This is a genomic window from Pseudomonas sp. B2021 (assembly GCF_018135665.1).
GTDB classification, from domain to species: Bacteria; Pseudomonadota; Gammaproteobacteria; order Pseudomonadales; family Pseudomonadaceae; genus Aquipseudomonas; species Aquipseudomonas lactis.
Genome location: NZ_SMOF01000001.1, coordinates 4,959,550 through 5,043,446, shown reverse-complemented (window position 1 = coordinate 5,043,446; position 83,897 = coordinate 4,959,550). Strand labels below are relative to the sequence as shown.

General features: G+C 58.4%; 68 protein-coding genes, 1 tRNA gene and 1 pseudogene. 42 read left to right on the top strand and 28 right to left on the bottom strand.

Annotated elements, in window-relative coordinates; all coding sequences use genetic code 11:
* Positions 1-74: 74 nt before the first annotated feature.
* From E1K68_RS22680 to E1K68_RS22665, 4 genes are all read left to right on the top strand, one after another.
* The gene (locus E1K68_RS22680; RefSeq protein WP_003193999.1) at positions 75-623 is read left to right on the top strand and encodes a hypothetical protein; all 549 of its coding nucleotides are present in this window, start codon (positions 75-77) and stop codon (positions 621-623) included.
* 104 nt (positions 624-727) lie between these two features.
* On the top strand, positions 728-2,197 hold the full coding sequence (guaB, locus tag E1K68_RS22675) for an IMP dehydrogenase (RefSeq protein ID WP_003193998.1): 1,470 nt from the start codon (positions 728-730) through the stop codon (positions 2,195-2,197).
* Positions 2,198-2,277: 80 nt separating this feature from the next.
* Entirely contained in the window at positions 2,278-3,855 is a 1,578-nt protein-coding gene (guaA, locus tag E1K68_RS22670; protein WP_003193997.1) for a glutamine-hydrolyzing GMP synthase, read from the top strand.
* Positions 3,856-4,163: 308 nt separating this feature from the next.
* Positions 4,164-5,372: a site-specific integrase gene (locus tag E1K68_RS22665; protein WP_212614924.1), complete on the top strand. Its 1,209-nt coding sequence runs from the start codon at positions 4,164-4,166 to the stop codon at positions 5,370-5,372.
* Positions 5,373-5,441: 69 nt separating this feature from the next.
* On the opposite strand, the gene E1K68_RS22660 is transcribed toward E1K68_RS22665, so the two are convergent.
* Positions 5,442-6,413: a LuxR family transcriptional regulator gene (locus tag E1K68_RS22660; protein ID WP_244858834.1), complete on the bottom strand. Its 972-nt coding sequence runs from the start codon at positions 6,411-6,413 to the stop codon at positions 5,442-5,444.
* 83 nt (positions 6,414-6,496) lie between these two features.
* Between E1K68_RS22660 and E1K68_RS22655 the strand changes: the two genes are divergently transcribed.
* From E1K68_RS22655 to E1K68_RS22645, 3 genes are all read left to right on the top strand, one after another.
* Positions 6,497-6,718 (top strand): AlpA family phage regulatory protein, encoded by a 222-nt coding sequence (locus tag E1K68_RS22655; protein ID WP_212614688.1) that lies wholly within the window; start codon positions 6,497-6,499, stop codon positions 6,716-6,718.
* A gap of 72 nt (positions 6,719-6,790) precedes the next feature.
* Positions 6,791-8,089: a replication protein gene (locus E1K68_RS22650; protein WP_244858833.1), complete on the top strand. Its 1,299-nt coding sequence runs from the start codon at positions 6,791-6,793 to the stop codon at positions 8,087-8,089.
* 434 nt (positions 8,090-8,523) lie between these two features.
* Positions 8,524-10,368 carry a hypothetical protein gene (locus E1K68_RS22645; protein WP_212614686.1) on the top strand — a complete coding sequence of 615 codons (1,845 nt, stop codon included), beginning with the start codon at positions 8,524-8,526 and terminating at the stop codon, positions 10,366-10,368.
* A 152-nt stretch (positions 10,369-10,520) separates the two neighbouring features.
* On the opposite strand, the pseudogene E1K68_RS27945 reads toward E1K68_RS22645, so the two are convergent.
* The 5 genes and pseudogenes from E1K68_RS27945 to E1K68_RS22625 all read right to left on the bottom strand — a co-directional run bounded on the left by E1K68_RS27945 (position 10,521) and on the right by E1K68_RS22625 (position 14,106).
* Positions 10,521-10,828: pseudogene (locus E1K68_RS27945) on the bottom strand (hypothetical protein).
* Positions 10,829-10,830: 2 nt separating this feature from the next.
* Positions 10,831-12,441: a P-type conjugative transfer protein TrbL gene (trbL, locus tag E1K68_RS22640; RefSeq protein WP_212614685.1), complete on the bottom strand. Its 1,611-nt coding sequence runs from the start codon at positions 12,439-12,441 to the stop codon at positions 10,831-10,833.
* Between the two features lie 2 nt (positions 12,442-12,443).
* Positions 12,444-12,629 carry a hypothetical protein gene (locus E1K68_RS22635; RefSeq protein WP_212614684.1) on the bottom strand — a complete coding sequence of 62 codons (186 nt, stop codon included), beginning with the start codon at positions 12,627-12,629 and terminating at the stop codon, positions 12,444-12,446.
* A gap of 2 nt (positions 12,630-12,631) precedes the next feature.
* Positions 12,632-13,474 (bottom strand): P-type conjugative transfer protein TrbJ, encoded by an 843-nt coding sequence (trbJ, locus tag E1K68_RS22630; protein ID WP_212614683.1) that lies wholly within the window; start codon positions 13,472-13,474, stop codon positions 12,632-12,634.
* A gap of 269 nt (positions 13,475-13,743) precedes the next feature.
* Positions 13,744-14,106 (bottom strand): hypothetical protein, encoded by a 363-nt coding sequence (locus E1K68_RS22625; RefSeq protein ID WP_212614682.1) that lies wholly within the window; start codon positions 14,104-14,106, stop codon positions 13,744-13,746.
* Between the two features lie 354 nt (positions 14,107-14,460).
* Here E1K68_RS22625 and E1K68_RS22620 point away from each other — a divergent pair, with 354 nt between their 5' ends.
* The 4 genes from E1K68_RS22620 (at position 14,461) to E1K68_RS22605 (ending at position 18,343) form a co-directional block, all read left to right on the top strand.
* Positions 14,461-14,781 carry a CopG family transcriptional regulator gene (locus tag E1K68_RS22620; protein ID WP_212614922.1) on the top strand — a complete coding sequence of 107 codons (321 nt, stop codon included), beginning with the start codon at positions 14,461-14,463 and terminating at the stop codon, positions 14,779-14,781.
* Between the two features lie 204 nt (positions 14,782-14,985).
* Complete coding sequence (locus E1K68_RS22615; RefSeq protein WP_212614681.1) at positions 14,986-16,497, top strand: DNA methyltransferase; 1,512 nt, start codon at positions 14,986-14,988, stop codon at positions 16,495-16,497.
* Between the two features lie 44 nt (positions 16,498-16,541).
* A complete protein-coding gene (locus E1K68_RS22610; protein WP_212614680.1) occupies positions 16,542-17,657 on the top strand; it encodes a DUF262 domain-containing protein in 1,116 nt (371 codons plus the stop codon).
* A 2-nt stretch (positions 17,658-17,659) separates the two neighbouring features.
* On the top strand, positions 17,660-18,343 hold the full coding sequence (locus E1K68_RS22605) for an MAE_28990/MAE_18760 family HEPN-like nuclease (RefSeq protein ID WP_212614679.1): 684 nt from the start codon (positions 17,660-17,662) through the stop codon (positions 18,341-18,343).
* A 166-nt stretch (positions 18,344-18,509) separates the two neighbouring features.
* Here E1K68_RS22605 and E1K68_RS22600 read toward each other — a convergent pair whose 3' ends face one another.
* A complete protein-coding gene (locus tag E1K68_RS22600; RefSeq protein WP_212614678.1) occupies positions 18,510-20,141 on the bottom strand; it encodes a Shedu immune nuclease family protein in 1,632 nt (543 codons plus the stop codon).
* 598 nt (positions 20,142-20,739) lie between these two features.
* Between E1K68_RS22600 and E1K68_RS22595 the strand changes: the two genes are divergently transcribed.
* The gene (locus E1K68_RS22595) at positions 20,740-20,937 is read left to right on the top strand and encodes a transcriptional regulator (protein WP_212614677.1); all 198 of its coding nucleotides are present in this window, start codon (positions 20,740-20,742) and stop codon (positions 20,935-20,937) included.
* A gap of 167 nt (positions 20,938-21,104) precedes the next feature.
* On the opposite strand, the gene E1K68_RS22590 is transcribed toward E1K68_RS22595, so the two are convergent.
* The 3 genes from E1K68_RS22590 to E1K68_RS22580 all read right to left on the bottom strand — a co-directional run bounded on the left by E1K68_RS22590 (position 21,105) and on the right by E1K68_RS22580 (position 24,897).
* Positions 21,105-22,109, bottom strand: a complete 1,005-nt coding sequence (locus E1K68_RS22590; protein ID WP_212614676.1) for a DUF3883 domain-containing protein — start codon at positions 22,107-22,109, stop codon at positions 21,105-21,107.
* Positions 22,110-22,206: 97 nt separating this feature from the next.
* Positions 22,207-23,301, bottom strand: coding sequence for a hypothetical protein (locus E1K68_RS22585; RefSeq protein ID WP_212614675.1), 1,095 nt, complete (start codon positions 23,299-23,301; stop codon positions 22,207-22,209).
* 3 nt (positions 23,302-23,304) lie between these two features.
* Positions 23,305-24,897, bottom strand: coding sequence for a hypothetical protein (locus tag E1K68_RS22580; protein WP_212614674.1), 1,593 nt, complete (start codon positions 24,895-24,897; stop codon positions 23,305-23,307).
* 734 nt (positions 24,898-25,631) lie between these two features.
* On the opposite strand from E1K68_RS22580, the gene E1K68_RS22575 reads away from it, so the two are divergent.
* Together E1K68_RS22575 and E1K68_RS22570 are read left to right on the top strand one after the other, a co-directional pair.
* Positions 25,632-25,877 carry a helix-turn-helix transcriptional regulator gene (locus E1K68_RS22575; RefSeq protein WP_003193996.1) on the top strand — a complete coding sequence of 82 codons (246 nt, stop codon included), beginning with the start codon at positions 25,632-25,634 and terminating at the stop codon, positions 25,875-25,877.
* Entirely contained in the window at positions 25,870-27,105 is a 1,236-nt protein-coding gene (locus E1K68_RS22570) for a type II toxin-antitoxin system HipA family toxin (RefSeq protein ID WP_003193995.1), read from the top strand. Before E1K68_RS22575 ends, E1K68_RS22570 begins: the two co-directional genes overlap by 8 nt.
* A gap of 38 nt (positions 27,106-27,143) precedes the next feature.
* Here E1K68_RS22570 and treR read toward each other — a convergent pair whose 3' ends face one another.
* A complete protein-coding gene (gene treR, locus E1K68_RS22565) occupies positions 27,144-27,848 on the bottom strand; it encodes a trehalose operon repressor (protein WP_003193994.1) in 705 nt (234 codons plus the stop codon).
* A 254-nt stretch (positions 27,849-28,102) separates the two neighbouring features.
* On the opposite strand from treR, the gene treP reads away from it, so the two are divergent.
* From treP to E1K68_RS22540, 5 genes are all read left to right on the top strand, one after another.
* Positions 28,103-29,545 carry a PTS system trehalose-specific EIIBC component gene (gene treP, locus E1K68_RS22560; RefSeq protein WP_003193993.1) on the top strand — a complete coding sequence of 481 codons (1,443 nt, stop codon included), beginning with the start codon at positions 28,103-28,105 and terminating at the stop codon, positions 29,543-29,545.
* A gap of 122 nt (positions 29,546-29,667) precedes the next feature.
* Positions 29,668-31,314, top strand: a complete 1,647-nt coding sequence (gene treC, locus E1K68_RS22555) for an alpha,alpha-phosphotrehalase (RefSeq protein WP_212614673.1) — start codon at positions 29,668-29,670, stop codon at positions 31,312-31,314.
* A 166-nt stretch (positions 31,315-31,480) separates the two neighbouring features.
* Positions 31,481-32,701, top strand: coding sequence for a carbohydrate porin (locus E1K68_RS22550; protein ID WP_003193991.1), 1,221 nt, complete (start codon positions 31,481-31,483; stop codon positions 32,699-32,701).
* A gap of 183 nt (positions 32,702-32,884) precedes the next feature.
* Positions 32,885-35,419, top strand: a complete 2,535-nt coding sequence (ptsP, locus tag E1K68_RS22545; RefSeq protein WP_212614672.1) for a phosphoenolpyruvate--protein phosphotransferase — start codon at positions 32,885-32,887, stop codon at positions 35,417-35,419.
* Positions 35,420-35,421: 2 nt separating this feature from the next.
* Positions 35,422-35,700: a PTS transporter subunit EIIB gene (locus E1K68_RS22540; RefSeq protein WP_137203883.1), complete on the top strand. Its 279-nt coding sequence runs from the start codon at positions 35,422-35,424 to the stop codon at positions 35,698-35,700.
* Positions 35,701-35,836: 136 nt separating this feature from the next.
* Here the strand turns inward: E1K68_RS22540 and mltF are convergent, their stop codons facing one another.
* A complete protein-coding gene (mltF, locus tag E1K68_RS22535) occupies positions 35,837-37,297 on the bottom strand; it encodes a membrane-bound lytic murein transglycosylase MltF (RefSeq protein ID WP_003193988.1) in 1,461 nt (486 codons plus the stop codon).
* Positions 37,298-37,583: 286 nt separating this feature from the next.
* Between mltF and purL the strand changes: the two genes are divergently transcribed.
* The 3 genes from purL to E1K68_RS22520 all read left to right on the top strand — a co-directional run bounded on the left by purL (position 37,584) and on the right by E1K68_RS22520 (position 42,535).
* On the top strand, positions 37,584-41,480 hold the full coding sequence (purL, locus tag E1K68_RS22530; RefSeq protein ID WP_056789089.1) for a phosphoribosylformylglycinamidine synthase: 3,897 nt from the start codon (positions 37,584-37,586) through the stop codon (positions 41,478-41,480).
* Positions 41,481-41,484: 4 nt separating this feature from the next.
* Positions 41,485-41,796: a YqfO family protein gene (locus E1K68_RS22525; RefSeq protein WP_212614671.1), complete on the top strand. Its 312-nt coding sequence runs from the start codon at positions 41,485-41,487 to the stop codon at positions 41,794-41,796.
* A 475-nt stretch (positions 41,797-42,271) separates the two neighbouring features.
* On the top strand, positions 42,272-42,535 hold the full coding sequence (locus E1K68_RS22520) for a DUF6124 family protein (RefSeq protein ID WP_003193983.1): 264 nt from the start codon (positions 42,272-42,274) through the stop codon (positions 42,533-42,535).
* Positions 42,536-42,684: 149 nt separating this feature from the next.
* On the opposite strand, the gene nagE is transcribed toward E1K68_RS22520, so the two are convergent.
* The 7 genes from nagE to E1K68_RS22485 all read right to left on the bottom strand — a co-directional run bounded on the left by nagE (position 42,685) and on the right by E1K68_RS22485 (position 51,179).
* Positions 42,685-44,382 (bottom strand): N-acetylglucosamine-specific PTS transporter subunit IIBC, encoded by a 1,698-nt coding sequence (gene nagE, locus E1K68_RS22515; protein ID WP_212614670.1) that lies wholly within the window; start codon positions 44,380-44,382, stop codon positions 42,685-42,687.
* A 26-nt stretch (positions 44,383-44,408) separates the two neighbouring features.
* Positions 44,409-46,919 carry a phosphoenolpyruvate--protein phosphotransferase gene (gene ptsP, locus E1K68_RS22510; protein WP_212614921.1) on the bottom strand — a complete coding sequence of 837 codons (2,511 nt, stop codon included), beginning with the start codon at positions 46,917-46,919 and terminating at the stop codon, positions 44,409-44,411.
* 30 nt (positions 46,920-46,949) lie between these two features.
* Positions 46,950-47,972 carry an SIS domain-containing protein gene (locus E1K68_RS22505; RefSeq protein ID WP_003193980.1) on the bottom strand — a complete coding sequence of 341 codons (1,023 nt, stop codon included), beginning with the start codon at positions 47,970-47,972 and terminating at the stop codon, positions 46,950-46,952.
* Entirely contained in the window at positions 47,953-49,059 is a 1,107-nt protein-coding gene (nagA, locus tag E1K68_RS22500; protein WP_137203886.1) for an N-acetylglucosamine-6-phosphate deacetylase, read from the bottom strand. The genes E1K68_RS22505 and nagA overlap by 20 nt, the downstream gene beginning before the upstream one ends.
* Before the next feature lie 10 nt (positions 49,060-49,069).
* Positions 49,070-49,828, bottom strand: a complete 759-nt coding sequence (locus E1K68_RS22495) for a GntR family transcriptional regulator (protein ID WP_003193978.1) — start codon at positions 49,826-49,828, stop codon at positions 49,070-49,072.
* A 262-nt stretch (positions 49,829-50,090) separates the two neighbouring features.
* A complete protein-coding gene (locus tag E1K68_RS22490) occupies positions 50,091-50,594 on the bottom strand; it encodes a L,D-transpeptidase family protein (RefSeq protein WP_003193977.1) in 504 nt (167 codons plus the stop codon).
* A 36-nt stretch (positions 50,595-50,630) separates the two neighbouring features.
* Positions 50,631-51,179 (bottom strand): NUDIX hydrolase, encoded by a 549-nt coding sequence (locus E1K68_RS22485; protein WP_003193976.1) that lies wholly within the window; start codon positions 51,177-51,179, stop codon positions 50,631-50,633.
* 147 nt (positions 51,180-51,326) lie between these two features.
* Here E1K68_RS22485 and E1K68_RS22480 point away from each other — a divergent pair, with 147 nt between their 5' ends.
* The 5 genes from E1K68_RS22480 (at position 51,327) to purT (ending at position 54,555) form a co-directional block, all read left to right on the top strand.
* Positions 51,327-51,929, top strand: coding sequence for a CoA pyrophosphatase (locus E1K68_RS22480; protein ID WP_003193975.1), 603 nt, complete (start codon positions 51,327-51,329; stop codon positions 51,927-51,929).
* 35 nt (positions 51,930-51,964) lie between these two features.
* Positions 51,965-52,489: a gamma carbonic anhydrase family protein gene (locus tag E1K68_RS22475; protein WP_003193974.1), complete on the top strand. Its 525-nt coding sequence runs from the start codon at positions 51,965-51,967 to the stop codon at positions 52,487-52,489.
* Entirely contained in the window at positions 52,486-52,701 is a 216-nt protein-coding gene (locus tag E1K68_RS22470) for a DUF1289 domain-containing protein (RefSeq protein ID WP_003193973.1), read from the top strand. The genes E1K68_RS22475 and E1K68_RS22470 overlap by 4 nt, the downstream gene beginning before the upstream one ends.
* Before the next feature lie 134 nt (positions 52,702-52,835).
* Positions 52,836-53,303: a preQ0 transporter gene (locus E1K68_RS22465; protein ID WP_003193971.1), complete on the top strand. Its 468-nt coding sequence runs from the start codon at positions 52,836-52,838 to the stop codon at positions 53,301-53,303.
* A gap of 70 nt (positions 53,304-53,373) precedes the next feature.
* Entirely contained in the window at positions 53,374-54,555 is a 1,182-nt protein-coding gene (gene purT / locus E1K68_RS22460) for a formate-dependent phosphoribosylglycinamide formyltransferase (protein WP_003193969.1), read from the top strand.
* 121 nt (positions 54,556-54,676) lie between these two features.
* Here the strand turns inward: purT and E1K68_RS22455 are convergent, their stop codons facing one another.
* The 3 genes from E1K68_RS22455 to ccsA form a co-directional block, all read right to left on the bottom strand.
* Entirely contained in the window at positions 54,677-55,987 is a 1,311-nt protein-coding gene (locus E1K68_RS22455) for an MFS transporter (RefSeq protein WP_120248574.1), read from the bottom strand.
* A 365-nt stretch (positions 55,988-56,352) separates the two neighbouring features.
* Positions 56,353-57,591 (bottom strand): transporter associated domain-containing protein, encoded by a 1,239-nt coding sequence (locus tag E1K68_RS22450; RefSeq protein ID WP_034133592.1) that lies wholly within the window; start codon positions 57,589-57,591, stop codon positions 56,353-56,355.
* A 12-nt stretch (positions 57,592-57,603) separates the two neighbouring features.
* Complete coding sequence (ccsA, locus tag E1K68_RS22445; protein WP_019817239.1) at positions 57,604-58,407, bottom strand: cytochrome c biogenesis protein CcsA; 804 nt, start codon at positions 58,405-58,407, stop codon at positions 57,604-57,606.
* Positions 58,408-58,648: 241 nt separating this feature from the next.
* On the opposite strand from ccsA, the gene ffh reads away from it, so the two are divergent.
* The 6 genes from ffh (at position 58,649) to E1K68_RS22415 (ending at position 62,716) form a co-directional block, all read left to right on the top strand.
* A complete protein-coding gene (gene ffh / locus E1K68_RS22440) occupies positions 58,649-60,025 on the top strand; it encodes a signal recognition particle protein (protein ID WP_003193965.1) in 1,377 nt (458 codons plus the stop codon).
* A 251-nt stretch (positions 60,026-60,276) separates the two neighbouring features.
* Positions 60,277-60,528 (top strand): 30S ribosomal protein S16, encoded by a 252-nt coding sequence (gene rpsP / locus E1K68_RS22435; protein ID WP_003175899.1) that lies wholly within the window; start codon positions 60,277-60,279, stop codon positions 60,526-60,528.
* 5 nt (positions 60,529-60,533) lie between these two features.
* The gene (gene rimM / locus E1K68_RS22430) at positions 60,534-61,070 is read left to right on the top strand and encodes a ribosome maturation factor RimM (protein WP_003175898.1); all 537 of its coding nucleotides are present in this window, start codon (positions 60,534-60,536) and stop codon (positions 61,068-61,070) included.
* Positions 61,052-61,825, top strand: coding sequence for a tRNA (guanosine(37)-N1)-methyltransferase TrmD (trmD, locus tag E1K68_RS22425; protein WP_153475158.1), 774 nt, complete (start codon positions 61,052-61,054; stop codon positions 61,823-61,825). The genes rimM and trmD overlap by 19 nt, the downstream gene beginning before the upstream one ends.
* A gap of 45 nt (positions 61,826-61,870) precedes the next feature.
* On the top strand, positions 61,871-62,221 hold the full coding sequence (rplS, locus tag E1K68_RS22420; RefSeq protein WP_003175895.1) for a 50S ribosomal protein L19: 351 nt from the start codon (positions 61,871-61,873) through the stop codon (positions 62,219-62,221).
* Positions 62,222-62,302: 81 nt separating this feature from the next.
* The gene (locus tag E1K68_RS22415) at positions 62,303-62,716 is read left to right on the top strand and encodes an acyl-CoA thioesterase (RefSeq protein ID WP_003193963.1); all 414 of its coding nucleotides are present in this window, start codon (positions 62,303-62,305) and stop codon (positions 62,714-62,716) included.
* On the opposite strand, the gene E1K68_RS22410 is transcribed toward E1K68_RS22415, so the two are convergent.
* The gene (locus tag E1K68_RS22410) at positions 62,717-64,525 is read right to left on the bottom strand and encodes a sodium:proton antiporter (RefSeq protein WP_044272392.1); all 1,809 of its coding nucleotides are present in this window, start codon (positions 64,523-64,525) and stop codon (positions 62,717-62,719) included. It lies immediately after the preceding gene.
* 107 nt (positions 64,526-64,632) lie between these two features.
* Between E1K68_RS22410 and xerD the strand changes: the two genes are divergently transcribed.
* From xerD to E1K68_RS22380, 6 genes are all read left to right on the top strand, one after another.
* Positions 64,633-65,529 (top strand): site-specific tyrosine recombinase XerD, encoded by an 897-nt coding sequence (gene xerD / locus E1K68_RS22405; RefSeq protein WP_003193961.1) that lies wholly within the window; start codon positions 64,633-64,635, stop codon positions 65,527-65,529.
* A gap of 148 nt (positions 65,530-65,677) precedes the next feature.
* On the top strand, positions 65,678-66,409 hold the full coding sequence (locus E1K68_RS22400) for a thioredoxin fold domain-containing protein (protein WP_003193960.1): 732 nt from the start codon (positions 65,678-65,680) through the stop codon (positions 66,407-66,409).
* Positions 66,410-66,537: 128 nt separating this feature from the next.
* Positions 66,538-67,842 (top strand): homoserine dehydrogenase, encoded by a 1,305-nt coding sequence (locus E1K68_RS22395; protein ID WP_003193959.1) that lies wholly within the window; start codon positions 66,538-66,540, stop codon positions 67,840-67,842.
* 67 nt (positions 67,843-67,909) lie between these two features.
* Positions 67,910-69,319 carry a threonine synthase gene (gene thrC, locus E1K68_RS22390; RefSeq protein WP_003193958.1) on the top strand — a complete coding sequence of 470 codons (1,410 nt, stop codon included), beginning with the start codon at positions 67,910-67,912 and terminating at the stop codon, positions 69,317-69,319.
* Positions 69,320-69,508: 189 nt separating this feature from the next.
* The gene (locus E1K68_RS22385; RefSeq protein WP_212614920.1) at positions 69,509-73,081 is read left to right on the top strand and encodes a transporter substrate-binding domain-containing protein; all 3,573 of its coding nucleotides are present in this window, start codon (positions 69,509-69,511) and stop codon (positions 73,079-73,081) included.
* Positions 73,082-73,199: 118 nt separating this feature from the next.
* Positions 73,200-74,444, top strand: coding sequence for an EAL domain-containing response regulator (locus E1K68_RS22380; protein ID WP_212614669.1), 1,245 nt, complete (start codon positions 73,200-73,202; stop codon positions 74,442-74,444).
* Here the strand turns inward: E1K68_RS22380 and E1K68_RS22375 are convergent.
* Positions 74,413-75,075, bottom strand: coding sequence for a response regulator transcription factor (locus E1K68_RS22375; RefSeq protein WP_212614668.1), 663 nt, complete (start codon positions 75,073-75,075; stop codon positions 74,413-74,415). The genes E1K68_RS22380 and E1K68_RS22375 overlap by 32 nt on opposite strands.
* Positions 75,076-75,282: 207 nt before the next feature.
* On the opposite strand from E1K68_RS22375, the gene E1K68_RS22370 reads away from it, so the two are divergent.
* A complete protein-coding gene (locus E1K68_RS22370) occupies positions 75,283-75,567 on the top strand; it encodes a DUF3509 domain-containing protein (RefSeq protein ID WP_020301357.1) in 285 nt (94 codons plus the stop codon).
* A gap of 170 nt (positions 75,568-75,737) precedes the next feature.
* Here E1K68_RS22370 and E1K68_RS22365 read toward each other — a convergent pair whose 3' ends face one another.
* Positions 75,738-76,937: a CaiB/BaiF CoA-transferase family protein gene (locus E1K68_RS22365; protein ID WP_003193953.1), complete on the bottom strand. Its 1,200-nt coding sequence runs from the start codon at positions 76,935-76,937 to the stop codon at positions 75,738-75,740.
* Between the two features lie 137 nt (positions 76,938-77,074).
* Here E1K68_RS22365 and E1K68_RS22360 point away from each other — a divergent pair, with 137 nt between their 5' ends.
* The gene (locus E1K68_RS22360) at positions 77,075-77,617 is read left to right on the top strand and encodes a YaeQ family protein (RefSeq protein WP_003193952.1); all 543 of its coding nucleotides are present in this window, start codon (positions 77,075-77,077) and stop codon (positions 77,615-77,617) included.
* Positions 77,618-77,766: 149 nt separating this feature from the next.
* Positions 77,767-79,476, top strand: coding sequence for a single-stranded-DNA-specific exonuclease RecJ (recJ, locus tag E1K68_RS22355; RefSeq protein WP_003193951.1), 1,710 nt, complete (start codon positions 77,767-77,769; stop codon positions 79,474-79,476).
* A 135-nt stretch (positions 79,477-79,611) separates the two neighbouring features.
* Here the strand turns inward: recJ and E1K68_RS22350 are convergent, their stop codons facing one another.
* The 3 genes from E1K68_RS22350 to E1K68_RS22340 all read right to left on the bottom strand — a co-directional run bounded on the left by E1K68_RS22350 (position 79,612) and on the right by E1K68_RS22340 (position 83,891).
* Positions 79,612-80,892, bottom strand: coding sequence for a virulence factor family protein (locus E1K68_RS22350; protein WP_212614667.1), 1,281 nt, complete (start codon positions 80,890-80,892; stop codon positions 79,612-79,614).
* Complete coding sequence (mprF, locus tag E1K68_RS22345) at positions 80,892-83,534, bottom strand: bifunctional lysylphosphatidylglycerol flippase/synthetase MprF (RefSeq protein WP_003193949.1); 2,643 nt, start codon at positions 83,532-83,534, stop codon at positions 80,892-80,894. Before mprF ends, E1K68_RS22350 begins: the two co-directional genes overlap by 1 nt.
* Before the next feature lie 280 nt (positions 83,535-83,814).
* Positions 83,815-83,891 (bottom strand) — tRNA-Met (locus tag E1K68_RS22340).
* Between the last annotated feature and the right edge of the window lie 6 nt (positions 83,892-83,897).

The window sequence follows — 83,897 nt, the reverse complement described above, 5'->3', positions numbered from 1 at the left end:
CACACTGGAATGCGATCAACTGTGGGAGCCGGGCTTGCCCGCGATGGCGCCAGTAGCCACACCGCAGGACTCCCATGAATTCCCAAAGCATCCTTGTCCCGAAAATCTCCACCTTGCCCGTCCACGAACCCCGCGCCCGGGCGATTGTGCGCTGGCTGGTGCGCAAGAACATCATCAAGGAAGAGCTCACCACTTGCGGCCGCACCGGCAACCGTATGGGCTACGCCCTGGCCGATGGCGCCCGCGCCGTGGTGCTGCATCCCGAGGCGTTGCCGTTCAACGAGCCGGTCAATGGCTTGGAGATCATCTATAAGCGTTGCATCTATACCCCGGCCAAGGGCTTTCTCGAGGAGGCCGGTTGCCCGGAGTGCCTGAAGGAGGTCGGAGAAGCGCTGTTCGAAAGCCTGGAAGACTGGATGCCCGGCCACACCGATAACTTCACCTGCCCGCTGTGTGGGCATGAAGACGACATTAATGGCTTTTTATTCTTGCAGGAGTGCGGGTTTTCCAACCTGGGCTTCATTTTCAACAACTGGGCGGAGGCGGGTTTCAAGCAGAGCTTTATCGACGAGTTTGCCGATTGGTTGGACCAGAAGGTGAGCTGGGTCAAAGTCGAGCTTTAAACCATCTATCACTATTACCAAGTTTGTCAGAGTTTTACATTGAGCCCGGCAGGGTGCATGTATATAATGGCGCGCTTCCATTTTCCCGCTCGGGAGCCCCCGCGATGCTGCGTATCAGCCAAGAAGCTCTGACATTCGACGACATTCTCCTAGTGCCCGGTTATTCCGAGGTGCTTCCTAACGAAGTCAGTCTCAAGACCCGCCTAACCCGTGGCATCGAGCTGAATATTCCCCTGGTTTCCGCTGCCATGGACACCGTCACCGAAGCCCGTCTGGCCATTGCCATGGCTCAGGAAGGCGGCATCGGCATCATCCACAAGAACATGACCATCGAGCAGCAAGCTGCCGAAGTGCGCAAGGTCAAGCGTTACGAAGCCGGTGTGGTGAAAGATCCGATCACCATCGAAGCTGACGCCACCGTGCGTGATCTGTTCGAACTCACTCGCATGCACAACATCTCCGGCGTCCCGGTGCTGCACGATGGCGACCTGGTCGGCATCGTCACTTCCCGTGACGTGCGTTTCGAGAACCGCCTTGAAGTGACCGTCCGCGAAGTGATGACGCCTAAAGAGCGCCTCGTCACCGTCAAGGAAGGCGCCGACAAGAACGATGTGCGCGAACTGCTGCACAAGCACCGCATCGAGCGCGTGCTGATCGTCGACGACAAATTCGCCCTCAAAGGCATGATGACCGTCAACGACATCGAAAAAGCCAAGGCTTACCCGCTGGCCAGCAAGGATGACCAAGGTCGTCTGCGCGTTGGCGCTGCGGTTGGTACCGGTAAAGACACCGGTGACCGCGTCTCGGCCCTGGTTGCTGCCGGTGTTGACGTGGTGGTGGTCGACACCGCTCACGGCCACTCCAAAGGCGTGATCGACCGCGTGCGTTGGGTCAAGCAGAACTTCCCTGACGTACAGGTGATCGGCGGCAACATCGCCACCGGCGCTGCCGCCAAGGCCTTGGCCGAAGCTGGCGCCGATGCAGTCAAGGTCGGTATCGGCCCAGGTTCCATCTGCACCACGCGCATCGTTGCCGGTGTGGGCGTGCCGCAAATCAGCGCCATCGCCAACGTCGCCGCTGCCCTTGAAGGCACGGGCGTACCGTTGATCGCCGACGGTGGCATCCGGTTCTCCGGTGACCTGTCCAAGGCCATCGTTGCCGGCGCCTCGTGCGTGATGATGGGCTCGATGTTCGCCGGTACCGAAGAAGCGCCAGGTGAGATCGAACTGTTCCAGGGCCGTTCGTACAAGGCTTACCGTGGAATGGGTTCGCTGGGCGCCATGTCCCAGGCGCAAGGCTCTTCCGACCGTTACTTCCAGGACTCTTCGGCAGGCGCCGAGAAGCTCGTACCGGAAGGTATCGAAGGCCGTGTGCCGTACAAAGGCACCCTGAGCGCGATCATTCACCAACTGATGGGCGGCCTGCGTTCCTCGATGGGTTACACCGGCAGCGCCAACATCGAAGAAATGCGCACCAAGCCAGAGTTCGTGCGAATCACCGGCGCCGGCATGGCTGAATCCCATGTCCACGACGTGCAGATCACCAAGGAAGCGCCAAACTACCGTGTAGGTTGAGCCTTCCAGCAAAATGTTAAGTAACCGGGGCTGTTCTTCAGCCCCGAGTTGTTTCTGATTCATTAGACGAGACTGACTTCATGGCCCTCGACATTCACGCCCACCGCATCCTGATCCTCGACTTCGGTTCCCAGTACACCCAACTGATCGCCCGCCGCGTGCGTGAAATCGGCGTGTACTGCGAACTGCACCCGTTCGACATGGACGATGAAGCGATCCGCGAATTCGCACCCAAAGGCGTCATTCTCGCCGGTGGCCCCGAGTCCGTTCACGAAGCCAACAGCCCGCGCTGCCCGCAAGCGGTATTCGACCTGGGCGTGCCGGTATTTGGCATCTGCTACGGCATGCAGACCATGGCCGAGCAACTGGGCGGCAAGGTTGAAGGTTCCGAGCTGCGTGAATTCGGTTATGCCCGTGTGGACGTGGTTGGCAAGAGCCGCCTGCTGGACGGCATCGAAGACCACATCGACGCCGACGGCCTGTTCGGCCTCGACGTGTGGATGAGCCACGGTGACAAGGTCACCAAAATGCCGGAAGACTTCCACATCCTGGCCAGCACCCCGAGCTGCCCGATCGCTGGCATGTTCAGCGACGAGCGTCGCTACTACGGCGTGCAGTTCCACCCGGAAGTGACCCACACCAAGCAAGGCGGGCGCATCCTGTCGCGTTTCATCCTCGACATTTGCGAGTGTGAAGCCCTGTGGACCCCGTCTAAAATCGCTGAAGACGCCATCGCCCAAGTGCGCGCCCAGGTCGGTACCGACAACGTGCTGCTCGGCCTGTCCGGCGGCGTTGACTCCTCGGTTGTGGCGGCCTTGCTGCACAAGGCCATCGGCGACCAGCTGACCTGCGTATTTGTCGACAACGGCCTGCTGCGCCTGCACGAAGGTGAGCAAGTGATGGCCATGTTCGCCGAGAACATGGGCGTCAAGGTGATCCGCGCCAACGCTGAGGACCAGTTCCTCAACAACCTGGCCGGCGAGTCCGACCCGGAGAAGAAGCGCAAGATCATCGGTCGTACCTTCATCGACGTATTCGATGCCGAGTCCACCAAACTGGACAACATCAAGTACCTCGCCCAGGGCACCATCTACCCCGACGTGATCGAGTCGGCCGGCGCCAAGAGCGGCAAGGCCCACGTGATCAAGTCCCACCACAACGTGGGTGGCCTGCCTGAGGAAATGAACCTCAAGCTGGTAGAACCGCTGCGCGAGCTGTTCAAGGACGAAGTCCGCCGTCTGGGCCTGGAACTGGGCCTGCCGTACGACATGGTCTACCGCCACCCATTCCCAGGCCCGGGCCTGGGCGTGCGTATCCTCGGTGAAGTGAAAAAGGAATACGCCGACCTGCTGCGTCGTGCCGACCACATCTTCATCGAAGAACTGCGCAAGGCCGACTGGTACCACAAGGTCAGCCAGGCGTTCGTGGTGTTCCAGCCGGTGAAATCGGTTGGCGTTGTAGGCGATGGCCGTCGTTACGCATGGGTTGTTGCGCTGCGTGCCGTAGAGACCATCGACTTCATGACGGCGCGTTGGGCTCACCTGCCTTACGAACTGCTGGAGACGGTCAGCGGCCGGATTATCAATGAGATCGAAGGTATTTCGCGCGTTACTTATGACGTGTCGAGCAAGCCGCCGGCGACGATTGAGTGGGAATGAGCCCGCGTCCGGCATTGCCCGGCACGATCTAGCAAAAAATGCCCTGGAGCCCGCGTAATTGCGGGCTTCTGGCTTTTTGGGTCTGGCAAATTCTGGCAGCTTTGTGCATCGCCAAGCACCGTGTTTGTATGGCATGGTAAGGGGCATTGACTGAGCCAAATGCCATGTTCGGTGCTCGATACCATGTCGCCCTAGCAGGGCAGGGCATGGTATCAAATCTCATCATCAGCCCGTTTTCATTGGGTTTTATCGTGGTGCATGAGTGCTTTTCTGAACATGGTATTTTTTCCATGGAATCCGTAACTGCCATGCTGACCGATACCAAGCTGCGTAACCTCAAACCGCAAGAAAAGCTCTACAAGGTGAATGACCGCGACGGGCTGTACGTGGCCGTCACTGCTGCCGGTTCCATCTCATTTCGTTACAACTACTCAATCAATGGCCGTCAGGAGACCATCACGTTCGGTCGTTATGGCGTGGGTGGCATCACACTTGCGGAAGCCAGAGATCGCCTGGGCGAGGCTAAAAAGATGGTTTCGGCGGGTAAGTCACCTGCCAAAGAGAAAGCCCGTGCCAAGGCACGCACCAAAGGGGCAGAGACGTTTGATGCGTGGGCTGAGAAATGGCTGCGTGGGTATCAGATGGCTGACTCAACCCGGGACATGCGCCGATCGGTTTACGAGCGCGAGCTAAAGCCGCACTTCGGTAATCAGAAACTGGTGGAAATCAATCATGAGGATCTGCGAACGCTGACAGATGCAATTGTGGAGCGTGGAGCTCCAGCCACGGCCGTGCACTCCCGCGAGATTGTGATGCAGGTATTCCGATGGGCGATAGAGCGTGGCCAGAAGGTTGAGAATCCGGCTGATCTGGTGCGTCCTGCAAGCATCGCTAAATTCGAGCCACGTGATCGCGCTCTAGGGCCTGACGAAATCGCGTTGATGTATCAGTACCTGGACCGCATCGGCACTGCCTCATCCGTGAGAGTCGCCGCTAAGCTGCTGTTGCTGACCATGGTTCGCAAAAGTGAATTGACCAACGCTACCTGGAACGAAATCAATTTCAGCGAAGCCCTGTGGACCATTCCGAAAGAGCGGATGAAGCGGCGCAATCCCCATTTGGTGTTCTTATCTCAGCAGGCGCTGGATTTTTTCATTGCTCTGAAGACGTTTGCCGGTGGTTCGGATTACGTCTTTCCCTCTCGGTACGATTCTGATTTGCCTATGAGCACCGCGACTATCAATCAAGTGCTGACGCTCACGTACCGGCTTGCGCAGAAAGAAGGGCAGCCGCTGAGCAAGTTCGGACCGCATGATTTGAGGCGCACAGCGAGCACGCTGCTGCATGAGGCGGGTTACAACTCAGACTGGATTGAGAAGTGCCTTGCGCACGAGCAGAAGGGGGTACGGGCCGTTTACAACAAAGCTGAATACCGCGATCAGCGTCGGGCGATGTTGCAGGATTGGGCGGATATGATTGACGAGTGGACGCTAAAAAAACCACGTGCGAAGGTTTGATTTAAGAGCCCGGTTCGGCCGCGTGAACCGCTATTGATTGTGTATTTTGGTTGACGCTAAAGCGAGCTACTAACCGGATCGGTGTGGCTGACTCAACCAAAATATCTCTGGGATTGAGGCAATTGCTTTGGATACCGCTTGGCGTTCGATACCCAGCCTGCGCGCAATCGCTGATTGATTGAAACCAAGCCGTTGGAGCATGAGCATCTGTTTTTTTCTATCAGATAATCTTGAGTCCACCATAAGCCGCGCGAGGTCCCGTAACTCTGCTTCCTCTGCTAGCGTTAACGTTTGGCCAAGCATGTAGCTCTGTATGTAGCTGTCAACCAACTCGTCACCCGATTTCGCCTGCGGAGTACCTCTCGAGGCGCATTGGCGGCTGACTCTGGCTAATTCTAGGTCGAATTGCGCTATAGATCGTTTCGCTTTTCTATACGCAGGATTCCATTCGCCATCCGGTAACTTAGGGCGATGAGCCGCGCAATAAAGGTTGCTGAGGCGCAGTTTTTCATCCATGCCGCGTTGGCCATCGTCGCCGCCGGATTCGGCGAATGTGGCCAGCTCTGCAAGCGTGCCGCAAAATCTGCAAAAAACTTTTAAGCGTTGACCATTCAAGCCACGAACATTTCTTTTCGCTGGTTGCTTGCGCTTGCATGCCCATACCAGCTCTATCAGCGTTTCGAGTGTGGCGATAAATCGCTGATCTCTCTTGGACTGCTGGTCTTCTGTTAGGACAAAAGCTCTTAGCAATCGGCGCTGTACGCGAACCATTGCTTCAGCACCAACCAATCGCATGATCTCACTGAATGCTACGCCGGTACCGGCTCCTGGTACGTGCCCTAGATAGCGCGACGGGAGTGTTGCCGTATACGTAGCAACAACGGGGTCGATGAGTTCTTCCACAAGGCGAGCGATAGGGTAACGCTTCGATGCTGCGGAGTACGGCTCCCAGCAATCTCGAAATCGTCTGATGGCATCTGCGACGGTTGGGTCGCATCCCTTCCAAATGGCGATGGCTGAGCAATTTTTCATGTCAACCATTTTAGCCAATTATTCCATCGAAGCAAGCGGCACATAGGGGCACGATCAGGCACACATTTGCTGTGACTGATAGAGGCCAAGGTATGCACGTATCGAAGAACAGAACGCTCATCGACAAGAAGACGCTTCTAGCGATGATCCCGCTGTGTGAGCGCACGATTTACAACTTTGAAAGCAAAGGTCGATTTCCTCGCCGCATTGCGATCAGCAGTCGTAAGGTGGTCTGGGATTTGGCTGAGGTAGAAGAATGGATTGATGCTTGCAAGGGTTCAGGCCCGGCTCCCAGACCCGGAGTTGGAGCCTGAATAGTGCGAATCGGGCCCGACGTAGGGCCCATATCGCAGCTTGCGCTGTTCAGTTCTCACGGCGAGGCGCAGATGTATCACGACAGCAGCAGGAGCGGGTTTTTCTCGCTGCTGGTTGACGTGCGTGGCGAAAAACGCCAGTCCTCCCACCGGTTAGCGGACATGCCCACCATTCTCAATTTGGTGGATAAAACCCGCGACACATGGATGTCTCAAGCAGAGTTCATCCGCCCTAATCGGCGAGTCGTGAACCTCGCCCGTTTGGGGCTGTTATTCACCGATCTTGACACCTACCGCATACCAGCCCTTGCCGGTCGCACGCCTGACCAACTGGCGACGTCTGTGCTGTACTTCTGCACAGAAGAAGGATTGCCAGCGCCATCGGTATTGATCTACAGCGGCCGGGGCATCCAAGCAAAATGGCTACTCGACGGCACTATCCCGCGTCAGGCGTTGCCCCGCTGGAATGCGTGCCAACGCTACCTAGTGGATCGGCTGGCACACGTCGGTGCCGATCCGATGGCCAAAGACGCAAGCCGCGTGCTACGAACCATCGAGACGGTCAACAGCAAGAGCGGCGAAGTCTGCCGCGTGGTTCACGTCACGAACGACACCGATGGCCAGCCCGTCCGCTACAACTTCGAGTCTCTGGCCGAGGCCCTGCTACCTACTGCCCGTTGGACAATCGAGCAACAGCGGCAGGAGCATTCCGAGCGGGTCAAACGCAAGCCTAAGCCCTTCCTTTTGGTGCCTGGCGGTAAAGCTGACAATCTCCGCGGATTTTCCGGCCGCCAGCTTGCGTGGGACCGCCTCGAAGACCTGCGCAAGCTCGCCGAGCTGCGCGGCGGTGTCAACGAAGGCTGCCGGATGCAACATCTGTTTTGGCGCTTGAACTTCCTGCTACTTTCCGGCGCGACCAACAGCAAGCAGATGTATCACGAAGCCTCAGCGCTGTCCCGCGAGCTAGATCCACAATGGAATAGCCGCTCCAAAGAACTGATGACGTTGTTCAGCAAAGCCAAAGCCTACGAGTCGGGGGAAAGGGTCAGTTTCGGAGGCAAGGACTATCCACCGCTGTACACACCAAAGAATGAAACCCTGATAAACCTGTTCGGGATAACTACAGATGAACAACGGCAGCTCAAGACTATCATCAGCTCGGGGATGGCCTTAGAGCGCGACAGGAAACGGCATGAGGTCCGTAGGCGCGCTGCCGGTGCTGTGGATCGTCGAACTTATCTTGAGGCGGCTAACGCCAAGCAAGTAAAAGCTCAATCTCTCAGAGTCGAAGGGCTAAGTGTGCGAGCCATTGCGAAGCAAATGGGCATCTCGGTCGGTGCCGTTTCCGGCTACCTTAAGCACAGTACGTAGACTGTTCAGAGTCCGTGCGTATTACTAAAAGTGAAGACTCCGGGATTTTGACAGCGCCGTTCTCCCTAATTCAGGTCTTGGTCACTTTTGATCGGAGGGGGTGGATAGGTGTTCAAGGTCCGTCCGTATTACTAATGGCGAAGCCTCAGCACTGTTCGTCGCTCCTGATTAGCTGTGGTCTGAACGGTTGGGCGGGTCCAGAAATAGGTGCACGGGGGTTGTACGTGCTCGTGTATTCGTAGCGGGTCCCCTAACGTTGTCCGGCGCAGGCGGGAGTAATACAGCAAGCCGCTAGAGGGATTTCCGATGCACCTTCCGCGAGAACCGCAGCCAGTCACATGCTTGAACGTCACTAGCTAGCCGACCTTTTTGAGGGCATCATGCCATTTTGGTATCACCAAAGTAGCATCTGCTTTTAGCATCCAGGAGGGAGTATGAGGTTTAAAAATATTAAACGGTGGGTAATCAGTGAAGATACCGAAGGATTACTATTTTTTGCTCAGCGACTAGATGAACTTTTGTGGGACTACACGCTAGACTCCTATAAGCCTGCTAGTCTCAATGCCCCTTCTCTTTGTAAAGAGGCTCTGGCACTGATTCGGGATATTGAAAAGGAACTTATAGATGAAACTAATTTAAAACATGTTTTAGAAGAGCTTAAGTGGAGTATAAGTTATGATGCTGTAGCTAAAAACTTACTTGATCAGGGTGTCAGTGAGTACATTTCTAATGTGTCTGACACCGACTTTAAGTTATCAGAGTTAAAACGTAAACTAGAGGTTCTAGGGCGGAGTCTAGAGCCGTATCGTTATCTTCATGAAAGTTTCGATTTGCTGATGGCTGCGGTAAAGTCCTCAAAAAAGAAAGCTATTGATACTGTATTGAAGAATACGGTAACTGCATTGGTTAATATGGGGGTTAGTAAAAGATTTTTGTATGAAACTACTCAAGAGTATTTCTTTGCTCCTGATGGCGCTGAGATAACAGGTCTCGACAGTCTGGAGGTGTTCTTAAAAGATATATATCCGCATTCTCACAATTTTGATGTTTATTTTGTTGTTTCTGATCTTATAGAGACGGCAAGGGATTCGGTTCAAGCTTTTGGTATGAAGCTGTTAAATGAGCTTCCTGAAGAAATTGCTCAGGTGGCCAAAAATAATGAATTTGTAAAACCTCCTGGCTATGTTTATGTGGAGGTAGGAAGTTTGAGGGGATTTGATATTTTCTCAGTTCAGGAGCGAGCAGCCGCCAAGCTTGATCAGTTGAGTGACTTATTCACATTGTTTCACCATAGAGAAAAGATCAGCTGGCAACCCAAAGTAATAGTATCCCAGTGCTGTAAAGATGTACCCGTGGCTGTCACCCTTACTAAAGGTGCAATGGATAAGCCTTTTGATATGCCTGCGGAGAAGGCCTCAAAAGAACTTAATCGACTAATAAGAAATATCGGTTTACATGGCGCTAGCTTTGATAGGTTCAATCGTGTGGCCGACCTTCACGGTATCAGTGTTGCAAGTGATATCGTGGAGAATCAACTGGTTAGTCTTTGGACTTCGCTTGAAACTTTGATTCCAGTAAGCATGAAAGGAGCTAAAGTTGCAAATGTTGTAGAGTCAATGATGCCGTTTTTATTGAAGACATACATCAAGCGTCTAATAAGTAGGCTTGGTCATGATTTAATAATTTGGAGGCGGTGGACAACGAAAAAAATTCTCAATAAGGTTGAGGGAGGAAGTGGCTCTTCCATCTCTCAGAGGCTTCTAGCCCTGCTGTGTGTGCCGGGGAATGAGGCGCTACGCAAAGAGCTTTATGCAGAGTTAGGTGATTTTCATTTACTTAGGTTTCGCTTGTTTTCTCTTTCTGAAATGCTCGCTTCGCCAGAGAAAATACAAAAGGCACTTGACAGTCACGAACAAAAATTACGATGGCAGATACGTAGGATATATAGGACTCGAAATTTAATTGTTCACTCTGGATCTAAGCCGTCATATATACATGGTCTTGTCGAAAATGGACATGATTATTTGGATTTGATTTTGTTTGAAGTGATGAAGTTGGCTTGTGGAGCTTATCGCGTTTCTACATTGGAACAGGCATTTGATTTGGCGGCGATCAAGTATAAAAAATTTAAAGACACGCTTTCGGTGACTAAAGTATTTGACGGCGAAAATTGTCAATTTTTGAGTGACGACGAAAATATGCTGTCAGATTACATGAGTGAATCTTGGCGCAGTTCTGCTGCTCCTTCATCTGTTGTTTCTTTGGCTGAAAAAACATGATTTGATAAATTTTGTTATCTTTCGCACACGTATATTTACGTGTGCGAAATAGAAAGTTACGAAAAGATCGTGATCAGACCACGCTTGAGGTACCGGTTAACATTGGTCTAAACCCTGAAAGCACTCGAGGCTCTGCCACTGAATAATGGTCACTACTTTTTAGGGGACTCTGACTTCTTTTTTTCCTGCATCGCTCGGATGTCCGCCAAAACTTGGTGGCATAAATTAGCATTGTTTTTACTACCCAGCAGGGGCAGCTGATTCCCCCGACAAACATGCGATATGAAGCCGACATTGCTAGCGGGCTAACGCGAAGCTGCAACGCCGTGTACTGCCGATCCAGCTTATCTAGCTGCGGCCCGTAACCTTTGCTTCGCAGCCACCGGCCGAATGCCCACATGCCAATGGCGAACGTAAAGGCGAATACTACGAATCCAGCGAACATCAGAAAGCTCATCATGATTATTTCTCCGTTTCTTCGTTGTTGGAGGCTGTACCCGGCACACTCAGCGAGGCTAGGCGACCATTAGTAGGGCTTGCGTCTGAGGCTGGACGGATCACGTTGGAATCCCCCTGCTCGGAATTAGCGGCTAACTCTCCGCCGCTGTTTGGAGCGGCCGAATTGGTCGCGCTATTTGAAGGTGGGATTGATCCAGCACCAAGGGACAGACCATGCGCATTCTCCATGCCAGGCACAGCCATTGAAGCCATCACCCCGAGCACCTTCGCACCTCCATCTGCCGCTTGAGAAAGGGAGTTTCCCGAGCCCTCAGTACCCCTTTTTGATGTCTCTTGTTGTTTGTCTTTGTCGTCGTTGTCTTGCACTGCCTTTCCAGCCTGCTTGGCGGCCTGCTGCACGCCGCTGTTAGGTTGCTGGGCTGGGCTAGGCGTCGTTTTAGCGGTACTACCCCCTATGCTCGACCCTGCTGATGTAGAGCCCTTGATGACTGCGCCGCCGCCAGTGCTGGCACCTACTCCAGAGGACGCGGCGTTACCCATTGAAGCAGTTGCACCGATGCCGGAGTTTGCCGCACCGGCAAAGCTGGAGTTGATAGCGCCAGCCAATCCTCCGCTACCGGCAGCGCCTGCAGCACTTGCACCACTACCGGCAGCGCTAAGCGCGCCAGCGGCGGCGGGCGCAGCGGCACCGGCCGTGGCGATGGTGGCGACTGCGGCAGCAGCACCGGCTGCGCCAGCCGCAGCCATTCCGCCGATGGCCGAACCGCCGCCCATTGAAGTGCCGCTGATCATCCCGCCAATCAGGTCGGGAATAGTCTTGGTCAGGTAGGCGCACACCAGAGCCAGTCCCGCCAATGTCATCAGGGATGCTTCGTCATTGGTATAAGCCGCTAACCATGACTTGGCCGATGTGACAATAATTCCTACGATCAGTGTTAAGACGAATAGCTTGGCACCAACGGCAACAACGAAGCGCAGTGGTGCAATTGCAAAATCGCGAGTCCATTGCGAACCACCGAAACCGAAGAACAGCACGGAGGCATTGATGATGACGTACGACTCTACAAGCGTCACAAACATGAATGCCGCGATAAAGGCGAAGCACAGTAAAACCAAGCAGCCAACAAGCGCGATAAGGACTGCTTTACCCGGAGAAAAAAGTGAAATTCCTTCCACGATGGTGCGTGAGAAGTTGACGGCCACCGCGAACATATCACCAGGCTGAAGGGCACGACCCAAACCGCTAGCTGTGCCCGCAGCCTCTCGGAAACTGTCCACTACGGCTGTCGCCCATGGAACGGAATGCTCAATGACTGCGTAGAAAAAGCCAATTACCATGAAGAAGCGGATCAGCTCGCCCACAACTTCGCCTAAGTCAGCTTGCTTCATAACTAAAGGCATGAACGTCCAAACCAATTGGATGAGAGCGAGAGACGCCAGCAATCTGACTGCATATCCCTGTAGCCGCGGTGACCATTCACTTGCGGCTTGATAGAGCATCCGCAAAAGCCCGTTCATTTCATTGCTTTGAGTTACATCTCCCGCTGCCAGCGCGCTACCGGCCGAAAGCAAAAGTGTTGCACTAATGAGTGCTAGAAATGTTGAGCGTTGCATAGTTAGAAATCCTCAGACGGGCCCCAGTTGTTTTTCCGTGCTTCAAAGTTTTTATCCGTGTCAGATTGCATAGAACGCTCAGCAGCCCCGCAATCGGTGTGGATAGAAACAATGAATCCGGACAGAACAGCACCACTAAGAGCAGAGACGATGCATAACCCAGCGATCAGATTTTTAGATATGAACATGATTAGAAATCCTCGGAAGGCCCCCAGTTGTTTTTACGCGCTTCGAAGCGCTGCTCGGCTGCTTCGCTAGCGGCCTTCCGGTCGCCCTGCTGAGCCATGTAGTTGCCCTGCATGTTGATCTGCGTGGCCACTAGGTCGCGCAACTTTTGCAGTTGCTGCACGTTCTGCGAGGCGATTTCGTTGCCCGCCTGAATCGCTTGCATCCGCCCCACGGCCGACTGGGAACGGGAAACCATGCTGGCAAGCTGCGCGTCTTCAGATTCGAAAGCGCCTGTATTGAGGTTCGCCGCTTCCATAGCTGTTTTCACGTTGTCACGCCCTTGCTGTGACCACTTCAGATAGTGATTTTGCGTCGGGACCTCCGCTGAGTTCGCGGCTTGATTTAGGTAGGACTCGAAGCCCGGGAAGACCGTGTTGAACTGCGAGTCTATGTTCTGGATTTGGCGGCCCAGTGCCTGCGAGCGGGTGTAGATTCTGACCACGTTTTTCAAATCGGCCGCGATGCTGCCAAACATGGAATCGGGCAGGCCCGTGCCCTGCGTGACCATGTTTTGGTACTGCTGAATCTGCGTTTGCAACTGCTCGGCGGTATTCAGCGCAGTGTTCACCTGTTCGGCGTATTCGAACATCTGTTGATAGAACGTCGAGCAGTTAGAGCAATAGATGGCGTATGCCGGGAAAGGGGCGATGTATACGGCCAACCCAACAAAGGCAGCTCGGGCTATGTTGGCACCATAGGCCGCATGGCAAAGGAGTTTCCGGCCAGCAGAAACGGTCTTTTTGCGCGCAATAAATCTTGCTGGCAGCGTTTTTTCGGTGAAGAACGCTGTGATTTTTTGATGCATAACCCGGCCTCTATCAGTCACTTTGATCCGTGCCTGATCGTGCCCCGATATGCCGGTTGCATCGATGGAATGATTGGCTAATTAGGTTGACATGGAAGATATCGACTGGTGCCGATACATTTTACCGAATGCCTCAAAAAGCCGACTGGATGAGCTTTCAATCAGTTGGCGTCGACTTGTCGATGTGCCGAATATTTGGTGTTGCTGGTAGCAGTAGCGGGCGCTTGACGTGTGTGCAGTTCTTGAAAGGCTTAGCCGTTCATTGAAAGCTAGATGAGGTCGTCACGATTGTTGCCGCTGCTTGGGTCATGCTGGAACCCAGGTCGACGCTTCGGCATAGGAGTTTGCACTATGGAGGCACCGGATTTCTTTTGTCCTACCTGCGGCGTTATCGGAAGTGGCATTTCGTCAGGAGTTGTGGGCTGTCGGGTTCCGCGTTTGGTCGGCTTGCGGATGTACTTTCCGACGTATCGGGCGAACTGGCTGTAGCTCAGACCAGTGTTCTCGCCACCGTGATTCTCATACACGACCGTCACCGGCCAACCGGCTTGAATGAGGCCACGGAATTCATCGAGGCGCGCTAAAAACGCTACTCGCCCCGCGCCCGTAGGTCCTTCTTTTGGTGTCTTCATCAGCACAAGCTCCTCATAAGCATGGTTGCGCAAGTATGCGCAAAAAATTGCATAATCTCCATGCGTAATCCAGCGTAGATATGCGTAGACATGCTTAGAAAGGTTTGCTCTGAGTGGTTCGCAGAGATACGCACACATTAGCGTCGAATCGGACGGCAAGATGTGTGTTGTACGGGTACGGGCAAGCCCGTACCCGTCCACCACTGCCCCCTTATTCGCCTTCGGCTCAACGTATCTTGCTCTGGGAGGCCGCCAGCCACTACCGTGTCTAAGGCAAAAAACACCAGCGATAAAAGGAGCGTCCATGACAGGTGGCATCAAAAAAAGGCACCGGCTCGCCGACGCGGTAAGCCCATCGAGGTTTGGGTTACTGACGAGGAAAAGGCGACGATCACAGAGAAGGCAGAGGAGGCTGGCATGTCTCGCTCCGGCTACCTTCGCGCACTTGGTTTGAACACACCAATCCGGTCGGTTGTTGACCTGAGAGCCGTGGCTGATTTGGCAAAGGTTAACGGCGACACTGGACGGGTCGCTGGGCTTTTGAAGCTTTGGCTCGCTGAGAAGCGCGGGCAAGGTGCTCAGCCGGTAGATGTTGAGGAAATGATGAAAAATTTTCGTGTTCTGCAATCGCAGATTCTGGACCTCATGAGTCGAATTGTGTACCAGCGAAAATGAAAAAATACCGGTAATGCCGCTGCTGAGTTTTACCTTCAATTCGAGCGGGAAGTGGGAGAGGGTTCGATTGATTTTTCGCCGGTGTAGCAGGCAGCGAATAGCCAAAAGCTGGAGTCTTGTAAGTGGCGGCAGTCGCTTGGAGGCGGAAGATATGGGGCAAATTTTTTCAGAGCAGAGATTCCTCCTGTAGAACGAGGAGCTGGCTTGAAACGCCTCTTTCCCTCGAATCGATCACGCCATGCACGTTTAGCGTCGCCGATGGATACCAATTGCTCCATTCCGAGCATAAAACAGGTGAAAATGCATGTCGAAGCGATACCTGGACCTCGGAATGCTCTATGCATTTTGGGGTACAGCTTGCTCCTGCTTGCAAGCCATGCGCGAGCGATCGGTGCTAAGATGGGCTCTTTTGAATTGCTCGAAAGGCTAATCGTGATCGAGATCATGAATCCCAAGCAGAATGCCTCGAAATCGAATCAGAAAGAGGGGCGCTTGTTCCCCTACTATGCAGGCTATTCTGAGCAATTCGCTGAAAGCATAATCGATAAACTTTCTCTACCTAGCGGCAGCTTGATTCTGGATCCGTGGAATGGTAGCGGTACTACAAGCGTGGCAAGCTATAAAAAAGGTCATAGAACGGTAGGTATCGATCTAAATCCTGTAATGGTTTTGGTTGCCAAAGCATCTTTTGTATCAAAACTAGATATTCCTAGTTTGTTGCCGCTAGCACATAGTTTAGTAAAGTCTGTACCTAGAGCAATATCAAAAACAGTTTGCTTAGAACCTCTTGAGAAGTGGTTTGATCCGCAGTCTGCTTTCTATCTAAGATCTATCGAGAGCAAAATCAATAAGCTGTTAGTCGCGGATTCTGCTTATCTTAATTTAACTATTCGCGACAATAATAGTAGCGTTTCACCAATTGCAGCTTTTTTTTACGTGGTATTGTTTCGTTTAGCCAGAAGGCTCGTTAAAGATCTTGTCGGCACTAATCCAACATGGCTAAAAGTTCCAAAGGACGCAGGTAGCCGGAAAACGATTAAATTATCTACAGTGAAATTTATGTTTGTTCAAGAAGTATCACTCTTGTGTGAACAGGATCGTTTTTTTTCAAGTCCTGATGCTAGTCGCGTCGAAGTTCAAATGGGGGATGCGACAAATCTAGAACTTGAATGTGATAGCGTCGACGCTATCATTACTTCTCCTCCATATTGCACCAGAATTGATTATGCAGTGGCTACTTCTTTAGAGTTGGCGCTACTGAGAATGACAGTCGATGACTATAAGGTATTAAGAAGATCACTAGTTGGGACTTCTACAGTAGATCCCAGTGTCCCTATTCCTGAATCAGGCTGGGGGGCTGAGTGCATCAGTTTTTTGGATAAGGTACGGAATCATACTTCTTACGCTTCAAAGACTTACTATTACAAGAGTCACGTTCAATACTACAACGCGCTATATAAATCCATTGGCGAGGCTTCTAGAGTATGCAGGCCTGGTGCAGACTTAGTGTTTGTGGTTCAAAACTCTTACTATAAAGAAGTTCTTAACGATTTGGCCTTGATTGTAGAGGAGATGGGGAGTTACTTCAATTTGGAAACTCAGCAGCGCTGCGATTTTTCCAATAATCGCTCCATGTCTGATATTAATACCAATTCAAAAAAGTACTCCAAAGCAAGGCGCACGGAAGAAAGTGTTTTAATTTTTAAAAAGCTGTAGAGCTCGCAAATTATCCATAGATACGCTCAGTGAAGGATCATAGTGTGACAAAAAATCTTGTTGATGAGGTCGAAGAGCAGCGGCACGAGGTTGTAGTTGATTCTTACACACAAATGTGGAGTGAGCTTATCAATCAATTCAAAGCTGGAGACGTTGAAATTGATCCGCTTTATCAGCGAGGGTTTCGTTGGACCGTTGACCAACAAACGCGCTACATAGAGTCCTTGCTGTTGAATATACCTACGCCGCCGATCTTTTTAGCTGAAAAACAGAATGGGTCCTTTGAGGTTATTGATGGTCTGCAACGTTTCAGTACAGTGGTAAAGTTTTTCTGTGAAGAGATCAAGGGCTTAACTTCGAAGGTTTCAGCTGCTGGGGCGCCTGTAGAGAACGATTTGAATATTCCGACAATACTTTCTCACGCGCCTATTTTGAAGGGCTTAGAGAAACTTTCTCGAGCCACAATGCCCGATACTCTTCTTCGAACATTAAGATATGCGCGAGTGCAGGTGATACTACTTAAAAAAGAGTCTAGCCCGCTGGCCAAGTTCAACGTTTTTACTCGACTTAACCGATCGGGCACAACTCTATCTAATCAGGAAATACGGAACTGCTCGGCGCGCCTTACTGAGTCGCCATTCGCTGACCAGTTAATGGCCGTTGCAAACTCTGAGTTTGTTTGTGACGCGCTGAAAATGTCTGTAAAAGATAGGGCATCGATGGGTGTCCAAGAATCAATTCTTCGGCTCATTGCTTTCGGTAACTATAAACCTACGACGGCTAAGCTGGAGGACTTTCTAGACGAAGTGATGTACTCAATTTCTTCAGGCGGCATGAAGTTTGATGAAAATGAAAAGAAAAAAGTTACTGACGTTTTTAAGGTTATCTATAACGCTTATCCTGATGGTGAGGCATTCAGGTTTCGGAAAAATGGGAAGTTTACGGGGGGGTTTAGCCCGAATCTTTTCGATATTGTGGCTGTCGGCATCTATCTGAATTTGTCTAAATGTAAGAAAGTTTCTGTTGATCGTATGCGCAAACTAATAGTGGAGCTCCACGATCAAGATGAGGCTATAAAGTTAACAGGAGCAGGCTCGAATGCCCGACTGAAGATGATCGGGCGGGTAGCGTTCGGAAAAAAATGGTTCTCTAAGGGGTAATTATGGCTGTTCATTTAAGGCTGAGCAGCGCAAAACTTGAGGCCAAACAGGCGCTTGAACGACATTTAAAAATATTAGATGATATACATTCGCGATGCATAGTCTTAAATACTGGAAATGATGGTTTTCTTTACCTGATGTCTATTCCAATTATTTACGCCGCTTGGGAAGGATATTTTAAAATTGCTTGTTCAATTTGTCTGCGGCGTCATTGTCGGCCCGGTCAAAAAGTTAGCTCTTATACAAATATTTATGCTGCCCTGTGGTTGCAGAAAGAAGGTTTTCTCGCATCTTTCTTACAAAAGCTACTCAATACGATGACTCTTGGTACGCCACCCAAAAAACAGGGAGCAGGAAAGTTCGATGTGCTAACAGATTTTACTGGCGCGATGAAGACGTGGCTTGGAAGTCCCGTAGATCATTTAATAGATTTTGATGCATTGGTAATGACTCATTCCAATGTTAATAAAAACGTCGCAGAATTGAATGCCAAGATCATTGGTTTGGATATTTCTAACGTAAGTCTTGGTCGGCTTGATAGCTTGTTGGAACAGCGTAACAGCATCGCCCATGGCGGGCTAATAACATATCCGACAAAAATCAGTGTGGAAGATACGCTTGATTATTCTCGTAGGGTAATCACAGAGTTCCACGAGGCTGTTATAAATTGGCTAAATTCTAATTAATCACCTGAATGCTTCTTGGTTGGAGGATTCACTGGATCTGCTGGGTTAATTTTAAGGCGCACTTTTCTTCCACCGATTATTGATGGGAAATTCTACAGTGTCCACTTAAGGCTACAAGCGGTAATGGACACTGGATTTATTGGTAGATCTTTGTAAATGGCTTGCATTACAAGATTGATATTAATCTCATCATCTGTTCTAGGAGATCATCGTAAGTCATGATTTTGACGATTCGATTGGTATTGATTACGCGTAACGTATCTTTTTGGCTGACGGTTAGGTTTTTTGAGCGGCCAATCACTACTGCACCTTCAACCACATATTCTCGTTTAAGCCAGTCTGGAATGTTATTTTTTCCCGATCTTATTTCGCCTATCCAATCCTCAACTTGTTGGCTTGCGTGGGTCACTTTGCTGCGCAAGCGGTTATCTTTTGTGAAAATCTGATCTACATGCCTTTCCAGCTCAACTAGTAAAACCCGTCTATGTGACTGCTCATATTGCAAAACCATATCTGCCCTGAAGTTTCCTATAGGGACTTCCATGTGCATTCGTCCAAAATGTGAGTCAAATATCTCGGGGTTATGCTTGATGAAGTTTTGTAGATCTTTTTCAAGAGTCGAATCACGTCCTAAAAGACGGCAAAAATTCGTAAATTTCCTTTTCATCTGTGCGCGTGAATTAGGAGTTGGCATCAACGAAGATAATCTCTCGTCTAACATATGATTCTTAGATAAACTATCGTGCGGCATTTTTTTTGGTGTTCTATCCACGATTACCGGCGGAATAAGCTCCCCACGTCCCCTCTTCAGGATTTTAATGTCTGATTCATCAAAATTACCTATCACCACCGCTTTAACTGAATCGATTTTCAGAGCCCTATATGCACAGTAGGCCAGATAATCGTCATCCATTATAAGTTGACCGTCTTTTTCGTACAGCAGGATTTCGGCAAGTGGTTCGCCCCACTCTGCGATTCTACGCATAAAATCCTGTATGTCAGATTCAGGAATATTTAGTGCGTAATCAATATCGCGCGGTTTAATACGGTTGATTGGCAGGCTAATACGTGTGCAGGTAACTTTACCTTGAATCGCTTTGCAAATAAGTCGAACCAAGTAGTCGTTATCTTTCGGTTTTATAGATCGAGTGTCAACTATCGATTTGTTATCAATTCTCGGATGTTTGTAATTGCTGTAGGCCGCTAGGCATTTAAAAATTAACTCGATATAATTATTTTCGCTAAATGTTATTTTGCTGGCGTGAGCCCAGCCATCGTTTTGCATCAGAGAAACAAAAGGCTCAGGGTCTGTTTCTTTGATGCGAAACTCCGACCTAGAAACTTTTTCATAACCACCGCATAGATTAAAGCCGGTCACAGAATAGACTCTCCCACCTCCTTTGAGAGCCTCTCTTTGAAATAGGAAACCTACAGGTTCACCTTCGTAATCGGTTGACACGAAAAAAAATTCGGGAATCGGATAGTGTTCTAATGCGTAGAGCTGCTCAAGAGCAGCTTTGATTGTTGGTAATTCATTTGAGGAAGATACATAATCTTCTTTTAAATATAAAACTGCCTGGCAGATATCTCCAGAGTAAGCGTTCTCTTGGTATCTTTTTAATATCCATTCGGAAATTTCTTTGCTAGTTCCCACTCGTTTTTCGCCAAAGGTGATCTCCAGCATCATTTGTTGTCGCAATTTTTTTAGCAGCGATCTCCCGTCTCTCTCCTCATTTGATATTCCTTTCTCTTTGTTAACGCTAAGGAGGGTTTCGGAGTAGGGGGCTTTCACATCCATGATCAGGGGTCCAATGCAGTTATTGCTGAAGGTAGCTAAGAGCCTATCAATTCTGATGCAACTCTGTCTATCTGCTCTGATCGAGGTGACGAATAATTGGCAATACTGCGGAAGAAATGCTGATAGTTAAAATGCGTTCCTGAAGGTCTCATGGCCAAGTTTTTAATGGTTTTCTGTACTTTCTTGTTTTAGCGATCTACTTTTGTTGTAGGAATATTTTGAGTCATAGCTTTTATTAACTGTCTGTCTTTGCATTGGAGTTATGATTCGTTAGTTTCTCTAGTGATCTGAGTGGTTAATTTTTTTTAAAATTGTATGGGGTCGCGTCAGCTTGTCTTAGGTTAATGAACTGCTAGTAAGGCCACTTTTGTGTGTTTTCTGCGAACTGTAGTTTCTCCGTTTTGGTAGTAGCATCGATTCGGACTGCGGGTCGGCGCAGATTCACCTGATTGGCCCGACTATGCTGTAATTGGTGTACGCTCGCCTCAAGATAACGTCGGTGGCTGCTGCCGATTGGTAGTGGCCCCCAAAGTCCAAGCCGCTTCTAAGAGGCTATCACGCGCGCTGTACCGCCTAGCTACTAACAGGATGCCACTAGATGAAAAGTCGAACACATGACGAGTTCATGGCCGAGCAGATTAACGCCGATCCGCACTACGCTGCCGAGTTGCTTTGTGAAGTGCGCCGGAACGGCGACGCTGCCGAGTTAGCTATCCTATTGCGACAAATTACCAAGGCGTTCAGACAGGTTGAAGGCTGGAGTCTTAGCGATACAGATCACACGCAATTGCCATAAAGGCTATGGTATATCACATGGCGTTAAATTTATTTTGTAGCTTAACCTCATGAAAAATATGATATTTCCCACTGTTAACAATAGAGTGGGAGTGACCCCTCCTCGCAATAAACAAACGCCCGCGTAACAGCGGGCTTTTGTTTTTTGTCGCGGTACAGGGTTAAACATTAAGGTTCGGGTTTTGGCGCGAATGTCCCGATGTAAACATAAGGCTCAAGATTAAACGCCTCTTTTAGCTGGCGAGGATTGTACTCGGTGACCTGCGGCGTATCAGATAGCGCTGACGTCACCATGGCTAACCTCCAGGCTGGGTTGAGCATTAATCCTGCGTTGTGCTCGTTACGGGTAAGGAAAAAGCGCGGTGTCGTGCCGGCCGTACCCTTAACTTCGACATGTAGCTCTGACTCTTTGCGCGCGAAGAGAAAGTCATACCCGCAGGGAAGGTGTGTTGTACGCTGGTAGCCGTAACCTTGTGCTATGTAATACGCTATCACGGCGTCCTCAGCGGCAACCTCAACGGCTTTACGGTGTTCAGGGCTGCCAAATCCCCGAAGAGGGTCGGCCTGATCTAGTTCTGGGTCAAAAACGGTGTGTTCATTGGGGTTGTGTACTGCGACTGGGGCCAAACGCGTCATTAAGCTCTCGAGCCGAGCCTGCACTCTTTCTTTGTTCTCGGTCTTCGTAACGTTTGGGCCGTCCAGAAAAGAGTACTTCCCCTGTTTCACGGATGGATCCGAGAACGGCAGAACCCGCTCCTCGGGCGGGATGAAGTAAGCGGAATCGCTGGTTATGCAATATGACCAGTCGTAAGCGGGATGGGGGGAAACTTGCTGTCGCTGGTCGGTGTTGCTTGGGCGGACAATCCACTCACCATGAAGAGTCGCATTTTCGTACCAGCCGACCACGTGTATACCTGGGGTTGCCGGATTTTTGGCCAGACATACAACCGTCCATCCTTCCGGGTCGTCATGATAAGGCGCGTAGTTGCCTCCTTGAGGGGGAACATAACAGTAGTAAGTCCCATCGACATCCGGCATGAAGTTGTACGCTTCATGGCCTCGTCCTTCGTTTTCCGTGCCTCTGTTCTGATTTAGCCAGGCAAAGTTACCGGCGATGTCGCCACCTCGATAATATTCTGACCACCCGAATTTGACCCACAATACCTTATTCATGTAATGCCTTTCCTTTGGGCAGGTTTTTGCATTTTCGCAATCGAGGCAAACTGGTGGAGTGACGATCAGGCCTGAGTCGCTGATCCGAACAAGCAGCTCATGACGCTGGTATTTTAGATTCGTGGATTTCTACCGGGGCCAAAACAGGCTTTGACGTGTTCCAGAAGGTGAACCCGGCGAGGGCACCGGCGCACACCAATGCCAAGCCGCACAGTCCGGCCATGAGGCGACGTTGCTCACGGCGCAAGCGTGTTTCGCCGTTCTTCTGTTCGTTGCGCAGGGCATGTACCTCGACTTGACGCTCGGCCCGCTCCTGCTGCCGTTCGCTGCGTTCGTTAAGTAGCGCTTGGCTCTGTTCGGCCAGCACTTCGCGCAGTTCCGAGAGCTGGCGCTCAAGGTCGCGGTGATACTCGTCCCGCAGCTGCTCTTGAAAGGCTAAGTCGGCATCGAGCCGTTCGGTCTGGCTGGCGGCTTCACGGCGTTGTTCGTCGAGTGCGGCGAGCAGACCTCGCTCTACAATCGTGAGACGTTGTTCCAGGGTTGAGTCGACCGCCTGCTGCAACTTCGTGAGGCGCTGCTCCAAAGTGCTCGCCTGCTCATCGAGGATTTCCCGGAGCAACTGCTGCTGGTCTTCCAGAACCCGCTGCATCTGCTGCATGCGATTGTCAAAGTCCGCCAGCAGACGATCCCGGGTTTCCATCACTTCTTTGGCGATGCTTATCAGCATCTCGCCGTGTTCGTCGGTCAGTCCCTGGACTTTCAACAGGTCTGTGACGTATTGGCGCAAGCCAGCGGCCTGGTGCTTGATCACGGCCTGGTGCTGTTCGAGGCGCGTGTTCTGTCGTGCCAGTTCCTCGGCCTTGGCATCCAAGGTCTTCTGCTGGTCGGCCAGTTGCCCCTGCTGTTCGGTCAGTTGCTGCGCCTGCAGCGAGCTGATCACCATCAACTGGGCGAGAGTTTTGGAGAATTCCGCCTGCACTTCCTGGGCGTCGAGCTGGGCGTTCTTCAGTTCGCCACGATGAAAAAGCCGGCCTAGGAAGTTACGCTGCTCGTGTTCGTCGCGCACCCTCTTGAAATCGTCTAGACGTTTGAAGGTGCTGTGGAATTTCTCGTACACCTCGGCGATGTCGATACGGGCGAGCAGGTCGTCGCTTGGGACGGTGCTGGCGAGTTGGGCAATGACTTTGGACATCCCTTATGTTTCCTTCCTGAACTGCTGAAGCAACGAACCGAGGCGTTCGTTGAACTGTTTTTTGCTATCGATGGCCTGGGATAGGGCGACGATAGTCGAAGCCTGTTCTTCCATGGTGCCTTGCGCGTGCTGCACCGAGGCTTGGGAGGCCTCGGTTGCCTGGTCGAAGCGCTCGGCGATACGCTGATTGAGCTGGGCCATCATCCGGTAGCGCGCCGACAGCCGGAATTGCAGCTCTACCTGTTCGATCATGCGCTCGCCCAGTTCGGCTGTGGCTTGCAGGGTATCGATCTGCGCGTTGATGAAGTCGGTTCCCTTATCCAGCATCCAATCGATCAGCGAGTCGATCGCGTACATCAGCAGGGCGTTGGCGAGGCCGGTCATCAGGCCTGTGAGCACCGGGGCAATCATGCCGGCCAGCGGTGCGAGCACCGGGATGCCGATGATGAACGTGTTCATCGATTGCTCCAGGAGCATGCCGGCACCGAGGGTCAGCAGGCCGGCCAGGCTCTTGCTGACGGCGCGCATGACGTCGGCGCCGGACATCTCCTTGGGCGGCCAAAGCAGCAACTTAAGTGCCTTGAACAGCTCCTGCATGCCTTCGCGGATGACCGTCACGACCTTGGCCGAAGTGGTAATGAGGTTGTTGATTAGGAAGGTCAGCAGGTTGCTTACAAGGCCTTGCAGGCCGCCTTCGAAGAAGGCCTCGAAGGCGGCCTTGAACTTGCTCTGAACGCGCTTGAGCACACGCTCAACTGCTGCCATCACACGGTCGAGCAGGGGCTGCTGATCGTCACGCTGGCTGACCACCTTATGCACTTCGACGAAGCTGCCGTTGACCACCTCGAACAACAGCACTCCCATTGCCCTGCGGAGGCCTGTCTTGCCGAATTCCTTCGCGCCTGTAATGCCCAACTCCTTGCCGTGGTAGAGCAAGCGGTCTTTGGTATCGGGCTGATGCTGGTCGATGGCGGCGCGGGCCTTGTCGATCAGCGGCTTGGTAATGGATTCGTCATAACCGTTTTCGGCAGAAAGCGCGGTCTCTGCGGCGGTATCACTCTTTTCTCGGTTATTTTCAAAGGTGGTGAAATGCAGGTTGTCTTTTTCCGAGGCCAGCGCCTTGCGTTGCTCCGGAGTAAGCATCCAGCCGCCTTCCTTGTGTGCTTGCTTCAGGGGGATGGTGTGATCCAGCTCTGCGTTCATAACCAGCTTGCCATTTGACTTGGCCGTGCGCTTGGTCGGTTCATTTTCATTGGTGTAGGTGTCGATGAAGGTTTGCGAGTTCATCGTGCCGTCCTTCACCGCATCCTTCATCTTCTGCTTTTTCGCGGCAGCGTAATCGTAGTCGGCTTCCCGGTCATAATGCTCGGATGCCTTGGCGTAGATATCCTGGTTAGCATTGTGCTGGGTGGTGACGTTGCCACCATCGATGTCCGAGAACATTGCCGGGGTCAATCCGAAGGGGCCGACCACTTGTTGCAGGGCTTCTTCGCGGCAGCGGTCGAGCAGCTCCTGGAGGCGCTTGTCTTTCAGTGTCTCCCGTTCGGACCGAGCGCCAGCGGGCATCTGTAGCTGCCGCTGGTCGGCATCGATCACGGAGCTGAACAGGGCATCGAGATTAGCCGTGAGCAGTGGATCGACTTGCAGGGTCGGTTGGGAGGTCATGCAACAGTCCTTGTCGAAAGAAGCCTTCCCAGCGGGGAGAAGGCGAGAAGATACTATTAGGCCACTATTGGTTGTTCAGGCACAAGCCGCAGCCCTCAGGGCTTCCAGATCACTGGATGTCAGAAGCACCCCAAAGGTGTACCGCAGGCGGATACTGCTTGGTGACTATCAGCCCAGTACGGATATGGGTAGGCTCGGGTTATCGGCCATTCTTGATTGGGTTGCCCTTCGATGCTCAAGTCAGGACGCGAGAGGCACTACGTGTGATTGAGGTTTCGCAAAGCGAAGGGGTGCCTGTGAAGGTTAGGCGAGTCGGTAAGGGGAGTTACTTCCGAGTGCTACGGCATAACCCTCGACAGATAATGAATGATGCGCTGAGATGTGAAATGGTATTTTTCATGGTCCTGTGCTAATTGCCTCGCCAGAAGCGCCGCTTTTCCTGACGTTTACCTGCTTGTTAATAATAGAGTGGGAATGATCCTGCGATAGCAGGTGAGGACTGAATAACAGAACCCCGGCCATGTGCCGGGGTTTTTGCATGTTAGGCGAGTAGGTTAGAAGAACTCATCCTCTGTACATCAAGGAAGCTGTTCAATACAAAATGCATTGTATATTATGCAAAATTGTAATTTATGAGTTTTTGCATTGTATAGGATGCGATATAGATGGAGGATCTAGGAATTCTGATCAAAACCCTGCGAAAGTCCGCAGGCCTTTCGCAAAGTCAGCTAGCACAGCGGCACGGCATGAGTCGCGCCACCATCTCGGGGATCGAAAACAATACCATCCCTGAAATAGGTATTCGCAAGGTCGCAGCGATTCTTGAAGGCTTGGGATACGAATTGACCGCCACCCCCAATCCTCGACGCATGACTCTCGATGAATTGAAGGCAGGAGGTGTCCATGACTAGCCAACGTGATCGGTTGTACATCGGCACCAACGGTGTGCCTGCTGGAACGCTCGGACGACGTAATGAAAATCAGCGTGACTCGATTTTTTCGTATAACGACACGGTGGCCCAAGAGCAAGCAGTGTCCTTGACCATGCCGGTGCGCCTGGAAAGCTACAACTGGGAGTACGGCATTCACCCGTTGTTTGAGATGCACATTCCTGAAGGGCATCTCAAGGCCGAACTCGTACGGCGTTTCAGCAAATCGGTGCGCGGTTTTGATGACTTTGCTTTATTGGGCATCGTAGGTCCGCACCAATTGGGTCGTATCAGCGTTGCCCATCAAGCGGGTGATGCGTCGTTGCCTGGGGTCAAGCTGGCTGACCTGCTGGTGTACGACGGGGCTGAAGACCTGTTCGATGAGCTTCTGAAAACCTACGCCGCTTATTCAGGGGTGTCGGGCGTTCAGCCGAAAGTGCTGGTTCGCGATGTTGGCGATATGGCTGCTGATATTGAACGTCTTACCCACAAGGGCGCCACGCATTTGGTAAAGGCGTTCAATGAGTCGGACGTTCCTCAGTTGGCGGCCAATGAATTTTTCTGCATGCGTGCCGCATACCATTGTGGTCTTGAGGTGCCTGAGGTCCAGCTCAGTCATAACGGGAAGTTTCTGGTAGTGAAGCGGTTCGACATCGGTGAAAACGCCTACCTCGGATTTGAGGATATGTGTGTTCTATCGGGATGGGGAACCGGGAAAAAATATGACGGCAGCTATCAAGGGTGCGCAAAACTGATCAGGTCATTTGTCACGCCAAGCCGGGTAGCCAGGGCTCTTGAAGACTTTTTCATAATGGTGGCGCTCTCGGCCGGTATTCAGAACGGTGATGCACACCTGAAAAACTTCGGCTTGCTTTATGAAAACTGCGCCGAGGATGCCGATGTCTGGCTTGCCCCCGTTTATGACCTGGTGACCACTACGGTCTACGCCGGCAACGACATCATGGGGCTGTTGCTTGGCGGTTCGAAGGCGTGGCCAAAGCGCAAGATGCTTGTGCAGTTCGGGCGCAGTTCGTGCAGTTTGACGCAGGCGCGCTGTAACGAATTGCTCGCCAGAGTGGACGATGGCATGAGTCGCGCCATGGCGGAGCTATCCGAGTATCGAAGTACCCACCCGGAGTTCGAAGCCGTGGGGGAAAAGATGGCCGGCGCATGGGCAGCAGGCTTGGCCAGGAGTATCTCGGTGTCGTGAGGGGCCGGGTTTAAGCGAGCCCCAGGGAGCAGCCGGGTTTAGCGCCGTGCCACATCCGAAAAATAAAACTTATCCAACGTATGCCGCGACTCGGTGTACTCGAACTGCCTTCCATCCTGCAAGAACGTCTGGTTGCTCACCACAATCACATGGCTTTGCCCATCCAGATCCAGATGCGCCTGGTCGTCCTTGCTGCGCGGCAAGGCTTCGATGGTGCGCTGCGCATAGCTGATCTGCAGCTGCAGCGTTTGCTCGATAAACGCGTAGATCGACTGCTCGGCGATGTCGTGATCCAGGCCGGGAATCAGGTCACTGATGAAGTGGTTGATGTCCAGGATCACCCGTTTGCCACCGATGCGGCGTACCCGCTTGATGCGCGTAATGAGGGTGCCGGGCTCGGCCTCGATGTGCTGCAGCAGTGAGCCTTCCAGTGGAATCTGGGTGAACTCGACCACCTCGGTGCGTACGTCATCACCCAGGTCGGCGTGGGTTTCGTGGAAGCTGACGATGCCGCCCAGTTGGAACTCGATCGGGTTGGGCGACAACACAAAGGTGCCCTTGCCGTGGATCTTTTGCGCAAAGCCACGTTCCTGCAACTGCTCGATGGCGCGCCGCACGGTGCCACGGCTGGCCTGGTAGGCGTCCATCAGTTCGGTTTCGGAGGGAAGGCGCGTACCGCGCTGCAGGCGCTCGGTGGTGATGCTGGCAAGCAGATCCGTATAGATCTGGTTGTATTTGCTCATGGGATGGCTCTTGCCCGGCGTTATGAAGGTGGACTGCGCGTTCAAGGCAGGAACCATAGTGGCAGAGGTGGTGTTTGTCCATTGGACGGAGGTACGAGCCGGGGAAAAATCTGACAGAAAGCTCGCAGGCATAAACAAAAGTGTAACTCGTACAGACGAGTTGTTGATTTAACTCGTACAGACGAGTACTTTTCCCTCCTCGGCGTGCTGCCAACGACTGCCACCCATAAAAACAATCACAGTGGAAAACGAGCATGAGCCACGACTATTCAACGATTGCCCGCGAGATTCTCGACAACCTCGGGGGCCGCGAAAACCTTGAGCAGGCTGCCCATTGCGTGACCCGCCTGCGCCTTGCGCTCAAGGACCCTAGCCTGGTCAACAGCAGTGCCCTGAACCAGGTCGACCTGGTCAAGGGCTCGTTCTTTACCGGCGGCCTGTTCCAAGTGGTGATCGGCCCCGGCGAGGTGGAGAAGGTCTACGCCGCCCTGCGCGAACTGACCGGCCTGGCCGCGTCGACCATTGCCGACGTCAAGAAAGCCGGCGGCGACAAGACCAACCCCATGCAGCGCCTGGTGCGGGTGTTCTCCGATGTGTTCATGCCGATCCTGCCCGCGCTGATCATCGCCGGCCTGTTGATGGGCGTGAACAACCTGATGGGCGCCAAGGGCATGTTCATCGAAGGCCAGACGCTGCTGGAGGCCTACCCGAACCTGGATGGCCTGTGGAGCCTGATCAACCTGATGGCCAACACCTCCTTCGTGTTCCTGCCGGCGCTGGTGGGCTGGTCGGCGGCCAAGCGGTTCGGCGGCAGTGAAATCCTCGGCATCGTGCTGGGCCTGATGTTGGTACACCCGGACCTGCTCAATGCCTGGAACTACGGCAAGGCGGTCGCCGGCCTCGACGGCCAGAGCCTGCCGTACTTCGATATCTTCGGCTGGTTCCAGATCGAGAAGGTGGGTTACCAGGGGCAGATCCTGCCGATCCTGATGGCCGCCTTTGTCATGAGCGTGATCGAGAAGTGGCTGCGGGCGCGGGTGCCGAATGCCATTCAACTGCTGGTGGTGCCGATCACCACCATCGTTGTCACTGGTGTGCTGGCCCTGGCGATCATCGGCCCGGTGACTCGTCACCTTGGCATCCTGATCACCGAAGGCCTGGTGACCCTGTTCGAGATCGCCCCCATGGTCGGCGGCGCGATTTTCGGCCTGCTCTATGCGCCGCTGGTGATCACCGGCATGCACCACATGTTCCTGGCGGTCGACCTGCAGCTTATCTCCACCCAGGGCGGCACCTTTATCTGGCCGATGATTGTCATGTCCAACCTGGCCCAGGGCAGCGCCGCCCTCGGGGTGTTCTACATGACCCGCAATGCGCGGGACAAAAGCATGGCCTCGACCTCGGCGATTTCCGCTTACTTCGGCATCACCGAGCCTGCGATGTTCGGGGTGAACCTGCGCTTCAAGTTTCCGTTCTACGCCGCGCTGCTGGGCTCGGCGCTGGGCAGCATCTTCCTGTCGTTGAACAAGGTACAGGCGTCGGCCATCGGTGTCGGTGGGTTGCCCGGGTTTATCTCGATCGTGCCAAGCGCGATTCCGATGTTCGTGATCGGCATGGTCGTGGCGATGGTCGTGCCGTTTGCGCTGACGTGCATGTTGAGCATGAAGATCGTTCGGCCTGGTTACCGGGTCGCCTGAAGATCGCTATCGCAGGCAAGCCAGCTCCCACAGTGATGTGTGAACACATTCAAGTGTGGGAGCTGGCTTGCCTGCGATGAGGCCAGAAGGGCCAGCACCCAACTCTACTGAAGGAACCCACCATGCAAACCTGGCAACACTCGGTGATCTACCAGATCTACCCCAAAAGCTTCCACAGCCACGCGGGTAACGCCACCGGTGACCTGTTGGGCATCGTGGACAAACTCGACTACCTCAAGTGGCTGGGCGTGGATTGCCTGTGGGTCACGCCGTTCCTGCGCTCGCCCCAGCGCGACAACGGCTACGACATCAGCGACTACTACGCAATCGACCCCAGCTACGGCACCATGGCCGATTGCGAGCTGCTGATCAGCGAAGCCGCCAAGCGTGGCATCAAGCTGATGCTCGATATCGTGGTCAACCACACCTCCATTGAACACGAATGGTTCCAGCAGGCGCGCAGCAGCCTCGACAACCCCTACCGCGACTTCTACATCTGGCGCGACCAGCCGAACAACTGGGAATCCAAGTTCGGCGGCTCGGCCTGGGAATACGAAGCACAGACCGGCCAGTACTACCTGCACCTGTTCGACCACACCCAGGCCGACCTCAACTGGGACAACCCCCAGGTGCGCGCCGAGGTGTTCAAGATGATGCGTTTCTGGCGCGACAAAGGCGTGGGTGGGTTCCGCCTGGATGTGATCAACCTGATCTCCAAGCCCGCCGATTTCCCCGAGGACAACAGTGACGGCCGCCGTTTCTACACCGACGGCCCGAACGTGCATGAATACTTGCAGCAAATGCACCGTGAAGTCTTTGAAGGCCATGACCTGATCAACGTCGGCGAGATGTCCTCCACCCGCCTGGAACATTGCATTCGCTATTCGAATCCAGCGTCGAAAGAGCTGTCGATGACTTTCAATTTCCACCACCTGAAAGTCGATTACCCGAACCTGCAAAAGTGGGTGAAGGCCGACTTCGATTTCCTTCAACTCAAGCAGATTTTTTCCGACTGGCAGATGGGCATGCAAGCCGGTGGCGGCTGGAACGCGCTGTTCTGGTGCAACCACGACCAGCCACGGGTGGTCTCGCGTTTTGGTGACGACGGCGAATACCGCGTGGTCTCGGCCAAGATGCTCGCCACGGCGCTGCACTTTCTGCAGGGCACGCCGTATGTGTATCAGGGCGAAGAGCTTGGCATGACCAACCCCGGCTTCGACAGCATCTCGCAGTACCGTGATGTGGAAACCCTGAACATCTTCCGGCTCAAGCGCGATGCGGGCGAGTCCGAAGCCGCAAGCATGGCGGCGATCATGCAGAAGTCCCGCGACAACGGGCGTACGCCCATGCAGTGGAGCACCGAAGCGAATGCGGGGTTCAGCCGCGGTGAACCCTGGATCGGCATCCCCGCCAATGCTGCGCAGATCAACGTCAACAGCCAGATGGATGACCCGGATTCGGTGCTGCATCACTACCGCAGGCTGATCGACTTGCGCCGTCGCGAACCGCTGATACAGCAAGGCGTTTACCGCCCGTTGCTGCAAGACCATCTCCAGGTCTGGGCGTACCTGCGTGAAGGCCATGGCGAGCGCCTGTTGGTACTCAACAACTTCTATGGATCGCCATGCGAGATCCAACTGCCAGAAGGCGTGATCAACGCCGCAAACGAGCAACGCCTGCTGATCAGCAACTACCCCGACTACCCGCTGCGCATGAGCACGGTGGTGCTACGCCCCTATGAATCCTTCGTGCTGCACCTGACGGGTTGAAACACCCCCTGTAGGAGCGAGCTCGCTCGCGAAGATCGCCAACGAAAACGCGCCCCTCCAGGTGTTGCGTGGAGGCTGCAAATTCTTCGCGAGCAAGCTCGCTCCTACAGGTGATCGCGTCACGCAAGACAGTAAGAAAAAACAATAAAAATAAAAGGAGCGCTTCATGAAAACAACAATAAAGCTGGGCCTTATTGCCTCCTGCCTCACGGTGCCTTTTGGCGCGCAAGCCCTGGAGTTTGCCGGGTATTTGCGCAGCGGCGTGGGTACGTCAACGGGCAGCGGCAAGCAGCAATGTTTCCAACTGCCGGGTGCGCAAACCAAATACCGCCTGGGTAACGAATGCGAGCAGTACGCCGAGCTGGAACTGCGTCAGGATTTGCTGACCTTCGACGACGGTTCGGTGCTCAGCGTCGATGCCATGGCTTCCCTTTATAACAAGTACGATCGTGCCCTGAAATTCCAGGGTGAAAACAACGGCTCGGCGCGCATGCCGCAGATGTATGCGCAATGGTCCAACCTGCCCAGCCTCAATGGTGGTTCGCTGTGGGCCGGGCGGCGTTACTACAAGCGTAACGATATCCATATCTCCGACTTCTACTACTGGAACCAGAGCGCCACCGGTGGCGGGATCGAGGACGTGCTGATCGGCGGTTTGAAATACAGCTACGCCCTGTCGCGCAAGGACAACCTGTACCAGAAGGAATACGCCACCCGTCACGACTTCAATGTCGCAGGTTTCAAGACCAACCCCGGTGGCGAACTGGAACTGGGCTTGAGCTACATCGCCAAGGCCGGTGGGCGTGACACCAACAGCGGCTGGGCGCTGACGGCGCAGCATGTGCAAGCAGCCTTCCTGGGTGGCAAGAACAAGTTTGCCCTGCAGTACGGCGAAGGCCCCGGCACCGGCCTGGGCTACACCGGCAATACCGCGCTGGACAAGAGCAGCAAAAGTTACCGCGCGGTGGAGTTCTTTGATTGGCAACTGACTCCGCGTTTTGGCGGGCAAGTTGAAGCGGTGTACCAGAAAGATGTGCGCCCAGGGCGTCAGGACCAGAACTGGATGTCCCTGGGTGTGCGCCCGGCGTATGCGCTCAGCGAGCAATTCAAACTGGTTGCTGAGCTGGGGCACGATCAAGTCGATGCCACCGGCGGTACGCGCAAATTGAGCAAATTTACCTTCGCTCCGACCTGGTCGCCCAAAGGCCCTGAATTCTGGGCGCGGCCGGAGGTGCGGTTGTATTACACCTATGCGTCCTGGAACAAAGCGGCCAAGCGTGCGGCCAATGAGCTGGCGGCGGGCACGGCGTTGTCCGACACCGGCGCCTATGGCACGGCGCGGCATGGGTCGAACGTCGGTGTGCAGGTCGAATATTGGTGGAAGTAATCAGGAGGGAGTACGCGGGCTAATGTGGGAGCGGGGTTGCTCGCGAATGCAGTGGGTCAGTCAGTGAATGTGTCGCCTGATACACCGCTTTCGCGAGCAAGCCCGCTCCCACACTGACCTTCGTCAACCTCAACCTTGCATCGACTCAATGATTTTTAAAGAACAACACAAACAGGTGAAGTCATGATCACATCTCAACCCCTGGAACTGCTGGCACCCTTGTCCGGGGTTTTGCTGGCGCTGGACCAGGTGCCCGACCCGGTATTTTCTGGCCGCGTGATTGGCGATGGCCTGTGCATCGACCCCACCTCGCAAACCCTCTGCGCGCCGTTGGCTGGGGTGATCAGCAACATTCAGGACAGCGGCCATGCGGTCAGCGTCACCGCCGATAACGGTGTGCAAGTGCTGCTGCATATTGGCCTGGACACTGTGAACCTGGCGGGCCAGGGCTTCACCCGGCTGGTCGAGGAGGGCCAGCGGGTGGAGGCCGGGCAGCCGCTGATCGAATTCGATGCCGACTATGTGGCGCTCAATGCACGTAGCCTGCTGACGTTGATGCTCATTGTAAGCGGCGAGCCGTTTGTGCCGTTGGTGGCCGGTCAGGCGCTGGTCGAGTCCGGCCAGCCACTGTTGCAGGTCTCACCGGGGCAGATACCCGCAGAGGTGGACGAGGAGGAGGGCAATGCGCTGTTCTCCAAGCCAGTAACCCTGCCCAACGCCAGCGGCTTGCACGCCCGCCCTGCGGCGGTGTTTGCTCAGGCGGCGAAGGGGTTCAGCTCAAGCATATTTCTGCACAAGCAAACCCTGAGCGCGAATGCCAAGTCGCTTGTGGCGATCATGGCGCTGCAGACCTCCCAGGGCGACAGCGTGCAAGTGAGCGCGGCGGGGGAAGATGCCGAGGCGGCGATCCAGGCGCTGGTGGCGTTGTTGCTCGACGGCTGTGGCGAGACGCTGCCGGTAGCCGTCGAGAAAATCAGCAAGCCCGCTGCGTCGGCGTCTTCGGCGTCCGTGTTGCGAGGCGTCTGTGCGTCGCCGGGCTCGGCGTTCGGCCAGGTGGTCCAGGTGGCTGAACCGACGCTCGACATTCCCGAAGCCGGTGCGGGAGAAACCTTCGAACGTACCGCATTGGCGCGTGGCCTGCGGGCTGCAAACGAGGCGTTGCAAGCGTTGCAGGCCAAGGCGGCCGGCAGCGCCCAGGCCGAGATCTTCCGCGCCCACCAAGAACTGCTCGAAGACCCGACCCTGCTTGAACAAGCCCATAGCCTGCTGGCCGAAGGCAAGAGTGCCGCCTTTGCCTGGAATACGGCAACGGTGGCGACCGCCAAACTTTTTGAAGGCTTGGGCAAAGCGCTGCTGGCTGAGCGTGCGGCGGACTTGGCCGACGTCGGCCAGCGCGTGCTCAAGTTGATCCTGGGCGTGCCAGAGCGGTCCATGGAGCTGCCGGAGTGCGCCATCCTGGTCGCTGAACAACTGACACCCTCACAAACCGCCGGCCTGGACACCAGCAAAGTGCTGGGCTTCGTCACGGTCGCCGGTGGCGCTACCAGCCACGTGGCCATCCTCGCCCGGGCCCTCGGCCTGCCATCCCTTTGCGGCGTACCCAGCCAAGTACTGGCCTTGGCCAACGGCAAGCGGGTATTGCTCAATGCCGACAAAGGCGAGCTGCAGCTGGAGCCGAACCTGGCCGAAATCGAGCAACTGCAGGCGGTGCGCCAACAGCAAAAGCTGCGGCTGCAGCGTGAGGTGGCGCAGGCCTCACGGGCAGCGGTCACCCGCGACGGTCACCACGTCGAGGTCACAGCCAACGTCGCCTCGTTGCAGGAAGTGGAACAATCCCTGACCCTGGGCGGTGAAGGCGTGGGCCTGCTGCGTTCGGAGTTCCTCTACCTGGAACGCAACCGTGCGCCGAGCGCAGAGGAGCAGGCCGACACCTACAGCGCGATCGCCCGCGCCCTCGGCACCGAGCGCAATCTGGTGGTGCGTACCCTGGATGTGGGCGGCGATAAACCCTTGGCCTATGTGCCGATGGACAGCGAGACCAACCCATTCCTTGGCCTGCGCGGTATTCGCCTGTGCCTGGAACGCCCCGAACTGTTGCGTGAACAGTTGCGTGCGATTCTTGCCAGCGCCGGCTTGGCGCGGCTGCATATCATGTTGCCGATGGTCAGCCTGCTGTCGGAGCTGCACCTGGCGCGCAAAATGCTCGAAGAGGAAGCACAGGCGCTTGGCCTGAGCGAACTGCCCAAGCTGGGCATCATGATCGAAGTGCCGAGCGCGGCGTTGATGGCGGACGTGTTTGCGCCCCATGTGGATTTCTTCTCCATCGGCACCAACGACCTCACCCAATACACCTTGGCCATGGACCGCGACCACCCGCGCCTGGCCAGCCAGGCCGACAGTTTTCACCCGGCGGTGCTGCGCCTGATCGACATCACCGTCAAAGCGGCCCATGCCCACGGCAAATGGGTCGGCGTGTGTGGTGCGCTGGCGTCCGAAACCATGGCGGTGCCGGTGTTGATCGGCCTGGGCGTGGATGAGCTGTCGGTCAGTGTACCGCTGATCCCCACCATCAAGGCCACCGTGCGCGAGCTGGACCTGCACGACTGCCAGATCATCGCCCGCCAGGTGCTGGGCCTGGAAGAAGCCGACCAAGTACGCGAGGCCCTGCGCCTGTACCACGCGGCCACCGTTGAAACCTCACCTGTTGTGGAGCACTGAGCATGTTCGAGAAATTGCAGCGGGCGTTCTGGAAAGCCCTGACGCCTGATTTGGTGGCGGAGACGGTTACCGCGCCGACTCCGAGCCTGTTGTCGGCCGATGTGCTGGGTGCGTTGGGCGGGGAGGGCAACGTCACGTCACAGCAGCGCGTGGCGCTCACGCGGGTGCGGGTGCAATTGAAGGAGGTGGGTGGGTTGGATGAGTCGGCGTTGAAGGCTGCCGGTGTACCCGCAGTGATGGTACTGCCGGGCGGCGTGGTTCATCTGCTCACCGGCCTATAAGGCGACGATGATCAGATGTGGGAGCCGGGGTTGCCCGCGATAGCGGTGTGTCAGGCGCCGAATACCTTGACTGTCAGGCCGCCATCGCGGGCAAGCCCGGCTCCCACAGGGATTTGCAGTGTGCGGGCTGTCGTAATCAGAGTTGTGGGGTGTCTTGCGCAGGCTTGGTCTTGTCCACACCCGGCACATGCAGGTTGCCTTCCACCACCTGGTTACCCTCCAGCTGCGGCTGGGTCACCCAGGTGAGGATGTCGTAGTAACGCCGGATGTTCGCCACAAAATGCACCGGCTCGCCGCCGCGGGCGTAGCCGTAGCGGGTCTTGCTATACCACTGCTTCTGCGACAGGCGTGGCAGCATCTTCTTCACGTCCAGCCACTTGTTCGGGTTCAGGCCTTCTTTCTTCGCCAGGATGCGCGCGTCGTCCAGGTGGCCGGTGCCCACGTTATAGGCGGCGAGGGCGAACCAGGTGCGGTCGGGCTCGGCGATCTTGTCGTCCAGCTCATCCTTGATCCTGGCCAGGTACTTGGCGCCGCCCATGATGCTCTGCTTGGGGTCCAGGCGGTTGGACACGCCCATGGCTTGGGCAGTGTTCTGGGTCAGCATCATCAGGCCACGCACGCCGGTCTTGGACGTGACCGTGGGTTGCCACAGCGATTCCTGATAACCAATGGCTGCCAACAACCGCCAATCGACTTTCTCGGCCTTGGCATAGGCGCGAAAGTGTTTCTCGTACTTGGGCAGGCGTTGTTGCAGGTGCTGGGCAAAGGTATAGGCGCCGACATAGCCGAGTACATCGACGTGCCCGTAGTAGCGATCCTTCAGACGCTGCAGGGTGCCATTCTTCTCGACCTTGTCCAGGTAACTGTTGATCTCGTTGAGCAGGCTGTTGTCTTCACCGGCCGCCACCGCCCAGCTCTGGTTGCTGGCATTGCCGAGGTCGAAGGCCACGCGCACATTGGGGAAGTACACCTGGTTCATGGCCACTTCGTTGGAGTCCACCAGGGTCAGGTCGATCTGCCCTTCGTCGACCATGCGCAGCAGATCCACCACCTCAACGGCGTCGGATTCTTCGTATTCAATCGCCGGGTTCTGTTTTTTCAGTGCCGCCAGTTGTTCGGCGTGGGTGCTGCCCTTGAGCACCATGATCTTCTTGCCCACCAGGTCGGCGGCGTTGGTGGGGCGCGATTGGCCGTTGCGGTAGATGATCTGCGGGGTGACTTCAAGGTACGGGTGGGAGAAGCGCACCTGCTGCTGGCGCTGGTCGCTACTCACCAGGCCGGCGGCAGCGAGTACCGGGCCGTTGGGTTTGCTCAACTGGTTGAACAGGTCGTCAAGGTTGTCGGCCGTCTCGATTTCCAGCTTCACGCCTAGGTCGTCGGCAAAGCGCTTGACCAGTTCGTATTCGAAGCCGGTTTCACCGTTACGGTCCTGGAAATACGTAGCGGGACTGTTGCGAGTGACCACCCGCAATACGCCATCCTCCTTGATTCGCTCCAGTGTGCTGGGTTTATCAACACAGGCACTGAGCATCAGGAAGAGCAAGGTGGCGATGAGCCATTTGACGCATCGCAGGCGCGAAACAGTTGGGAAGAACATCTGCGCAGTATACGCAAACGGCTCACGGCGCCATATCTCGACAGCGGCGCACTTGTCTGCTAGCCAGCGCAAAACTGTGCTGCAGCCCGCAGAAACGGGGCTTGGTGAGCGTTTGTGACGGTTAAAATAACTGCGCCCAATGCCCTGGATAACGCCCTGATCCCAGGCAAAGCGTGCCAACTGACGTTCGGCGGCGGCCACCGGTAGCGTTTCGGGTGCCGTTGGCGAAGGTTTACGCTAGAATGCACGGCCTCAAAGCACACCCCTTCCCGAGGCTGTCCCGAAGATGTTGATCCTGCGCGGCGCTCCTGCCCTTTCTGCCTTTCGCCACAGCAAACTCCTTGAGCAACTGAGCCAGAAGGTTCCAGCTGTTACAGGCCTGTACGCTGAATTTGCTCACTTCGCCGACGTAACCGGCGTCTTGACCGCCGACGAACAGCAAGTGCTGGCACGCCTTCTGAAGTACGGCCCAAGCGTTCCCGTTCAAGAGCCGACTGGCCGCTTGTTCCTGGTTCTGCCACGGTTCGGCACCATCTCGCCCTGGTCGAGCAAGGCCAGCGACATCGCCCGCAACTGCGGCCTGGACAAAATCCAGCGCCTGGAGCGTGGGATCGCCTTCTACGTCGCCGGCCAGTTCAGCGACGCCGAGGCGGAGCTGATCGCCAGCAGCCTGCACGACCGCATGACCCAGATCATCGTCAGCCAGCTGGAACAGGCTGCCGGCCTGTTCAGCCACGCCGAGCCGAAGCCGCTCACCGCCATTGACGTGCTGGGCGGTGGCCGCGCCGCCCTCGAGAAGGCCAACACCGAGCTGGGCCTGGCCCTGGCGGAAGACGAGATCGACTACCTGGTCAACGCCTTCAACGGCTTGAAGCGCAACCCCCACGACATCGAACTGATGATGTTCGCCCAGGCCAACTCCGAGCACTGCCGTCACAAGATCTTCAACGCCAGTTGGGACATCGACGGCCAAAGCCAAGAGAAAAGCCTGTTCGGCATGATCAAGAACACCTACGTGATGCACAGCGAAGGCGTTCTGTCGGCTTATAAGGACAACGCCTCGGTGATCGTCGGCTCCGTCGCCGGCCGTTTCTTCCCGGACCCGGAAACCCGCCAGTACGGCGCGGTGCAGGAGCCGGTGCACATCCTGATGAAGGTTGAAACCCACAACCACCCGACCGCGATTGCCCCGTTCCCGGGCGCAGCTACCGGTTCGGGCGGTGAAATCCGCGATGAAGGTGCTACCGGCCGTGGCGCCAAGCCCAAGGCGGGCCTCACCGGTTTCACCGTATCCAACTTGCAGATCCCGGGCTTTGAACAGCCGTGGGAAGTGCCGTACGGCAAGCCTGAGCGCATCGTCACCGCGCTGGACATCATGATCGAAGGCCCGCTGGGCGGCGCCGCGTTCAACAACGAATTCGGGCGCCCGGCGCTCACCGGTTACTTCCGGACCTTCGAGCAGTCCATCACCACCCCGCGTGGCGATGAAGTGCGCGGTTACCACAAGCCGATCATGTTGGCCGGCGGCATGGGCAACATCCGTGAAGAACACGTCAAGAAAGGCGAGATTCTGGTTGGCTCCAAGCTGATCGTGCTCGGCGGCCCGGCGATGCTGATCGGCCTGGGCGGCGGCGCGGCTTCTTCCATGGCCACCGGCACCAGCTCGGCAGACCTGGACTTCGCTTCCGTACAGCGCGAAAACCCTGAGATGGAGCGCCGCTGCCAGGAAGTCATCGACCGTTGCTGGCAGTTGGGTGACAAGAACCCGATCAGCTTCATCCACGACGTCGGCGCCGGTGGTTTGTCCAACGCCTTCCCGGAACTGGTCAACGACGGCGACCGTGGTGGCCGTTTCGAACTGCGCAACATTCCAAACGACGAGCCGGGCATGGCCCCGCACGAAATCTGGAGCAACGAATCCCAGGAACGCTACGTACTGGCCGTTGGCCCTGAAGACTTCGCACGCTTCCAGGCCATCTGCGAACGCGAGCGTTGCCCGTTTGCCGTGGTCGGCGAAGCCACTGCCGAGCCACAGCTGACAGTCACCGACAGCCACTTTGGCAACAGCCCCGTGGACATGCCGTTGGAAGTGCTGCTGGGCAAGGCCCCGCGCATGCACCGTTCGGCCAACCGTGAAGCTGAACTGGGCGATGATTTCGACCCAAGCACGCTGGACCTGGCCAACAGCATCGAACGCGTGCTGCACCATCCGGCCGTGGCGAGCAAAAGCTTCCTGATCACCATCGGCGATCGCACCATCACCGGCCTGGTGGCTCGTGACCAAATGGTCGGCCCATGGCAGGTGCCGGTGGCCGACGTTGCCGTCACCGCCACCAGCTTCGATGTGTACACCGGTGAAGCCATGGCCATGGGCGAGCGCACACCGCTGGCCCTGCTGGACGCTCCGGCGTCGGGCCGCATGGCCATTGGTGAAACCCTCACCAACATCGCCGCCTCGCGCATCGGCAAGCTGTCCGACATCAAACTGTCGGCCAACTGGATGTCCGCTGCCGGCCACCCGGGTGAAGATGCGCGCCTGTACGACACGGTTAAAGCCGTCGGCATGGAGCTGTGCCCGGAACTGGGTATCACCATTCCGGTGGGCAAGGACTCCATGTCCATGGCCACCCGTTGGAACGAAGACGGCACCGACAAGAGCGTCACGTCGCCGCTGTCGTTGATCGTCACGGGTTTTGCGCCGGTCACCGACATCCGCCAGACCCTGACCCCGCAACTGCGCATGGACAAGGGCACCACCGACCTGATCCTGATCGACCTGGGCCGTGGCCAGAACCGCATGGGCGCCTCGATCCTGGCGCAAACCCACGGCAAGCTCGGCAAGCAGGCCCCGGACGTCGATGACGCCGAAGACCTCAAAGCCTTCTTTGCCGTGATCCAGGGCCTGAATGCCGACGGCCACCTGCTGGCTTACCACGACCGTTCCGACGGTGGTTTGCTGACCAGCGTTGTCGAAATGGCCTTCGCCGGTCACTGCGGCCTGAACATCGTGCTCGACAGCGTTGCCGAGGATGCTGCCGAAATCAACGGCATCCTGTTCAACGAAGAATTGGGTGCGGTGATCCAGGTGCGCCAGGACGCTACCCCAGACGTGCTCGCGCAGTTCAGCGCCGCTGGCCTGGCCGAGTGCGTGGCGGTGATTGGCCAGCCGATCAACAACGGCGAAGTCAATATCTCGTTCAACGGCGACACGGTCTTTACCGGCCAGCGCCGCTTGCTGCAACGCCAGTGGGCCGAGACCAGCTACCAGATCCAACGCCTGCGTGATAACGCCGACTGCGCCGAGCAGGAATTCGACGTGATCCTGGAGGAAGACAACCCGGGCCTGAGCACCATGCTCAGCTTCGACGTCAACCAGGACATCGCCGCGCCTTACATCAAGAAGGGCATCCGCCCACAGGTTGCCGTGCTGCGTGAGCAGGGCGTCAACGGCCAGGTGGAAATGGCGGCCGCGTTCGACCGCGCCGGCTTCAATGCGATCGACGTGCACATGAGCGATATCCTCGCTGGTCGCGTTGACCTCAATGAGTTCAAAGGCCTGGTGGCCTGCGGTGGTTTCTCCTACGGCGACGTGCTGGGTGCCGGTGAAGGCTGGGCCAAGTCGGCCCTGTTCAACAGCCGTGCCCGCGATGCGTTCCAGGGCTTCTTCGAACGCAACGACAGCTTCACCCTGGGTGTGTGCAATGGTTGCCAGATGATGTCCAACCTCAGCGAACTGATCCCGGGCAGCGAGTTCTGGCCGCACTTTGTGCGTAACCGTTCCGAGCAGTTCGAAGCCCGTGTCGCCATGGTGCAGGTGCAGGAGTCCAACTCGATCTTCCTGCAGGGCATGGCCGGTTCGCGTATGCCAATCGCCATCGCCCACGGTGAAGGCCACGCCGAATTCAGCAGCGAAGAAGCGCTGCTTGAAGCCGACCTGTCCGGCACCGTGGCCCTGCGTTTCGTCGACAACCACGGCAAGGTCACCGAGAGCTACCCGGCCAACCCGAACGGCTCGCCGCGCGGGATCACCGGCCTTACCAGCCGCGACGGCCGCGTGACCATCATGATGCCGCACCCGGAGCGCGTGTTCCGCGCCGTGCAAAACTCGTGGCGCCCGGAAGAGTGGAACGAAGACGGCGCCTGGATGCGCATGTTCCGCAACGCCCGTGTGTGGGTGAACTAAGGCCGTGTACAAGCTCGCCTTCTTCGTGCCCGACAGCCATGTGGAGACGGTGAAAACCGCCGTCTTCGCAGCCGGCGGCGGGCGCATCGGCGACTACGACAGCTGCGCCTGGCAAGTGCTGGGTCAGGGCCAATTCCGCGCGTTGGACGGCAGCCAGCCGTTTATCGGGCAGGTGGGCCAGGTTGAAGCGGTTGAAGAGTGGAAGGTTGAGTTGGTGGTGGCGGATGAGTTGATTGTGGCTGTCGTGGCTGCTTTGAAACTCAGTCACCCGTATGAGACACCGGCGTATGAGGTGTGGCAGTTGGCGGATTTTTGATCTGTTGGCTGCATAAACAAGAAACCCGCTGGGCCAGTTTGGTCGGCGGGTTTTTTGTTGCCTGCAAGGGCCTCATCGCGGGCAAGTCCGGCTCCCACAGTTTGATCGTGTTGTCCTGTCATGCATCAACCCACTGTGGGAGCTGGCTTGCCTGCGATGGCGCCGGTGCAGGCGCCTCAGAACTTTCCGACAAGCCTTTCAGGTTGTCCCTCGGAACGGGTACCACTAACCTTCGCCAGTCGCTGCCAATTCAGCGACCGGGACTGCAAGCCCGCCGAAACCTCACCAGTTAGTCACAAGCGCCTTTATAATTGCGGCGCTTTTTCATGGTCGCCATTTATGGCGGCTGTGTGCGGGAGACCTTCGGGTCTACCGAGACTTGCTGGTGACTCTCGGTCTTGCAGGCCCGCACACAGCTGCCACCCATCATCTGCAAGTGATGCTGGTAGTTCTTACTTCACACCAGAGGTTTACCATGATCAAAGACAGTCCCAATCCCCCTTCAGATCAGTTATTCAGCGTACGACGCAGTATCGATAGCGAAACCTTGCTCGCCAATACCTCGCAGGACATCGCTTCGCTGCAGGCGCTAACCAGCCAGCTGGCGTTTGAAGTCGCTGGCGCGCAGCGTGATGTTGTCTTGGCAATTTGCCGGATGCTGGAGGGTATTCAGCTCATGGTGGATCGGGTGTTGGACTTGAACGAAGTGCCCGAGCTTAAACCTTCCGACGCCAGTTAAAACCCATTCGCGAGCAAGCCCGCTCCCACATTGATCGTTCCCACGCTCCGCGTGGGAATGCATCCTGTGACGCTCTGCGTCACCCTTGCGCAGGGCGGGACGCAGAGCGTCCGGGGCGGCATTCCCACGCAGAGCGTGGGAACGATCGGTCAGGCGTTGATAGGGCGGGTAACCAACCGCTCCAAAGCCTCACCCAAACCTAAAGCCTTGTCACCAATCAACAAGTGCCAAACCCCGCTATCCAGCTGGCTCACACCCTTGCAACCCAGCGCAGTGAGGTCCGCTTCAGACAGCACCGAATCATCCCCCAACTCCACCCGCAACCGGGTCATCGCTACCGCTTCCAGTTGGCGCACATTCTCTCGGCCACCCAGGGCATTCAGCCACTTTTCGGCCTCGTGTACATTCACCGCCACCGGCTTATCCACAGGCGCAACCGCTACAGGCGTTGCGGCAACAAACCCCGGCATCGCCAAGCGAATCTCATCAGCAATGCTATCGGCCATTGGCCCAACCACTACCTGCAAACTGCCGCCGTTACCCGGGCGCACTACAGCCATGGCGCCCAGTGCTTTCAGTTCAGCATCCACCGCCTTGTTGCGATCCACCATGTCCAACCGCAGCCGTGTGGTGCAGGCACCCACACTCAGCAGATTCTCAGCACCACCCAACGCCTGGATATAAGCCGTCGCACGCTGGTTATCACTCATCGCTTCAGCCTGCACCACCTGGATATCTTCCCGGCCCGGTGTCTTCAGGTTGAAGCGGCGGATGCAGTAGCTGAACACCGTGTAGTAGATCACCGAGTAAGCCAAGCCCACCGGTACCACCAGCCAACCATTGGTGGACTTGCCCCAGCCCAGCACCATGTCGATAAAACCACCGGAGAAGGTAAAGCCCAGGTGGATATTGAGCATGTTGGTCACGGCCATCGACAGGCCGGTCAGCAGCGCATGCAGCAAGTAGAGGAACGGCGCCAGGAACATGAAAGCAAATTCAATCGGCTCGGTCACCCCGGTGAGGAACGAGGTCAGCGCCATCGACAGGAAGATGCCGCCCATCACTTTGCGCCGCTCAGGCAACGCATTGCGGTACATCGCCAGGCACGCAGCCGGCAGGCCGAACAGCATCACGGGGAACATGCCGGTCATGAACTGGCCGCCTTTCGGGTCGCCGGCAAAGTAGCGGGTCAGGTCGCCGGTCACCACCGCGCCGGTCACCGGGTCGGTAAAGCTGCCGAACACGAACCAGGCCATGTTGTTAAGGATGTGGTGCAAGCCGGTGACGATCAGCAGGCGGTTGAACACGCCAAACACGAACGCGCCCAGGCTGCCGCTTTCCATCAGCAGTACGCCGAAGCTGTTGATGCCGTGCTGGATCGGCGGCCAGATCAGGCCGAAGATCACGCCCAGGCCCACCGCGCTGAAGCCGGTGACAATCGGCACAAAGCGTCGCCCACCGAAGAACGCCAGGTACTCCGGCAACTTGATGTCCTTGAAACGGTTGTACAGCCCGCCGGCCATCAAGCCGCTGGCGATACCGGCGAGCATGCCCATGTTGATGGTGGTGTCCATCACCTTGAGCGTGGAGATCATCACCAGGTAACCAATCGCCCCTGCCAGGCCCGCAGTGCCGTTGTTGTCACGGGCAAACCCCACGGCAATGCCGATGGCGAAGATCAGCGCCAGGTTGGCGAAGATCGCCTGGCCGGCATCGTGCATCACCGCAATGTTGAGCAAGTCGGTGTCGCCCAGGCGCAGCAACAGGCCGGCAATCGGCAGGATCGCGATCGGCAGCATCAGGGCGCGGCCCAGGCGTTGCAGGCCTTCGATAAAGTGTTGGTACATGGCGTGTCTCCCTATTCTTGTTGTTTTCAGCTCAGCGGCCAGTGGTGTTGACAGGCTTGGCGAACGGCTTTAGCGCTGCTCAGGTCGAGCAGTGCCTGGCTCAGTTGCCGGCATTGCGCCGCGTCCAGATGACGAACGCGGTCCTTGATCTCTCCGATCTGCGGCGGGCTTACCGACAGCTCGGTGACGCCCAGGCCGACCAGTACCGGCGTGGCCAGCGGGTCGGAGGCCAGCGCGCCGCACACGCCAACCCAACGGCCATGCTTGGCTGCGCCGGCGCAGGTTTGGGCGATCAGCCGCAACAACGCCGGGTGCAGCGCGTCGACACGGGCGGCCAGGCCTGCGTGGTCGCGGTCCATGGCGAGGGTGTACTGGGACAGGTCATTGGTGCCGATGGACAAAAAGTCCGCATGCTCGGCGAGCTTTTCGGCCATGAGCGCGGCGGCGGGCACTTCGATCATCACGCCCAGTTCGGGGCGCTGCGTCAGTTCCAGCTCCACGCACAGTTCATCCAGGCGCTGGCGAATCTGCAGCAGTTCATCCACCTCGCTGACCATCGGCAGCAGGATGCGGCAACGCCCCAGCGGCGCGACTTGCAGCAGGGCACGCAGTTGCTGGTCGAGCAGTTCCGGGCGTACCTGGGCCATGCGAATGCCGCGCAGGCCCAGCACCGGGTTGGCCTCGACGGGCAGCGGCAGGTAGTCGAGTTGCTTGTCGCCGCCCACATCGATGGTGCGGATGATCACCGACTTGTCACCCATGGCGTCTAGCACAGCCTGATAAGCCTGGCGTTGTTCCTGCTCATCCGGCGCGGTGCGACGGTCGACAAACAGGAATTCGGTGCGCAGCAGGCCGACGCCATCGGCGCCGTTTGCGAACGCCAGTTGGGCTTCGCTGCTGGAGGCGACATTGGCGGCGATTTCGATGGTCACGCCATCGCGGGTACTCGCCGCTTGCTGGGCTTGGGCCTGCTGCTCTTTACGACGCAGTTTTTGTGTTTCGCGAATCTGGTGCACTTCGGCATGGCGCGCGTCGCTGGGGGCCAGTTCCAAGCGGCCATTGGCGGCGTCGAGCACCACCCGTTGGCCTTGGGGCACGTCGAGCACTTCATCGCCCAATGCCACCACACAGGGCAAGCCTTTGCCTCGGGCCAAAATGGCCACATGGGAGGTCGCGCCGCCTTCGGCCATGCAGATGCCCGCTGCGTTTTGCGTGCTCAGTTGCAGCAAGTCCGAGGGCGTCAGTTCATGGGCGCTGACAATCGCCCCGGCCGGCAATTCGAAGTGCCAGGCTTCACCCAGCAACGCACGCAATACCCGTTGTTGCAGGTCGCGCAGGTCGTTGGCGCGCTCGGCGAACAGCGGCTTGCCCAAGGCCAGCAGCACGGCGCATTGGGCCTGGATCGCATCACGCCAGGCGTGGGTGGCGGCGCTGCCTTGTTCGATGGCAGCGGTGGCTGCGTCGAGTAATGCCGGGTCTTCCAGCAGGGCGAGGTGGGCGGCGAAGATCTCTTCTTCTTCGACATTCTTGCGTTGGCGCGCCTGGTCCAGCGTGTTGCGGATTTCGCCGCGCACTTGGTCAAGGGCGGCATCCAGGCGTTGCAGTTGTTCGTCGACGCTATGATTGCCGCTGTCTTGCGGCAGCTCGATGCCCGTCAGGCGGAACAATGGCCCACATACCAGGCCCGGTGCCGCGCATACGCCTTGCAGCACATTGGCTTCGGTATTCGCTCGGCGTGGTGTGGCAACGACCGGCGCGTGATGCTCCGCGTGGATCGCCACGGACAGCGCGGCGACCAATGCCTGTAACGCCGCCTCGCCATCCTTGCCACGGCAGGTCACTCGTACCTCGTCACCTTCGCCAATACCCAGCCCCATCAGGCCGATCAGGCTGTCGCAAGCCGCGGTTTTATCACCGAAGTGCAGCTGCGATTGGCTGCTGAAGCCCTGGGCAGTCTTGCGGATCAGCGCGGCAGGGCGCGCATGCAAGCCGCCACGGTGGGTAATGCGTACCGTGGCGCTCACTTCTGCGACCGAGTTATCCACAGCGGTTTTCACCGGCGCGGATGTGCGCAGGGCAATGCGCATCAGCGCTTCACCGACCTTCACGGTCTTGCTCGCGATGGGTTGCAGCTCGAAGCGGTCACTGTTGGTCAGGATGATCAGGCTCACCAGGCTTTTGCACTGGCGCGCAATACGATCCAGGTCAAACTGCACCAACGGCTGGCCCTCGCTCACCCGTGCGCCATCCTTCACTAGCAAAGCAAAGCCTTCGCCATTGAGCTCCACGGTGTCGATGCCCACGTGCATCAGCACTTCGGCACCGTTGTCGGCGCGGATGGTCAGCGCATGCCCGGTGCGGGCGACATGGATGATCACGCCGTCGCAGGGCGCCTGCAGGCAATCGTTCAGCGGGTCGATAGCGAGACCGTCGCCCATGGCGCCGCTGGCGAACACTTCGTCGGGGACGCGGTTCAGGGCCAGCACCGGCCCACTCAAGGGGGCGCTAAGGGTCAATGGATTATTGTTGTTGGGCATGGGCACGGTACTCATCAGGAAAACGCCGCTTTAGTGCGTGCGGGTGACTTTGCTCAGGTGACGCGGCTGGTCCGGGTCCATGCCTCGCGCCTCGGCAAGGCCTGCGGCCATCACGTAGAAACTCTGGATCGCCAGGATCGGGTCCAGGCTTGGGTGTTCAGCGCGGCTCAGGGTCAGGTCGCGTTCGGCGATGTCATCCGGCGCAGCCAGCAGCACGCGGGCACCGCGTTGGCGCATATCGGCGGCCAGGCTCAACAGGCCGGCCTGCTCGGCGCCGCGTGGGGCGAACACCAGCAGGGGGTAGTTCTCGTCGATCAGCGCCATCGGCCCGTGGCGCACTTCGGCGCTGCTGAAGGCTTCGGCCTGGATCGCCGAGGTTTCCTTGAGCTTGAGCGCGGCTTCCTGAGCGATGGCAAACCCGGCGCCTCGGCCGATGACCATCAAGCGCTGGCTGTCTTTGAGGGCGTCGATGGCCGTGCGCCAATCCTGTCTGGCGGCGTCACGCAGGCCCTCGGGCAAGGCCTGACAGGCTTGCAGCAAGTCGGCTTCCTGATTCCAGTGGCCGATCAGTTGCGCACTGGCGCTGAGGGTGGCGATAAAACTTTTGGTGGCGGCCACGCTGAGTTCCGGCCCGGCGCACAGCGGCACATGGAATTCGCACGCGGCTTCCAGTGGCGAGTCTTCGGCGTTGACCAGCGAGATGCTCAAGGCGCCACGTTTGCGTAACAGGCGCAGGCTATTGACCAGATCCGGGCTCTGCCCCGATTGGGAGAAACCAAACGCTACCTGGCCGCTGACTTTCATCGGCGCCTGCAACAGGGTCACCACCGACATCGGCAGCGACGCCACGGGAATGCCCACGTGCTGCATGGCCAGGTAAGCGAAGTAACTGGCGGCGTGGTCGGAGCTGCCGCGAGCGATGGTCATCGCCACTTGCGGTGGCTGGCGGCGCAGGCGCCCGGCGACTTCTTCCAGCATGGGATTCAGGCGTTGCAGTTGGGCCGCGACGGCGTCGCAGGAGGCCAGGGCCTCTTCAAGCATTTTTGAAGTCAATGGTGTCTCCTTCGACCATTACGTCGGTGAGTGTCAGGGAGCGGTCCAGGCGCACGCAGTCGGCAAAGCTGCCGGGTTGCAGGCGGCCGCGTTCTTCCAGGCCCAGGTAGTCCGCAGGAAATTGCGACAGGCGTTGTGAGGCTTCACTGATTGGCAGGCCGATTTTCACCAGGTTGCGCAGCGCCTGATCCATGGTCAGGGTGCTGCCGGCCAGGGTGCCGTCGGCCAGGCGCACGCCGCCCAGGCATTTGGTCACGGTGTGGCTGCCCAGCTTGTATTCGCCATCGGGCATACCGGCGGCGGCGGTGGAGTCGGTGACGCAGTACAGGCAGGGGATCGAGCGCAACGCCACGCGCATGGCGCCGGGGTGCACATGCAGCAAGTCCGGGATCAGCTCGGCGTACTGGGCGTGGGCCAGCGCGGCGCCGACGATGCCGGGTTCGCGGTGATGCAGCGGGCTCATGGCGTTGTACAAGTGGGTGAAGCTGGTGGCGCCAGCGGCCAGGGCGGCAACGCCTTCTTCATAGCTGCCCAGGGTGTGGCCGATCTGCATGCGCACGCCGCGTTCGCTGAGGGCGCGGATCAGAGCGTCGTGGCCGGCGATTTCCGGGGCGATGGTGATCACCCGGATCGGCGCCAGGCGCAGGTAGGCTTCCACTTCCTGCATCAACGCGGTGTGGGCGAAGTTGGGTTGGGCGCCGAGTTTTCCCGGATTGATGTAGGGGCCTTCCAGGTGCACGCCGAGTACGCGGGCGCTGCCGGCTGGCCGCTGTTCGCAGAACGTGCCGAGCTCACCGAGTACCCGGGAGATTTCTTCCACCGGCGCCGTCATGGTGGTGGCCAGCAGCGAGGTGGTGCCAAAACGCACGTGGGTACGGGTAATGGTCTCGAAGGCGCCCGTACCTTCCATGATGTCCGCGCCGCCACCGCCATGCACATGCAGGTCGATAAAGCCCGGCAGCAGGTAGGGCAGGTCGTTGTCGGCCGGGTCGCACGGCGTGCCGTCAATGGCGACAACCTTGCCGTGCTCATGCACCAGGCGACCGCGCATCCAGCCGCTGGGCGTGAGGATATTGTCTTCAGTCATGGGCAGTTCTCTAAGTTCGCAATTCGGCGGAATAATCATGGCGGCGCAGCTCTGCGACAAAGTCGTAGTAGTCATTGCGGCAGTAGGTGTCGGTGATCTCAATCGGCGTGTTGTCGGCGGTGTAGCCCACGCGGGTCATCAGCAGCATGGCGGTGCCGGGGGCGATGCCCACCAGCGCGGCAAACTCATCCGAGGCATTGATCGCCTGGATATGCTGCAAGGCGCGCACGATGGGCTTGCCGATGCTTTCCAGGTATTCGTACAACGAATTGCCGATGGCCTGGGGGTGGGGCAACACCGACGCTGGCATGGCAGTCATTTCAATCGCCATCACCGTGTCATCGGCTTTGCGCAGGCGCTTGAGGCGCGCCACTTTGTCGGTGGGCGACAGGCCCAGGCGGATCAGTTCTTCATGGGTCGGCGGGGTGATGTCGCGTTCCAGCCACTGGGATGTGGGCACAAAACCCTTGAGCCGCAGCATTTCGCTGAACCCCGACAGGCGCGACAAGGGTTGTTCCAGGCGCGGCGTGATAAAGGTGCCGGAGCCTTGGCTGCGACGGATCAGGCCTTGAGCCAGCAACACTTCCAGCGCTTTACGAGCGGTGACCCGCGAGATGCTCAACTGCTCGCTGAGGGCGCGTTCCGAAGGCAGGGCCTGTTCCGATTTCCACTGGCCGGCATGGATCGCTGCTTCAAGGCTGCGGGCCAGTTGCAGGTACAGCGGCGTGGATTGCTTGTCGTCGGGGCGCAGGGCCAGGATGGGGTTCATCTGTCAGGTTTCCGATGCGTTATTGGAGTGTTGTCGCCCGGTAATGGCCGAAAACTAATACCACTTAAATACCATGTCAATGCTACCAAAACGGTGCGAATCCCGGTTTCAAGGCACTTTAATGGGGCTTGGTATCAAGTGGTATTAGAGAGGTCTTTGTGGCGCGCATAAGTGCAGGGTCCCGCGCGGTGAACTGGTATTCACCGGCAAGCGCTGCCTGGGGCAGGAATTATTTTCGAATTATTTTACGAACGGCGTGGGATTACGGCCGAATCTCGATGAGGGTGCCGTCTTTGACCAGGTTCCACACTTCGCGCATATCCACGTTGCGCATGCCGATGCAGCCGTCGGTCCAGTCCAGGGTGTGAAACCACTGTTCCGGGTAGTCTTCAGTGTCGGGGGTGCCATGGATCATGATCATGCTGCCCGGCTTCACGCCTTCGCGGCGTGCGCGGGCGGCGTCGCTGATGTTCGGGTAGGAAATGTGCATGGCCAGGTTGAAGCGGTCGCTGGTCTTGCGCCAGTCGAGCCAGTAGAGGCCTTCGGGCGTGCGGCGGTCGCCTTCGATCAGCTTGTGGCCCTTGGGGTTCTTGCCCAGGGAAATGCGATAGGTCTTGAACGGCTTGCCGTCGTTGATCAACTGCAGCTGGTGGGCGGACTTGAGTACCAGGACTTTCTCGACCGTTTTACCGCCAAGGGTTTGCACCGTGGAGGCCGGGGACAGCGTGGCGAACGACAGGCAGATCAGAGCAAGCAACCAACGCATTGAAACGGTATCCCTTTGGCGACATTGGCCGGCTTGTTATTGGGCGGGCTTGGACAGCGGTGGCACAGATTCGCTACGTACCGGGTACGCCTGTTGGCGACGGTCAGCGAAGAAGCATTCTAAGGTACGCCCGACCGTGCGGAAAGCCAGCTCGGACCAAGGGATATCGGCTTCGTCGAACAGCCTCACTTCCAGGCTCTCCTGGCCAGCGGCGAAGTCCAGATCGATCAATTCGGCGCGGTAGAAGATATGCACCTGACTGATGTGCGGCACATTGATCAGGGTATAGATGCTTAAGTTGCGCACCCGGGCGCAGGCTTCTTCCAGGGTTTCACGCATGGCGGCCTGTTCGACGGTCTCGCCATTTTCCATAAAGCCGGCGGGCAGGGTCCAGTAACCCAGGCGTGGCTCGATGGCGCGGCGGCACAGCAGCACTTGGTCGCCCCACACCGGCACGGTACCGGCGACGATATTGGGGTTCTGGTAATGAATGGTCGAGCAGTGATCGCATACATAACGCAGGCGCGCGTCGCCTTCGGGAATACGTTGGGTCACCGGTTTGCCGCACTGGCTGCAGAAATTCATGCTGGGGTTCCTGGAGAATGGGCACATCTTGGCTTGGTGCCGGGCGTTCCTGCAAGTTGTCGTTTAGCGACAGCTCTGCGGTTTTGGGGTTGGGCGCTCGCACGCTTTGGTGCATGATGCAAGGTAGCCAACAGACCGAGATGACTCATGCTGGACGAGCTACTTCGCCGGGTAAGCAATCACACCCCCCATACCCTGGAAACCGACGGGCGTTTCCCCGAGGCGGCGGTGCTGGTGCCGATTACCCGCAGTGACGAACCCGAGCTGATCCTGACCCTGCGCGCCAGCGGGCTGTCGACCCACGGTGGCGAAGTGGCCTTTCCCGGCGGGCGCCGCGACCCCGAAGACCCGGACCTGATCTTTACCGCTTTGCGCGAAGCCGAAGAAGAAATCGGCCTGCCGCCGGGGCTGGTTGAAGTCATTGGCCCGTTGAGCCCGCTGATTTCCCTGCACGGCATTCGCGTAACGCCCTATGTGGGCGTGGTCCCCGATTACGTCGAATACCTGGCCAACGACGCCGAGATTGCCGCCGTTTTCAGCGTGCCTTTGGACTTTTTCCGACAGGACCCACGCGAACATACCCACCGCATTGATTACCAGGGCCGCAGTTGGTATGTGCCCAGCTACCGGTTCGGCGAATACAAAATCTGGGGGCTGACGGCAATCATGATTGTCGAGCTGATCAACCTGCTCTATGACGATGCCAAGATCAGCCTGCACCAGCCACCCAAGAGCTTCATCAATCTATAAGCCATCGTTTAAATGGCAAGCCGTGAGGAAAAACCATGAAGTACCGCCTGGGCGACGCCCGCGTCGAGATGCACCCCCACAGCTGGGTGGCACCCAATGCCACCCTGGTGGGTAAGGTCAAGCTGGAGGAGGGCGCCAACGTCTGGTTCAACGCGGTATTGCGTGGCGATAACGAGCTGATCCTGATCGGCAAGAACAGCAACGTGCAGGACGGCAGCGTGATGCACACCGACATGGGCTACCCGCTGACCCTGGGCACTGGCGTGACCATTGGCCATAACGCCATGCTGCACGGCTGCACCGTCGACGACTACAGCCTGATTGGTATCAACGCGGTGATCCTCAACGGCGCCAAGATCGGCAAGCACTGCATCATTGGCGCTAACTCGCTGATCGGCGAAGGCAAGGAAATCCCCGATGGCTCGCTGGTCATGGGCTCGCCAGGCAAAGTGGTGCGTGAGCTGACCGAGGCGCAAAAGCGCATGCTCGAAGCCAGCGCCGCGCACTATGTGCATAACGCGCAGCGTTATGCCCGTGACCTGGCTGAGCAGCAGGAATGAGCACAATTGAACGACCGGTCGCCTCGCCCTGCGTGAGCATTTGCGCACTGGATGATGACGATATCTGCACCGGCTGCCAGCGCAATGTGGATGAAATCACGCGCTGGAGCCGCATGGACAACGCCGAGCGCCGGGTGGTGCTGGGGTTGTGCCATGAGCGGGCGGTGGCGAGCGGGATGATGTGGATGACCCCTGGGAAATCCGGCGCCTGACAGGCCGCCATCTCCCACCCTTGATGTGTGAATACCGTCAAATGTGGGAGCTGGCTTGCCTGCGATGAGGCCCTGCCAGACGACATCCTTGTAATTGTGTACCCTGTGCGGCATTGCCCACAGGTCCATCCTCCATGTTTTTCCTGATCGCCTATATCAGCAGCGTCGTGCTGATCAACTTCGCCTTCTCCACCGCCCCGCACCTGGACGTTATCTGGTCCGCCTGGGGCGGCCTGGTATTTATCCTGCGCGACATGGTGCAAACCCGCTTCGGCCATGGCGCAATCATCGCCATGCTGGCGGCGCTGGTGCTGTCCTATATCACCTCCGACCCGTCCATCGCCCTGGCCAGTGCCACGGCGTTTGCGGTGTCCGAGTGCATCGACTGGCTGGTGTTCAGCATCACCAAGCGCCCGCTGCATGACCGCCTGTGGATAAGTTCGGCGCTGAGCATTCCCCTCGATACCTTTATCTTTTTCGGCCTGATCGGCGCACTGACGCCGGCGGTGGCGGGCACGGCGTTGGTGTCCAAATTCGCCGGGGTCACCGTGGTCTGGCTGATCATGGCCTGGCGCATCCGCCGGCGGGCTGTCGCCAACTGAGGCCAATTTTTGCAGTTCATGTAAAATGCCGGCCTTTCTCCCCCATGATCCGCTCCCCTGAGGACCTGAGATGACCCGAATCGGAACTCCATTGTCGCCAACCGCGACCCGCGTTTTGCTGTGTGGCTGCGGTGAGCTGGGCAAGGAAGTGGTAATCGAACTGCAGCGCCTGGGCGTTGAAGTGATTGCCGTGGATCGCTACGCCAATGCGCCGGCCATGCAGGTGGCGCACCGTAGCCATGTGATCAACATGCTCGACGGTGCTGCATTGCGTGCGGTGATCGAGGCGGAGAAGCCGCATTTCATCGTGCCGGAAATCGAAGCCATCGCCACCGCGACATTGGTCGAGCTGGAGGCCGAAGGTTTCACCGTGATCCCCACCGCCCGCGCCACGTCGCTGACCATGAACCGTGAAGGCATCCGTCGCCTGGCCGCCGAAGAGCTGGACCTGCCGACCTCGCCGTACCACTTCGCCGATACCTTCGAAGACTACAGCAAGGCCGTCCAGGACCTGGGCTTTCCGTGCGTGGTCAAGCCGGTGATGAGTTCGTCGGGCAAGGGCCAGAGCCTGTTGCGCAGCGCCGACGACGTGCAGAAAGCCTGGGACTACGCCCAAGAGGGCGGGCGTGCCGGCAAGGGCCGGGTGATCATCGAAGGTTTTATCGACTTCGACTACGAAATCACCCTGCTGACCGTGCGCCACATCGGTGGTACTACTTTCTGCGCGCCGGTGGGGCATCGCCAGGAGAAGGGCGATTACCAAGAGTCCTGGCAGCCACAGGCTATGAGCCCGGTTGCCTTGGCAGAATCCGAGCGCGTTGCCAAGGCGGTAACCGAAGCCTTGGGCGGTCGTGGTCTGTTTGGTGTGGAATTGTTCATCAAGGGCGATCAGGTGTGGTTCAGCGAAGTGTCGCCGCGCCCCCATGACACTGGCCTTGTGACCCTGATTTCCCAGGATCTGTCGCAGTTTGCCCTGCACGCACGCGCCATTCTCGGCCTGCCGATCCCGTTGATCCGCCAGTTCGGCCCTTCGGCGTCGGCGGTGATTCTGGTGGAAGGGCAGTCCACCCAGACCGCATTCGCCAACCTTGGCGCCGCGCTGAGCGAGCCGGATACAGCGTTGCGTCTGTTTGGCAAACCTGAAGTGAACGGCCAGCGCCGCATGGGCGTGGCACTGGCGCGGGACGAGTCGATTGAAGCAGCTCGGGCCAAGGCGACCCGTGCTTCCCAAGCAGTTGTTGTAGAGCTCTAAACCGCCACGCTCGTTCCCACGCTTTGCGTGGGAATGCCTCTTGTGACGCTCTGCGTCGCGCTTGGGGACGCAGAGCGTCCCTAACTGCATTCCCACGCAGAGCGTGGGAACGAGCATGGGGTCAGGCAACCTTGTTCAAGTCGTTATCCCGCGTCTCTTTCAGGCACAGCACCGCAATCAAACTCAGCAACGCTGCCGCCGACACATACCCCCCGACATAACTCAGCCCGCCCATCGCCACCAGCTTGGTCGCGAAGAACGGCGCCGCCGAGGCCCCCACGATCCCGCCCAGGTTATACGCCGCCGATGCACCGGTATAACGCACGCGGGTCGGGAACAATTCCGGCAGCAGGGCGCCCATCGGTGCGAACGTCACGCCCATCAAAAACAGCTCCAGGGCCAAAAACAGCGCCACGGCCCAGGTGGAGCCATGGGTCAGCAGCGGCTCCATGGTAAAGCCCGACAGAATCGCCAGGACCGCACCGACGATCAACACCGGCTTGCGCCCGTAGCGATCACTGGCCAAGGCGGCCAATGGTGTCGCCAGCCCCATGAATAGCACCGCAAAGCACAGCAGGCCGAGGAAGGTCTCACGGCTGTAGCCCAGGGTGGAAACGCCGTAGCTCAACGAAAACGCCGTGGTGATATAGAACAGCGCGTAGCACACCACCATCGACGCGGCGCCCAGCAGTACCGGCAGCCAATGCTGGCTGAACAGCTCCACCAGCGGCACTTTCACCGGTTTTTCCTTGGCCACGGCATTGGCGAATACCGGCGTCTCATGCAGTTTGAGGCGCGCATACAGGCCCACCATCACCAGTGCGGCGCTGAGGATGAACGGAATGCGCCAGCCCCAGCTGCGAAATTGCTCGTCATTCAGGCTCATGGCCAGAATCAGAAACAAGCCGTTGGCCGCCAGGAAGCCAATCGACGGGCCCAACTGCGGGAACATGCCGAACCAGGCGCGTTTGCCCTTGGGCGCGTTCTCGGTTGCCAGTAAGGCCGCACCGCCCCATTCCCCGCCCAGGCCCAGGCCTTGGCCGAAGCGCAAAACACACAAGAGAATCGGCGCCCAGGCACCGATGCTGTCGTAGCCCGGCAGCAAGCCGATCAAGGTGGTACATACCCCCATCAATAGCAGCGAAGCCACCAGGGTGGATTTGCGGCCGATACGGTCGCCGAAGTGGCCGAACAACGCCGACCCCAACGGGCGGGCGATAAAGGCGATGCCGAAGGTCAGGAACGAGGCCAGCATCTGCGCGGTGCCGGAGGTCTGGGGGAAGAACACCGGGCCGATCACCAGGGCGGCAGCCGTGGCGTAGATGTAGAAATCGTAGAACTCAATGGCGGTGCCGACGATGCTCGCGGTGGCGACGCGGGCAGTTGAGTTGGCTGGGGCGGCGCTCGTGGCCTCTTGATAGGTGGTGCTCATGACGTTATCCCTGACGGTTATTGCGCGTTTGGACGCGGATTATTATTGGTCGAACACCCATGGATCAGGGCTGTGCGCGGGGCGGCTCGGGATGGGAGCAAACACCGGTCGGACATGGTAAGGCGGTGCCAGGACACGCTGGGTGCGGGTAGCACGCGGTCGGGCGGGGCTTGGGTAAGCCGCAGGGATTATAGGAAGGGGGCTAAGGATCCAACAAGGGGCTGGTGAGGATCTATGGCCTGGAACTGGATCAATGTGGGAGCTGGCTTGCCTGCGATAGCATCACCTCGGTTCAATTGAAGGACCGAGTCGCCTGCATCGCAGGCAAGCCAGCTCCCACATTGACCGGGTTGAGCCTGCTGAGGTCAGGCGGCCACCGGCACATGGCTGGTATGCCAGATCAACACCTTGCTCACCCGGTTGTCCTCGGTCTCGAGGATTTCCAGGCGATAACGGCCGACTTTCAGGCACACCGCGCAATCGGGGATGGTCTCCAGCGCCTCGGTCACCAGGCCGTTGAGGGTCTTGGGACCGTCGCTGGGCAGGTGCCAGCCCAGGCTTTTGTTCAGTTCGCGGATCGAGGCGGCGCCATCGATGATGTAGCGACCATCGGGCTGGGCTTCGATATGCGGGTTATCCACAGCCTGATCGCTTTCGAATTCGCCGACGATCTCTTCCAGAATATCTTCCAGGGTGACGATGCCCAACACTTCACCGTACTCGTCCACCACCATGCCCAGGCGCCGCTGCTGCTTGTGGAAGTTCAGCAGTTGCAGCTGCAACGGCGTGCTTTCCGGCACGAAGTAAGGCTCGTGGCAGGCGGCGAGCAGGGCCTCTTTGGTCAGGCTGGCGTCAGGCAGCAGGTGTTGGACCTGCCGGGTATTGAGCACGGCCTGCACCTGGTTGATGTCGCTGTGGAACACCGGCAAACGGGTGCGTGGTGAGGTGCGCAACTGTTCGATAATGTCCTCTATCGGCTCATCGAGGTTGATGCCGTCCACTTCGCTGCGCGGCACCAGAATGTCGTTGACCGTGATGTTGTCCAGGGCATGGATACCGGGCAGGCCGGGAGTGCGGTCGGCGTCGGTGTCGGGCTCTGGGTCGTCATCATGGTCGGGCAGGGGCTCGTCGCTGTTTTTCACCACGCCGGATTTGCGTGCAAACGGGCGCAATAACAGCAGGCTGATGCCATTGAGCAGCCAGGCCAGGGGGTAGAGGATTTTCAGCGGCACGCCCAGCAATGTATTGCCAAAGCCCAGCACGGCTTGCGGGTGACGGGTGGCCAGGGTGCGGGGCAGGTAGTCGGCCAGCACCAGCAGCCCTGCGCAGGAAATCAGCCAGCCCAGCCAGGGCCCGTTCTCTGCCCAGGCATAGATCGCCAGCAGGGTGCAGAGAATCACCACGGCGGCGCGGCACAGGCTGTTGCACAGGATCAGGCTATGGCGCGGGAAGCTCAGGCGTGCGGCCGCCTTGTCGCCCTGGCGGGTGCCGGGGCGCAGGGCCAACAGATGCTGTTGTGCGGCTTCGATGGCGGTAAACAGTGCTGCCCATAGAATAAGCAGGGCAATTACAGCGAGCATCGGCCCTAAGGGCAAGTTGTCCATGATCACTGCTCGTCAGATATGCAGGATGTATTCGCGAACCAGCTTGCTGCCGAAATAGGCCAGCATCAACAGGCAGAAACCGGCCAGGGTCCAGCGGATGGCCTTGTGCCCCCGCCAGCCGAGGCGGTTGCGCCCCCACAGCAGCACGCTGAACACGACCCACGCCAGGCACGCCAGCAAGGTTTTATGCACCAGATGCTGGGCAAACAGGTTTTCGACGAACAGCCAACCGGAGATCAGCGACAGCGACAACAGCGTCCAACCGGCCCACAGGAACCCGAACAGCAGGCTTTCCATGGTTTGCAGCGGCGGGAAGTTCTTGATCAGCCCGGAGGGGTGCTTGTGCTTGAGCTGGTGATCCTGCAGCAGCAGGAGCAGGGCCTGGAACACCGCGATGGTGAACATGCCGTAGGCAAGGATCGACAGCAGGATGTGGGCGAGGATGCCCGGCTCCTCGTCGATCACCTGTACGGTGCCGGTGGGGGTGAACTGCGCCAGCAGCACCGTGAGCATTCCCAGGGGGAATAGCAGCACCAGCAGGTTCTCCACCGGAATCCGGTAGCAGGCCAGCAGCGTCAGCGCGATGACGGCCGCGGCGATCAGGCTGGCGGCGCTGAAAAAGTCCAGGCCCAGGCCAACCGGGGTCATCAGGTGGGTGAACAGGCTGGCGGCATGGGCCAGCAGGGCCAGCACGCCAAGGCCGACGAGCAGACGTTTGTCCGCTTTGGCGCCTTGGGCCAGACGAGTGCCCTGATAGAGGGTCGCAGCGGCATACAAAATGGCGGCGGCGAGGCTGGGTAGCAAACTGGGTGACAAAGGGAGCATAAATCCTGGTAGGCAAGCCCGAAAGGCGTTGAGTTTGGCACACACCTGCGTTGCACGAAAGACTCCCGCGCCAGACAGCGGGTGTGCATGGGCGCAGTCTTCGCTATAATCCGCGACCTGCCCACGCCGCAGGCTCGGCGAACGCTGTTTTTAATAGCGCTTTCCCCCAGCCTGGGCCGCCATTACCTCGGTCTACCTGCATTTCGATGAGTAGGGCCTGAAAGGATCGCGCATGTTTGAAAACTTGACTGACCGTCTCTCGCAGACGCTGCGCCACGTTACCGGCAAGGCCAAGCTGACCGAGGACAATATTAAAGACACCCTGCGTGAAGTGCGCATGGCGTTGCTGGAAGCCGACGTGGCTTTGCCGGTGGTGAAGGACTTCGTCAACTCGGTCAAGGAACGTGCGGTCGGCACCGAAGTGTCCCGCAGCCTGACCCCGGGCCAGGCCTTTGTGAAGATCGTCCAGGCCGAACTCGAAAGCCTGATGGGCGCGGCCAACGAAGATCTGAACCTCAGCGCCGTGCCGCCAGCCGTCGTGCTGATGGCGGGCCTGCAAGGTGCGGGTAAAACCACCACCGCCGGCAAACTGGCGCGCTTCCTTAAAGAGCGCAAGAAGAAATCCGTGATGGTGGTGTCGGCCGACGTGTACCGTCCGGCGGCCATCAAGCAGTTAGAAATGCTCGCGGGCGAAGTGGGCGTGACCTTCTTCCCGTCCGACCTGAGCCAGAAGCCGGTCGACATCGCCAACGCCGCTATTAAAGAAGCCAAGCTGAAGTTCATCGACGTGGTTATCGTCGATACCGCCGGTCGCCTGCACATCGACGAAGAGATGATGGGCGAGATCAAGGCGCTGCATGCCGCGATCAACCCGGTCGAGACCCTGTTCGTGGTCGACGCCATGACCGGCCAGGATGCGGCCAACACCGCCAAGGCCTTTGGTGACGCACTGCCGCTGACCGGCGTGATCCTCACCAAGGTCGACGGCGACGCCCGTGGCGGTGCCGCGCTGTCGGTACGTGCCATTACTGGCAAGCCGATCAAGTTCATCGGTATGGGCGAGAAGAGCGAAGCGCTCGAGCCGTTCCACCCTGAGCGTATCGCCTCGCGCATTCTCGGCATGGGTGACGTACTCAGCCTGATCGAGCAGGCCGAAGCCACGCTCGACAAGGACAAGGCCGACAAACTGGCCAAGAAGCTGAAGAAGGGCAAGGGCTTCGACCTCGAAGACTTCCGCGACCAGCTGCAACAGATGAAGAACATGGGCGGCCTCGGCGGCCTGATGGACAAGCTGCCCAACATCGGCGGTGTGAACCTGGCGCAAATGGGCAACGCCCAGGGTGCGGCAGAGAAGCAGTTCAAGCAGATGGAAGCCATCATCAACTCCATGACCCCGGCCGAGCGCCGCGACCCTGAGCTGATCAGTGGTTCGCGCAAACGCCGGATCGCCATGGGCTCCGGCACCCAGGTGCAGGACATCGGTCGCTTGATCAAGCAGCACAAGCAGATGCAGAAGATGATGAAGAAATTCTCCGCCAAGGGCGGTATGGCCAAGATGATGCGCGGCATGGGCGGTATGTTGCCCGGCGGCGGCATGCCGAAAATGTAAAGTATTCGAGCGCAAGCCTTGCTTGCGCTCCGCCCCACAGGGATGTGGGATCTCCAGCAAACCCGCCGTTGGCGGGCGCTGACTCGCCGTTTTAACCGACGGCTCTATAGCAGATCTGAATGGCACGCTGATAGGCGCCAGAAAAAGACATTTGCAAAAGTCCGGATATTCCTTAGAATATGCGGCCTTTCGGGCACCTATGCCCGCTGTGCATTTAGATTTGCAGCACCGACTACAGGAACGATGTTCACATGCTAACAATCCGTCTTGCCCTTGGCGGCTCCAAAAAGCGCCCGTTTTACCACTTGACCGTAACCGACAGCCGCAACCCGCGTGACGGTTCGCACAAGGAACAGGTTGGTTTCTTCAACCCTGTTGCTCGTGGTCAAGAAGTTCGTCTGTCCGTGAACCAAGAGCGCGTAGCCTACTGGCTGAGCGTTGGCGCACAGCCATCCGAGCGCGTTGCAAAACTGTTGAAGGACTCGGCTAAGGCCGCAGCCTGAGCAATATGAACGCGACGCCAGCTGTTGCTGATGATTTGATCGTTATCGGCAAGATTTACTCTGTTCATGGCGTTCGCGGCGAAGTGAAGGTGTATTCCTTTACTGATCCGACTGAAAACCTGTTGCAGTACAAAACCTGGACGCTCAAGCGCGAAGGGAGTGTGAAGCAGGTTGAGCTGGTCAGTGGACGCGGGAGCGACAAGTTCCTGGTCGCAAAGCTCAAGGGTCTTGATGACCGTGAAGAAGCTCGTCTTCTGGCCGGTTATGAGATCTGCGTGCCGCGCAACCTGTTCCCTGAATTGACCGACGGCGAGTACTACTGGTACCAGCTGGAAGGTCTGAAGGTTATTGATCAACTCGGGCAATTGCTGGGGAAAATCGATCATCTTCTGGAAACCGGCGCCAATGATGTAATGGTGGTCAAGCCTTGCGCTGGCAGCCTGGATGACCGTGAACGCCTGTTGCCCTATACCGAGCAATGCGTGTTGGCCGTCGACCTGGCCGCGGGCGAGATGAAGGTGGAATGGGACGCGGACTTCTAAGCGTGGCTAATTTGCGCATTGAAGTGATCAGTTTGTTTCCCGAGATGTTTTCCGCCATCAGCGAGTACGGCATCACCAGTCGGGCGGTGAAACAGGGGCTGTTGCAGCTCACCTGTTGGAACCCGCGAGACTACACGACGGATCGACATCACACTGTGGACGATCGCCCATTTGGCGGTGGCCCGGGCATGGTGATGAAGATCAAGCCCCTGGAAGATGCGTTGGTTCAGGCCAAGGCAGCCGCCGGGGAGAAGGCGAAGGTAATTTACCTGTCCCCTCAAGGCCGTCAGCTGAAACAGGCGGCGGTACGCGAACTGGCGAATGAGGAAAGTTTGATCCTGATTGCCGGTCGCTATGAAGGCATTGACGAGCGTTTTATTGAAGCTCATGTCGATGAAGAGTGGTCGATTGGGGACTATGTCCTGTCTGGCGGCGAGCTGCCGGCGATGGTCCTGATAGATGCGGTTACACGACTGCTGCCCGGAGCTTTAGGGCATGCGGACTCCGCGGAGGAAGATTCCTTCACGGATGGTTTGCTGGATTGCCCGCACTACACCCGTCCGGAGGTGTATGTGGATCAGCGTGTTCCCGACGTATTGCTAAGTGGCAATCACGCACACATCCGGCGTTGGCGTTTACAGCAGTCCCTTGGTCGGACCTATGAACGACGCGCCGATCTTCTGGAAAGCCGCTCGCTTTCTGGAGAAGAGAAGAAGCTGCTCGAGGAATACATCCTCGCGCGGGACGATAGTTAACAACGTATCGATGGTAGGTCCATTGACTTACCTTAGGAGCACAGCATGACTAACAAAATCATCCTTGCACTCGAAGCAGAGCAGATGACCAAAGAGATCCCTACCTTTGCCCCGGGCGACACCATTGTCGTTCAGGTGAAAGTGAAGGAAGGCGACCGTTCGCGTCTGCAAGCGTTCGAAGGCGTGGTAATCGCCAAGCGTAACCGTGGTGTGAACAGTGCTTTCACTGTTCGTAAAATCTCCAACGGTGTTGGCGTAGAGCGTACTTTCCAGACCTACAGCCCGCAAATCGACAGCATGGCCGTTAAGCGTCGCGGTGACGTACGTAAAGCCAAGCTGTACTACCTGCGTGACCTGTCCGGTAAAGCAGCTCGCATCAAGGAAAAACTGGCTTAAGTCCAGCTTCCCGATGCAGAAAAAAGCAGCCTACGGGCTGCTTTTTTGTGCCTGAAATTTGCCTATCTGTTGGTATTGACCATGACCACCCGCCTCGAAGAAATCCAGCGCCGCACCGATCTGTCGGTCACTCACGTGACCAAGGCCGTGTTCCCGCCCACCACTAACCACCACAACACCCTGTTCGGCGGCACCGCCCTGGCATGGATGGACGAAGTGTCGTTCATCACCGCCACGCGTTTCTGCCGCTTACCTTTGGTGACGGTCTCCACTGACCGTATCGACTTCAACCACGCGATCCCGGCTGGCTCTATCGTTGAGCTGATCGGTCGGGTGATTAAGGTTGGCAACACCAGCCTCAAGGTCGAGGTTGAAGTGTTCGTGGAGAGCATGAGCGCTGATGGCCGTGAAAAAGCGATCCAGGGCGTGTTCAGCTTCGTCGCGATTGACGCAGATAAACGCCCTGTCCCGGTACTGCCAGGCTTTGTTGACTGATTATTCGGCGGTGCTGGCCTGCGGTTGAATGACCGCCAGCAAGGTCCAGCCCGCTACAGGCTTCAAGTGGCTCTCGGGCGAGACCACGTGTACCCAGCCGCTGGTGTCCCTGGCAAACAGCAAGGTGGCGCGCTCGCCGTGCAACGCCTGGTACTGCTCCCACCCAAAGCCGTCGGTGAGGCTGGTGCTGTACAACTCGGCGCCTTGGCCCAGCAGGCTGGCCAATTTGGTGTAGCTCAAGGGTTGGCTGCCCAGCAAGTGTCCGCGGTGTTCATGGCTGGCCTTGTGCTTGTCGGTGCGACGGTTTTCCTGGCTGCTGGCCAGGGCGAACAGGCGATGGCCGAAGTCATGGCGAAAACGCATGGTGGCCAAGGCATTCAGTTCGCCAGAAGGCGAGAGCGCGAGCAGATGCCCCAGGCCGACCAGGTCCAGATGGGACTCGGCATGCTGGGAGGCCGGGTTACCGAAGTACGTAGGCAAGCCTTCCATACGACTGGCGCGGATGTTTTCCCAGCTTGAGTCGGTCAGCAGTACGCGGCTGCCCAACTGCTGCAACGCCTTGCCGAGCGCCCGCGCCGGGCCGTTCGCACCCACGATCAGGAAGCCGCTGGGTGCCGGCTCAGCGACTTTGAGCAGGCGGGCCAAGGGGCGTGCCGTAGCGCTTTGCAGCACCACGGTGCCGATGATCACTGCGAAGGTCAGCGGCACCAGCAACAACGCACCTTCGTGGCCGGCCTCATCCAGGCGGATCGCAAAGATCGCTGACACCGCCGCCGCCACAATGCCCCGTGGGGCGATCCAGGCCAGCAGCGCACGCTCGCGCCAGTTCAGCCCGGAGCCAAAGGTCGAAAGCGCCACGTTCAACGGGCGAGCAATGAATTGGATGATCAACAGCAGGATCAACACAAACGGGCCCAGGGCGATCATGGCGTTCAGGTCCAGGCGTGCCGCCAGCAGAATGAACAGCCCGGAAATCAGCAACACACTGAGGTTTTCCTTGAAGTGCAGGATGTGCCGTACATCCACGCCTTTCATGTTCGCCATCCACATGCCCATCAGCGTGACCGCCAGCAGGCCGGACTCATGCATCACCTGGTTGGAGGCGATGAAGATGCCCAGTACACCGGCCAGCGTCGCCAGGTTATGCAGGTATTCCGGCAACCACTGGCGGCGCATGATCTGCCCCAGCACCCAGCCACCGGCGATGCCGAACAGGCTGCCGCAGAGGATGACGCCGCCGAAGGTCAGCAGGCTGTGGCTCAAGCCGTCGCCCGACGCACTGGCGATGATGAAGCTATACACCACTACCGCCAGCAGTGCGCCAATCGGATCGATGACGATGCCTTCCCAACGCAGGATATTGGCGATGGAGGCTTTGGGGCGTACCACACGCAACATGGGCACGATCACCGTCGGGCCGGTGACCAGTGTCAGGGTGCCGAACAGCAGCGCCAGCATCCAGTCAAAACCCAGCAGCCAGTGGGTGGCCAGGGTGATCACTGCCCAGGTTGACAGGGCGCCAACCGTGACCAGGCGATGCACCACGCTGCCGATTTCCTTCCATTCCGACAGGTGCAGGGTCAGGCTGCCCTCAAACAGGATCAGCGCCACTGCCAACGACACCAATGGCATCAACAGAGGGCCGAACATTTCCTGCGGGTCGAGCCATCCGAGTATCGGTCCTGCCAGAATCCCGCTCAGGAGAAGAAACAGAATCGCTGGCAGTTTAAGGCGCCAGGCCAGCCACTGGCAGCCGAGTGCGGCCACGCCAATGCCGCCAAAAGCCAACAAAATCTGTTGTTCGTTCATTAAAGCTTCCTGTTCCTTGAAATAGCGGGCTATGAAAGACTAATGGCTCTTGTCACAGTTCACTAAATAATTCGCGTATTGCCTTGTGCTAAGTCGCTTGAGTGCCCATGCCTGCCATTGACCATCCCCTGATCGACCGCTTCCTCGACGCCCTCTGGTTAGAAAAAGGCCTGTCGGACAACACGCGCCAGGCGTACCGCAGTGACCTGGCGCTGTTCAACGGCTGGCTGCAGGAGAAAAACCTTGAACTGATCAATGCCGGGCGCGAGCTGATCCTCGATCACCTGGCTTGGCGCCTGGAGCAGAACTACAAACCACGCTCCACCGCGCGATTTCTCTCCGGTGTACGTGGCTTTTATCGCTACCTGCTGCGGGAAAAACTCATCGCCGTCGACCCGACCCTGCAAATCGACATGCCGCAACTCGGCAGGCCGTTGCCCAAGTCCTTGTCGGAAGCCGATGTCGACGCCTTGCTCGCGGCCCCGGACCTGAGCGAGGCCATCGGCCAGCGCGACCGCGCCATGCTTGAGGTGCTGTATGCCTGCGGCCTGCGCGTCACCGAACTGATCAGCCTGACCCTGGAGCAGGTCAACCTGCGCCAGGGCGTGTTGCGCGTGATGGGCAAGGGCAGCAAGGAGCGGCTGGTGCCCATGGGCGAGGAGGCGATTGTGTGGGTCGAGCGCTACATGCGCGATGCGCGCCACGAATTGCTCGGCGGGCGCCCCAGCGACGTGTTATTCCCCAGCCTGCGCGGCGAGCAGATGACCCGCCAGACCTTCTGGCACCGCATCAAGCACCAGGCCAAAGTGGCCGGGATCGGCAAGGCGCTGTCACCCCACACCCTGCGCCATGCGTTCGCCACCCACTTGCTCAACCACGGCGCGGATTTGCGCGTGGTGCAAATGCTGCTTGGGCACAGCGACTTATCCACAACCCAGATCTACACCCATGTGGCGCGCGCACGTTTGCAGGACATGCACGCCAAGCACCACCCACGCGGATAAAACCGTCAGAAATGGCCCATTTTACCTGTCGCGGGCTGCCCTCCCGCCCAACTGTGGTAGGCTTTGCCGGTTCGCAAAGGGGACGGCATCCATTGTGGTCCAGATCAGTATTCTGCTCCCGTCCCTGCCTCTGCCTTCAGGAGTTCCCATGCGCTTGACCCAGATTATTGCCGCCGCAGCCATTGCGTTGGTTTCCACCTTTGCGCTCGCCGATGATGCGGCCGAGCAGACCATCCGCAAGAGCCTGGCCAACCTGGCGCTCGACACGCCTATCGAAAGCATCAGCGCCAGCCCCATGGCCGGCCTGTACGAAGTCAAGCTCAAGGGCAGCCGCGTGCTGTACGCCAGTGCCGATGGCCAGTACATCGTCCAGGGCTACCTGTTCCAGCTCAAGGACGGCAAGCCGGTCAACCTGACCGAGAAGGCCGAGCGCCTGGGCGTGTCCAAGCTGATCAACGGCATTCCGGTGGCTGAAACCGTGGTTTACCCCGCTATTGGCGAAACCAAGACCCACATCACCGTGTTCACCGACACCACGTGCCCGTACTGCCACAAGCTGCACGCTGAAATCCCGGCGCTGAACAAGCTGGGCGTGGAAGTGCGCTACGTTGCCTTCCCGCGCCAGGGCCTGGGTTCGCCGGGTGACGAGCAGTTGCAGGCGGTGTGGTGCTCGGCCGACAAGAAAGCGGCCATGGACAAGATGGTCGATGGCAAGGAAATCAAGTCGGCCAAATGCGCCAACCCGGTTTCCAAGCAGTTCGCCCTGGGCCAGTCCATTGGTGTGAACGGTACACCGGCCATCGTTTTGGCCGACGGCCAGGTGATTCCGGGCTACCAGCCGGCGCCGCAAGTTGCCAAACTGGCACTGGGTGCCAAGTAAGCATTTATCGTTGAGCCTTTGACGATCATGGCCCGCCGAACCGTCGGTGGGTCATTAATTGAGAGCCGCAGTTGTGCGGCTGTTTTCACGGCCGACCTAGCGTCGGCCGTTTCATGGGGAGTTCTTCAGTGAAACCGGTCAAAGTAGGCATCTGTGGGTTAGGGACCGTCGGTGGCGGTACCTTCAACGTACTTCAGCGTAACGCTGAAGAAATTTCCCGCCGCGCAGGTCGCGGGATTGAAGTGGCGCAGATTGCCACGCGTTCGCCAAAGCCTCAGTTCGAAACGACCGGTATTGCGATTACCAACGATGTGTTCGCCGTGGCCACCAACCCTGAGATCGATATCGTTATCGAGCTGGTGGGCGGCTACACCGTGGCCCGCGAACTGGTGCTCAAGGCCATCGAGAACGGTAAGCACGTGGTCACCGCCAACAAGGCGCTGATCGCCGTGCACGGCAACGAGATCTTCGCCAAGGCCCGCGAGAAGGGCGTTATCGTGGCGTTCGAAGCCGCGGTGGCCGGTGGTATCCCGGTGATCAAGGCGATCCGTGAAGGCCTGTCCGCCAACCGCATCAACTGGGTGGCCGGCATCATCAACGGCACCGGTAACTTCATCCTCACCGAAATGCGCGAGAAGGGCCGTACCTTCGAAGACGTGCTGGCCGAAGCCCAGGCTCTGGGTTACGCCGAAGCCGACCCGACCTTCGACGTGGAAGGTATCGACGCGGCCCACAAGCTGACCATCCTGGCGTCCATTGCCTTTGGTATCCCGCTGCAGTTCGACAAGGCCTACACCGAAGGCATCACCAAGCTGACCACCGCCGACGTCAACTACGCCGAAGCCCTGGGCTACCGTATCAAACACCTGGGCGTGGCGCGCAGCACCCCAGCCGGTATCGAGTTGCGGGTTCACCCGACGCTGATCCCGGCCGACCGCCTGATCGCCAACGTCAACGGCGTGATGAACGCGGTGATGGTCAACGGCGACGCCGCCGGTTCCACCCTGTTCTACGGCGCTGGTGCCGGCATGGAGCCAACCGCGTCGTCGGTGATCGCCGACCTGGTGGATGTGGTTCGCGCCATGACCAGCGACCCGGAAAACCGCGTGCCGCACCTGGCCTTCCAGCCGGACTCGCTGTCGGCCCACCCGATCCTGCCGATCGAAGCTTGCGAAAGTGCCTACTACCTGCGCATCCAGGCCCAGGACCATCCAGGCGTGTTGGCCCAGGTGGCCAGCATCCTGTCGGAGCGCGGTATCAATATCGAGTCGATCATGCAGAAGGAAGTCGAGGAGCAAAACGGCCAGGTGCCGATGATCCTGCTGACCCACCGCGTGCTCGAACAGCACATCAACGATGCCATCCATGCCCTGGAAGCCTTGCAAGGCGTAGTGGGCCCGGTGGTGCGGATTCGCGTCGAACACTTGAACTAACCGATTTGTTCCAGGGGCCCCGTCCATTCGGCGGCCCCTGTTCGAGAATGTTTTAGAGGAGCCAGTCATGCGTTATATCAGCACCCGCGGCCAGGCACCGGCCCTGAATTTCGAAGACGTTCTGCTGGCAGGCCTTGCCACCGACGGCGGCCTGTATGTGCCGGAAAACCTGCCACGCTTCACCCAGGAAGAAATCGCTTCCTGGGCCGGCCTGCCGTATCACGAGCTGGCTTTCCGCGTGATGCGCCCGTTCGTGACCGGTAGCATTCCGGATGCGGACTTCAAGAAGATTCTGGAAGAAACCTATGGCGTGTTTTCCCACAACGCCATCGCGCCCCTGCGCCAACTGAACGGCAATGAGTGGGTGCTGGAGCTGTTCCACGGCCCGACCCTGGCGTTCAAGGACTTCGCCCTGCAACTGCTCGGTCGCCTGCTCGACTACGTGCTGGAAAAGCGCGGCGAGCGCGTGGTGATCATCGGCGCCACCTCCGGCGATACCGGCTCGGCAGCCATCGAAGGGTGCAAGCACTGCGAGAACGTCGACATCTTCATCCTGCACCCGCACAAGCGTGTGTCCGAAGTTCAGCGTCGCCAGATGACCACCATCTTCGGTGAGAACATTCACAACATCGCCATCGAAGGCAACTTCGATGACTGCCAGGAAATGGTCAAGAACAGCTTCGCTGACCAGAGCTTCCTCAAGGGCACGCGCCTGGTGGCGGTGAACTCGATCAACTGGGCGCGGATCATGGCCCAGATCGTCTACTACTTCCACGCCTCGCTGCAGTTGGGCGGCCCGGCGCGTTCGGTGTCGTTCTCGGTGCCGACCGGCAACTTCGGCGATATTTTTGCCGGTTACCTGGCGCGCAACATGGGCCTGCCGATCAACCAGTTGATCGTCGCCACCAACCGCAACGACATCCTGCATCGCTTCATGAGCGGCAACCAGTACGTGAAGGAAACCCTGCACGCCACGCTGTCGCCGTCCATGGACATCATGGTGTCGTCGAACTTCGAACGCCTGCTGTTCGACATGCACGGTCGCAACGGCGCAGCCCTGGCCGAGCTGATGAACAGTTTCAAGCAAGGTGGCGGTTTCAGCGTCGAACAAGAGCGCTGGACCGAAACCCGCAAGCTGTTCGATTCCCTGGCCGTGGACGACGCGCAAACCTGCGAAACCATCGCGCAAGTCTACGCCGAGACCGGCGAAGTGCTCGACCCGCACACGGCCATCGGCGTGAAAGCCGCCCGCGAGTGCCGCCGCAGCCTGGATATTCCAATGGTGATCCTCGGTACCGCGCACCCGGTCAAGTTCCCGGAAGCGGTGGAGAAGGCCGGCATTGGCAAGGCCCTGGAGTTGCCGGAGCATTTGACCGACCTGTTCGAGCGCGAAGAGCGCTGCACCGTGTTGGCCAATGACCTGAAGGCGGTGCAGGCGTTCGTCAGCCAGCACGGCAATCGGGGCAAGCCGCTCTGATCGACAGGGCTGCCTGACGGCCGAGGGGCATCTTTGTGCTGCCCCACATTCAAGCTGATTTCATCCACCCAAGACATGGTGGGGCAACAGTCAGCTTTTTTTGCAGTCGGCCAAGCCCGTCCTCGTGACGGGCTTTTTCATTCTGGCGAGCCATACTTGCCCATTCGCCCAATCAAGGAAACCCAACCGGTGCAGGTGTTGATCCAATGGACGTTGAAGCTGGTGTGCCTGTTGTGGCTCACCCAGGTACCCATGAGCCTGGCCGCTGTCAGCCTGCCGTTCAAACTGGTGCCGGCGTTTATCGCGCTTGAACCTATGCCCCTGGCGCCGACCGAGCAGCAGTGGTTGGCGGCGCATCGGACATTGAAGGTGGGCATCTCGATCGATGACTACCAGCCGATCGACATCACCCGCGACCGCAATCGCTACCAAGGCATCAGCGCCGATTACTTGAGCCTGGTCGGTGCGCGGCTGGGTGTGCCCATGCAAGTGCTGGGCTTCTCCGAGCGCGCCCAGGCGGTTGAAGCGCTGCGCAATGGCACCATCGATATTCTCACCAGTGCCAATGGCTACGAGCGAGATGTACCCGGCCTGCAGTTCACCCCGGACTACATGCCCGACCGTTCAGTGGTGGTGCTGCGCCGCGACGATACCCAAGGCGACGATCTGGCCGGCAAGAAGCTGGTATTACTCGACGGCTACGCCAACGTGCAGAAGGTTCACGCCGCCTACCCCGACAGCCACATCATGCTCGCGCCCAACCTCTACAGCGGCCTCGAAGCCCTGAAGCAAGGCGATGTCGATGCGTTTATCGGCAATGAAGTGATTGTGCGCGCCTATAAATCGCTGCGGCCTTATCTGGGGTTGCAGATCAAGGAGCAAAGCCGGTTGGCGCCCATCGGTTTTGCCTTCGCCACCCGCCAGGCCGATCCGTTGTTGGGGGCGATGATGAACCGCGCGCTGGCAAGCCTCGACGAGTCGGTGCAGCGCGAAATCCTCGCACGCTGGACCACCGGGCTCGGTGTCGGCATCAGTGGTGAGCGCATTGCGTTGTCGACATCGGAACGGGCCTGGGTGCGCGAGCATCCCCATGTCGTGGTGGTAGCCCAGCAAATGTCGCCTTATATCTTCAGGGACCAGGACGGCCACTGGGTTGGCTTGAATGTCGACCTGTTGAATCGCATCTCGCGCATGACCGGTTTGCAGTTCATTTATGAAGAGGTGGGTTCTACCGCACAAACCCTGGAATGGCTGGAAACCGGCCGGGCGCAGATGAACACCACCCTGGCGGTGAATCAGGAGCGCAGTGCGCTGCTCAACTTCAGCCATGGTTTTGGCGGCTCCGGCTGGGTGTTTATCGAACGTGCCGATGCCGCGCCCCTGACGGGTTTGAACCAGTTGGACGGCAAGGTGCTGGCATTGCCGGCACGCCACGTCATGGAGAGCCAGATTCGCCATGACCACCCGCGCATCAAGTTGCGCCTGGTGGACAATTACACCCAGGCCCGTGAGTTGGTACGACGGGGCGAGGCCGCCGCCACGATACAGACTGAAGTGGAAGTGCAGAGTTATGCGCAGGAAGGCCTGCGTATGGGCCGCAGTGTCGACGGCCAGTGGTCGTCCAACTGCCTGTCGGTGCGCAAGGACCAGCCTGAATTGCTGAACATTCTGAACAAAGCCCTGGAGGCGTTGCCGGTGGCTGAGTTGAGTGCCTTGCGCCTGCGTTGGATCGGTGCCGTGACGATTCCCCCGCCCGTCTGGCAGCGTGTACCGCCCTGGGCCTATTGGACGATGGCCACGGCGCTGCTGTTTGTGTTGGTGTCGTTGGTGTGGAACAGCCGGCTCAAGCGCCAGATCCGCCAACGGCTGGAGGCCGAGCAACGGCTCAATGACCAGCTGGCGTTCAAGCGCGCATTGCTCGACGGTATGCCCAACCCGCTCTTTGTCCGCGACCTGGATGGGCGGCTGGTAACCTGCAACAAAAGCTATGAACAGCAACTGGCGACCCGGCTGGAGCTGATCCAGGGCCTGACGCTGATGGAAAGCAAGGTCGTGCCCGACGCCACGGCGGCGCGCCTGCACGAAGGGCACATGGAGCAATTGGCCACGCAGCAGTCGTTGTTTGTCGACCGGCAATTGGAGCTCAATGGCGGTACTTATCACGTCTACCAGTGGACCGTGCCCTTTTTCGACGCTCAGGGCCGCTTGCAGGGGTTGTTGGGCGGCTGGATCGACATCAACGAACGCAAAGACCTGGAGCGCCAGCTGATGGACGCCCGCCAGGCAGCCGATGAGGCGAACTACGCCAAAAGTGCATTTCTCTCGGCCTTGAGCCATGAGATTCGCACCCCCATGACCGCCATCATTGGCTTGCTCGAACTGGAGCAAGAGCGTTGCCTGGCAAGCGGCCAGCCGGTTTCCGAGGCGCTGCAAGTGGCCCATCGTTCGGCGCGCGAGCTGATTGCGCTGATGGGCGACAGCCTGGACTTGGCCAAGATCGAGGCCGGTCACCTGCAACTGGCGCCACAGACCACCGAGCTCAAGAGTTTTTTCGAGGGTATCCAGAGCCTGTTCGAAGCCACGGCGCAAAAGAAGGGCCTGCATCTGACCCTGGCGTTTGATCCGGCTGCTCAGGGCTATTACTGGTTCGACCCGCTGCGGTTACGCCAGGTGATGCACAACCTGTTGGGCAATGCGCTCAAATTCACCGAGCGGGGCGGGGTTCACCTCAGCGTGACTTGCCAGCGGGATGAGCGCGATAGTGAATACCTGCACCTGTGCGTCAAGGACAGCGGCCCGGGCATCAGCGCCGAGCAACAGCCGCGGGTGTTCAAGCCATTTACCCAGGTAAGCGCCTTGACCGCCGCGCAACACGGCGGCACTGGCCTGGGCCTGAGTATCTGCAAGCAACTGGTGGAATTGATGGGCGGGAGCATTTACCTCGACAGTGTGGTGGGCGAGGGGACGGTGGTGTGCATTGACCTGCGCCTGGACCGGGTCAGCACCGATGATGTGCCGGCAATGCCTACCGCGACGTTGTCACCGACGGGGCGCAGCCTGTCGATACTGGTGGTGGATGATTTGGCGGCCAACCGCCTGGTGCTGGCGCAGCAGTTGCAGTTCCTCGGTCACCAGGTGGTCGCCCTGGAGTCGGCCGAGGCCGCGTTGCAACGCTGGCGTGAGCAGCGTTTTGACGTGCTGGTCACCGATTGCCAGATGCCCGGCATGTCCGGCTATGCCTTGAGTGCGGCGATCCGACGCCTCGAAGCCGAGGAGCAACGGCCTCGTCTTGCGCTGATCGGTTGCACCGCGAACGCTATGAAAGATGAACAACGCCGCTGCGAGGACGCCGGTATGGATGAACTGCTGGTCAAGCCCGTGACTCTGGAACACTGGACCCAAGTGCTGGCCCGCGTGGCGCCCCTGCGTTCGTTCGATATCCAGGCCCTGCGCACCATGACCCAGGCCGACGGGCCAGTGCTGCACAGCATGTTGCAGGAACTGGCCAAGAGCCTGGACCACGAACACGAGGTACTGGCGGGTGCCCTGGCCGAGCGCGACGTGGCACGCTTGAATGCATCGCTGCACCGGCTCAAGGGCATTTGCTCGCTGGTGGACGCACTGCCACTCGCCAAGGCCTGCGTCGCCCTTGAGCAGTGCGCCCGTGAACAGCGCGGCGCCGAGCTTGAAGCACCCTGGTTGCGCTTGTCCGAGGTGCTCAAGGCGTTTCGTCGCGACCTGCAACCCTATCTGGATGCCTGACACATTGTAGGAGCGAGCAAGCTCGCTCCTACAGACCACATTTAGGACACGTCCTATGGGGCACACCGCAGCATATGACTACTGTGCAGGACTTTCCCTGTACCGACACCACTTACCCATGCGATCCCTGAACGTCCTGATCCTCGAAGACAACCCGTTTCAACTGATGGCCCTGCACCAGATGCTCAATGCCAACGGCGTGTTCAATGTACGCGCCGCGGAAACGGTCGAAATCGCCCGCCAATCCCTGGACAGCAAAGGCCCGGTGGATATCGCCATCTGCGATCTGTACCTGGAGCAGGGCGATGGCCTGGCGTTGATCCGTGAGTTGGCGGAACGCCGCCTGGCCCAAGTATTGATCCTGCTCAGCAACGCCGAGCCCGACGTTCTGGAAGGCGTGGCGAACATGGCGCGCCAATTGGGGCTCAAGGTCTTGGCGTGCTTGCCCAAGCCGGCTTCGGCCAAGCTGATCGGGCAAGTACTGAGCGACTGTCAGGAGCACTTGCGTCCAGGGCCAGCGGTGCTGTCCTGGGAGCGCGTCCGTCAACTGCTGAGCTTGAGCGAGCAGGAACAACTGCCGCCCTCGGCGGATGTCAGCCAGGCGACTATCGCAGCCTGTGGCAGGGTCTGGTACCAGCCCATCGTCAGTCAGGCCGGTGTGTTGCAAGGGGTGGAGGCGCTGGCGCGTTGGCAGTTGCAGGACGGTGAGCTATTGCTGCCTGACGAGTTCCTGCCGGTGTTGGAGTTTGCCGGCATGGAAGAGGCGTTTACCTGGCATGTGCTGGAGCAGGCGCTTGGCCTGGCCAACCAGGTGATGGGCGACAGCGGCCAAGTGCTGCCGGTGGCCGTGAATATTCCCGGGCGCATGCTGGAGCGTGAGCACTTCCCCCAGGTGCTGCAAGGTTTGCTGCAACTTCATGGTGTGCCCGCCCATAGCCTGACCCTGGAGTTGGTGGAAACCTCGACGCTGAAAACCGACAGCGCCCATGTCACCGGGTTGCTGCGCTTGCGCATGTTGGGTTGCCAGTTGTCCATCGGCGACTTCGGCATGGGCGGCACCAGCCTGCAGCATTTGCTGGAACTGCCTTTTACCGAGCTGAAAATCCCCCCGGCGTTTGCCTGTGGGATGGCCAATGATGACCGCAAGGCCGCGGTGGTGGCGGGCGCCATGAGCATGGCGGCGCGCCTGGACGTTGCGGTAGTGGTCACCGGCGTGGAAACCGCCGCCGACTATCACGCCGTGGGCGAACTGGGCGCGGCGTGGCTGCAAGGCTGCTTTATCGCGCGGCCGATGGAGGCCGCGGCGCTCAAGCAATGGATCGCATTTCAGGCTAGGCCAGCCCGTGTTCCTGCACGTAAATAAACAGGGCGGCATCATTGACCAGCCCGAGCTTGCGCATGGCGCTGACTTTTTGCGCGCTGACGGTCTGCTTGCTGCGGTGCAGGTGCGCGGCGATCTCGCCCACCGTCATGCCACCGGCCAACAGGCGAATCACCTCCAGCTCCCGGGGTGACAGGTGCTCCTGGGAATGCAGTCGATCAGCGCCGACTTCCCCGGCCAGGCTCAGCGCCTGGCGGATGGTTTGGGCCACGTAGGTGCGTTGCTGGCGCACCTGGCGGATCGCCTGGGGCAGCTCATCGGCCAGGCTGGCCTTGCTCAGCAGGCCCATCACACCCAATGCCAGGATGGAATGAAACAACCCGGCATTGTTGAGCATGGTCACCACCACAATGGGCAGTTGCGGATAGTGCCGGCGCAGTTGCTCGATCAAGCGCAACCCGTCGGCCTGGGGCTCGACGGGCATCATGAAGTCGGTCACCACCACATCGCAGGTACTGTGTTGCAACAACGCACTGAGGGCCTGGGGGGAATTGGCCTCGCCGACGATGCTGATGTGCGGGTCACGTTCGAGCACGGCGCGCAGGCCAATCAGGAAAATCGGGTGATCGTCGGCAATCACGATACGCAAGGGCGGTTCAGACGCGGCTCTCAAGGCAGGCTCCCGGGATAATCCAGGGATTCTAGCCTGTGCGCCGTTGTTTTTTCTCTGTCATCTTTTCCGTGCATGCTCGTTTTCCTCAAGCAGTGGATTACACAAAAGGTAGAACTTTCTGCTTTGAGCACGGGTCACTTGAATGTCAGCCTCTTCGTGACATTTTTGTTTTTCGAACCTTTTTCGAATGATTGAGTGGTGATCGAGATGGAAAGTATCAACCTATTGCTCAGCCAAGCACTGAGCCCTTATCAGGTTACGCTGACCTCTGCCGGTATGCGCGACGACTGCCTGGTAACCGTGAAGAACCCCGGTGGCGCCATCGTGGTTGAACGTGAAGTCGATCGTGCGCAATTGAGCGATAAGCGCGCGCTGGTGGATGTGGTGGATTGCCTGCTTCGCGACCTGAAAATCGCCGAAGGGCGCCTGGAACCTTCAGTCATCGCTGCCTTGCGCAACGCCTCACAAACCCGTGGCGGCGCACTGGCATGAAACATTATTTTTCTTCGGAACCTTCCTACACGGTGGTCAGTCAGAGTTTGTAACAGCAAGAGCAGGCATTGTGCTCCGGTGTCTGTAGCTTGCTGTACTGGTCTTTGTAGGCCACGTTTAACCCCGAGTTGTCTCCCCACTGCTCGGGGTTTCTTTTTGCCTGCAATTTGTCAGATTGCGCCATCCTTGCGCAGGCGAGTGATAGCCGCCGCGTCATAGCCCAGGGCATTGAGCACCACGCTGTTGTGTTCACCCAATTGCGGGCCGACCCATTCGCAACTGCCCGGTGTGTCCGAGAGCTTGGGCACGATGCCGGGCATCTTGAAGTCCTTGCCGCCCGGCAACTGCGCCTTGAGGAACATTTCCCGGGCCAGGAATTGCGGGTCACCCAGCATGTCTTCGGCGCTGTAGATACGGCTGGCGGGCACCTCGGCTTTATTCAGTTGCTCAATCACCTGGTCGAGCGACAGCGAATTGACCCAGCGATCAATCACGCCGTACAGCTCGTCGCGGCGAGTGTCACGCCCGTCATTGCTGGCCAGTGCAGGGTCGTTCGCCAAGTCGTCACGGCCGATCACCTGCATGAAGCGCTTGAAGATCGCATCGCCATTGGCGCCGATTTGCACATGCTTGCCGTCTGCGGTGGTGTGGATCGAGGACGGGGTGATGCCGGGCATGATGTTGCCGGTGCGCTCACGGATAAACCCGAACACATCGAACTCGGGGATCATGCTTTCCATCATGGCGAAGATGGCTTCGTACAGCGCCACATCCACCACTTGGCCCAGACCGCCGTTGACCTCGCGGTGACGGAGTGCCATCAGCGCGCCGATCACCGCCCACAACGCGGCAATCGAGTCGCCGATGGAAATCCCGGTGCGCACTGGCGGGCGGTCTTCGAAGCCGGTGATATAGCGCAAGCCGCCCATGGACTCGCCCACCGCGCCAAACCCCGGCTGGTCCTTCATCGGCCCCGTCTGGCCGAAGCCCGAGAGGCGTACCATCACCAGCTTGGGGTTGAGGGCGTGCAGGGTTTCCCAACTCAGGCCGAGTTTCTCCAGCACGCCTGGGCGGAAGTTTTCGATCAGAATGTCGGCGTCGGCCAACAGTTGCTTGAGAATCGCCAGGCCCTCAGGGTGCTTGAGGTTGAGGGTCAGCGACTGCTTGTTGCGGGCCTGCACGAACCACCACAGCGAAGTGCCTTCATACAGCTTGCGCCATTTGCGCAGCGGGTCGCCGCCGTCCGGGGATTCGACCTTGATCACTTCGGCGCCGAATTCGGCGCAGATGCGTGAGGCAAACGGGCCGGCGATCAGAGTGCCCAGTTCGATGACTTTCAGGCCGGCAAGTGGTTTGGCATTAAGCGACATGGGGATCCTTACAAGCGCGGGACGATGATGTACTGCTTTTTAACATAGGCGAGCTGCGTGGATGCAGCGCAGTATTCGTTCAATGCCCTCGCCATCGGTTAGACTGGCCGTCTTTCCTTGTCTTTAGAAGCCCGTTCATGGCCCAGCCGTCCACGACCTACAAATTCGAACTCAACCTCACCGACCTCGACCGCTCGGTGTATGAGAGCGTCAAACAGACCATCGCCCGCCACCCTTCGGAAACCGAAGAGCGCATGACCGTGCGCCTGCTGGCCTACGCCCTCTGGTACAACGAGCAATTGGCGTTCGGGCGTGGCCTGTCGGATGTGGACGAACCAGCCCTGTGGGAAAAGAGCCTGGATGATCGGGTTTTGCACTGGATCGAAGTCGGCCAGCCGGATGCCGACCGCCTGACCTGGTGCTCGCGCCGCACCGAACGCACCAGCCTGCTGGCCTATGGCAGCCTGCGCGTGTGGGAAGGCAAGGTGGTGCCGGTGGCCAACAACCTGAAAAACGTACATATCGCTGCCGTGCCCCAGGAAGTGTTGGAGACCCTGGCCAAGGACATGCCCCGCGTCATCAAGTGGGACGTGATGATCAGCGAAGGCACGATCTTTGTGACCGATGACCGTGGCCAGCATGAAGTGCAACTGCAATGGCTGGTCGGCGAGCGCGGTTAAACCTTGGCTGAACCCGGCTCCCTGTAGGAGCGAGCTTGCTCGCGAAAAACTCCAGGGCACCACGATCACCCAGGCACACGCGTCATCGTTAACCACCTTCGCGAGCAAGCTCGCTCCTACAATGATTAAAGAGAAGTTATCACCACCGTATGCGTATCGATCCCCGCCCACTGCCCGCCGTCCTGCCTTTTCTCGGTGAACTGCCGCCGCTGTTGACCCGCCTTTACGCCGCACGCGGGGTGCAATCGGAAGCCGAGCTGGACAAGAGCCTGGCGCGGTTGATTCCCTATCAGCAGCTCAAGGGTATCGACGCCGCGGTGGACTTGCTGGTGACGGCCCTGGAGCAGCGCCAGCGCATCCTGATCGTCGGTGACTTTGACGCCGATGGCGCCACGGCGAGCACCGTGGGCACTCTGGGCTTGCGTTTGCTCGGCGCGGCCCATGTCGACTACCTGGTGCCCAACCGCTTCGAATACGGCTATGGCCTGACCCCGGAAATCGTCGCGGTGGCCCTGCAGCGCGAGCCGCAGTTGCTGATCACCGTGGACAACGGCATCTCCAGCGTCGAAGGCGTGGCGGCGGCGAAGGCGGCGGGGTTGCAGGTGCTGGTCACCGACCACCACTTGCCCGGTGATGAACTGCCGGCCGCCGACGCCATCGTCAATCCGAACCAGCCGGGCTGTGGGTTCCCCAGCAAGGCCCTGGCCGGGGTCGGCGTGATCTTTTACGTGTTGATGGCCCTGCGTGCGCGGTTGCGCAGCCTGGGTTGGTATGACAACAAGCCCCAGCCGAACATCGGTGAACTGCTTGACCTGGTGGCCCTGGGCAGCGTCGCTGACGTGGTGCCGCTGGACGCCAACAACCGCATCCTCGTGCACCAGGGCCTGGAGCGTATTCGGGCCGGTCGGGCACGGCCGGGGATCAAGGCGATTCTGGAAGTGGCCAAGCGTGATCATGCGCGTATCACCTCCACCGACCTGGGTTTTATCCTCGGCCCGCGCCTGAATGCCGCCGGACGCCTGGATGACATGAGCCTGGGCATCGAATGCCTGCTCACCACCGACTTCGCCGCCGCACGGGAAATGGCCGCGCAACTGGACGGCATGAACCAGGACCGTAAATCCATCGAGCAAGGCATGCAGCGCGAGGCCCTGGCCCAGCTCAAGGACTTGCCGGTGGAGTCGATGCCGTACGGCTTGTGCCTGTTCGACCCGGAGTGGCACCAGGGGGTGATCGGCATCCTCGCGTCACGCATGAAGGAGCGTTATTTCCGCCCGACCATCGCCTTCGCCGATGCCGGCGATGGCCTGCTCAAGGGCTCTGGACGCTCGGTGCAGGGCTTTCATATCCGCGATGCGCTGGCAGTCGTCGCCAGCCAGCATCCCAACCTGATCACCAAATACGGTGGCCACGCCATGGCGGCGGGGCTGACCTTGCCTGAAGCCAACTTCCCGTTGTTCGCCGAAGCCTTTGATGCCGAAGTGCGTCGGCAACTGCGCGAAGAAGACCTCACCGGCCGCCTGCTTTCAGACGGTACCCTGGCGGTGGAAGAGTTTCACCTGGAACTGGCCCGCGCCCTGCGCCATGCCGGCCCGTGGGGGCAGCACTTTCCCGAGCCGTTGTTTCACGGGGTATTTCAGTTGGTGGAGCAGCGGGTGGTGGGCGAGCGGCATTTGAAAGTGGTGCTCAAGAGCGAATGCGGGTCGGTGAAGCTCGATGGCATTGCCTTTGGTGTGGACCGCGAAGTGTGGCCAAACCCGACCGTGCGGTGGGTGGAGTTGGCCTACAAACTGGATGTGAATGAGTTTCGTGGCAATGAGACGGTGCAACTGATGATTGCGCACATCGAACCGCGCTAGTTTTCATCAACACCACGTACCACTGTGGGAGCGGGCTTGCCCGCGATGGCGGACTGTCAGTCAACGCTACTGTAACTGAGCCCGCGCTATCGCGGGCAAGCCCGCTCCCACATTGGGTCTTGGATTAAGCTGGAATTATTCGGCTTTGGCCTGATGCTTGACAATAATCTCCACCAAGCGCTTGGCCAGCGCCGGGTAGTTCTCATCGAAGTGATGCCCGCCCGGCAGCTTCATGGCTTCGCCCACGGCGGTCTTGTCGGTGCAGCCACTCTCGTCGACTTCTTCGGCACCGTAGATGCACACGACTTTTTCAGGCGGCAGCTTGGCCATTTCCGGGCCGGTGGCGGCTTCTTTGCCGGCGTTGCCCAGCCAGCCTTCCACTTCGATTTCAAAGCTGCCGGTGCGGGCGAAGGCCAGCAGGATGATCGCGTCTACCCGTTGCTGTTCGTTCTCTGGCATACGGTTGTAGATCGCCGGCAGTACGTCGGCGCCGAACGAGTAACCGGTCAGCACGAAGCGCTTGGTGCCCCATTTCTGCCGGTAGTGTTGCATCAGCTCGGTGAGGTCCTTGGCGCTTTGCTCGGGGCTCTTGTGCTGCCAGTAATAGCGCAGGGTGTCGATGCCCACCACCGGGTAGCCGATCTTCGCCATCTCGCCCGCCACGTCGCGGTCCAGGTCGCGCCATCCGCCGTCACCGGAGAGGAACAGGGTCACGGTGTCCTTGGCTTGGCCGGCAGGCACTTCCACCACCGGAATCGCCAGGCCGCCGTTGTCCGAACCGACCAGTTGCTTGCGCAGTTCGTTGTTCAGCACCTGTGGGTAATGAATGTCGTAGTCGCTGATGCTGGTCGTAGCGCGCGGTGTGTCACGTACGAAACTGGCGCTCTCATCGTCGGGGTTATCGTTCCACGCCACCAGCCAGTTGCCATGGGCGGCGGTTTTCGGCAGCGGGTCGTTGCAGCCTTCCTGTTTCAGGGCAAAGCCCACGGAGATGGCGTTGGCCTTGTCGTCGTTCTGGGTGGCCAGCCAGCGCCAGGCGAGTGCGGCGCCAGGGCCGATGCCGCTGACCAGGGTCGCCGGGCCTTTGAGCTGGGCCAGGGCGTCTTGCAGGGCTTTTTCCTGCAATGCGCAGTCATCTTTGGGCAGCACCACCTGAACCAGTTGCGCAGCACCGCCCTGGCTCAGGGCCATCAGTTGGCTGTCGGTCAGGGTTTCGTCGGCCATCACCGCCACGGCCACGCGGGCTTTTGCGTTGCTGGCCGGGGTCACGCGGGTCATTACCGAACCGTCGGCCTGGGGCAAGTGCTCCAGCGTCGGCTGCGGGGCAGGGCGGTTCCAGTACCAGAAGCCACCCGCCGCGATCAGCGCAAGCAGCACCACTAAAGCCAATACATACCGCCAGGAGCGTCGAATCATCAGCGTTTCACCAATCCAGTCAAGCCGCCCGCGATCAGGGCGGCGGTATCGGCCAATGCCACCAGCGGATCCAGTCCTGCGGGCACAGCCATGTAACGGGGTTCCCAGTCGGGCTGGAACTTGTCTTTGAAGCGGCGCAAACCTTGGAAGTTATACAGTTGCTCGCCACGGCGGAACACCATCGAACCCAGGCGTTGGGTCAGCGGTGCGCCACGGCGCGGTTGCAAGCCCGACAACGGCACCATGCCGAGGCTGAAGCGCGCGTAGTCGTGGCTCTTATAATGTTGAATCAGGCCCACCATCATGAATTCCATGGTCAACTTGGGCGCGTCCGGGTGGGCACGCATCAGGTCGAGGCTGGCCAGGTCATGGTTGTAGGTTTCGAGCAGGTTGGCGAAGGCCACCGGGCGCCCTTCGAAGCGAATGATCGCGATACGAAAGTGCTTGAGGTAATCATCGCTGAAACGGCCCAGGGAGAAGCCCTTTTCCCGCACATTCTTACCTGTAAGCCAGGCATCGGAGATGACTTTTAATTCATCCATTGGCGCCTTGCCCGGTTCGCAGATCTCCAGGGACAGCCCGTCCCGGGTGCCACGGTTCCAGGTGTAGCGCAAATCCTTCATTTCTTTGCCCTTGGCTTCCAGGTCAAAGCGTTTCAGGTCGACGCGGGCTTCTTCACCCAGCTTGATCGCGGTGAGGCCGATGTCCATGTAGTACGGCAGGTTCTCGGCGCGTACCTGGTAGAACACCGGGCGGGCGTGGTGGATGTCGCACAGGTCGCGGAACTGCCAGATCATCTCGGCGCGCGGCTGGGTCGGGCCGATCGGGTCGTACAGGGCCACCAGGCTACGCCCGCGACGGGCATACATCAGGAAGGCTTCATCGTTGGGGTGAAACAGCAGCGCCTTGTCGCCGGTGAGCGCCAGGCCGCCGTCGGGTTGGGACGAGGCCATCAGGATCTTGCTGGCGCGCTCCAGTTCTTCCGGGGTCGGCAGGTGGATAACCGGGCGTGCCGTGCGCAGCAGCCAGGTCAGCGACACGATCACCAGCAACACGGCGGCGCCGAGAAGCGAACGCAAGCCACGTGGGGCGTTGGCGTCGAGGGTGAACTGCCACCAGAGTTGATGGCTGTAGGGCACGTCCTGATAGGCAAACAGCAGCAGCCAGATCGAGGCACCGAGCACACACACACTGGCCACCAGGTACAGCGGCGAAAACGGCAACTCGGTCAGGCGACTGGCGCGGTAGAACGAGCGGCGGAAGATGGCCAGCAGCACTGCGGTCATGGTCATCAGGCTGGCTTCTTCCCAGTCGAAGCCTTTAAGCAGCGAGAGCAGGGCGCCAACCAGCAGCAACACCATGGTCAGCATCCAGGCGGCCGACAACCGCCGGCGCAGGCCCTGGGCGAGCAACAGGCACAACACGCCGATCAGGCTGGCACCGAAGTGCGACGCGTCAATCAGACGATGGGGGATCAGGAAGCCGATGTTTTCCAGGCGTGAGTCGATTTCTGGCGTGGCGCCGGAAAACAGCAGGACCACGCCGGACAAAAAAACCAGGACGGCCAATACTGGCGCTGCCAGCCCCGACGCTACCCGCAGGCTCTGCTGGGTCTGGAACAGGCGCTGGGCCTCGTTGACCAGCAGGAACACACAGGCGATCAGCAGAGGCAGCACCACGTAGATCATGCGGTACAGCAGCAAGGCCGCGGCCAGGGGCGCGGCACCGAGTTTGTCGGCAAAGGCCGCCAGCAGGATCGCTTCGAATACGCCCACGCCGCCCGGCACATGGCTGAGCACACCGGCGGCCAGGGCCAGCAGGTACACCAACAGGAACGGGCCGAAGGGCGGCGCTTCCGGCAACAGTAGATACAGCACGGTAGCGGCTGCGGCGACGTCCAGTGCGGTGATGATCAGTTGCAGGAACGTCAGGCGTCGGCCTGGCAGGCGCAGGGTACGGCGCCCGGCCTTGACCAGCAGGTTGTCGGGGTAGGGCTGTTCCGGCAGGCGGCGGCGATAGATGCCGATGCACAGCAGCACCGACAACAGCAGCACGGCGCCGGCAATGCCACCGAGCAGGCTTTGCGATAAATGCAGGTAAGTGGAAGCGGCCGGCAAGTTGCTCAACGTGGCCAGCGCGGCCAGCGGCGGCAGGGCACAGCCAAGGGCCAGGCTGGCGAATACGGTCATGTGCGCCACTTCCGAGGCGCCGATGCCATGCCGTGCATATAAACGGTAGCGCACCGAACCGCCCGAGAGCATCGACAAACCAATGGCGTTGCCAATGGCAAAGGCGGTGAAACCACCCAGGGCCAGGGTTTTGGCGGGCAATTGCACGCCGGCATACCGCGCACCGGAGAACTCATAGCCGAGCAGGATAATGAAGCCGGCGACCGCTGCCGCGAAGGCACCCAACAGGGCGGGCTTGGGCACTTCCAGGATCGAATCGTGCAGGGCGTAGAGGTCCAGCTCCAGCAGCAGGTGCCGGCAGGCGATCAGGGCGATTGCAAACAGCAGAAGCGTCACGGCCAGGCCGATGGGCTGGCGATACTTGCTCAACAGGTCCAGCCACCGCAAACGGGTGGGAGTGATCGGTTGTTCTGCTGTGACGGTGTCTTGTGGTTCAGACGAGTTGGCGCGCATCAATCACCTCGTGGATTGTGCGCGACAGGATGGAGGTATCCAGCCAAGTTACCAATCCCTATGGACAAAATAATTACAAATATTAACGCGGATCACCGGGCGCGGCGACTGCGGCCATTGGTCGTAGAGGGGGAGCGCTTGAGCAGTGAGCATAGCGTGCAATGAGATGGACTCTGCAAACCGTCTACGGTTTCATGAAAGATGCCATGCCATTGTTTCAGAAGAACTTTTTCGTCAGATACAAAAAAGGCCACTCTTTCGAGTAGCCTTTTTTGATGTTTGGTTGCGGGAGCCGGATTTGAACCGACGACCTTCGGGTTATGAGCCCGACGAGCTACCAGACTGCTCCATCCCGCGTCTGTG

Excerpts from the sequence above, each read along its gene's own strand:
- E1K68_RS22680 (WP_003193999.1), top strand. The coding sequence starts at position 75 with ATGAATTCCCAAAGCATCCTTGTCCCGAAAATCTCCACCTTGCCCGTC.
- guaB (WP_003193998.1), top strand. The coding sequence starts at position 728 with ATGCTGCGTATCAGCCAAGAAGCTCTGACATTCGACGACATTCTCCTA.
- guaA (WP_003193997.1), top strand. The coding sequence starts at position 2,278 with ATGGCCCTCGACATTCACGCCCACCGCATCCTGATCCTCGACTTCGGT.
- E1K68_RS22665 (WP_212614924.1), top strand. The coding sequence starts at position 4,164 with ATGCTGACCGATACCAAGCTGCGTAACCTCAAACCGCAAGAAAAGCTC.
- E1K68_RS22660 (WP_244858834.1), bottom strand. The coding sequence starts at position 6,413 with ATGGTTGACATGAAAAATTGCTCAGCCATCGCCATTTGGAAGGGATGC.
- E1K68_RS22655 (WP_212614688.1), top strand. The coding sequence starts at position 6,497 with ATGCACGTATCGAAGAACAGAACGCTCATCGACAAGAAGACGCTTCTA.
- E1K68_RS22650 (WP_244858833.1), top strand. The coding sequence starts at position 6,791 with ATGTATCACGACAGCAGCAGGAGCGGGTTTTTCTCGCTGCTGGTTGAC.
- E1K68_RS22645 (WP_212614686.1), top strand. The coding sequence starts at position 8,524 with ATGAGGTTTAAAAATATTAAACGGTGGGTAATCAGTGAAGATACCGAA.
- trbL (WP_212614685.1), bottom strand. The coding sequence starts at position 12,441 with ATGCAACGCTCAACATTTCTAGCACTCATTAGTGCAACACTTTTGCTT.
- E1K68_RS22635 (WP_212614684.1), bottom strand. The coding sequence starts at position 12,629 with ATGTTCATATCTAAAAATCTGATCGCTGGGTTATGCATCGTCTCTGCT.
- trbJ (WP_212614683.1), bottom strand. The coding sequence starts at position 13,474 with ATGCATCAAAAAATCACAGCGTTCTTCACCGAAAAAACGCTGCCAGCA.
- E1K68_RS22625 (WP_212614682.1), bottom strand. The coding sequence starts at position 14,106 with ATGAAGACACCAAAAGAAGGACCTACGGGCGCGGGGCGAGTAGCGTTT.
- E1K68_RS22605 (WP_212614679.1), top strand. The coding sequence starts at position 17,660 with ATGGCTGTTCATTTAAGGCTGAGCAGCGCAAAACTTGAGGCCAAACAG.
- E1K68_RS22600 (WP_212614678.1), bottom strand. The coding sequence starts at position 20,141 with ATGGATGTGAAAGCCCCCTACTCCGAAACCCTCCTTAGCGTTAACAAA.
- E1K68_RS22595 (WP_212614677.1), top strand. The coding sequence starts at position 20,740 with ATGAAAAGTCGAACACATGACGAGTTCATGGCCGAGCAGATTAACGCC.
- E1K68_RS22590 (WP_212614676.1), bottom strand. The coding sequence starts at position 22,109 with ATGAATAAGGTATTGTGGGTCAAATTCGGGTGGTCAGAATATTATCGA.
- E1K68_RS22585 (WP_212614675.1), bottom strand. The coding sequence starts at position 23,301 with ATGTCCAAAGTCATTGCCCAACTCGCCAGCACCGTCCCAAGCGACGAC.
- E1K68_RS22575 (WP_003193996.1), top strand. The coding sequence starts at position 25,632 with ATGGAGGATCTAGGAATTCTGATCAAAACCCTGCGAAAGTCCGCAGGC.
- E1K68_RS22570 (WP_003193995.1), top strand. The coding sequence starts at position 25,870 with ATGACTAGCCAACGTGATCGGTTGTACATCGGCACCAACGGTGTGCCT.
- treR (WP_003193994.1), bottom strand. The coding sequence starts at position 27,848 with ATGAGCAAATACAACCAGATCTATACGGATCTGCTTGCCAGCATCACC.
- treP (WP_003193993.1), top strand. The coding sequence starts at position 28,103 with ATGAGCCACGACTATTCAACGATTGCCCGCGAGATTCTCGACAACCTC.
- treC (WP_212614673.1), top strand. The coding sequence starts at position 29,668 with ATGCAAACCTGGCAACACTCGGTGATCTACCAGATCTACCCCAAAAGC.
- E1K68_RS22550 (WP_003193991.1), top strand. The coding sequence starts at position 31,481 with ATGAAAACAACAATAAAGCTGGGCCTTATTGCCTCCTGCCTCACGGTG.
- ptsP (WP_212614672.1), top strand. The coding sequence starts at position 32,885 with ATGATCACATCTCAACCCCTGGAACTGCTGGCACCCTTGTCCGGGGTT.
- E1K68_RS22540 (WP_137203883.1), top strand. The coding sequence starts at position 35,422 with ATGTTCGAGAAATTGCAGCGGGCGTTCTGGAAAGCCCTGACGCCTGAT.
- mltF (WP_003193988.1), bottom strand. The coding sequence starts at position 37,297 with ATGTTCTTCCCAACTGTTTCGCGCCTGCGATGCGTCAAATGGCTCATC.
- purL (WP_056789089.1), top strand. The coding sequence starts at position 37,584 with ATGTTGATCCTGCGCGGCGCTCCTGCCCTTTCTGCCTTTCGCCACAGC.
- E1K68_RS22520 (WP_003193983.1), top strand. The coding sequence starts at position 42,272 with ATGATCAAAGACAGTCCCAATCCCCCTTCAGATCAGTTATTCAGCGTA.
- nagE (WP_212614670.1), bottom strand. The coding sequence starts at position 44,382 with ATGTACCAACACTTTATCGAAGGCCTGCAACGCCTGGGCCGCGCCCTG.
- ptsP (WP_212614921.1), bottom strand. The coding sequence starts at position 46,919 with ATGCCCAACAACAATAATCCATTGACCCTTAGCGCCCCCTTGAGTGGG.
- nagA (WP_137203886.1), bottom strand. The coding sequence starts at position 49,059 with ATGACTGAAGACAATATCCTCACGCCCAGCGGCTGGATGCGCGGTCGC.
- E1K68_RS22495 (WP_003193978.1), bottom strand. The coding sequence starts at position 49,828 with ATGAACCCCATCCTGGCCCTGCGCCCCGACGACAAGCAATCCACGCCG.
- E1K68_RS22490 (WP_003193977.1), bottom strand. The coding sequence starts at position 50,594 with ATGCGTTGGTTGCTTGCTCTGATCTGCCTGTCGTTCGCCACGCTGTCC.
- E1K68_RS22485 (WP_003193976.1), bottom strand. The coding sequence starts at position 51,179 with ATGAATTTCTGCAGCCAGTGCGGCAAACCGGTGACCCAACGTATTCCC.
- E1K68_RS22480 (WP_003193975.1), top strand. The coding sequence starts at position 51,327 with ATGCTGGACGAGCTACTTCGCCGGGTAAGCAATCACACCCCCCATACC.
- E1K68_RS22475 (WP_003193974.1), top strand. The coding sequence starts at position 51,965 with ATGAAGTACCGCCTGGGCGACGCCCGCGTCGAGATGCACCCCCACAGC.
- E1K68_RS22470 (WP_003193973.1), top strand. The coding sequence starts at position 52,486 with ATGAGCACAATTGAACGACCGGTCGCCTCGCCCTGCGTGAGCATTTGC.
- E1K68_RS22465 (WP_003193971.1), top strand. The coding sequence starts at position 52,836 with ATGTTTTTCCTGATCGCCTATATCAGCAGCGTCGTGCTGATCAACTTC.
- purT (WP_003193969.1), top strand. The coding sequence starts at position 53,374 with ATGACCCGAATCGGAACTCCATTGTCGCCAACCGCGACCCGCGTTTTG.
- E1K68_RS22455 (WP_120248574.1), bottom strand. The coding sequence starts at position 55,987 with ATGAGCACCACCTATCAAGAGGCCACGAGCGCCGCCCCAGCCAACTCA.
- E1K68_RS22450 (WP_034133592.1), bottom strand. The coding sequence starts at position 57,591 with ATGGACAACTTGCCCTTAGGGCCGATGCTCGCTGTAATTGCCCTGCTT.
- ffh (WP_003193965.1), top strand. The coding sequence starts at position 58,649 with ATGTTTGAAAACTTGACTGACCGTCTCTCGCAGACGCTGCGCCACGTT.
- rpsP (WP_003175899.1), top strand. The coding sequence starts at position 60,277 with ATGCTAACAATCCGTCTTGCCCTTGGCGGCTCCAAAAAGCGCCCGTTT.
- rimM (WP_003175898.1), top strand. The coding sequence starts at position 60,534 with ATGAACGCGACGCCAGCTGTTGCTGATGATTTGATCGTTATCGGCAAG.
- trmD (WP_153475158.1), top strand. The coding sequence starts at position 61,052 with ATGGGACGCGGACTTCTAAGCGTGGCTAATTTGCGCATTGAAGTGATC.
- rplS (WP_003175895.1), top strand. The coding sequence starts at position 61,871 with ATGACTAACAAAATCATCCTTGCACTCGAAGCAGAGCAGATGACCAAA.
- E1K68_RS22415 (WP_003193963.1), top strand. The coding sequence starts at position 62,303 with ATGACCACCCGCCTCGAAGAAATCCAGCGCCGCACCGATCTGTCGGTC.
- E1K68_RS22410 (WP_044272392.1), bottom strand. The coding sequence starts at position 64,525 with ATGAACGAACAACAGATTTTGTTGGCTTTTGGCGGCATTGGCGTGGCC.
- xerD (WP_003193961.1), top strand. The coding sequence starts at position 64,633 with ATGCCTGCCATTGACCATCCCCTGATCGACCGCTTCCTCGACGCCCTC.
- E1K68_RS22400 (WP_003193960.1), top strand. The coding sequence starts at position 65,678 with ATGCGCTTGACCCAGATTATTGCCGCCGCAGCCATTGCGTTGGTTTCC.
- thrC (WP_003193958.1), top strand. The coding sequence starts at position 67,910 with ATGCGTTATATCAGCACCCGCGGCCAGGCACCGGCCCTGAATTTCGAA.
- E1K68_RS22380 (WP_212614669.1), top strand. The coding sequence starts at position 73,200 with ATGCGATCCCTGAACGTCCTGATCCTCGAAGACAACCCGTTTCAACTG.
- E1K68_RS22370 (WP_020301357.1), top strand. The coding sequence starts at position 75,283 with ATGGAAAGTATCAACCTATTGCTCAGCCAAGCACTGAGCCCTTATCAG.
- E1K68_RS22365 (WP_003193953.1), bottom strand. The coding sequence starts at position 76,937 with ATGTCGCTTAATGCCAAACCACTTGCCGGCCTGAAAGTCATCGAACTG.
- E1K68_RS22360 (WP_003193952.1), top strand. The coding sequence starts at position 77,075 with ATGGCCCAGCCGTCCACGACCTACAAATTCGAACTCAACCTCACCGAC.
- recJ (WP_003193951.1), top strand. The coding sequence starts at position 77,767 with ATGCGTATCGATCCCCGCCCACTGCCCGCCGTCCTGCCTTTTCTCGGT.
- E1K68_RS22350 (WP_212614667.1), bottom strand. The coding sequence starts at position 80,892 with ATGATTCGACGCTCCTGGCGGTATGTATTGGCTTTAGTGGTGCTGCTT.
- mprF (WP_003193949.1), bottom strand. The coding sequence starts at position 83,534 with ATGCGCGCCAACTCGTCTGAACCACAAGACACCGTCACAGCAGAACAA.